We start from the raw sequence: 112,826 nt of genomic DNA, 5'->3' as shown, positions 1-112,826 counted from the left end.
GCGGTTCTGTCCTTGCAAGGCTCGGCCCGGTTGGCCGATGGCGAGGGCGAAGTCGACATCCGTGCCGAACGTCTGGACGATGAAGGCGTGTTCCAGGTTGCCGGCAGCTTCGAGAATGGCAGCCGCGAATTAACCATCGATGTCAGCCTGGAAGAAGGCCCGGACGGGATCGTTGCCAGCCTGATCGATCTGCCCGGACGGCCCGCGCTGTCGGTCAGTGTAGAAGGGTCGGGTCCGTTGTCGGATTTCGATGCCGAGATCGATCTGGACACCGACGGCGAAGATCGCCTGTCAGGCACCGTGTCGCTGGACGAGGTGGACGGCGCGAACCGCTTCACCGTCGATCTGGGTGGCGACGTGACCGCCCTGTTCGCCCCGACCTACCGCCCCTTCTTCGGGCCGAACGTCCAGCTTCAGGCCGAGGGCGCACGCTTCCCCGACGGGGCGTTTCGCTTGGACAGCCTCGACCTTTCCGCCCAATCGCTAAGCCTCGAGGGCCAGGTGTCGATCGGGGCCGACGGTGTGCCCGATCTGATCGACGTGACCGGAGAGATAGCGTCGGAAAACGGGCCCGTCCTCCTGCCTGTCGGTGGCGATATTCGCGTCGGTCGCGTCGGTCTCGACGTCAATTTCGATGCCAGCGAGGGCGAAACCTGGACTGGCGAGATCGTGGTCGAGAACTTCGACCAACCCGGAATCGAGATCGCGCGGCTGGCGCTGGATGGATCGGGGGTCATTTCGGGTGCGGGCGAGACGTTGGATATCGAAGCCGGGTTCGACTTCGATGCCAACGGCCTGGCGCTGGACGATGGTGGCCTCGAAGCGGCGCTGGGCGAGGATCTGACCGGCCGGGTCGAACTTGGCTACGAAGCCGGCGATCCCATCGTGATGAGCGTCCTGCGCCTGACGGGCGTGGGCTTTACACTGAACGGGCAGGGAGAGGTTGACCCGGACGGCGAAAATGTTCCTCTGTCGCTTCAGGCGCAGTTGGACGCGGATGATCTCTCGGTCTTCTCGGCGCTTTCCGGTCTTCAACTGGGCGGCGGCGCGTCCGTCGATCTCGATCTCTCGGCCGAAGCTCTGTCAGGGGCGTTCGACCTCACCTTGGACGGCCGCACGCAGGATCTGTCCTTGGGGATCGACCAGGTCGATCCCCTTCTGACCGGCTCGACACTCTTGCAGCTAGAGGCTGACCGGGACGAAACCGGTCTGCGCGTCAGTGATCTTTCCCTTCAGAACGAGGCCATCGACGTCGACGGCTCGGCCGATCTGACGTCCGATGGCGGAACGGCGGAACTGGAAGCCCGGATCGATGATCTGAACCGGATCGACCCGTCTCTGAGCGGTCCGGCCACCCTAACGGCAAGCGCACGACGTCCAGCCGACGAATGGCGGATCGACCTGAGCTTCGAGGGCGCCGAAGCAGCCGTCGCCGGTGATGCCACGATCCGAGAGCTCGATGCGGAAAGCCCACTAGCGATCTTCGACCTGGGCGTTGTCGCTGATGATCTGTCCAATTTCGGCGTCATTCTGGGGCGTCCGCTTGCCGGATCGGTGGACCTTTCGGCGCGTGGGCAATCGCGCCTGAACTTGCGTCAGGCAGATGTCGCGCTGTCGGGCTCCATGACGGATATCGAGATCGGGCAAGACGAGGTCGACCGCCTTCTGTCTGGCGAGACCCAGATCGAGGCACAGGTTCAGCGCGAAGGCCCGCAATTCACCGTGCCGGGATTGCGCGTCGAGAATCCGCAGATTGCGGTAAACGGCGATGCTTTCATCGCCTCGGGTCAAAGCGAGGTGGACCTGCGCATCGCCTTGGACGAGCTGTCGCAGATCGTGCCCGAGATGCAGGGCCCGGCGGATATCGTGCTGGACGCGGTCGAGGATCAGGAAGGGTGGATTGTCGACCTTGACGCCACTGGGGCCGGGTCGCGGATTGTTGCCGATGCGACGGTGACTGATCTGCGGGCCGACGACGCATCCCCCCTTGTCGAAGGCACGGCGCAGGTTTCGGTGGACGACCTCTCGGTCTTCTCTTCGCTTGCTGACCGTGAGCTTGGGGGCACCGTCGATCTGGATCTCGCCGGCCGCAGCCGTTTCAACCTGTCGGAGGCCGAAATCGCGACCACCGGCCAAACGCGGAACCTTGCTGTCGGTCAGCCCGAACTGGACCGGTTGTTCGAAGGCGTAACCGACCTGGCCATCACGGCCGAGAAGAACGACGAGACCATCTTCGTCGAACGGCTTTCCCTGGAGAATCCGCAAGTGCGGGTCGGGGGTGAAGGCACCTATGGCGGCGCGGGGCAGAATGCCGTCGACGCAGCCATCTTGTTTACCGAGCTATCGGACGTTGTCCCTCAGATGTCGGGCCGCGCGGAGATCACGTTGGACGCAGAGGAAGTCGATGATGCCTGGCAAATCGATCTTGAAGGCGACGGGGCAGGTGCGCTGATCGATCTGGCCGGGCAGATCACGGGGCTGGACGACGTTCCGGCATTTGACGGCGCGGCCTCGATTGAGGTGGCGGATTTGTCGGTCTTCTCGACGCTGGCGAACCGGGATCTGGGCGGTGCCGTCGATCTGGAGGCCGAAGGCATGGCGCGGTTCGACCTGTCCGAGGCGCGCATCGATGCAACCGGCCAGACCCGCGATTTGGCGATCGATCAGGCCGAATTCGACCGCCTGTTCCGGGGCGTGACCCAATTGTCCGTAGACGGTGCGAAGGATGCCGACCGTTTGTCCTTGGACGAATTGATCCTGCGGAATTCGCAGATCAACGCGACTGCACAAGGCACCTATGGCGGGGACGGCGCGAACGCGGTGCAGGCCGATATCTCGGTCGCTCAACTTTCAGATATCCTGCCCGAGCTTTCGGGGCCGGCGGACGTCACCCTGGTTGCGGAAGAGACGGGCGACGTTTGGCAAGTTTCGCTGGACGGCGACGGTGCCGGAGCCGTCGTCGATGTGCTGGGCGAGGTTGGGGGGCTGGGCGCCACCCCCCGGTTCGACGGCGAAGCGACCGTGCGGGCCGCCGACCTCTCGCGGTTTTCCCGCATCGCGGGTCGCCCGCTTGCGGGCTCGGTCAACCTTTCGGCGAACGGCAGCGCAACGCTGGACGCAAGTCGCTTTGACCTGACCGCCGATCTGCGTGCCAATGGTCTGCGCACCGGGATCGCGCAAGCCGACCAGCTTCTGGCTGGGGGCACCACCACGTTGCAGGCCAGCGCCGTGCGGACCGGTCCGAATGCGCCGATCCGCGTGCGGACGTTCAATCTGAACGCACCCGGCCTTGATGCAACGGCGAACGGATCGATCCTTGGGGGCGCCAGCGACCTGACGTTCAACGCCCGGCTGGCCAATCTGGGGCAGTTCGTTCCGAACCTGAACGGGCCGTTGACGGCACAGGGTCGGGCCGGGCAGCAGGGGTCGAACATTTCTCTCGACGTGGCACTGACGGGTCCCGAAGGGATCCAGGCGCAGGTTGATGGAACGGTCGCACAAAGCTTCGACCGGGCGAATATCGATGTGGCCGGGAACGCCCCCTTGCGGATTGCTAACCCGTTTCTGGGCAATCGTGCCCTGACCGGAACGGCGCGGTTCGACCTGGGGCTCAACGGTCCGCTGCAGCCGTCTTCCGCGTCCGGCACCATAACGGTCGAGGGAGGACGGCTGGTCGATCCAAGCGTCCCATTCGTGCTTAACGACATCAATGGCACCGCACAGCTTCAGGGAAGTCAGGCGGTTCTCAACGTCACGGCGAACAAGCAGGAGGGGGGCGCACTACGGCTTGCCGGGACCATCGGCCTCACACCCGGTTATGCCGCCGATCTGGGGATCGAGTTGAACCAGCTCGTGATCGAGGATCCCCGCTTGTACCGGACCACTGCGAATGGGCGGGTCACGTTGAACGGATCGCTGGCAGGCGGCGCGACCATAGGCGGGACGATTATCTTGGGTGAGACCGAGATCCGCGTGCCTTCCACCGGTCTTGGCGCAACGGGGCCCATCCCCGACGGGCTGGTGCATGTAAACGAGCCTGCGGACGTTCGCCGTACCCGGGTCAAGGCAGACCTTATCGAAGACGACGCTGACGGAAGTGGTGGCGGCGGGGTCGCGTTCCCGCTGGATCTGACCATTGTCGCAGACAATCAGGTCTTCATCCGAGGCCGTGGGCTGGACGCTGAACTCGGCGGTCGGCTGGAACTACAGGGCACGACGCAGGATGTCATTCCTATCGGGCAATTCGACCTGATCCGCGGTCGTCTCGATATTCTGGGTCAACGTATCGTGCTGACCGAAGGCAGCGCGACCTTGGCAGGGGATTTCGTTCCTCGGATCCGCCTTGTCGCGCGGACCGAGGCCGATGACGTCACGGTCCTGATCATACTGGAGGGCGAAGCGACCGAACCCGACATTCGATTTTCTTCCGAGCCTGAGCTTCCGCAGGACGAAGTGCTCGCCCGCCTTCTGTTCGGACGTTCGATCGATCAAATCTCGCCGCTTCAGGCCGCGCAATTGGCCAATGCGGTTGCGACATTGTCCGGCCGTGGGGGAATCGGCATCATTTCGTCCCTGCGGGATAATACAGGCCTCGACGATCTGGACCTTACTACGGACGAGGATGGGAATGTTGGGGTCCGCGCAGGGGCATACATCTCGGAGAACCTGTATACGGACGTCACGGTGGATTCGGAAGGCGACGCCGAGATCAACCTTAACCTCGATCTCACCGACTCCATCACGGTGCGCGGGGGCGCGTCGAACTCGGGCGAGACTTCCCTTGGCGTGTTCTTCGAACGTGACTACTAGGTCACATTTTGCCAACCGAACGTTTTTTGACGTATGCTTGGGAACCACGACCCGCCCACCTGCTTTGCCATAGGTAACAGCATAAACCGGAAAAACGTCTCATGGTGTACTGGGCATTCATTTCTTTTGCAGTGGCATTGATGGCCGGGCTTTTCGGCTTCGGCGGCCAGGCAACCCCGGTTGCCGGTTTGGCCCAGACATTGTTTTTCGTGTTCCTCGGCGTCGCTGCGGCCTTGGTTGGGGTTCGGGCGGCGAACGATTTCAATTCCGATAATTCAAGTTCCCGGGACTGACCCTGATCGGGGTTACCCGAGGCTGTTCCGGTCGCCGATCTGTAACCGCCAGACTTGAGCGATTTACCGGAATATCGTCGAGGGCGCGGCCAAGTTATTCGGACCGTTAGATGCAAGTTCTCAACTAAGCCCCGGGTTGGGCAACTTGCAGAAGTATCTGCAAAGACCGTTCTCTGCCCGATAAACGAAGAACGGCGGCACCGAAGCCCGCCGTTTTAGTTTCGCATTGGACCCGTGGTTCACTTGCCCTTCAAAGACTCCGTCGACGAGAAGAACATCGCCTGACTCACCGCCGATCGCACCTGCTCCTCCGAGTATGGTTTGGCGATAAGGAACGCAGGCTCTGGCTTGTCGCCGGTCAGTAGACGTTCCGGGAACGCGGTGATAAAGATCACCGGGATGTCGCCGAACTGGGCGAGAAGATCGTTGACCGCATCTACGCCGGACGAGTTGTCTGCCAGCTGGATGTCCGCCAGGATCAGGTCCGGCCGATCCCGAGAACCAAGTTCGACCGCAGCGTCGCGGGTTCGGGCAATGCCGGTGATCTTGTGTCCCATTTCGGACACGATCGAATGGATATCCATCGCGATGATGGCTTCGTCTTCGATGATCATCACTTTGCCAGTCATGGATTTCTCCATCTCCGAGATCGCGATATCGACCAGGGCGGACGCCTCTTGGCCATCCATCTCCATGATCTTTCCGATCTCATCGAAGTTGAACCCCTCGATCGTGGACAAAAGAAGAGCCTCGCGGGTGTTGTTGGTCAGTCCGGCCATATGGTCGAGGGCCCTGCTTTCCAGTCGGGTGGTCGGGTCCTCGGTATCGGCGGTCGGCGCTCCGGCGGTCGACCAGATCATGTGAAAGGCGCGAAACAGGGCCGTTTTCGGCTCCAGCGAGCGTTCGAATATCGTGGGTTCCTGAAGAATTGCTTCGAGCGTCGCGGCCGCATAGTTGTCGCCAGTGCGTTGCGACCCGGTCAGGGCGCGTGCATAGCGACGCAAATACGGCAGTTCGTCGCCAATGGTGTCGGAGAGATCGACCTGCTCTGATCTTGCTTGCATACTTTTGATTGGTCCCTGAACTCGCGGAATTGTTTTGGAACTAACGGGATCCCCGGGGCGTTGGTTCCCCGGATCGCAAGAAAATCATAACAAACAAGTGGCACCGAACCGAATGTCGGACGACAAGAAGACGTCGAGCGTGATGCGGCAGATCGACGAAAATCTGCGCCGCGTCTACATGGAAGAACAACAGGATGACGTACCTGACCGCTTCAAGAGCCTGCTGGATAGGCTGAAGGCCCAGGAAAAGACCGGTCACGGAAAAGGCGATCAGAATGGCTGACCAGACCCACCGCGACCCGCGGGAAGAACTGGTCGAGCATTTGGGTGCTTTGCGTGCGTTCGCGATGTCCCTTACCCGTAACTCGGCCGCCGCCGACGACCTTGTCCAGGATACGATCGAAAAAGCTTGGAAGAACATGGACAAGTTCCAACCAGGTACGAACCTGCGCGCGTGGCTTTTCACGATCCAACGCAATGCATTCTACTCGATCCGCCGTAAGGCGAAGCGCGAGGTGGCCGATGTCGACGGTGCCATGGCGGCGTCTTTGTCTGAAAGACCTGCGCATGACGGTCGGTTGGCGATGAACGATTTTCGCAAGGCGTTCGAACAGCTTCCCGACGAACAGCGCGAGGCGTTGATGCTGGTCGGTGCGTCCGGCTTTGCCTACGAGGAGGCGGCCGAGATGTGCGGCGTCGCCGTCGGCACGATCAAGAGTCGCGCCAACCGGGGGCGCCGGCGGCTTGCCGAACTGATGGGCCTCGACCCGAACGAGGATCCCGTGATCGGAGATACGACCAACGATTCCGTGATGTCGGCCTCGCAATCCCGGCAGGGATGACATGCTGAGCGGCGTGCGGGGAATCGAAGGGCTGGACCGGCTTGATATTCGCTTGGTGGCGCTGCTTGGATTGGCACTGTTGCCTATCGGCTTGATCGCGATGGTCCAGACCTATCGTGTGATTTCCGAGGCGGATCGCAACGCAGAAGCGGCCCTGACCGGTGTGACGCTGGCCGCAGCGACGCACGAACGCGAAAGCTTGCTGCGCGTTCGTGGAGCGGCGCAGATGGCGTCCCGGGTCGTTCCCAGCCTGCTTGATGACGAGCCAGAATGCTCGGCAGAATTGGCCGAGTTCGTCAACGCATACCAAAGCATTGCCTTTGCCGGGTTCGTTGATCTTGAAGGGGACGTGAGGTGCGCGTCCGACGGGGCGGGAACGAGCATCACGAACAGCGATGTCTATCAGGACTTCATTGAACGGCCGGGCCCCAGCGTGCACGCCGTGGTTGGGCAGATATCGAACCGTAGCGTGGTGGTCGTGGTCGAACCGGTCGTGGATGACGGCACCCTTCTGGGATACGTCGCACTGTCGGTTCCCCAGCAAAGTCTGGATCTGCCGTCAACGAACGACATATCGCTAAGCCCGTTGCGGATGGTCACCTTCTCGGTCGAGGGGAACATTCTTTCTTCTCCGGAAAACCGTGAGCAGATCGACGCTCAGCTTCCAGCGACCCGACCCCTGGATACTTTGCCCGAGCCTGAGCCGTGGAGCTTCCATTCCAGATCCGTGGATGGTCTTGAATATTTCTATACAGTCGCACCGCTGATCCCCGGTGAAATCTACATCCTCGCGATCTGGCCCGATAACGCAATACGCACGGCCGGATTGACCGCCGCCAGCGCGATCCTGTTTCCCCTGCTCATGTGGTTGGTCACGATCGGCGTCGCCTATTTCGCCGTGCATCGCTTGGTTGTGCGTCATATCCGGTATCTGCGCCTGCGGATCAGGGCGTTCACGGCGAACCGGCGGGTCCTCTCCCCACAATATGGGACGGACACGCCGTCCGATCTGCGCGAAGTCATTGAAGCATTTCACCAGATGACGGAACGGATCGTGCGCGACGAGGCTGATCTGGAAAACAGCCTGCACGAGAAGGACGTACTTCTCAAGGAAGTCCATCACCGCGTGAAGAACAACTTGCAGCTGATCGCCTCGATGATGAGCATGCAACTTCGCAAGTCCGAGAACCCCGAGATACACTTTATCCTGCGCCGTTTGCAGGACCGCGTTCTGGGTTTGGCGACCATTCACCGCAACCTTTACCAGGCGAGCGTTCTGAGCCGCGTGAATTCCTCGCAGCTGATAGAGGAGCTTGTCACACAAAGCGTCAACAATTCCGACGCGCACGAGAATGGGGTCGACTTGCGCATGGATGTGGACGAAGTCGCCCTTTATCCCGACCAAGCGGTGCCCCTGTCGCTTCTGGTCACTGAAACGATCACGAACGCCTTGAAATATGTCGGAAGGCCAAAGACCGGCGCGCCTTGGATCGAACTGACCTTGCGCGCTCAGGAAAACGGCGAAGTGCGCCTTCAAGTATCGAACTCCATCGGTGAACCGCTAAGCAAGGAAGTCGAGGTGTCGACAGGTTTGGGCACGCAGCTGATGAATGCGTTCTCGATGCAGCTAGACGCGGAAAACTCTATCGATAAGCGCGACGACATGTTCATTGTGACCGTGGTATTCCAGCCAAGCGAGTTCGCTGAAGAGCCATGAAACGTATCGACGACATCAAGTATTTGCTGACCGCCGAAGAAGCTTGGCCGGTTTTCGAGCGTGAGGTTCTTTCGGCCGAGCATCGGGTCGTCGCGGGTTTCCGGATATTCGATTGCATGACCCGGCTTCGGTCGGACGAAGGGCAAGGCGTGGGCGAGGACTGGTTCGACCTGATCCTGCATATCCTGCGCAGAGGCGTTCGCGTCGATCTGATCCTGTCGGATTTCGACCCGATCATCGCCCCCGACATGCACGAGATGACCTGGCGGACCATGCGCCAGCTTGCCGCCATCCGCGAGCTTGCCGGGCCTGACGCCATTCTGAACACCATTCCCGCGATGCACCCCGCCGAGGCTGGACAGGTTGCCCGGACCGCGCTGTGGCCGAAGGTCTGGCAAGAGCTTACGGACCTTCGGGACGCCGTCAACGAACGCCCCGAAGATGTGCGGCGCACCATGTTTCACGACATGCCGGGCACGCACTCTTGGCTGGAGTTGGCCGAAGACGGCACGGTGCAGTCGCACGATCCAAGCCCGCCGCCGCTGTATCCCGTGTCCCATCACCAGAAGATCGCGGTGATCGACAGCCGCAGCCTGTATGTCGGGGGTCTGGACCTGAACCCTCGGCGCTATGACACCCCCCGCCATCACCGTGCGGCCGAGGAAACCTGGCACGATGTCCAGATCCTCGTTCGCGACCGGGACGCCGCCGAAGCCGGCGAGGCACATCTCGACAATCTTCTTCAGACCGTGGCCGCAACCGCCGAGGTTCCGCCTCAAAGGGGGGGGTTTTGTACGACGACGTCGCGCTGGCAGCGCAACATCGTCGGTATGGCCCCCGAGGTCGTCTCGCGCAGTATCGCCGACAAGACGATGCAGCAGATCGAACGCTCCGAGCAGTTCCTGTATTTCGAGACGCAGTTCTTCCGTGATGTGGAACTGGCAGAGGCCTTGGCGACCCGCGCGAGGGAGGCGGAGAAGCTGGAGCTTCTGATGGTCCTGCCCGCAGCGCCCGAGGACGTGGCGTTCGAGGGGCGGCGCAAGGTCGATGCGCGATACGGAGAATATCTGCAGGCGCGTTGCGTCCGAACCGTGATGGAGGCATTCGGCGACCGGTGCTTTTTCGCCAGCCCCGCCCAGCGCAGGGATGCCCGTCCCGGGCAGGATGACGAGGAAGACCGATCGACCTTCCTGGGCGCGCCGTTGATCTACGTCCACGCGAAGGTCAGCGTTTTCGACCGGCGTGCCGTTCTGGTCAGCTCGGCCAACCTCAACAGTCGGTCCCTCCACTGGGATACCGAGGCCGGGCTTTTGCATGTGGACGAGGTCTTCGCGACTGACGTGGTCGCCCGGTCGATGCGCCACTGGCTGCCCGAGACCGACATCGATATGTCCGGATCACTGGTCTCGCAGGTGCGCGATCAGGCCGAGTTGGACGCGGTGCGGCAGCCCGGCAATCGCGAGGGGTACCTGTTGCCCTACGACGTCGAGAAGGCCGAAAGCTTCGGGACAAACCTGCCGGGGATCCCGGCCGAACTGGTCTGACGGAACGATGCCTGCCGGGTCGCGTTGCCCGGCCATGACAGACATTCGATCGCTTCCCAACCCACGTTCGCATGAAGGCGATACGCGTCGCGTCGGAATCGAAGTCGAATGCGGCGGGGTGGACGAACACCGACTTGCCCGGATCCTGGCCGATGCATTGGGTGGTACCGTCTGCAGGACCGCCGAGTACGAGTGGACCGTCGAGGGGTCTCGTATCGGCGACATAGACGTGCTTCTGGATACCGCCCTTAGGGATAAGGTCGAAAGCAATATCGCCAAGGCCGGCTTGGCCATGGGGCGAGCGGTTATCCCGGTCGAATTCGTGACTGAGCCGATAGAACCCGACCGCATCGCCGAGGTGGACCAAGCCTGCGCCGCGCTGGCCGAGGCCGGGGCGTTCGGAACCCGGGACGGGCTGTTTGTTGGCTTCGGCCTTCACCTCAATGTGGCGCTGCCGGGAACCCAGATCGACGATATCCTGCCGGTCCTGACTGCGTTCGCCCTCATGGAGGATTGGATGCGCGCCCGGATGGATCTCGACCCTTCACGGCGATTGCAACCTTTTGTGGAAACATACCCCTCCGTACTGGTCGACGCATTATGTGATCCCGAAGCGGAATGGAGCCTGGATGCGCTACTTCGGACGTATCTTCAGCATGCACCGAACCGGAACCACGCGCTCGACCTTCTGCCGATCCTCAAGCATTACCAATCCGGTGCGGTCGTCGAGGCCGTACCGCAGATGGCGCACAAGTCCGGGCGTCCCGCTTGGCACTACCGCCTGCCCGATTGCCGCATAGGAGAGGGTGACTGGTCCGTTGCCCTGGAGTGGAACCGATGGTGCGTTGTCGAGGGAGTCGCGTCGGATCCGAATCTTTTAGGCCGACTTAGGATGTGCTGGCGCGATTACCGAGGCCGGGCGTTCGGGATGCCGGGGCGATGGCATGCCGTTTCGGCGGAAATCCTGGACGAGGAAGTGGATCTTCCATGAAGCCGACGATCGGTGTCACGACGTCGACCAGATCGGGGTGGCGCATTTTTCCGCTCGTGGCGTTCAACGTCTGGCTGGCTGGCGGGCGCGCGGTGCGTTGGGTCGCCGGCAAGCCCTCGGATGTGGCCGATGTCGACGGGCTGATCATTGGCGGCGGCGACGATATCTCGCCCGATCTCTATGGCGGGCAGATCATCACGTCGTCCCGGCTGGACACCGAGCGAGACGCAATGGAGCAGCGGCTGGTCGAGGAAGCGATGGACCAAGGCAAGCCCGTGCTGGGCATTTGCCGTGGATCGCAGATGCTGAACGTGGCGCTGGGCGGGCGTTTGGACCAGGACGCCTATGGAACTTATACCACGTCGGACCGGCACTGGACGATCCTGCCGCGCAAGACGGTCCGGATCGTACCCGAAACACGCCTGGCTCGGCACGCGGACACGGTGCCGATGAAGGTCAACGCCCTGCATTCCCAGGCCGTATCGACCTTGGGCCGCGGGCTTCGCGTCGCCGCACGTGACACCGGCGGCATGATACAGGCGATCGAGCGGACCGAAGAACCGTTTGCCCTTGGCGTCCAGTGGCACCCCGAACATCTGTTCTACGCCCATCGTCAGCGCGCCATCTTCCGCGCGCTGGTCGCCGCCGCCCGCGCCCGCGCGGCGTCCGAGGCGCAGCTGCCCCGGGTCGACCTAGATGCGCCGGCGTGGGCTCAGTCGAAGACGAAGTGACCTTGTTCCGCGATGTGGCGCAGCCGGGCAAGGGGAACACGGGTGTCGTCTTCGGTGATGATGCCGGTGACGGTCATGTCCTCGATCACCAGATCCGCGACCTTTCCCATGTTGCCCCCCGGGCCGAACGCATCACGGCCCAGCAGATCGCTGCACCTTTCCATATTTTTCACCCGCCCGCCTGAACGGCTGACAAGATCGGCGTTTCCTTCATCGGGATCGGCTGGCACCGTCCGGTCGGCCGATGTGGCCATGCCAGCGGCCATCAACATCGGGGAGAAGGTGTACCCGAAGGGACCGACGATCAGCGGCGGCAGCGCCGAGGCAGCGGCCGAGTCATCGGTCCATTCGGGGGCGTCATGAAGTTCGTCCCGCGTCATGGAGACCGGCCAAGCGTCATCGCCGGGCGCGCCGAACCGGTCGAGAGAAACGAGGACTTCGCGCCGGTCCAGCCATCCGCCGATGTCGATGGCCGCCATCTGCAGGCGGCGACTGTCGGCATCATGGAACAAGGCCCGGATCGGAAACCTGTCGTCCCCCGCCAGCGCGTCTAGGTCGAGAAGCTGGGTAAGCCTTTGCATCTTGGGTCGTCTCCTTGGTGGGCTATAGCGTCGCAGGCGGCTTGTGATGGGGAACACGCATAAAGGCAGAATGTTGCGCTTCTTTATGGTGCAGGAGTACTTGTAATGGACTTCAGTTGGCTCATCCCCTTGCTCGCCTTGATGACGCTGCTCATCTTCTCCGTTTTCACTTTGGTTTCCAAGGAACGGACCGAACAGAGAAAGCATCGCGAAGATATCGAGAAATCCTCCCTCGCTGCCGATAGTGACAGTCACAGCGCGGCACCCTGACGACGGAACAATCGGTCGCAGGCGGCATTGAGGGTGCAACGTCCACCCAACAAGAAAGGTCCGCCCGATGGTCAAGGCAGTTTCCAACGACGAGATGAACCCGGCGAAGTCGAACCCCACGACGGAGGATCTGTCGCGACAGGTCGACGCTCTCAAGGCAGACATTTCCCGCCTGACCGAGACGCTCGGCGACTATGGCCGGACGAAATCGCGCGAGTATCAGGGCGAAGCGCGCCGTCGCGCCAACGAAATCCGCGATGAAGCACAAGGACGCGTGGACGACATCGAGGCCTATGTGCGCCAGAATCCGGCTCAGGCGCTGGGCATCGCGGCGGGCGTAGGCCTGCTGATCGGCTTGTTCAGCCGTCGCTGATCCATATGTTCGGACCGCAAATCGCCGCACTGCGCTTCGCGATCAAGAGCGCAGCGCGGCGCGCGAAATGGGGCGCCATAGGCGCTCTTTTCCTGCTTCTTGCCTTGGTGTTCCTCGGCGTTGCTGTCTGGGTTGCGTTGGTCGATGCGGTTGGTGTCATTCCCGCTGCCCTCATCATAGGCGGTGTATGCCTGGTAATCGGATTGGTCGCGCTGGCATTCTCTCGTTATCCCCCACGCGTAGTCCCTAAAGAGGCCGCGAGCGAGATGCAGAACCCGATGAACAGCCCCGCGCTGAGCACGGCCGCCGTGGTTAACGCCGTCGTCATGGGGATTGCGGCCGGCCGCGCCATGCGTCGGCGCAACCGCTGATACGACCGCCCGCGGCGTGAAATCCGTCGCGGGCGGCAGATTTTCCTGTAAGATCACTTGGCTAGTTCCACACCAGATTGGAACATGATACCTCTCGGTCAATTAACCGATGACATAGCTGGAACCATTTGAAGACATGTCCACGGACTGCCTGAACTGCCCCCTGCGCTCTCTCAGCATTTTTTCCGAAATGACGGCGGCCGAAGTCGACTTCATGCGGCAATTCAAATCCGGCGAGCTTCGCGTGGCCCCGGGTACCCCGATCCTTTCGGAAACCAGCCGCTCTCCCCAACTGTTTACCGTTCTTTCGGGAATGGGGCTGAGGTATAAGACCCTCCCCGACGGGCGACGCCAGGTCATCAATTTCCTGATGCCCGGCGACTTCATTGGTTTACAGGGCGCCGTCGCCGCCGAGATGGGTCACAGCGTGGTTGCGTCCACGGACATGACGCTTTGCGTGTTCCAGCGTTCCGAGTTCCTGTCACTGTTCCAAAGCGAGCCGCAACGCGCCTACGACGTGACATGGCTGGCCGCCACCGAAGAGCATTTCCTGGGCGAAGCCTTGGCCAGCATCGGACAGCGGTCCGCCATAGAACGGGTCGCCTGGGGGCTTTCGCAGATCTGGGAGCGGGCCAATAGGCTGAAACTGACGGAAGGCGACACCTTGGATTTCCCGTTCCGACAGCAGGATCTGGCCGATACCTTGGGCTTGTCGCTGGTTCACACAAACAAGACTCTTGCCAAATTGCGAGAGCGAGAGTTGGCGACCTGGACGGATCGAAAGCTGCGCATTATCGACCTCGCCGGGTTGCGGGGGCTGGCGATGGCCGGAAAAGGCGCCTGCCTGGCCGAACGTCCCCTGATGTGATCAATCGCCGATGAAGACGTCCGCTGCCGTGGCTTTACGCTCTCCCATCGGACGGGACGGACCGACCGTGGAATCCACCCGTGTCCTGCGTTCCAGCTCCGCGTTGAGGGCAGCGCCCAGCAGAACCGAAAATGCGCTGAGGTAAAGCCACATCAGCAGCGCGATCACGGCCCCCAAGGCGCCGTAAACCTCGTTATAGCGCCCGAAATTCGACAGATAATAGCTGAACCCGTACGAAATCGCGCCCCAGATGATGACAGCCACCAGGGCCCCCGGCGTCAGCCACGGAACGCGGGCCTTTCTGCGGTTGGGCCCAAAGCGATACACCACGCCGATCCCAACAATGACCACGGCCAAAGCGACGATCCACCGAACGCTGGCGACCAGAAGCGCGGTGATCGGCCCCAAAGGCAGAACAGCAAGAACGATCGGCAGGATCACGACCGACAAAAGCGCCACGAGGGCCACGCCGATCAGCAGGAACGTCACCCCGAACGCGGCCGCCATCTGGCGCAGGCCCACGCGGTTCTTCTCGTTGTAGACGGCGTTCAACCCCCGGATCAGCGCCGCCACCCCCGCGCGCGACGACCATATCGCGGCAGACAGGGAGATGATGGTGGTCCATCCAAGGGTCGAGGAGTTCGCGGTGATCAGCGACGTGATCTGCTCGTCCAGAATGGCGTAGGCGTCCCCGGGGATGATGCCGCGCATGGTGGCAAGCTGCCCGTAGACCGCGTCCGGATCGGCAAAGAATCCCCAGATCGCGATGATGGCGGCCAGCGTCGGGAAGATGGCCAGCATCCCGTAGAATGCCACGCCCGCCGAGATCAGGGCAATATTGCTGTCGTTCAGACCAAGAAAAACGGCTTTCGTCGATTGGTACCACGCCCGCCAGCCCAGTCCTGGCCCGAGAGTCGAACTGCGGTTCTGTCGCGAAATTGGACTGGTTTCCGTATCGGCCATGTCACTGATTATAGCGCGGTTCACCGCTGGCGCAGATGAGATAGGGTCGGCGCACCCCGACTGTCATCCAATGGCAACGGTCCTGCCTGCGGTAGGGTGTCGCATATCCGTTGGACAGGCGGGCCGGAATTGCTACTATAGGGATGTCCCTGCGCCGGGGTCTTCGGCGCGATCGAGAAGGAGGACAATGTCCTGTCTCTTGTTGAGAGTGCGGCCCATGGTGACGCCGCGACCCGGTCTGGCCATATGAGCGGTCAATCCGAAACTGTGCTGGATGCCGAGCAGCTTCTGGCCGAAATTCTTACATCCCTTGATGACGACAAGGCCGAAGACGTCGTGCAGATCGATCTGCGGGGCAAGTCCGAAATGGCCGACTACATGATCGTGGCGTCCGGCCGGTCGACCCGCCAGGTCATCTCGATTGCCGACCGTCTGACCGACCGGCTGAAGCAGGATCACGGCGTTCTGTCCAAGGTCGAGGGCAAGGACAGCGGCGATTGGGTGCTGATCGACACCGGTGACGTCATCGTTCACGTGTTCCGCCCCGAGGTTCGCGAGTTCTACCAGCTCGAGAAGATGTGGCTTTCGCCTGAACAGGCAGCGGCCCGCTACTGACGTGCGGCTGCGAATCTGCGCGGTGGGCCGGCTTCGTTCCGGCCCCGAGCGCGCTTTGATCGACGACTATACGACGCGGTTCAACCGAACGGGCCGCGCCCTGTCTCTTGGCCCTCTCGAAGAGGTCGAGGTTGAAACGCGCAAGGTCTCGGGACCCGAGGCCGAGGGCGAGGTGCTTCTGAAATCCGTGCCCGGCGGCGCTGTCCTCGTCACGCTTGACGAACGCGGGCGCGAGATGACGTCTCCCGATTTCGCCGATACTTTGGCGGCTTGGCGCGACGAAGGGCGCCCCGACCTGTGTTTCGTCATCGGCGGGGCGGACGGGCTTGCACCCGCTCTGCGCGACCAAGCCGACGCGTCGATTCGGTTCGGCCGCATGGTCTGGCCGCACATGCTGGCGCGGGTCATGCTGACCGAACAACTTTACCGTGCCGCGTCGATATTGGCAGGAAGTCCCTATCATCGTGCCTGAAAGGTTTGCGCTGGCCGCTTACGCGGCTAACTAGGGGGCGAACCATCGAAGAGGCCGGACCATGACCACGCCGAAACCTGTCGTTCTGTGCATCCTCGACGGGTGGGGTGATCGGGACACGACAGACGCGAACGCCCCGGCATTGGCCGAAACCCCGAATTTCGACCGCATCCGTGCGGCCGGACCCTCCTCGCACCTGACGACCTTCGGGCCGGATGTCGGTTTGCCCAAAGGACAGATGGGCAATTCCGAGGTCGGGCATACCAATATTGGCGCCGGGCGGGTCGTGGCCATGGATCTTGGCCAGATCGACCTGGCGATCGAGGACGGATCGTTCTTCCAGAACCCTGCACTTCAGGACTTCGCCGGAACCCTCGGGGGCAGTGGCGGGACCGCGCATCTGATGGGCGTTGTCTCGGACGGGGGCGTTCACGGACATCTGGACCACATGGTGGCTGCCGCGAAGGCGATGCGGGACGCGAACGTGCCCGTCGTGATCCATGCAATCACGGACGGCCGCGACGTAGCCCCGCAATCCGCTTTGGATTTCCTCGCCGATCTGACCGCGAAACTGCCAGACGGGGTAAGCATAGGCACCGTCACGGGACGGTATTATGCCATGGACCGCGACACCCGGTGGGAGCGGGTCGAGACCGCCTATCGCGCGATGGTCGATGCCCATGGCGAGGCGGTGGCCCGCGACCCCAACGCGGCCGTCAGACAGTCCTATGACGCCGGAAAGACGGACGAGTTCGTCGCCGCCACGGTCATCGAAGGCTATTCGGGAATGAAGGACGGCGACGGTGTGTTCTGCCTGAATTTCCGTGCCGACCGGGCCCGCGAAATCCTGCGCGCGATCGGCCAGCCTGAGTTTGCCGAGTTCGACGTGACCGCCCGCCCGCAATTTGCAGCCCTTCTGGGCATGGTGGAATACAGCGACGATCACACCCAGTGGTTCAAAACGGTGTTTCCCAAACGCAAGCTGGTGAACACCTTGGGTGAATGGGTCGCGAAACACGGTCTGCGGCAGTTCCGCGTTGCCGAGACCGAGAAATATCCGCATGTGACGTTCTTCCTCAATGGCGGGAAAGAGATCCCGGAGGAGGGCGAGGATCGCACGATGCCCAAATCTCCCAAGGTCGCCACCTACGACATGCAGCCCGAGATGAGCGCGGACGAAGTGACCGATCGTTTTGTCGAGGCCATCGACGCAGGCTATGACCTGATCGTGTGCAACTATGCCAACCCCGACATGGTCGGTCATACCGGTGATCTGGACGCCGCCAAGGCGGCCTGCGAAGCCGTGGACAATGGCTTGGGCCGGGTCTTGGAGGCGTTGCAGCGTCAGAGTGGTGCGATGATCGTGACCGCGGACCACGGCAATTGCGAAACGATGGTCGACCCCGAAACCGGCGGGCCCCACACCGCGCATACGCTGAACCTGGTGCCTTGCATCCTGGTCGGCGGTCCGGACGGCGCGGAGCTGGCCGATGGGCGTCTGGCCGACCTGGCGCCGACATTGCTGGAATTGATGGGCTTGCCGCAGCCCGATGAAATGACCGGAGAGAGCCTGATCCGAAGATGACGATCCGCGCCGTTCTTCTGTTCCTGCTTCTGGCGGCACCGCTTTCGGCCCAGCCCGATCCCGAGGCGCTGACCCGCGCGGCAGCTGCGCAGTTGAATGCGGCGGCTGCGGATCTGGACGCTGCGACGGAAGGATACGACCGGATCGACGCCCTGACCCGGGTGATCCGTGCCTATGAGGATGGCCTGAGCGCCATGCGCGACGGTTTGCGTGCGGCGAAGGTGCGCGAGGACCGAGTGGCGAACCGGCTGGGGGCCGAAAGCGCCCGGTTCGAGGCCGTTCTGACCGCCCTCATGGCGATGGAGCGGGCGCCCGAGGCAACGATGCTCCTCCATCCGTCGGGTCCAACCGCGACGGCCCGGGCCGGTATGCTGATGAGCGATGTCACCCCCGCATTGATGGGCGAGGTCGAGGCGCTACGCGCCGACCTGCGCGAGGTGACGATGCTACGGTCGCTTCAGAACGCGGCGCTGACGGACCTCGAGGATGGGCTGGCCGCATGGCAAGATGCCCGCGCGCGCCTGGCCTCGGCGATCGAGGCGCGCGCAGGTCTACCGCGCCGGATCACCGAAGACGACGAGACGATGCAAAGGCTGGCCGCGAACACGCAGACCCTGACCGATTTCGCCGACAGCCTGTCCGCGCTGCCGCCGGATGAGCAAAGCGCGCGGATGCCGGATTTCGCGACCGCGCGGGGTCAGCTTGGCCTTCCCGCCTCGGGGCGGGTGGTCCGCGGGTTCGAAGAGGCCGACGCTGCGGGGGTCGCGCGCCCCGGTTGGGTTCTGGCCACGGCCCCCGGCGCGCTGGTGACGACCCCCTGGCCTGCGACGATCCGCTACCGCGGTCCGCTGCTGAACTACAGGAATGTGATGATCCTCGAGCCCGAAGCGGGATATCTGATGGTTTTCGCCGGGATGGGCAAAGTCTATGGTGCCACGGGTGAAGTGCTTCCGGCCGGGGCCCCGATCGGTGTGATGGGCGGCCTCGACGAGGCCGGGATGGCGGGCTTCCAGCGCGAAGGCGAGGCGGTCGAGAGCCAAAGGTTATATATAGAAGTGCGGCAGGACAGTCAGCCTCAAGACCCGGCCGACTGGTTCGCACGCGATCAAGGATGAGGCAGAGATGAAGAAATTCGCGATGGCCGCCATTGGCGGAACCGTGGCAGGCGTTCTCCTGACGACGCAGGTCGCCGGGCCCCTGATCGCCCAGGAGAATTCCGACAATTCCAGCGTCTACGAACAGCTCGACCTGTTCGGCGACATTTTCGAGCGGATCCGTGTTCAATACGTCGAGGAAGTCTCCGAGAAAGAGTTGATCGAGGCCGCCATCGACGGGATGCTGACCTCGCTCGATCCGCATTCGTCCTACCTATCCCCCGACGATGCCGACCGGATGCGGACCCAAACACGCGGTGAGTTCGGCGGCCTCGGGATCGAGGTGACGCAGGAAGAAGGCTTTGTGAAGGTCGTCAGTCCCATGGACGGCACCCCGGCCTTCGAGGCGGGCATGGAAGCCGGTGATTTCATCACCCATGTGGATGGCGAAAGCGTCTTGGGCCTGACGTTGGACGACGCGGTCGAGCTGATGCGCGGCCCCGTCGGGTCCGAGATCGTGATCACAGTGGTTCGTGAAGGCCGGGACGAGCCCTTCGACGTGTCGATCATCCGCGATACGATCGAGCTGACCGCCGTGCGTGGCCGCCTGGAAGGGGACACGGTCGTCTTGCGGGTCATCACCTTCAGCGATCAGACCTATCCCAAGCTGGAAGAGACGTTGAACGAGCTGGTCGAGGAGGCCGGCGGCATGGACGAGGTGAACGGCTTCGTCCTGGACATGCGCAACAACCCCGGCGGACTTCTGACCCAGGCGATCCGCGTCAGCGATGCCTTCCTCGAGGAGGGCGAGATCGTGTCGACCCGCGGGCGCGAGCAGGAAGACAGCGACCGCGTGAACGCGACCGAAGGGGACTTGGCCGAGGGCAAGCCCATGGTCGTTCTGATTAATGGCGGCTCGGCCTCGGCGTCCGAGATCGTGGCGGGTGCGCTTCAGGATCACCGGCGGGCCATCGTCGTCGGCACCAAGTCGTTCGGCAAGGGCTCGGTCCAGACGGTCATGCCGCTGCGGGGCGAAGGTGCGATGCGCCTGACCACGGCGCGCTATTACACGCCGTCGGGCCGGTCCATCCAAGCGCTGGGCGTATCGCCCGACATCGTGGTGCAGCAGCCGATCCGCGACCCTGAAGCCGAGATCGAGGACGAGGATGACGGCGCGGCAGCACGGTTCAGCCGGACCGAAGCCGATCTGCGCGGCTCGCTCGAGAACGACTCGTTGAGCGAGGACGAGCAGGAGATCATTCTTCAGGAACAGGAAGCTGCCGAGCAGGCCGCCCAGTTGCGGGACGAGGATTACCAGCTGGCCTATGCCATCGACATCCTGAAGGGTCTGATGGCCCTGGGCCCCCGGCAATGAGCCGCCCCACGCGCGAGGATCTGCCCTATCGTCCCTGCGCGGGGGTGGTATTGGTGAATGCCGATGGGCACATCTTCGCCGGGCGCCGGATCGACCATGATCAGGGCGCCTGGCAAATGCCTCAGGGCGGGATCGACGCGGGCGAAAGCCCCCGCGATGCGGCCCTGCGCGAACTGGAAGAGGAAACCGGCGTCTCCCGCGACAAGGTAGAGGTCGAGGCGGAGGTGTCGGATTGGGTCTATTACGACCTTCCGGACGAGCTGCTGGGGCGGATCTGGAAGGGGAAGTATCGGGGGCAGAAGCAGAAATGGCTGCTATGCCGTTTCCGCGGGCGGGATGCGGATATCGACATCCATACCGACCATGCCGAGTTCAGCGCGTGGACCTGGATGCAGCCCTCCGAGTTGGTCGAGCAGATCGTTCCGTTCAAGCGCGACGTCTACGATCGCATCTTTTCCGAGTTCGAGGATAAGCTTTGATGTTCCGCACGGCCCTTCTTCTGTCCCTGGTCTGCGCGCAGCCCGCGTTCGCCCTGTCCTGCCTTGCCCCGTCGGTGGCGCAATCCACCCGCGAAGCCGTCCAGTCGGACGAACGGTATCGCATCGTGCTGGGCACGTTTACTTATGATGAGGTTTCGCTGCCCGCGGATGGGACCCAAGGCAGGCAAACCTCCATCCCTGCCGTGTTCGAAGGCGATGCCTTGACGTTGGAGGGGTTCGACGATCCGACCAAGGATCAGGTCGTTCTTCAGGTCGAATGCATTACGAATGTCTGCGGTTCGATCACCCCCGGGGTGCCAACACTGGCCTTCCTGCGTCAGGATGGTGACGACGTGGTTCTGGACGTGAATGCCTGCCCGCAATGGGTGTTCACCGACCCGTCCTCGCAGCAGATCGCTACGGTGGTGGAGTGCATCACCGGAGAGGGCTGCCCGGTCGAGTGACCCGAGGTCGTCCTGCTTGTGCGACAAAGCGGGACTCCAAGTAAGAACGAAATGAGAACATAATAGGGGCATGTCGACTCATGCCCCTTTTGCCGAACTGTCGGTCACGTCAAATTTCACCTTCCTGACGGGCGCCTCGCACCCCGAGGAATACGTGGATCGCGCCGGTCTTCTAGGCATCGGCGCGTTGGCCGTGGCCGACGAGAACTCGGTCGCCGGGATCGTGCGCGGCTATACCCAGGCGAAAGAGCTGCGCCGTCAGATCGCGTGGCGCGACGCGCAGGAGCCTATCGGCCCGCCCCGCCCCGATCATATCCCAAAGCCCCCCAGCCTTGATGTGACCACGGTGCCGCGCCTAATCCCCGGGGCGCGGATCGTCACCGATCAGGGGTTTCAGGTCACGTGGCTGCCCCGCGACCGGACCGCGTGGGGGCGGTTGTGCCGCCTTCTGACCGAAGGGCGGACGCGGGTGCAGAAGGGATCGTGCCTGATCCGGCTGGACGACCTTCTGGAATGGGGCGAGGGGGCCGAGCTTTTGGTCCATCCCGGCGGCCCTTCGGACTGGAAGGGGCAGGCGTGGCAGCTGATCGCGCGTTTCCCCGGACAGTGCAGCCTAGTGTTGTCGCCCCGCTATGACGGGCAGGACACCGTGCGCTTCCAGACCCTTGCGCGATTGGCGGGGGAGATGGGGATCCCGCCCCTCGCCTCGGCGCGGCCGATGATGCACCATGGTAGCCGCCGCCGTCTGGCCGACGTGATGACCGCGATCCGCACCGGCACCCGGGTCGACGACCTGGGTCGGGCGGCGCTGGCCAATGCCGAACAGCGCCTGCGTAGTCCGTCGGAACTGCGCAGGATCTTCGAAGAGGTTCCGTCTGCCATCGACACGGCGGCGCAGGTCGCCGTGCGCTGCACTTTCTGCCTCAGCGAGCTCAGCTACGAATACCCGTCCGAGGCGACCGAGACCGAAAGTGCCGATCAACGCCTGCACCGGCTGGCGCATGAGGGGTTGGAGTGGCGCTATCCCTCGGGCGCGCCGGATCATGTGATGCGGCTACTGGCGCACGAGCTGACGTTGATCGGCAAGCTGGGCTACGCGCCCTATTTCCTGACGGTCAACGACATCGTCGCCTTCGCCCGGTCGCGCGGCATCCTGTGCCAAGGGCGCGGGTCGGCCGCAAATTCGGTCGTGTGCTACTGTCTTGGCGTTACTTCGGTCAGCCCAGAGATCGGGACGATGGTCTTCGAACGCTTCGTGTCCGAGGCCCGGGACGAGCCCCCCGATATCGACGTTGATTTCGAGCATGAGCGCCGCGAGGAGGTGATCCAGCACATCTATGAACGCTACGGCCGGCACCGCGCAGGGCTATGCGCCACGGTGATCCACTATCGCGGCAAGCGCGCCATTCGCGAGGTCGGCAAGGCCATGGGCCTTTCGGACGATACGCTGGCGGCCTTGTCCTCGCAGCTTTGGGGGTTCTTCGGGGTCAACGGGCTGGAGGCGCATCGCATGGCCGAAATTGGCCTCGACCCCACGGACCGGCGGCTGGCGCAGACCATGGACCTGATCTTCCAGATCATCGGCTTCCCCCGCCACCTGAGCCAGCATGTCGGCGGCTTCGTCATTACCGAAGGCCGCCTGGACGAGCTGGTCCCGGTCGAGAACGCGGCGATGGACGACCGGACCGTCATCTGCTGGGACAAGGACGACATCGACAGTCTGGGGATCCTGAAGGTGGACGTGCTGGCGCTGGGCATGCTGACTTGCCTGCGCAAGGCCTTCACCTTGATCGAACAGCACCACCGCATCGACTATTCGCTGGCCACCCTGCCGCCCGAGGACCCCCAGACCTATGCGATGCTGTCGAGGGCCGACAGTCTGGGCGTCTTCCAGGTGGAAAGCCGCGCGCAGATGAACTTTCTGCCGCGGATGAAGCCGAAAACCTTCTATGACCTGGTGATCGAGGTCGCGATCATTCGCCCTGGCCCCATTCAGGGCGACATGCTGCATCCCTATCTGCGCCGCCGCGAGGGGAAGGAGGCTGTGACGTTCCCCTCGGACGCGCTGGGGCGGGTGCTGGGCAAGACGCTGGGCGTGCCGCTGTTTCAGGAACAGGCGATGCAGATCGCGATCATCGGGGCGAACTTCACCCCCGACGAGGCCGACCGCCTGCGCCGCGCGCTGGCAACCTTCAAGAAGCATGGCAATGTCAGCGAATTCCGCACCCGCTTCCTGCGCGGTATGCGCGAGAATGGATACGATGCCGAGTTCGCCGAACGCTGCTTTGCCCAGATCGAGGGGTTCGGCAGCTATGGCTTTCCCGAAAGCCACGCCGCCAGTTTCGCGCTGCTGGTCTATGCCAGCGCGTGGATCAAGCGCCACCATCCCGGCATCTTCGCCTGCGCGCTTCTGAACGCACAGCCCATGGGGTTCTACGCCCCCGCCCAGATCGTGCGCGACGCCCGCGAACACGGGGTCGAGGTACGGCCGATCTGCATCAACGCAAGCTACTGGGACAACGTGATGGAGCCTGACGGCCGCGGCAGTCTGGCCCTGCGCCTGGGCTTTCGCCAGATCAAGGCCCTGTCCGAGGAAGAGGGGAACTGGATCGCCGCCGCCCGTGGCAACGGCTATCCCGAAGTCCGCGACGTCTGGCGGCGCGCCGGTGTCAGCCCGCGAACTCTGCGCCTTCTGGCCGAAGGGGATGCCTTCGCCTCCCTCGGGCTGTCCCGGCGCGATGCGATCTGGGCGGCCAAGGGGATTTCCGGGCCGAAGCCGCTGCCGCTGTTCGCCGGGGATATGGACGGCGAGGGGGGCATGGAACCGGCCGCCCATCTGCCCCAGATGACCGCGGGCGAGGAAGTGGTCGAGGATTACGTCGCCATGCGCATGACCCTGCGTGCCCACCCCATGAGCTTCCTGCGCGCCCGCCTCACCCCGACTGGCCCGATGCCTCCGCAGGGCGCGTTGCTCTCCGGGCGCCGGTTCGGCGATGCCAAGGGCCTGATCCGGTCGGAAGCCTGGGCCAAGGACGAGACGACCGGGGGACTGAAATGCGTGTCGGTCCGCGAATGAAGGCCGCCCTCAATTCCGGCCGAAGATCGTCCCCAGCACGTCGTTGATGATCTGCTCGGCCACGTTGCCCGACCCTTGCTGTTCGGGAACGCGCCCGATCAGGCGGTCGTTTTCCGACCGCGCGACGGTGCCGTCATATTCCGGAACCGTACCATCATAGACCGGGACGGATTCTCCTTGGGTATCGGCCGTCTGGACCGCGGCAGGCGCCGGCGTCCGCATGGGAAGCGGATGAACCGGTAGGCCCTCATGCACGCGGGTCATCACCTCGTGCCAGATCTCGGCGGGAAGTCCGCCGCCGGTGACACCGGTCAGGGGCGTGTTGTCGTCATAGCCCATCCATACGCCACCCACGTAATCGGCGGTGAAGCCCAGGAACCATGCGTCGCGCGCGGCCTGGGTCGTGCCGGTCTTGCCCGCGGCGGGCCGGTCGCCCAACCGGGCGCGGGTTCCAGTACCTTCCTCGATCACCTTGTTCATCATGTACACAAGCTGTTCGGCCGCATCCTGCGAGATCACGCGATCCCCCAGCCCGCCGTCCTGCCCAATCAGAACCTCGTCATCGCCCTGCATCCGCAGTTCCAGGATGCCGTAGGGTTCGACAGCGCTGCCGCCGTTCAGGATGCCGGCATAGGCGCCCGTCATCTCGATCAGGGTCGATTCCGACACGCCCAACGCCAGCGATGGTCCGGCCGCAAGGTCCGAGTCGATCCCGAAGCCTTCCGCGATCTCGCGGACGGTGTCGCGGCCAACGCCTTCGCTGACTTTCACCGCAGGGATGTTCAGCGAATTCTCCAGCGCTTGTGTCAGCGTCACCGGGCCGCGGAACTTGCGGTCGTAATTCTCGGGCGACCACGGGCCAGAGCCGGGGATGTTGATGGTCAGCGGCTCGTCCGTGACCGTGTCGTTCGGGGTGTACCCCTGATTCAATGCGGCGGCGTAGATGAAGGGCTTGAAGGCCGATCCGGTCTGGCGCTTGGCCTGGATCGCGCGGTTGAACTGCCCCGCCACGCCTTTGAACTTACGCCCGCCGACCATCGCCCGCACCGCCCCGTCCGAAGACATGACGACGACGGCCGATTGCGCCTTCGATCCTTCGCTGACCTTGGTGCGGAACACCTCGGCCAGGGCCTGTTCGGCCGCGGTCTGGATGCGGGGGTCGAAGGTCGTGCGGATGATGACGTCTTCGGTCGTCTTCCGAGTCAGGAAATCCGGCCCGGCGGACATGACCCAGTCGGCGAAATAGCCACCCGCGCGGGCTTCGGCGGCCGCCGACAGGCGGGCAGGGTTGTCGCGTGCGAACTGCGCCTCGGCCGCGGTCAGATAGTCCTGCTGTTCCATAAGGTTTATGACCACGTCGGCGCGGTTCTGGCTGCGTTCCAGATCGGCCGTCGGGGCATAGCGGGTAGGGGCGACCAGAAGACCGGCGAGCATTGCGGCCTCGGCCGGGTCGACCTCGTTCGCGGACTTGCCGAAATAGCGCTGGGCGGCGGCCTCGAACCCACGCGATCCGGCGCCAAGGAAAGCGCGGTTCATGTATATCGTCAGGATCTCGGCCTTGGTATATTTGACCTCCATCGCCATTGCATAAACGGCTTCGCGCACTTTCCGCCAAAGGGAGGTCTCGCGGCAATCGGATTCGTAGGCGGTTTCGTTCTCCCACACGTCGGGATCGTAGGGGGTGCCAAGGCACAGAAGCTTGGCGGTCTGCTGCGTGATGGTGGAGCCGCCATGACCGGACAGGGGGCCGCGGCCTTCGGCAAGGTTGATCTTAACCGCGCTGGCGATGCCAATGGGATCGACGCCGGGATGCATATAGAAGCGCCGGTCCTCGGTCGCGACGATCGCGTCGCCGAGATAGGGCGATACCGTCGTCGAGGAGATCTGCCCCCCGAACTGTTCACCGCGCCACGCGAACACCTCGCCGTACCGGTCCAGCATCGTGACCGACCCACGCGCGCGACCGTCCAGAAGGGCGGTAACCGCCGGCAGGGTGGTGTAGACGTACCCGACCGCCAGCCCGAGGATCAGCACCATCACCAGGGCACCGCGCCAGGCAAGGCGGAAGGTCAGCCGGAACAGCCACAGGAACGGAAGCGCAAGCCATCCCAGCAGGCCCCGCGGCCTGCGGGGGCGCGACGTCGTACGCTTACGGGCGGCGTGCTGCTTCGGCGGGGGGCCCTTGCGCCCCTTGGCCTTCTTCGTGGCGCGTTTTGGCGCCACGAGCGAGGATCGTGCCATCGACGTGTTCCCGTCCGGTTCATTCTGCTCTGCGGCAGACCATACAGGGCGACGTGGCGACAGAGAACCATGCTTACAAGATTGTCAGCGATTCATAATTGCCCATAAAGTAATCGCAATTGCGAAAATGCGCATAAATTGTGCAAAAGATGGCGAGCCAAGCGCGAATGGGGGCCCGGTTTGCTTGTTATCAGGGCATTCCATCGGCTGTTTCAAGCCCAAGGTCCCGTGCGGGCCGGTCCAGCAAACGGGACAAGGGATAGGAACGTGAAACTCATCATCGCAGCGATCAAGCCGTTCAAGCTCGAGGAGGTGCGCGAAGCGCTGACCTCCATCGGCGTGCGCGGAATGATGGTCACCGAGATCAAGGGATTCGGCTCGCAATCCGGCCACACCGAAATCTACCGCGGCGCCGAATACGCCGTGAACTTCGTGCCGAAGATCAAGCTAGAGATCGTGGTCTCGTCGGACATGGCCGACCAGGTGGTCGAGACGATCGTGAAGACCGCAAGGACCGACAAGATCGGCGACGGGAAAGTCTTCGTTCTTGATGTCGCCAGCGCCACGCGCGTCCGGACGGGCGAAATCGACGCCGACGCGATCTGAGACCACAGGGACAGGAAACCAGACAAGATGAAACTGATGACTCGCATTCTTACAACGGCCGCGCTGGGGGTCTTTCCCGTAGCTGCCGTCGCGCAGGAGGCGACTGAAGCCGCCGCGCCCGGGTTCGACCAGATCGGCCCCTATATCATGACGACGCTGCTGTTCCTCGTGGGCGGCTTCCTGGTGTTCTGGATGGCGGCGGGCTTTGCCATGCTCGAAGCCGGGCTTGTCCGGTCCAAGAACGTCACGATGCAGCTGACGAAGAATATCGCGCTCTTCTCGATCGCGGCGGTGATGTACTACCTCGTGGGCTTCAACTTGATGTATCCCGGCGATGGGTGGATCGTGCCTGGCTGGGTCGGCATCCTGATCCTGCCGACATCGCTTGAGCCTGTGGGCCTGGCGGCAGACGCCGCAGCGCTGGACTATGCATCGGTCGCGTCCGACTTCTTCTTCCAGCTGATGTTCTGCGCCACCACCGCATCGATCGTGTCGGGCACCTTGGCCGAGCGCATCAAGCTATGGCCGTTCCTGATCTTCGTCGTCGTCCTGACCGGCTTCATCTATCCGATCGAGGCGTCTTGGCAGTGGGGCGGCGGCTGGTTGTCGGAAATGGGCTTTTCTGACTTCGCCGGTTCGACCCTGGTGCATGCCGCTGGCGGGTTTGCGGCGCTGGCCGGTGCCATCGTCCTGGGTCCGCGGATCGGGCGGTACAAGGACGGCCGGTCGATCCCGATGCCGGGTTCGAACCTTGCCCTTGCCACCCTGGGTACGTTCATCCTGTGGCTGGGCTGGTTTGGCTTCAATGGCGGCTCGCAGCTTGCGGCGGGCACCGTGGGCGACATCACCGACGTGGGCCGCATCTTTGCCAACACCAACACGGCCGCGGCCGGTGGTGCCATCGCGGCGCTGATCCTGACGCAGATCATGTACAAGAAGCCTGACCTGACCATGGTGCTGAACGGCGCGCTGGCCGGTCTGGTGTCGATCACCGCCGAGCCGCTGATGCCCACGCTGGGCGGGGCGACCCTGATCGGTGCCATCGGTGGCGTGATCGTGGTCTTCACCGTGCCGATGCTGGATAAGATGAAGATCGACGACGTCGTCGGTGCCATCCCGGTTCACCTTCTGGCCGGCATCTGGGGCACCCTCGCCGTGCCGCTGTCGAACGATGGAACCTCGTTCATCACGCAGATCATCGGCGTCGTGGCCATTGGTGCCTTTGTCTTCGTCGTCAGCCTTGTCGTCTGGCTGATCTTGAAGGCCGCCGGCGGGATCCGCGTCAGCGAGGAAGCCGAAGTCATGGGCCTCGACATGGCCGAGCTGGGGATGGAAGCCTATCCCGACTTCGGCAAGGGCTGACCAGTCATCGCGGGGCCGGTGGACCTCCTCCCCTGCCTGCCCTGCGAGAAGGGAAGGCCCGGATCGATTGATCCGGGCCTTTTTTTTATGTCAATCAGGTGTGACTTTCTTCGGCGCGCCCGACATGAAGTCGGTTCCGATATACGGTTTCTTCGCGGCCTTCCACGCGGTGAACCCGCCTTCCAGATGCGCAATGGGGTCGTAACCGGCGTTCGAGGCGATCTTGGCCATACGCTCGGACCGAAGACCGCCGGCGCAGTGGAAGACGAGGCGCTTGCCGTCCTGCGTGGGCAAATGGTCGGCACGGAAGAAGGGCATCGGCATCAGAAGCGCGCCCTCGATATGCTCGGTCGCGTATTCCTGGGGCGAGCGGACGTCGATCACGACGATCTCGTTCCGTTCCAGCGCGCCTTCGACCTCGCCAGGGGTCCAGCGTTCGAAGGTGCCGGTGTCGATCTGTTCGGTGTCCATGGTGTCTCCTTCCCGGTTGTGTCCGGGAAGGAGGGTAGATCAACCGCAGGTCTTGGCGATGGCCGCGGCCAGGATCGGCACTGTATCGGCGTTCAGGCCGGCGATGTTCATGCGGCTGTCACCGACCATGTAGACGCCGTGATCGCGGCGCATCGTCTCGACCTTGTCGGCATCGACGCCCAAGCGAGAGAACATGCCGCGATGCTGCGCGATGAAGTCGAAGCGGTCCGAGTTCGTGCGCTGCCGCAGCTCATCGGCCAGTTGCTGGCGCAGGTCCAGCATCCCGGTGCGCATCCCCTCAAGCTCGGCCTGCCATTCGGCACGCAGCGCATCGTCCGTCAGAATCGTGGACACAAGGCGTGCACCGTGATCCGGCGGGAACGAATAGTTCTGCCGGTTCAGATGATTGAGGTTGCCTTGGACGGTCTTCGTCTGCGCCGCATCGCCGATGGCAAACAGGATCCCCGTCCGCTCGCGGTAAATGCCGAAATTCTTCGAGCAGGAGGCCCCGATCAGCATCTCCGGCTGTGTTTCGGCCAGAATGCGCGTGCCTTGGGCATCCGCGTCCAAGCCGTCACCGAAGCCCTGATAGGCGAGGTCGACCATCGGAACCAGCTTCTTGCGCAGCAGCAGGTCGGCCACTTGGCGCCACTGATCGTCAGTCAGGTTCGCGCCCGTGGGGTTATGGCAGCAGCCGTGCAGCAGGACGACATCGCCCTCTTTTGCGCTGTCCAGATCGGCGATCATGCCGTCGAAATCCACATGACCGGTCGAAGCGTCGAAATACCGGTATTCGACGAAGGGCGTGCCCGTGGTCTTCAGGATGGACAGGTGGTTCGGCCATGTCGGCGCGCTGACCCAGACGGTGGCCTCGGGACTGGCGGTGCGGATCAGGTCGACGCCCTGCCGGAACGCACCGGTGCCGCCGGGCGTGGCGATGGCGGCGACGCGGTCGGCCGCGACGCTGTCGGCCAGCACCAGCGAGCGCATCGCCGCGGCATAGGCCGGATCGCCAGCCAGACCGGTATAGCTCTTGGTCGTCTCGCTCTCCAGAAGCCAAGCCTCGGCCTTCTTCACGGCCGACATGATCGGCGTGTGGCCGGACGCGTCCTTGTAGACGCCGACGCCGAGGTCGAGCTTTTCGTCGCGCGGATCCTCGCGGAAGCTTTGCATCAGCGTGAGGATCTTGTCCGCCGGTTGGTCCTTCAGATTGCTAAGCATCAGGCGTCTCCCGTTGCGACCGGCAGGTCGCCATAGGCGCCCCACTCGGTCCATGATCCGTCATAGAGCGACCAGTCGTCGTGACCGATCCGCGCCAGTCCCAACGCCAGAACCGCAGCCGTGATGCCGGACCCGCAGGTGGTCACGACCGGACGCGACAGGTCGATCCCGGCCGCCTCGAACGCGGCCTTCAGCGACGTCTCGTCCTTCATCGTGCCGTCATCGTTCAGAAGCTGGCCGAAGGGCAGGTTCTTCGCGTTGGGGATATGGCCGGCACGCAGACCGGCCCGGGGCTCCGCCGCCTCTCCGGCAAAGCGGTTCGCGGCGCGCGCGTCCAGAAGTTGCGGCGTCCCCAGCTTTGAGGCCTCGGCCACCTGCGTGACGTCGCGCACCAGGTCGTTGCGGCGGCTGACGGTCATGTGGCGGTCGCGGATGACAGGCGGCAAATCTTCGACCGGGCGGCCCTCGGCCTGCCACTTCGGCAGACCGCCATCCAGGACAGCGACGTCGGTCTTGCCCATCAGTTTGAACAGCCACCACACCCTGGGGGCGGAAAAGACGCCGGTGCTGTCATAGACCACCACCTGATGCCCGTCGCCGATGCCCATGGCGCGCATTCGGCTCATGAATTTTTCGGCCGGGGGCGCCATGTGCGGCAGGTCTGAACGCTGATCGCTGATCTCGTCGATATCGAAGAAGCGGGCGCCGGGAATGTGGGCGGTGTCGTATTCCGCCTTCGGATCGCGGCCCGCGTCGGGCATGTGCCACGAGGCGTCCAGGACGCGCAGGTCGGGGTCGTTCAGATGCTGGGCAAGCCAGTCGGTGGATACCAACGTCTTCGGATCGTCGTGCATGGCCGGACCTTCGGTCATTTCTTCCTCGACAGGGGTTAGCCAAGCCATCCGAATGCCGCAAGTCGCAGACGTGCGAAACGCAATAACCCGAAGGCTTTCGAGCCGCTACCGCAGCAAGGTTGCGTAAAACGGCCCCGGGACCTTATCCGTGTTCCTTCAGAAGGCGCTGTTTCTGGCGTTGCCAGTCCCGCTTGGCCTCGGTCGCGCGCTTGTCGGGGGCTTTCTTGCCTTTGGCGATCCCGATCTTCAGCTTCGCGATGCCGCGATGATTGAAATACAAAACCAGCGGCACGAGGGTCATCCCCTTGCGCTGTGTCTCGGACCAGAGTTTGGCGAGTTCCTTGCGATTGACCAGCAGCTTGCGGCGCCGCCGGTCCTCGTGCCCGAACATCGCCTGATCGAGAGGGGCAATGTAGCTGTTGACCAGCCACAGCTCGCTCTCGTCCACGGTCGCATAGCTTTCGGCAATGTTCGATTGACCGCGGCGTAGCGACTTCACCTCGGACCCGTGAAGCTGGATCCCGCATTCGAGGTCGTCGTCGATCGCATAGTCGTACCGCGCCCGCCGGTTCTCGGCGATCACCTTGTAGTTCGGGTTGTCCTTGGGTTTGGCCATGAGAGCCGAGATAGGCGGGCGGCGCCCGTCCCGCAAGTGTCCTGCCGCCGTCCCGCATGCGTCCGCCCCCCGTCCCGCACCTGTACCGTCATCGTCGGGCAGGCGTCTGGCATGAGTATGACATGCGTCCCGACAGCGTGGGTGGAGGTGCGCTATGCGGACAATGTTGCAATTTGAATTGAGGACATGATTGGCCGCTTCCCGGCAAGCGCCCCATCCCTCGCAGCTAGCAATCGATGTCTTTGCCCTCTCGCCAAATCGCAAAGGCGAGGGCAATAAATTCGTCGATACGGGTGTCGTCGATCTTAGTTGACTTGGAAAAGCGAATGCAGCCTTTGCCAACATTCAGACCCTCCAGCAACTCTCCAGTCGGGTCGACTTTGGAGGCATTCCCCACATAAAGACTGACATATGCTCGCTGCGCGTTGAGGTGAAAAGCGAACGCGTCATCAATCCCATATCCCAACATCTTGTAGTGGATGCGCTCGGCAAGCTGCGGCGCCTGTTTTTTGATTATCGCCCTGATGTGCTGCAACTTGTCCCGACGCCAATCGTCGTCCAGCATATCCATATATTCAGCTGGCGTTTCGGCATTGCTCAGCATGTGCGGTCCTTACCTTTTGATCTCGCCTGCCCCGAAAGTTAACATGAACGAACAAAGCGTTTAATTGGAGAGCCGCCATTCGTGCGTCGCCCAGCATTGATGACTTCATGACTTGATGACTCTAGGGTCAAAGCGGCTATGCAATGATGCCGTCCCAAAGGGGGGCTTTCTTCGGGCAGCAGAGGTCTGCCCACACGGCCCGCTGCGCCCGGCGCACCGGGAGCAGGATGCCGCCCTGAGCCATCGGGGGTCGAGATTGGCGATGGGCGCGCCTTAGCTGCCCAGTACGCCCGCACCTTCCATCGCCGACTTCATCATCAGCTTGGTACCCTCGGTCAGTCCGACCAGCGGCAGGCGCACTTCTTCGCTGCACCGGCCCAGAAGCGACAGGCCGTATTTCGCGCCCACCAGCCCCGGTTCGGTGAAGATGGCGGTGTGCAGAGGCAGGAGGCGGTCCTGAAGGTCCAGCGCCTTCGTCCAGTCGCCGTCGGCCATGGCCTGCTGGAACTCGGCGCAGAGGCGGGGGGCGACGTTGGCGGTGACGCTGATGCAGCCCACGCCGCCATGGACGTTGAAGCCCAGCGCCGAGGCGTCCTCGCCCGACAACTGGATGAAGTCGGGGCCGCAGGTCATGCGCTGTTCGCTGACCCGCACGACGTCCCCGGTCGAATCCTTTACGCCGACGATCCGCGGCAGCTTGGCAAGCTCGCCCATCGTCTCGGGGGACATGTCGACGATCGACCGCCCCGGGATGTTGTAGATGACGATGGGAATGTCCGTGGCTTCGTGCACCGCCTCGAAATGGGCGCGCAGACCGGCCTGCGTGGGCTTGTTGTAATAGGGCGTCACGACGAGGGCGCCGTCAGCGCCGACCTCTTGCGCATGACGGGCCAGGCGGATCGCCTCGTCGGTGTTGTTCGAGCCCGCGCCCGCGATGACCTTCACACGACCGGCGGCGGCCTTCACCACTTGGGCCACGACGGTCTCGTGTTCCTCATGCGACAGGGTCGGAGTCTCGCCGGTGGTGCCCACGGGGACAATGCCGGAGGTGCCTTCGTCGACATGCCACTCGACCAACCGTTTCAGGGCGTCGAGGTCCAGCTTGCCGTCCTTGAACGGTGTGACCAGTGCGACGATCGACCCTTGGAACATGGCGTCCTCCGTTTGGCTGGCCGGGGGATCCGGCGTGGCGCGGACCCTATGCGCCGTGCGCGCTGTTGCCAAGGTCGTGAGTTTGAGTTCATCGCGACGTGTCATAGGTAACGGGACATGCATTATCTTGCCATTGTCGCCCTTCTTGCCCTGACCACCCCGGCCGCCGCGCAGATGCCGCCAGACCAGACCGGCGCCCAGTCCGGAGTGGCCGAGGGTGTGGATCGCGCGCGCCGCGGTTTGTGGATGGCGGCCGAAGATGCCGCCGAACGCGCGGGCCCCGTAGCAGCCGATATTGTCGAATGGATGTGGCTGCGCGAGGGGTTCGGCGATTTCGAGACGGCGCTGAATTTCCTCGAGCGCAATCCGGACTGGCCCGGCCTGTCTCGCCTGCGTCAACGGGCCGAGCAGTTCCTGCCTGCCGTCCCTGCGGGCGAAGAGCAGGCAGAGAAGGTCGTGCGATTCTTCGGCGACGCCACTCCGGCGACCGGGCAGGGCACGTTGGCCTTGGTGAACGCCTACCGCGAACTGGACCGGGAGGGGGATGCCCGCGCCGAGTCCGCTCTGGCCTGGGTCGAACGGTCGATGACCGGTACGGCCGAGGATGCCCTTCTGGCGCTTTACCCCAACATGCTGGCGGACCTCGAAGTGCAGCGCGCCGACCGGATGTTCTGGCAGAACGCCGGCACGGCGCTGACTCGATCCTCGCGCCGGATCGAGGGGGAGGACGGCGAGGTCGTGCAGGCTCGGCTGGCCGCCCTCAACGGGTCCGATCCGGGGGCGGTGGCCGAAGATCTGCCCGAAGCCCGGCGCGCCGACCCGGGCTTGGCCTATCGCGCCTTTCGTCAGAACCTTTCTCGCGACCGTGATACGGCGGCCATCGACCTGTTGTTGCGGCAGTCCACCTCGGCCGAGGAACTGGGCGATCCAGATGCCTGGGCGGATGAGCGTCGTGATCTTGCGCGTCAATTGATGCGGGCCGGGGAAAACGACACGGCCTATGCCGTGGCCGCATCGCACTGGCTGTCCGAGGGGTCGGATTACGCGGATCTGGAATGGATGGCCGGGTACCTTTCGCTGACCCGGCTTGACCGCCCCGAAGCCGCGCTGACCCATTTCCTGAAAATGCGCGAGGCCGTGTTCACGCCCATCTCGCTCGGGCGGGCCTGGTACTGGATCGGACGCGCGAACGAGGCGCTCGACCGCCCGGAAGAGGCGCGGGAGGCTTACCTGAAGGGGGCGGAACACCAGACCAGCTTCTACGGGCTTCTGGCGGCCGAGAAGGCGGGGGTCGGCATCGACCCCGAACTGGTCGACCCGGGCCCGTCGCGTCCGTTGTCCGAAGCCTCGTTCCGCGATTCCTCTGTGCTGGAGGCGGCGCTGCTGCTCCAGGCCGCCGGTGAGAGGAACATGGCCGAGATCTTCTTCACCCACCTGACCGAAAGCCTTGACGCGGAAGACGCCGCGACGCTGGGCGACCTGATCCTGACATTGGGAGAGCCGCATATCGCGATCCGGGTTGCCAAGGAGGCCGCGCAGAACGGCATCGTCATCCCGCGCGCCTATTTCCCGGTGGTCGACCTGGGCCTGCAACAGCTTCCCGTATCGGAGGAGCTGGCATTGGCCATCGCGCGCCGCGAAAGCGAGTTCGACCCCGTGGTCTCGTCCGGGGTGGGCGCAGGCGGACTGATGCAGTTGATGCCCGGCACCGCGCAGGACGTGACGCGCGAGCTGGGGATCCGCTATTCGCGCGACCGCCTGTTCGCCGATCCAAGCTATAACGCGCAACTCGGGACGGCTTATCTGGCCGGGCTAGAACGGCGGTTCGGGCAGAACCCGGTGCTGGTGTCATCGGGATACAATGCGGGGCCCGGCCGACCGCTGCGCTGGATGCGCGAACGGGGCGATCCGCGCGATCCGGGGGTCGATGTGATCGACTGGATCGAGATGATTCCCTTCGACGAGACCCGGAACTATGCAATGCGCGTCGCCGAATCGCTGCCCGTCTATCGCGCCCGGCTTGGCCGGCCTGACGAGAAGATCAGGATCACGGAAGAGTTGAAGGGGCGCTGATCACTCGCCGATGCCGACCTGATCCGAGGTCGTCACGGTGCCCAGCGCCGGATCGTCGCCGCAGGCTTCGTATTTGAACGCGAACCCGTTCCAGATCAGGTAAAGCCCCCCGTCGGCCGCCGTCATGAACATCGCGCGGTCCTGGAACTCGTCGTCCTCGGCCTCGCATTCCATGTCGTAGAGGATCGCCTCCATCTCGTTCACGTTGACGGGATTGGTCATGTCGCAAGTCGTCTCGGCGCCGTAGAGCACGCGATCCTCGATCTTCAGCGCGCTGCCATCGCCCCCTGTATAGACGCATTCGACAGTCGGGTTCGCACGCCACAGGCCGTCGAACGACAGGTCCTGCGCCAGGGCGGGCCCTGCCAGAACAGTGGCGGTGGCGATGACATAGATGGGGCGTCCCATGGAAACCTCCTCCCGGAGAGGGATCCCCGCGCAGGTCGCGAAGATCTTAGTGACTTGGTAACGTGGCAAGTCTAGGTTCAACCCGGCAATTCTCAAGGCACAGTTCAGGATGCAGTCAGAGTTCGCGCGGCAGAGGGGCAGGGACGAGCTACGCGCGATCCGGGCGGAAAGCCGGGGTCTGTTCGCGGCCGTCGCGGTGTTTTCGCTTTTCGTGAACCTGTTGATGCTGACCGGCCCGCTTTACATGCTTCAGGTCTACGACCGGGTTCTGGGTTCGCGGTCCGAAGCGACGCTGATCGCGCTGACCCTGCTGATGGCATTCCTTTTCGGCATCATGGGCCTTCTTGATGCGGCACGGGCGCGCGTGCTGTCGCGGATCGGGGCACGGTTCCAGGCAAAGCTGGATCGGCGCGTGTTCGAGGCCACGATGCAGTCGCCGTCCAGCAGGACCCAAGGCGGGCCGTCGAACGGACTGGGCGACCTCGAGGCGGTGCGACGGCTTCTGTCATCGACGATGCTGACCGCGCTGTTCGACCTGCCATGGACGCCGATCTTTCTGGCGATCATCTTCCTGTTTCACCCGCTTCTCGGGGCGCTGGCGCTGGGCGGGATGATCGTTCTGATCCTTGTGACATTGATCAACCAGGCGCTGTCGCACGGGGCGCAGTCGCGGGGACAGGTCGCGACCCTTCAAGCGCAACAGATGTCCGACCGACTGCGGGCCGAGGCCGAAACGGTCCGCGCGCTGGGGATGCGGGATTCGGCGTTTTCCCGGTGGGACGATCTTCGGTCCATGTCGCTGCGGGAAAGCGTTCGCGGCGCCGAGGCGAACGCGATGTTTTCCAGCATGACGAAGACCCTGCGCCTGTTCCTCCAGTCGTTGATGCTGGGGCTCGGGGCTTGGCTGGTTTTGCAGGAACAGATGACGCCGGGTGGCATGATCGCGGGATCCATCATGATGGGCCGGGCGCTGGCTCCGATCGACCTCGCTTTGAACCAGTGGCCCCTGCTCCAGCGCGCGCGGATGGGCTGGACCGGCCTTGCCGATCTTCTGGGCCATGTCCCGCCCGAGGCGCCCCGCACCGAACTGCCCCGCCCCCGCGCACGGCTGGTCGCCGAACAGGTCACGGTGATCCCGCCCGAGCAATCGCAGGCCACGCTGCGCATGGTGTCATTCGAGGTCCTGCCCGGAACGGCAATGGGGGTCATCGGCCCCTCGGGCAGCGGCAAGTCGACCCTGGCGCGTGCTCTGGTCAACGCCTGGGCGCCCGCTGGTGGGCGTATCCGGCTGGACGGGGCGGCGCTGGCGCAATATTCGCCCGACGCGCTGGGCCGGCACATCGGCTATCTGCCTCAGAACGTCCGGCTCTTCGACGGAACCATCGCCCAGAACATCGCCCGCCTCGATCCCGGGGCGCAGGCTGCCGACATCGTCGCCGCCGGGCGCCTGGCCGGGGCGCATGACATGATCACCGAGTTTCCCGACGGCTACGACACGCTTGTTTCTGCTACGGGCGGGCGGCTGTCCGGGGGGCAGATCCAGCGGATCGGCCTGGCACGTGCGCTTTACGGCGACCCGGTCCTGTTGGTCCTGGACGAGCCGAACTCGAATCTGGACAATGACGGGACGCTGGCGCTGGGCACGGCGATCGAACAGGTGAAATCCCGCGGCGGTGCCGTGATCATCATGGCGCACCGTCCTGCCGCCATCCAGCAATGCGGGTCGATCCTGGTACTGGAAGGGGGCGTGCGCCGCGCGTTCGGACCGAAGGACGAGGTGCTGCGCGAGGTGACGAAGAACCATCTTGCGATTGCGGGCGGAACCGAACGTGGGGGCGTCTCATGAGGCAGACAGCCAACTGGCCGGCGCGAGGTCCGGTGATGCTGGGCCTGGCCGCTTTGGTCCTGCTTCTGGCGGGGTTCGGCTATTGGGCGTCGTTCTCGACACTGTCGGGGGCGATCGTCGTACAGGGCCGGATCGAAGTCGAGCGGAACCGGCAGATCGTCCAGCATGTCGATGGCGGCATGGTGTCCGAGCTGCTCGTGGACGAGGGGGATCACGTCGAGAAAGGCCAAACGCTTGCGATACTTGATGCCGCGCTTCTGGACACGCAACTTGCAGCGGCCCGGATCGAGCTGGCCGAATATCAGGCCCGTCGCGCCCGGCTCGAGGCCGAACGCGACGACGCGGCCGAGGTGACTTTCGACGCGGATCTCGCCGCCGCCGCCGCGGACAATGACGACGTCGCAGATATTGTCGAGGGCCAGGCAGACCTTTTCCAAGCGCGTCGCGACACGGCGAAAAGTAACTTGAACCAGTTGTCGGGCCGACGCGCGCAAATCGTTCAGCAGATCGGCGGGCTGGATGCACAGCTTGCCTCGCTGGACGTGCAGGTCGGGATCATGACGGAAGAGCTGGAGGACCAGCAGTCCCTGTTCGACCGCGGCCTTGCCCAAGCCAGCCGCGTTCTCGCCTTGAGGCGTGAGGCCGCGCAACTGGAAGGCCGGATCGGCGAGCTTGTCGCGTCGCGGGCGGAAGCGGGCGAACGGCTGTCGGAAATCGCCGATCAGGAAATGGTCTATACCGTACAGAGGCGGGAAGATGCGATCTCGGAGTTGCGCGATATTCGGATGCGGGAATCCGAAACGACTGAGCGTGTGGCCGCTCTGGCCGCGCAACGGGCGCGGACGGATATCGTTGCCCCGGTTCGCGGCATCGTCCACGATCTGACCGTTTTCGGGCCCACGGCGGTCGTTCGCCCCGCCGAGCCGATGATGTCCATCGTGCCCACGGACCGACCCCCGGTGATCGAAGCGCGGGTCCCGCCGGTCCATATCGATCAGGTCGGAACCGGTCAGCCAGCCATTCTGCGGTTCCCCACCTTCGATGCCCGCACGACGCCCGAACTTCACGGGACGGTCCTGCGAGTGTCGGCCGACAGCTTCACCGACGAGGCGACCCAGGCCACTTTCTACAAAGCGGATCTGATGCTCGATCTCGGCCAGATCGAGCGGTTGCCCGACGGCCTTGTCCTGCTTCCCGGCATGCCGGTCGAGGGGTATCTGCGCACGTCGGACCGTACACCGATCGCCTACCTGACGAAGCCATTGACGGATTACTTCGCCCGGGCGTTTCGTGAAGGTTGACGCGGCGGCCGTGCAGCGCGACAGAGGCCGCGCATCAGACAGGGGTTTTCGGATGGGACGGATCGAGACGAAACTGGCCGAACACGGCATCACCCTACCGGACGCGCCCGCACCTGCGGCGAATTACGTGCCATTCGTTCAGGTGGGCGACCTTCTGCATGTCTCGGGCCAGATCAGCACGGGCCCCGACGGCCTGATCCGCGGCACGCTGGGCGGCCCCGGCGATGTCGAGGCCGGGGCGATTGCGGCAAGGGCCTGCGCGATCTCTCTTCTGGCGCAGGTCAAGGCGGCCTGTGGCGGGGATCTGGATCGGCTGGCCCAAGTCGTGAAACTTACGGCCTTCGTTGCCTCGGCGCCCGGGTTCTACGACCAGCCGAAGGTGGTAAACGGCGCATCGGACTTCCTGGTCGAGGTGCTGGGCGAGTCCGGGCGTCACGCCCGGTCCGCCGTGGGTGTCGCTGCCCTTCCCATGGGCGTGATGGTCGAGATCGAAGGCATCTTCCGCCTGTCGTGACACTATCGGCCGCCTTCCTCTCGCGCCCGTTCGCCCACCGGGGTCTGCATGACCGGGGTCGCGGCGTAATCGAAAACAGCCGCGCGGCTTTCGACGCGGCCGTTGCGGCCGGCTATGGGATCGAACTGGACGTTCAGTACAGCGCGGACGGCATCCCGGTCGTGTTCCACGATCACACGCTGGACCGCCTGACGGAAGGCACGGGGGCGGTCAGTGCGAAGACAGCAATGGAGCTTGGCCAGCTGCAGCTGCAGGGATCGACAGACACGATCCTGCCATTGGCCATTGTATTGGACCGGATTGATGGACGCGTCCCGGTCTTGGTCGAGATCAAGACGCAGCCCACGCTGGCCCTGGCCCAAGCGGTCGGCGAGGTCCTTGCCGGCCGGAACGTGCCCCTTGCGGCGATGTCCTTCGATCCGGCCAGTATCCACGCGCTCGACGGCCTGAACCACCCGCGCGGCCTGACCACCGATGCGGATACCGTGCAAGCTTATCCCCTGGACGACAGCTGGACGCCGGGTCTGTCGTTCATCAGCCACGACCACCTCACGTTGGATCATCCGGCGGTCACCGCTGCGCGGTCGAAGGGGGCGTCGGTGCTGTGCTGGACCATAAGGTCGCAGGTCGATGCGGATCGGGCGCTGGCCTGCGCGGACCAGATCACGTTCGAAGGGTTTCGACCCGGCCCCTGACGTCGGGAACAGGCTTGAAACGCGGCCCTTGCGGCACAGCTTGCCCGCCGATGGAAGACTCCGAGATTTCCGTTTCGACCCATCGCAGCCTGACCTCGATTGACCCCGGGGACTGGGATGCCTGTGCATGCCCCGAAGCGGCCGAGGGGCGGCCGAACGACCCGTTCACAACGCATCGGTTCCTGCTGGCGCTGGAAACATCCGGATCCGTCGGGCCCGGAACCGGGTGGGAGCCGCATTACCTGACCGCCGAGGTCGACGACCAGATCGTCGCCTGCGCCCCGCTTTACGCGAAGGGACACAGCCAGGGCGAATATGTCTTCGACCACGCTTGGGCCCACGCGCTCGAACGGGCGGGCGGCCGGTATTACCCCAAGCTGCAAATGGCGGTGCCCTTCACGCCGGCCACCGGGCGGCGGTTTCTGGTTAAGTCGGGGTTCGAGGAAATCGGCCGCGCCGCACTGGTCGAAGCAACCGTTCGGATCGCGGATCAGAACGACCTGTCATCCGCGCATGTTACCTTTTGCACCGCCGATGAGGCAGAGGCGGGGGCGGAGATGGGGTTGCTGCACCGCACCGGTCAGCAATTCCACTGGTTCGACGAGGCGTATGGCGACTTCGAGGGGTTCCTCGCTTCGCTCTCGTCCCGCAAACGCAAGAACATCCGCAAGGAGCGGCGCGAGGCGCAGAACGCGGGGCTGACGATCCGGCACCTGACCGGAGACGAGATCACGCCCGAACACTGGGACGCGTTCTGGATCTTCTATCAGGACACCGGGGCGCGCAAATGGGGCAGCCCCTATCTGACGCGCCAGTTCTTCCACGAGGCACAGGCCCATCTGCGCGACGATATCCTGCTGATCATGGCGTTCGACGGCGACCGCCCCGTGGCCGGTGCGCTGAACCTGATCGGGCGCGAAACGCTGTACGGGCGTTACTGGGGCTGCGCCGAGGACGTGCCGTTCCTGCATTTCGAGCTGTGTTACTACCAGGCCATCGATTGGGCGCTGGCAGACGGACAGACCCGGGTCGAGGCCGGCGCCCAGGGCGAGCACAAGCTGGCGCGCGGATATCTGCCCCATCCGGTCCATTCGCTGCACTGGATCGCGGACCCGGGATTCCGCGGAGCGGTCGAGCAATTCCTTGACGCCGAACGCGCCGCCGTCGACGAAGAGATCGAGATTTTGACCAGCTTCGGTCCGTTCCGAAAGTCGCGAGGAGAGAGCGAATGAACGATAAACTGAGTGGCGCGGCCCGGACCGAGGCTTTGGATAAACTGCAAGCCGCCGGGTGGTCCATGGTCGAGGGGCGCGACGCCATCTCGAAGTTGTTCAAGTTCAAGGATTTCACGCGCGCCTTCGGATGGATGACGCAAGCCGCCATCGCGGCCGAAAAGATGAACCACCACCCGGAATGGTCGAACACCTACAACCGGGTCGAGGTCACACTGACATCGCATGATGCGGAAGGTTTGACCGACAGGGACGTGAAGCTGGCCGGGATCATGGACGGGCTGGCGTAATGGAAGGCCTTTTCGACAGTGTCCTTTCGTTTCAGATCGGCGACACCTCGGTCCGGGATATGCTGACCATGGAGTTCCTGATCTCGATTCTGGGGAACGTGCTGGCCGCGATCGTCATCCTGTTGATCGGCTATACGATCGCAGGGTGGGTCAAGCGGCGGGTCAGGGCCATTGGTGGACACCGCCCCGAGCTGGACACCACGCTGTTCAACTTCCTGGGGAACCTGGCGCGCTATGTCGTGCTGGGCTTCACCTTCCTGTTCGTTCTGAACACGTTCGGGGTGCAGACGACCTCTTTGGTCGCGGCCATCGGTGCGGCGGGTCTGGCCATCGGACTGGCGCTTCAGGGCACGCTGTCGAACATTGCGGCGGGGGTGATGATCATCCTGTTCCGCCCGATCAAGGAAGGCGATTTCGTCGAGATCAACGGACAGATGGGCACGGTGAAAGAGATCACCCTGAACTTCACCGAACTGGCCAGCATCGGGAACGTGCAGATCATCATCCCGAACTCGGAAGTGTGGGGCCACACGATCGTCAACTACTCGGTCTATGACCGGCGCCGGGCCGAATGGACCTTTGGCGTGGGCTACGGCGCGGACCTGGGCAAGGCCGAGCGTGTGATCCGCGAGACCATCGAGGCCGACGACCGCACCGATATCGGCGAGGACATGTTCCTGCAGGTCAACAACTGGAACGACAGCTCGGTCGATTTCCTGGTGCGTGCCTGGGTCGGGGCGGACGACTATTTCGCCTACCAGGCCGACATCAAGCGCAAGGTGAAGGAAGCGTTCGACCGCGAGGGCGTCGACATCCCTTTCCCCACCCGCACTCTCTTCATGGAACGCAACGACGGCGAAACGGATCATGCGCCCTCGCGCAGCACCGACGGCACGCGCGAGGACAAGGTCAAGGCCGACGAGGCACGAACCTAGAGCGTATCGAGGATCGCGTCGCCGCCGGACAGGTTGCAGGTGCCGGGATCGTCCTCTTGCACCGTCTTGACGACGCCGTCCTCGGCCACCAGCGCATACCGCTTCGACCGGTCGAAGAAGCCAACCGGGGGCGCAGTGAACGCCATATCGACGGCCTTTGTGTAGGCGGACGACGGGTCCGCCAACATCGTGATCCCGGCTTCGGTTGCGCCAGTATCTTCGCCCCATTGCTTCATCACGAACGGATCGTTGACGGCGATGCAGATGACCTCGTCCACGCCTTTCGCCTTCAGCCCCTCCATCGCGTTGATGAAAGAGGGGACGTGGGCCGTCGTGCAGGTCCCGGTATAGGCGCCCGGAAGCGCGAAGATCACCACCTTGCGGCCGGCAAGCCGGGGCTTCAGCGCAACCTCTTCGGGACCATTTTCGCCCATTCTCAGAAGGGTCGCCTCCGGCAGGGTATCACCTTTGGAAGTGGGCATTGCGTCTCTCCTTTGCGCGTTGGGGTTCGGGCAGTTATAGCCGGGCGAACGGACGTGGAAAGCGGGAACGGGACATATGGCGCATATCGTGGTGGTTGGGGCTGGACAGGCCGGACAGCAGCTTTGCGCGACCCTGCGCGATCAGGGGTTCGAGGGGCGGATCACCCTGATCGGGGCCGAGCCTGTGCCCCCCTATCAGCGCCCGCCCTTGTCGAAAGGGTATCTTCTGGGGGAAATGACGCGCGAACGCCTCTTCCTGCGGCCTGACGCGTGGTATGCCGACCGCGGGATCGAGTTGATGCTGGGGGCGCCCGTCGATCGGATCGACCCGGGCGCAAAGACCGTCCAGGTGGTCGATCGCGTGATTGAGTACGACCAGCTTGCCATTGCGACCGGCCTCGCCGCGCGGGCCCTTTCGCCAGAGGCAGGCGGCGATCTGGAAAACGTGTTCACCATCCGAACACTGGCGGATGTCGACGCGCTGGAAGGGCCGCTGAAATCGGCGCGCCGTGTCCTGATCGTCGGCGGCGGGTATATCGGACTGGAGGCGGCCGCGGTGGCCCGAAAGCTGGGCGTCGAGGTCGACGTGGTCGAAGCCGGACCGCGCATCCTGGGCCGGGTCGCTTCGGCCCAGACCGCGGACACCATGCGCGCGCTGCACCGCGCCCACGGCGTGACGATCCGCGAAGGCGTCGCGCTGGAGTGTCTGACCGGCGAGGGCCGGGTGACCGGCGCGGTTCTGGGCAATGGCGAAACGCTGGAGGCGGACGTGGTGATCGCCGGCATCGGTCTTCTGCCCCGTTGTGCCATCGCCGAAGCAGCCGGACTTGAAACCGATGGCGGCGTCGCGGTGGACGCGTTTGGCCGCACCTCGGACTCGCATATCTGGGCGGCGGGCGATTGCGCGTCCTTCCTGTATCGGGGGGAGAGAGTTCGCCTGGAATCAGTGCAGAACGCCATCGACATGGGTACGGCCGTGGCCCGCAACATGCTGGGGGCCGCGACGCCCTATGTTCCGATGCCATGGTTCTGGTCCGACCAATACGACGTCAAGCTGCAGATCGCTGGTCTGAACACCGGTTATGACCGCGTCGTGACCCGGGGCGAGGGGGCGGCGATCTCGCACTGGTATTTCTACGGCGACGATCTGCGCGCGGTGGATGCGATCGGGGACACGCGCGCCTACATGGTCGGCAAGCGGCTTCTGGACATGGGCAAAACCGTCTCTCCGCAGGCGTTGGCTGATCCAGCGACCGACCTCAAGGCACTTCTGAAGGCGTGAGGATCATCGCGGGCACCCATCGCGGCCGGGCGCTGGCGGCGGTCGGCAGGGGCGATCCGGCCGCGCATCTGCGGCCCACGACGGACCGGGTGCGCGAAAGCCTGTTCGGCGTTCTGGAAGGCGGCCGGATTGGCGATCCGCTGACGGGGGCCCGGGTGCTGGACCTGTTCGGTGGCACCGGGGCGCTGGGCCTCGAGGCGCTGTCGCGCGGGGCAAGCGAGGTCACGTTCGTCGAAAACGGGCGAAAGGCGCTGGCGCTTCTGGCGCAAAACATCGCTGCCCTCGGCGAGGGCGAGCACACCCGGATCGTGAAGATTGATGCCACGCGACTGGGCGCGTCGGACACGGCTTTCGACCTCGTGTTCCTTGATCCCCCGTACCGCATGGGGCTGGGCGAAAAAGCTGTCGCGGCGGCGCTAAAGGGCGGTTGGATCGCCAAGGACGCCCTGATCGTCTGGGAGGAGGCGAGCGAAGTCGCGCTGCCCCCCGATCTGGTCCGGGAAGATGCACGCCGCTATGGCGACACGTGGATCACGCTTGCCCGCGTCCGCTGACGCGGTGCGAGATGACGATATGCGCGACCGCCAGCACCGCGAAGGCCCCTGCCGCGGGGCCCAGCGCCGTCAACGGGAACCGCGACAGGACAAGACCGCCCATGCCTGATCCCAGCGCAGCGCCCAGATAGATCGCCGCCGCGTTCAGGGCCAGAACGACGCCCGGCCGTTCGGGCAGGATCGCCAGGATCCGAAGCTGCTGGCCCGCCATGAAGGACCAGCCGAACAGCGACCACAATCCCAATAGCACGAACAGGGCCCAGTCGGCGAACGGTAGGAACACGAACAGGGGCATCAGGATCACTTGTCCCGTTCCCAGGAACAACAGCGTGCGCAGCGGTCCCAGACGGTCGGCCATCCACCCGCCCCAGACATTGCCGGCAACGGCCCCCGCGCCGAAGACCAACAGTGCCAGCGTGACCCCGTTGCGCCCATATCCCATCGTCTCGGACAGAAGGGGCGCGAGGTAGGTGTAAAGGATGTAGATCGCGCCGAGGAACGTCGCCGTGAACAGGATTGCCAGCATCGCGCCGAAGTTCAGAAGCGTGCGGCCAAGATCCGAAAGTGAGGCGGGCGGGATCGCCAAGCCCTTCGGCACCCGCGTCCAGATCAACCACAGGCAGGGCACCGCCAGCGCGACCACGACCATGAAGCCCGCCCGCCAGCCGAACGTGTATCCGATGAAGCTGCCCGCCGGCACGCCCAGTACCTGGGCCACGGTCAGGCCGATCACCACCGCGGCCAGAGCCTTGCCTCGCGTCTCGGGCGGGGCGAGTGCCGCGGCCACGGACGCGGTGACGGGCGTGAACATCCCTGCCCCGGCCGCGGCCAGCACGCGGGCGGCGTGGACGAACAGTTCCGATGGGGCCAGCGCGGTCGCCAAATTTCCGAGCGCGAAGATCGACATCGCAATCGCAAGCAGGCGCCGTCGCCCCATTGCCCCGGTCAGCGAGACCAGGAAAGGTGAAAGCATTGCATAGCCGATGGCGTAAGTCGTCATCGCCGTGCCGATGGCTGCGGGCGAACTGCCCAGGCCCTCGGCCATCGGGTTCACCAACCCGATGAGTACGAAAGCCCCCATGCCGATCACGAAATTCGAGGCTGACAGGGTCCAGATGACGACGCGGTGGCTGTCGTCACCCATATGTGGGGTGGAACAGGCCCGCGGGCGACAGGGTAAAGATCTCGGCCCCTGCGGAAGTCACGCCGACCGAATGTTCGAATTGGGCCGACAGGGACTTGTCGCGCGTCACCGCGGTCCAGTCATCCGCCAGAACTTTCGTTTCGGGACGGCCAAGGTTCACCATCGGTTCGATGGTGAAGAACATCCCTTCTTCCAGAACCGGCCCTGTGCCGGGGCGCCCGTAGTGGAGCACGTTGGGCGGTGCGTGAAAGACGCGCCCGAGGCCATGCCCGCAGAAATCACGCACGACGGACATCCGTTGCGCTTCGGCATAGGTCTGGATCTCGAACCCGATGTCGCCAAAGGTTCTGCCGGGGCGCACCGCCTCGATCCCCTTCATCAGCGCGTCATGCGTGACTTGGATCAGGCGTTCGGCCTTCCGGCTGAGCTTGCCGGCGACGTACATCCGACTGGTGTCGCCGAACCATCCATCGACGATCACCGTCACGTCGATATTCAGGATGTCGCCGTCCTTCAGCACCTTGTCGCCCGGAATGCCGTGGCAGACCACGTGGTTCACACTGATGCAGCTGGCATGCTGATAGCCGCGATACCCGATGGTCGCCGAGGTCGCGCCGGCCTCTTCGACCCAGTCGGTAATCAGCTTGTCGATCGCCTGCGTCGTCTGGCCGGGCTGAATATGCTCGGCGATCCGGTCGAGGATTTCGGCGGCCAGCTTGCCGGCCTTGTGCATGCCAGCAAAGTCCGCGGCTTCGTATATGCGGATGCCGTCCCTGGTCAGGCGGCCTGAATTGTCGTCCATGCACTCTCCGTTTTCTGGGCCGGAATATAGGGGCGGAATTCGGGAATGGCTACCTCGCGACGGGAAGCTCGTGCCGCAATTCCACCCCTTCAGGAGAGATTGCGGTATCAAAGCAGATCGCCTCGACCCCCGCCGCGGTCGCGGCGCCGAATGCCCGGGCGTATCCGGGGTCGAGATCCGCGGCCAGGCGGAAGCGGGCGCAATCCGTGCGCTGCACGAGGTAGAGCATCACCGCCCGGTGCCCGGCGGCGACCATGCGGGTCAGTTCGTCCAGATGGCGCGCCCCGCGCAGCGTCACGCAATCGGGAAACTCGGCCAAATCACCATCGCGCCTGAGATGGACGTTCTTCACCTCGACATAGGCGTCCGGCAGGCCCGGTTCGGTCAGCAGGAAATCGACGCGGCTGCGGGTGCCATACCGCACCTCGGGGCGCACGGTACCATAGGCTGCCAGCGCGGGGATCGCACGGGCGCGCAGGGCCTCTCCGACCACCCGGTTCGGCACGGCGGTGTCGACTCCGGCCCATTCGCCGTCCGGCAGTTCGACCAGACGCCAACCAAAGCGCAGCTTGCGTTTGGGGTCGTCGTTCGGTTCGATCCAAACCGGCGTATCGGGGCCGTTCAGGCCCATCATGGTGCCGGGATTGGGGCAATGCGCGCGCACCGTCTCGCCCCCGTCGATGGTGATTTCCGACAGGAACCGGTTCCAGCGGCGCACCAAGCGGCCACGGATCAAGAGCGATTGAAAGCGCATGGCGTGGAGCTATCCTGCGCATCGGATTCCCGCAAGGAGCGCACATGCCCAACCCAACCGCCGCCATGCTTGTCATCGGGGACGAGATTCTGTCCGGGCGCACCCGTGATTCCAACGCCCACCACCTTGCCGGCCAGTTGACCGAGCGGGGCATCGACCTGCGCGAAGTGCGTTTCATTGGCGATGAGATGGAAACTATCACGGTGGTTGTGCGGGAATTGTCCGCGAAATACGAACATGTCTTCACCTCCGGCGGGATCGGTCCGACCCACGACGACATCACAGCCGATTGCATCGCAGCCGCCTTCGATGCACCCATCGATGTCCGTGACGACGCCCGCGCCATCTTGTCCGCGCATTACGAGGCGCGCGGGATCGAGATGAACGAAGCGCGCCTGCGTATGGCGCGCATCCCGCAAGGGGCCACGTTGATCGACAACCCCGTCTCGGCCGCGCCCGGTTTCACCCTGAAGAACGTCCATGTCATGGCCGGTGTCCCGAAGATCTTCGAGGCGATGCTGGCGTCGGTCCTGCCCGGCCTGTCGGGCGGTCAGAAGCTTCTGTCGCGCAGCGTCCTTCTGAACCGGGGCGAAGGGGACATCGCCCAGACCCTGCGGGACCTCGCCGAGAGCGAGCCTTCAGTCGCGATCGGCAGCTATCCCGCGTGGTCGGGTGACGGGTATCAGGTCAACGTGGTCCTTCGTGGATCGAATGCCGCAGCGTTGGATCGCGCGGTGGTCGCCTTGAAACACGCGTTCCCCGAGGCGCGGGAGTGACTGACCCCTACGAGGTCCTCCATGCCACGTGGCCACCAGCCCGATCGTGGACCCTCGGCCCGTTCACCCTGCGCGACGGGGCGGGGGGCGGCAAACGGGTGGATGCGGCGACCACCCGGTCCTTTCCGAACGAAGAAGAGATCACCGCCGCCGAACGGGCCATGGACCGGCCCGGCCGCCAGGTGCTGTTCGCTGTCCGCTCCGATCAGAACGATTTCGACCGCATGTTGGCCGAACGCGGCTATCTTGTTCTGGATCCGACGCTGGTCCTGACCTGCCTCGTCGAGGCGCTGGTCCGGACGACACCGCCGGTCAGCGGCTTCACGGTCTGGCCACCCTTGCAGGTGCAACGCGACATTTGGGCCGAAGGGCGGATCGGCCCGGAACGTTTGGCCGTGATGGACCGGGTCGCGGGGCCCAAGACCTCGATCCTGGGGCGAACCGACGACCGGCCAAGCGCCACCGCGTTCGCAGCGATCCACGACACGACGGCCATGGTCCACGCGCTGGAGGTGCGAAAGGCCGCCCGGCGACAGGGGGCGGCGGGCCATATCATGGCCCATGCCGCCAGATGGGCCCAGGCGCAGGGGGCCGAGACTATGGCCGTTTTGGTGACCGAGGCGAACGTGGGGGCGGTTGCCTTCTATCGACGTCTCGGCATGGATGGCGCGCGCTGTTATCATTACCGGGTCAGACCTTAGGAACATCTCATGACCGACAGCCCCACCGCACTTGACCTTCCCCTTGTCGATCCGTTGCCCGAAGCGACGCAAAAGTACTTCGACATTTGTGCCGAAAAGCTGGGCTTGGTGCCCAATGTGCTGCGCGCCTATGCGTTCGACATCGACAAGCTGAACGCGTTCACCGCCCTCTATAACGACCTGATGCTGGGCCAATCGAACCTGACCAAGCTCGAGCGCGAGATGATCGCGGTCGCGGTTTCGTCCTGCAACAAGTGCTATTACTGTCTGGTCGCGCACGGGGCGGCTGTGCGGCAGCTGTCGGGTGATCCGATCCTGGGTGAACAGATCATGATGAACTGGAGGGTGGCGAAACTGGACACGCGGCAGCACGCGATGCTGTCCTTCGCAACCAAGCTGACCGAGCGGACCGCCGAGATCGAGGAGCCCGACCGCCAGACGCTGCGGGATGTCGGGTTCTCGGATCGGGACATATGGGACATCGCCAGCGTCGCGGGGTTCTTCAACATGACGAACCGCGTTGCCAGTGCATCGGAGATGAAGCCGAACGACGAATACCACGCGCAGGCGCGGTGAAACGCGCGCTGGTCATCGTGTTGTCGGTTTGGTCCGCGCCGGCCGCCGTTGCGCTGACGTTGGATATACCCGGCCCGGCTATCCGCACGGAAGAGGCTGTGATGGACGGGCGCGTTTCCTTGCCCGAGGGGGCGTTCGCGGATGGGACCCTTCCGATGCGGACGACGGAAGGTACGGTGGCACGCAGCGCATGGCGTTTGCCGGGGGCAAGCCGCACCCTGTCGCAGGTCCTTGCACCGGTTCGCAGCCAGCTCGACGAGGCGGGGTTCGACGTCGTCTTCGAATGCAGCGCCGTGACATGCGGGGGGTTCGATTTCCGGTTCGCGCTGGATCTGCTGCCCGCCCCCGCGATGTATGTCGATCTGGGCCGCTACCGGTATCTGCTGGCCGAGGGGCCCGGCGAGGCGCTGGTCTCGGTTCTGGTCAGCCGCGGCGGAGAGGCGCAATACCTGCATTTGACATCCGTGTCCCGGGACGAAGGGGCCGGAGTGTCTGCCGAAGAAGGGTCCGCCGTGCCGACGGGGCCGATCTGGGATCGGTTGCGGCGCGACGGGCATGCCGTTCTGGAGAGGGTGGATTTCGATACGGGATCCTCGACCCTGGTGGTGGCGGAGTCGGCTGCCTTGGGGGAGCTGGCCCGCGGATTGCAGGCCGCACCTGCCGCCCGGATCGCCATCGTCGGCCATACCGACACTGACGGTGGTCTGGAGGCGAACCTTGCCCTGTCGCGCCTGCGGGCCCAAGCCGTGCGGCGCACCCTGATCGACAGGTTCGACGTCGACCCCGAGCGGATTACAGCGGAAGGCGTCGCCTATTTATCGCCGCGGGCGTCGAACGCGACGGAAGCGGGGCGCGGGGCAAATCGGCGGGTCGAGGTCGTTCTGACCGAATGACGCCTACCAGTGCTCGGGGCCCTTCTCGGCGAAGGCGTGGGCCAGGAAATCGATGAACGCCCGCACTTTGGGTTGGGTGAAGCGGCCAGGCGGATAGACGGCGAAGATGCCCTGCGTCTCGGCCGGCAGGTCTGGGATGGCCTCCTCCACCAGCCCCTCGGCCATGGCGCCAGCATAGAGATATGAGGGCAGATACGCGATCCCGAGTCCCGAAATCGCGGCGTTGAGAAGCGACTGACCATCGTTGACCGACAGCCACCCACTGGTGCGGACCTGGCGCTTTTCCCCGGACGGGGCCGTCAGTTTCCACACCGCCCCGTTCGACTGGCTGGAATAGTGCAGCAGCTTGTGTTCGTTCAGGTCGTCGATGCGTTCGGGGCGGCCGAATTTCTCGAAATACGAGGGCGCTGCGATCATGCGCTTCGTCGTCTCGGTCAGCTTGCGGGCACGCAGGGTGGAATCCTCAAGCTCACCGATCCGGATGGCCATGTCGAACCCTTCCGAGATCAGTTCGACATACCGGTTGTTAAGGATCATGTTCACGGTGATATCGGGAAATTCCCCCAGGAAATCGCCCAGGATCGGTGACAGATGGTTTACGCCGAAGTCCGTTGCCACCGAGATTCGCAAAAGGCCCGAAGGCGCGGATTGCATCGAGGTCACGAGGCTGTCAGCCTCGCCCGCATCGTTCAGAACGCGTCGGGCCCGGTCGTAATAGGCCAGCCCAATCTCTGTCGGACTGACGCGGCGGGTGGTCCGGTTCAGAAGGCGGGCCCCAAGACGCGCCTCGAGCGACGAGACGTGCTTGGAGACGGCGGATTTTGAGATACCCATCTTCTTGGCAGCGTCGGTAAAGCCCCCTTGATCCACGACGGTGGCGAAGGCTTCCATCTCGGTCAATCTGTCCATTATTACCCTAACGAAATTGCAGCAAAGCTCCCAATTCGTGAAAGTATGCGGGCCGATCTGGGCGAGATTGGGTCTTTGCGCGGACAATATCGAGGAGATGCCTCGGATCGTTCGCCTCTGCGAAACTTCGATCAGTCCGCGAAATGGCGCCGGAAAACACGTTTCAGAAGGTCGACCTCGTCGCGGAGCAAGGCAAGCTCGGTCGCCAGGTCCTGCGACACCGTTCTGCCCGCCGCGACATGCAGCGAAGCCAAAACGACGCCGGATTTTTTTTCCATCAGGTGAACCGATTGCAGGCCATCCGACAGCACGGCCGGGGGCAGGTCGACCCGCACGAGGATCGCGCCGTCTTCCTCGGTCACGGTCACATCGGGTATCGTGCGATGGGCGTGGCTGGCTTCAAGCTTGGGGGCTTGCGATGCCCCTTCGAGGCGGAGGGACCAGACCCCCGCTTCGAGGGTCGACATGGCGACGGTCCAGGATTGCGTATCGGTCATCGCCACATCCTTACATTTCGGCGCGCAGGCGACGGCTGAGCACGAAGTCGCGAATGGATAGCCGGTTCATCCGCGGCTGACCGACGATGATGTCCAGCCAAGCCCTATCGATCTGGGCTTCGACGATGTCGGTATAAGCCAGGTCGATCTCGGCCGTGACGCGCGGTTCGCGCAGGTCGAGTTCGCGCACCACCTGTTCCACGTTCGGACCGTGCTTGATGTTCAGGCGGGCAAACAGCTCCAACGGGCGTTCGTATTCGACCATCAGATCGATCTGGACGATATGGGACATCGAAAGCCCCCGAATTGCCTCGGGCGGCAGATCGACGACAAGGCTGAGGAACGAGCCGTCGAACCCCATCACATCCAGATCGATCACCTGCGGCGCGGCCCCGGCTTGGCCCCGCCCTGCACGCTGGCGAACCGAGATCTCGGAATGTGTGCAGTCATGAAATATCTTGAGGGCGTCGCCCATCAGCGCGCCATTCGTCACGCCGGCCTGTCCCGGAACCAGCAGACGCGTGCAGAAGACCGGGGGCCGCCAAGCCCAGTCCGAGTCGCTCGGCGCAATAAGGTCGCGGCCTTCGGGCGTTTCGGCAACCAGCCGGCACTCTGCATCGGCCACAACCCGGTCCAGCCTGTGCCGCAGGTCGATTGCCTCCTGCCGGATCGCGCGGAGAGAGACGGGGTCGCAAGCCGAAAGCCCGGCGCCCACGCGATCCCACCGCGCAAGGGACTGGCGATGCAGGATACCGTCGAGGCCACCGTTCAGCTTCATCCCGCCCCCCTTTCCCCTGCCGCGGTTTACAGATCCATGTAGATGTGCGTTTCCGCTTCGGCGCCCGGATGCGTGACGGCGCCCTTGTAGGTCGGCCCGACAAGCTGTGCGAATTTCCACAGCGCCCCGCTGGCATAGTTCGTGGGTTTGGCTCCGGTCCATCCCTCACGACGGCGCTCAAGCTCGGCCTCGTCGAGATCGACCGAAATTTCACCCTTCACAGCATCGATGGTGATCACGTCGCCGTTCTGCAAAAGGGCGATCGGGCCGCCCTGCGCCGCCTCGGGGCCCACATGGCCGACGCAGAAGCCGCGCGTCGCGCCCGAGAAGCGCCCGTCGGTGATCAGCGCGACCTTCTTGCCCATCCCCTGACCCGACAGCGCGGCGGTGGTGGCCAGCATCTCGCGCATGCCGGGGCCGCCCGCGGGGCCCTCGTTGCGGATCACCAGGACCTCGCCTTCCTTGTAGGTGCGCGCCTTGACGGCCTCGAACGCCTCTTCCTCGGACTCGAAGACGCGGGCGGGGCCGGTGAAGACCTGTTCCTCGGCGCTCATGCCCGCGACCTTCACGATGGCGCCTTCGGGGGCAAGGTTGCCTTGCAAGCCGACCACGCCGCCGGTCTTGGTGATCGGTGTCTCAACCGAGTGGATCACGCGTCCGTCGGCCTCGCGGTCGATCAGGTCGATTTCCTCGCCGATGGAGCGGCCCGAGGCGGTCAGGCAATCCTCGTGGATGAGGCCTGCCTTGCGCAGCTCCTTCATCACGACAGGCAGACCGCCCGCGTCGTAAAGGTCCTTGGCGACGTATTGGCCGCCGGGCTTCAGATCGACGAAATACGGTGTGTCGCGGAAGATCTCGCAGACATCCTGCAGGAAAAAGTCGATCCCCGCCTCGTGCGCGATCGCGGGCAGATGCAGGCCGGCGTTGGTCGAGCCGCCGGTGCAGGCGACGACCCGCGCGGCGTTTTCCAGCGACTTGCGCGTCACCACGTCGCGGGCGCGGATGTTCTTTTCGAGCAGGTTCATCACCGCCTCGCCCGACGCGGTGCCGTACTGGTCGCGGGATTCATACGGCGCGGGTGCGCCGGACGAGTTGAACAGCGCAAGGCCGATCGCCTCGGACACGCAGGCCATGGTGTTGGCGGTGAACTGGCCGCCACAGGCCCCGGCGGAGGGGCAGGCGACGCGTTCGAGGATCGCGAGCGCCTCGTCCGACAGGGTGCCGTTCTGGTGGCGGCCGACGGCCTCGAACATGTCCTGCACGGTCAGGTCGCGGGTGGCGAAATCCTCGGGGACGTTTGCGCCGGCGGGCACCTTGCCCGGCAGGATCGAGCCGCCATAGATGAAGACCGACGGCACGTTCAGGCGCACCATCGCCATCATCATGCCCGGCAGCGACTTGTCGCAGCCCGCAAGGCCCACCAGCGCATCGTAGCCGTGGCCGCGCATGGTCAGTTCGACCGTGTCGGCAATGGCCTCGCGCGAGGCCAGGGACGAGCGCATCCCCTCGTGCCCCATGGCTATGCCGTCGGTGACGGTGATCGTGGTGAACTCGCGCGGTGTGCCCGAGGCGGCCTTGACGCCCATCTTGACCGCCTGCGCCTGGCGCGACAGGGCGATGTTGCACGGCGCGGCCTCGTTCCAGCAGGTCGCGACGCCGACAAAGGGCTGGTCGATTTCGTCGGCGGTCAGGCCCATCGCATAATAGTAGGACCGGTGCGGCGCGCGTTCCGGCCCCTCGGTGACGTGGCGGCTGGGAAGTTTGGACTTGTCCGGTTTGCCCTTCAGCATCGCGCTTCGCTCCCTCGACTGTGACGCCCCCCCCGAATAGGCGAGGGGCAGCGTATCGACAAGACTTCGTTCCAAGGACCCTTGCCGCGGCGGGGGGACGGCGCACCTCAGACGGCGAGATCTGTGAAAGGACCGACATTCCATGACGCCCGCATTCGACCGCTTCGTCGCCCCGGCCCGCCAGCGGCCCGCGCTGTGGCGGCTGATCGTGGGATGCCTCGTGATGGGGGTCGTCATCTTCGGCTGGATCGCGCTGATGTTCGGGGCGGTCTGGGGCGTATCGGGCGGGGCGGGCGTGCGACGCGAGCTGCAGGGCCTGATGGCGCCCGACACGCCGCGCGCGACCCTGCTTCTGCTGGCGACCTTCATCGGCATGGCGCTGGCCCCCGTCGCGGCGGCGCGGATGCTGCACGGGCGTGGCCCCGGCACCCTGTTCGGGCCGCGCGGGCGCCTGCTGCGCGATTTCGGGCGGGCCGTCCTGGTCGTGGTCGTGCTTTACACCTTTTCGCTTCTGGCGCTGAGCCAGGGCATGCCGCCCGAGCCGAACCTGGCCCCCCGGCTCTGGGCCACGTTGCTGCCGCTGTCCGTGGGGCTGGTGCTGATCCAGACCGGGGCCGAGGAGCTGATCTTCCGCGGCTATCTCATGCAACAGATCGCGGCGCGGGTCCCGTGGCGGCTGGCCTACCTTGTGATCCCTTCCGTGATCTTCGGCGCCCTGCACTACGATCCCACCACGGCCGGCGACAACGCCTGGCTGATCGCGCTGTCGGCGACGGCCTTCGGTCTGGCGGCGGCGGACCTGACCTATGCCACTGGCAGCCTTGGCGCGGCATGGGGGCTGCATTTCGCGAATAACTGCGCGGCTTTGCTGATCGTGGCGACGAAGGGCACGATCACGGGGCTTGCACTGTATGTGACGCCCTACGCTGCCGACGATCTCGAGGTCACAAGCACCCTTGTCGTGATGGACCTTGCCGGGGTGGTCGTGATCTGGGGGCTTCTGCGGTGGTGGCTGCGCCGTTGATTGCAATGGTCGGCCGGCATGCGTATCTGACCCCGCAACCGGAACGAGGTCTGCGATGAACTGGATTACCAACTACGTCCGTCCCAAGATCGGCTCGCTTTTCAATCGACGCGAGGTGCCCGAGAACCTGTGGACGAAATGCGACGAGTGCGGCTCGATGCTGTTTCACCGCGAGATTTCGGAGAATCTGAATGTCTGCACGCAATGCGGCCATCACATGCCGATCACGCCCCGTGCCCGGTTCGAGGCACTGTTCGACGGCGGCGCCTTCGCCGAGGTCGCGGTGGAACAGCCCCTGACCGACCCGCTGCAGTTCCGCGACCAGAAGAAATACCCCGACCGCCTTCGTGCCGCGCAGCGCCAGACTGGCGAGAAAGAGGCGATGCTGGTCGCCGAGGGCGAAGTGGGACAGGTCGGGATTGTCGCCGCGGGCCAGGATTTCTCGTTCATGGCCGGATCCATGGGGATGTATGTCGGGAATGCGATCCTGGCGGCCGCCCGCCGCGCGGTCGAACTGAAGCGGCCGCTTGTCCTGTTCTCGGCGGCCGGGGGCGCGCGGATGCAGGAGGGCATTCTGTCGCTGATGCAGATGCCGCGAACGACCGTCGCGGTCGAGATGCTGAAGGAGGCGGGCCTGCCCTATATCGTGGTACTGACCCACCCGACCACGGGCGGCGTGACCGCGTCCTACGCGATGCTGGGTGACGTCCAGATCGCCGAGCCGAACGCACTGATCTGCTTTGCCGGGCCGCGCGTGATCGAACAGACCATCCGCGAGAAGCTGCCCGAGGGCTTCCAGCGGGCCGAATACCTACTGGATCACGGCATGCTAGATCGCGTAACCGACCGCCGCAAGATGCGCGAGGAACTGACCGTCGTTCTGCGCATGCTGACAGGGATGCCGGCCGCGGTTCAGGCCGATCTGCCTGCGCCAGGGACGTCCGAAGGTGCGACCGCCACGCTTCCGCCGCCGACGGCGCAGGGGTGATGCACACCGCCGCTGCGAGGTCCGACGTCATCCTGGATCGGCTGATGGCGCTGCATCCGAAGGTGATCGACCTCACGCTCGATCGGATGCGGCGTCTTCTGGACGATTTGGGAAACCCCGAACAGCGGTTGCCCCCGGTGGTGCACGTGGCCGGGACGAACGGCAAAGGCTCGACGCTGGCGATGATCCGGGCGGGGCTCGAGGCGGGGTCCGGGCAGGTGCATGCCTATACGTCGCCCCATCTGGCCTGGTTCCACGAACGCATCCGTCTGGCGGGAAAGGTGATCTCGGAAGACACGCTGGCCGCGTTGCTGGACGAGTGCGAGGGCGCGAACGGCGGCAAGCCGATCACGTTTTTCGAGATCACGACAGCGGCCGCCTTTCTGGCGTTCGCCCGGACCGAGGCGGACTGGACTTTGCTGGAGGTCGGGCTGGGTGGGCGGCTGGATGCGACGAACGTGATGACGCCGCGGGTGTCGGTGATAACGCCCGTCTCCATCGATCATCAGCAGTATCTGGGGGACACCCTGGCAGAGATTGCCGGCGAAAAGGCCGGTATCATCAAGCGGCAGGTCCCTTGCATCGTCGGTCCGCAGGAGGAAGTGGCGCTGGACGTGATCGAGGCGCAACTGGCGCGGACCGGTGCGCCTGCCTCGATCTACGGGCAGCATTGGCATGTCTGGGTCGAGCGGGATCGGCTGGTTTTTCAGGATGAGCGCGGACTGTTGGACCTGCCAATGCCTGCGTTGCGCGGCCCCCATCAAGTCCAGAATGCCGGGACGGCCCTTGCGGTGCTGCGGGAGCTGGGCGTCGACGAGGCGGGGTGCGAAGCTGCGATGACGGGCGCCATCTGGCCCGCGCGGATGCAAAAGTTGGCCCGGGGGCCTATCGTCGACGCTGCCGACGGGGCCGAGGTGTTTCTGGACGGCGGGCACAATCCGGCGGCTGGTCAGGTCATCGCGGCCACACTGTCGGATATGCCTGCACGCGAAACGCACGTGGTTTGCGGCATGCTGAACACCAAGGACGTTGCGGGTTTCCTGCGCCCCCTTGCCCGAAGTGCGAAAAGCCTGACTGCCGTGTCGATCCCGGGCGAAGCGAATACCCTGGATGCCCGGACGACGGCCGATGCCGCACGGTCCGTGGGATTCGAGGCCTTCACTGCGGCTTCGGCCCTGGAGGCGGTACAGAGGATTGCGGAGACCGCGCCGAAATCGCGAATCCTGATTTGCGGATCCCTCTATCTTGCGGGCCGGATCCTGAGGGAGAACGGCTGATCCCTGCCCTCAACCAAGGTCCAGCCATGCGTCCATCGTCACCTCGACCAAGCGCAGTGTATCCCCCCCATCGAACGTGAAGACCAAGTCTTTGCCGTCCTCGGACAGGGTGTAGTTCACGCGGCCGCCCCCAAGTTCGATGCGGTCCACTTCAGTGTCGAAGTCGAGGATGGTGACGTGGCAGAGCTTGCTTCCCTCACCCACGAAAACGAACACATCGGCGCCAGTGCCGCCCGATGCCACATGGTCGGCACCGCGCGAGATATCCATCTCGATCACATCATTCCCGGCGCCGCCGTCCATGGTCGAACTGTGGTATCCGGACTGGATCGTGTCGTCGCCTTCGCCGCCTTTCAGGGTGTTTCGCCCGGCTGACGCGCTGATCAGGTCGTTCCCCGATCCGCCGTATACGATGTCGTTTCCGTTCCGTGCGTCCAGGATATCGTCGCCGCTGCCGCCCCAGATCTCGTCATCGCCTCGGCCGCCATGGACCGTGTCGTTGCCTGATCCGGTCCGTATCAGGGTGTCATCGTCGGTGGTGCGAAGTTCGTCGTCGATCCGGCTGGCGATCCTGCCATAGGCGTCCGAATAGGTCGGATCGATCAGATCCTCGGGGTTGGCTATTCGGATCGCAGCGGCATCCAGGCCAAATCCGGTCCCGAAGGTTTGCAGATCAACGTTCTGGAATATCAACGTGTTCGTCTGCCCGAGCTGCAGGTAAAGATCGGTCCCGATCAACTCGAACGCTTCTTCGGGTATGGGTTCGGCCCCGATAAGCAGGCGCAGGTCGATGCTGTCGACCGTGATGGTTTCGCGCAAGGGGTCGTAATCCGTCAGGCGCACGGATCCCCCGCCCTCGACCCCCCTCAGCACGATCTCGAGGTGGTCGCGCCCGCCACCGCCGGTAACGGCATGGTTGGCCCCCGTCATGAGATTGGCGAAGAAATGGTCGTCCCCGGTGCCGCCATCCGCGATGACCCCGTCCTCGCCGAGGAAGAGGAAGTCGTTCCCGTCTTCGCCGAACAACGTGTCCCTGCCGTTGGACGCATCGAGCGTATCCGCCCCGTCGCCCGCGCGGATCACATCGTCGCCAAACCCACCGTCCAGCGAGTCCGCGCCTGAGGTGCCGATGATCGTATCGTGTCCGTGCCCGCTGTTCAGCTGCACCCCCGGAGACACGTCGCCGGCGATTTCCGCGGACGCGGCATCGATAAGGTCGTCGCCATCGGTGGCGTCGAGCGGACCCGGCGGGGGCGCGATGGCCGCGATCGCGTCGGCATTCGTGGTATAGAAGTCGTGAAGAATGACGCGGCCCTCGGCCGTATCGAGGCGCAGGTCGTTCAGAAGACCGTCGGCCTGGGCGGAATATCTTGCACCACGTTCGAGAAGGCCGACCAGGTCCAGTGTTTCACCACCCACGCGCAAGGTGTCGCCTTGGGCGGCATCGAAGTCCACGATGTGATCTTGGCCCAGCCCGGCGACGAACACGTCGGCCCCGGCGCCGCCTGTCGACATGTCGTACCCGTTCCCCCCGATCAGCGTGTCGTTGCCACGCCCGCCCATGAGGACGTCGTTGCCGAGCCCGCCTTGAAGCGAATCGTGGCCGTCCTGTCCGAACAGGTGATCGTCACCGGCCATGCCGTTTGCGCGGTCGTCGCCGGTCCCACCATAAATAAGGTCGTTGGCGCGGTCCTGCCCGGTGATCGTGTCGTTGCCGCCATACCCAAAGCCGAAAGCGACGCCGTCTATCCCCTCGTCGAAGGTCATGCCGTCGACGTCGTGGCGTTCGTTTCGTACCCGCCCCTCGACCAGATCGGTCCCGAACTCCTCGCCATGCGCGTGTACGACCGGATTCTCGCCCAGAGAGAAGAGGTTGAACCCATGGGCAAGAGAGCCTTGGTGCAGGTAGCTGATGGTGCCATCCGCGGCGATGACCGCAAAGTTTGATCCGCCGGTCTCGGCGCCGGGAAACCAGCTTGCGCCCATTCCGTTGTCGGTGAACCACTCCCAGGCGCGGATATAGGTGGCCGGTTCACCGTCCAGGGTGTCAGGATTGTCTACCCGACTGCCGCTGGCGTTGATTTCAGTAAGCAGGATCGCGTCGCCGAGGACCGGGGCGTAGTGTGCCTCGAGCCGTTCCGCCAGAAGGTCGAGGTCGCCATCGGACCTGACCCAGCCGGGATAAAGGTGCGCGGACCAGACGAGATTGTCGCCAATCGCGTCCCGTATTGCATCGAGCGCTGTCAGCCCCCCGATATCGCCCGCATCGAGATCCGTGAAACGCCCCGAGTAGCCGAAACCGCCAACGAGGATATTCGCGTCCGACCGTGCTTCGATCCGCGCGCCCAGTTCGATCATGTGCTCGGCATATAGTTCGACGAAGCGGGCGTCATCGACTATACGGTCGCCGTTTTGATAAGCGGCGGGCTCGTTTGCGATCTCGTAGCCCCAGACGGCGTTCTTGACCTCCGAATGCGCATCGAGCCAGTCGAGCATCGAGTCCCAGCCCTGAATCAGCCCATTTTTCACATCCCCGTCGAGCCCCGCTGCGACCACGTCCGGATCGCTTTGGTCTTGACCGAAGCGTTGGATGTCACCGCCGGCATAGACCATGACCAGCTGGAACCCCTCAGAAGCGGCGGCTTCCAGGAACCGCTCGTACTGTTCGTGAAGCTGACCGTTCTCGTCGAACGAATACTCGTTGAAGGCCATGCGCAGCGTGTTGACCGAGGGCAGCGCTTCCTTGAGTTTTGCGGCAAATTGCTCGGGGTTGCCGTCCATACCTAGCGGTATGGTCTGGAATTCGGAATGCCAGAGGTAGTATTTAGAATCCTCGGCGATATTGTCGGCGTAGGTGCCGTTCCGCTTGTCGGTCTTGGCCAGTTCCTCGGCCCAGACCTGAAGGTTGATCATGTTGATTTCGCTGGTATCCGCCATATCCGCCCGTCCCGATTGGTCGCCTGTTTTTCGTAAGCTGCGCCATGGGGATGGCACAGATCGAGTTAACCCCGAGCAAATTTCGCGGGAAAGTTGTGGTCACTGAAGGCGAATGCGAGAATTCCGCGCATTTTTTTCTCGCCGCACATCGAAAACCTTGCGGACCGGCCCGGGTTGGGTCATGGCCTTCAAACAACTATACTGGGTTGCTGCTGGCCGGTTTCATCACAACCCGATGACTGTAAACCTTCTTGGCGAACGCTTTCTTCCGATTGTCGTGCGATTGGTCTAGACTGATCGAAGGCTTGGACGAAGCCGAACTAGAATGGCGACTATATATGCTGCAGGATAATCGGCTTCGCGGCCAAGACTCGCATGGCGAAGACGACGAGATTGATGTGTTCGCCTTGTTGGGCAGTCTTTGGCGTGGGCGGTGGACCCTACTTTTCTGCGCGGTCCTGATGGGCGTGATCGGCGGCTACTACGCCATGCGGGTCGCGGTTCCCATGTACACGGCTTCGACGTCCCTTGCCCTTGAGCTGCGCAGCGAACCGATCGTCGACATCGAAGCCTTGGTAGGCGGCGCATCGACCGAGGACGCGGCGATGAACACCGAGGTCGAAGTCATTCGATCCCGAGGGCTTCTGGTCCAACTGGTTCGGGAGATGGACCTGACCGAGGATCCTGAGTTCAACGCGGCACTTCGGACTGAACCGGTATTTTCGATCGGAGCCGTCATCGGCTCCGTCCGGGATATGTTGCCGGATTTCGATTTCTTTCAATCGGACGCCGTAACTGCCGAACCGAACGCTTCTTCCGCCGAACGTGATACGCTTAATAGGACAGTTGGAGCCGTTCGACGTGCGATTTCAGCTAATGTTCAGCGCGATACGTATATATTCAATATCAATGTAACGACGACCAGTGCGGACAAGTCCCAGGAAATTGCAAATACACTTGCCGATATATATATCCTGGATCAGATCGATCAGAAGTTTTCGGCAACCGAAAATGCGGTGACTTGGTTGTCCGAGAGGGTGGCAGAGTTAGAAGTCGAGCTGAATAACCGTGAGGCCGAGCTGAAGTCAATTCGAACCGAAATTGATCTTGTCAGTATTGAGGCCTTGGAGGCGCTCAATCGCCAGTTGATCGATACCCGCGAACGGCTCGGCGCGGCCGAAGCAGATCTGTCGATCTCCCAGGCGAGGTCGAATCGCATTGAGGAATTGCGATCGGCCGGAAATATAGATGAGCTTGCGGAATTCCTGAACAGCGGTTCGTAGAGTGCCCTTTTAAGCGGAAACGGCAACCCAAGTCAGGCCGAACTGGATGCGCGAATCAATCCCGTCGTCGTCCGATTGCAAGCCGATATTTCGCGTCAGGAACAACAGGTTGCCGCGTTGCGAAGTTCGGTTGACCGGCTTGAACAGCAGGTTTCTTCCCAATCCGACGATTTGGTTAGATTGCAGCAGGCCGAGCGTGAAGTCCAGGCAACGCGAACCCTGTACGAGACGTTTCTGACACGTCTGAAAGAAGCGACGGTGCAGCGGGGACTTCAGCAGGCGGATAGCCGCGTCCTGTCCGAAGCAATTCCAGGTCGGTACGTGTCGCCTCAGAAATCCCGAATTGTGCTTGTGTCCGTAATGCTCGGGTTGGCTTTGGGTGCGGCCCTGGTCTTCATGCGCCAATTCATGAATAAGGGATATCGAACCGCCGATGACCTTGAGGCGGGGACGGCGTTGCCGGTGTTCGGCCAGATCCCGAAAATGCCCATCAAGCGGCGTTCCCACCTGATTACATACCTGAACGATAAGCCTGCTTCTGCGGCAGCGGAAGCCGTGAGAAATCTGCGGACTTCCATTCTTTTGGCCAGTCCAAATCAAGCGCCGCAGGTCATAATGTCGACCTCATCTTTGCCGGGTGAGGGAAAAACCACCCAAGCGATTTGCCTGGCGCACAACTTTGCCGGGTTGAACAAGAAAGTGCTGCTGATCGAAGGCGACGTCAGGCGCCGGACACTGAACGAATATTTCAAAGTCGAGTCGAACAAGCCGGGTATAGTAACGGCATTGGGGCGTGAATCTGGTGATATTAGTGATCTCGTCGTTCGCGACCCGAGAATGAACGTCGATGTCCTGCTTGGGGAGAAAAGTACCCTCAACGCGGCTGACTTGTTCTCCACGGGGAAGTTTGACGAATTCCTCGACAGGATGCGTGATGCTTACGATTTCATCATCGTAGATACTCCGCCGGTCCTTATTGTCCCGGAAGCGCGGGTGATCGGGCAAAGCGTCGACGCTATAATCTTCAGTGTTGCTTGGGATCGTACAAGCAGGCTGCAGTTGAAAGAGTCTCTCAGACAACTGGATCGTGCGAAGTTGGACGTGGCTGGCCTGGTTTTGGCACAGATCGATCCGGCAGGGATGAAGCGATACGGCTATGGCGGGAAGTACGGCACCTATAGCACGTACTCCAGCTCATACTACGATCAGTAACACCGTTCGTAGGACCTGCGTACGGTGGCCTAAAAATCCGGAAATACAGCTTCGGTAGAACCACGCCCGATTGGGAGTGGCTTTTACCGTGTTCCCTACTGGCATGTGTTTATGCCGGTATTTCCCTTGGCGGCGTTCGTCCGGCGCCAGGTAAAAGCCACGCCTCGTCTTGAACTGATCGTCTTGCCAGCAAGGCAAAACAGCATTCGAGGACCGTGAATGACTTTGACACTCGCCCCTGTGACCGGCTTTTTCCCGCAAGCCGATGGCAACAAGACTATCGCACAAGAAGTTCAATTCGAACTATCCTCCGAGGGCATCGATACCTTAGGCAATGCTACGATCCCGGTTCGCCGCATCGCAGCCCAATTGGATGAGGAAGGCCGCTTTTCGGTTGGGCTTTGGCCCAATTCTCGGGGCGCAACCGACACGTATTACAGAATTTCACTACTGAGGCGCCCATCTGGAACCGAGAACGGGTGGCGGCGGGAACTTGGCACAATACAGGTTCCCGAATCGGGCGGCGATGTCGCCGACCTTCTGAGCGTCGGACATACAAAGCTGCCTGGCGTCCTCGTGTCGGTAGTGCCCGAGGGGGACTATCATAAGGTCGTCGCCGCGACGGAAACCGCAAAGGCGGAGGCTGACCGTTCTGTTGTCAAGGCTGAAGCGGCCGAAATGGCCGCTTCTTTGGCCGTTAATTCTGCAGAAGCGTCACGGCGGTGGGCGAACGAAGCCCAGAATACCGAGGTCGAGCCGGGGAGGTTCTCTGCCCTCCATTACCAAGCGAGAGCGGAAGAAATTTTCCTGGATGCGGAAAAGGCGCTTGCCACCGTTCGTCTGGAGACGGCTTCGCGGTTCAATACCGTGTCGGATTTCATGCGGGCGGCGCAATCCGGGGCCCTGAACGATTTCCCTGATGGGGCAGCATTCAGTGCCGTTGCCGAAGGGGTGACCTACCTCAAGGAGTCAGCTAATTCTGAGGACCGTCACATCGATTTTTGCCCCGATGGGGGCATTGCGCTACGGGTCGTGGCCCGCGACGGAGTCCTTCCGATTTCCGCGTTTGACCCCGAGCCGAATGCGAAAGACGCTTTGGGGCGCGCGGTGCGAGCTATGAACCTGCACGGCCATCGGCTCAGAATCGATGTTCCGATTGAGGTGGCATACGAGACTTTCGAGGACATTCCCAAACTCGCGGATGGCGCACATCTTATATTCGATGCGCCGATTACGATGAAGACGTTCGGCGTTCCCGTCATGTGGCACGAAAACGATGGTACGGCGGGTAATGTCACGTTCGAGCGCCCTCAATTCCGCTACTCGGGAACGGCACAGAAAACCCGGCCCCAGCTGATGATCGATTTCTACAATCGCACCTGGACGTCTGCGGCCCCTTATTCCAACCGAGCGCAGGCCGCGCTTCTTTTCTTCCGAGGAAGCCGTGTCAGGATCGTTGGTGATTTCGAAGCGAGGGCAACAGACTTCTCGGCGCCCGAAAAGCTGATCCCCCGCGCATTCGTTATGCTCCGGGGCCCGAATGGCGAGGCCGGCAACGTCTATGCCGGGGATTTCCACTTCGACGGCATTCTGTTCGGGATCATAGGGACGGGAATCGATGATTTCTGGATTGGTGACGTCTACTCGGATCGGTGGTCCCAGTTAGACACAAGTGCTTACGAATGGGAAGCGCCGGCGCACGTGTGGTATTTCACACCAAATGAATCCGGTGAGTACAATATTCGTATCGGCAACTGCTACGATAGCGGCCGCGAAGTCGGCGTTCCGTATGTGACGGGCGCGACTTCGTACAAGTGTACCACACGAGCTTCTACCTTTCAGACCGGTTTTCTGTTCTCGCGACGCAGCCAGGGGATCGCCGATCTCGAAGTGGCGTCCGCCAGTATTGGCGGAGGGTACTGGGATGGTTCACTGCACAAGAACTCCCAGCTTGGCGGAGCGAAGGTCGCCCGTTTTGCAGATTTCAACAGTGGTGGTTCTATCAGTGTGAATTTCGGATCCTGGTTTTTCCGGGTTCCGGAAGATTACAACGACTACGTCCAGATCGACGCGACGCGAGCGAGTGGACGGTTCATGTTCGACGTTCCGGGCACGAAGATGGGTGTGCCGTTCATCCAAGGTGTCATGAATCGCTGCGATTTCGACATATCGCTTTTGATGTCCCAGAGCCAGGACACGAGCCATCCGGTGGCGGTGCGTATCGAAGGCGGGGGCGCGGCGAACCGATTCAGGATCCGAACCGACTCGCCGCAATGGGATACGCTTCGCGTGATCTCTCAGGACAAGGTGTCCAGTTCCGGGAACTCGGTGGAAATTTTCGAGATCACGACGGGATCCCGGCGCATGATTGCAAACTTCTACGAATTTCAGGAGGTCTTCTTCAGCGAACAGGTTTCAGCAACCGCGGGTCCGGCGGTATCGACCAAACCACTTGTTCCGAAAGGGGCGAACCTTCGCAGTCTGTCGACCCGTGTGGTCGAAGCATTGGGCCAAAGCGGAGGTATATCCGGATATTCCGTTGGAACTTTGGGGGAATCCTCGCTGTTTGGCTCTAGTGGAACAGGGGTGAACAACGGCACAGACGATAAGAACTGGAGCCGCGACGCGAGTGGATGGCAGAAGGAATCGTTTGGTATCAGGTTGGCCGCGCTAGGCGGCACGTTCGACGGACTCGGCCTGATTCAAGTATCCGGATGCTACACCAGCGGGAGCCGGAATCACGACCTCGTTTGATCGGGTAAGTGCGTCAGTTCGGTGGCGTCCGGCGAGGATTCCACCGAACTTCGAACGGAGCGTAGCCGTTGCCTGCGTGATAGGGCTTCGAAGGTCTTCGGTAGTGCCGAAAATTTGCGCTGAAAGGACATTTCAGAATAATCAAATTTGAAGGGATCTTGTGACAAGATGTGCGAGTCCGGTAAGTGGTAGACAAGTGCCAGCAAGGCAGTCCTTCAATTTTACAGTTTTTTAGTCTCGGACATCATATCGGGGAACGTCGTGATTTTTCTTTTCTTATTCACGCTTTCGTGTGCGGCAGCCATCTGTGTCGCCTTGATCTACGCCACGAAGGGTACCGTTTTGTTGAACCGTCGGAATGATCTTTCGGCTGTCCAAGCTTCGCACACCAAGCAGGTTTCCCGACTTGGGGGTGTGGCGATCGTAGTCGCTGCGGCTGTCAGCGTGCCGTTCATCGCCGATCCGGAGGCCAGAATGATCGGCACCGGCTTGTTTCTGAGCGTTCTGCCGGTTTTCATCGCCGGACTCGCCGAAGACCTTGGCTTCGACGTCTCGCCCAAGAAACGACTGTTCGGGGCTGCGCTGTCATCAGCTTTGGCCATAGTCGTGACCGGTGCCTGGATCAATTCAAGCGGTATCGGGGCGATTGACGTCGTTCTTGGCGTGGTGCCGATCGGTTTGGTCATCACGATCATCTGGACCAGCGGTCTGTGTCACGCGACCAACCTGATCGACGGCATGAACGGCCTTGCCGGGGCCTTCACTGTCTTGGCCGCGGCCGGCCTTGCAATTCTCGCGTACACGGCCGGTGACTATCCGATGGTCGCCCTCTCTCTCGTCATCATTCCAGCGGTTCTGGGGTTCATGCTGTTCAACTGGCCCGGTGGCCTGATATTTCTAGGCGATGCGGGGGCATATTCTTTGGGCCACTTGGTCGCGTGGCTGGGCATCATCCTTGCGGCACGCAACGCGGATATCGCGGGAACTGCCGTTGCTTTGGTGTTCTTCTGGCCGATTGCCGACACGACTTTTGCGATCTATCGGCGGCGTCGCCAAGGTAAACGGTTCGATCAGCCAGACCGCATGCATGTCCATCAGATCGTTATGCGTTGGCTGGAGATTGCCGGCCTTGGACGGAAGCGTCGGCATATATCGAACCCGGCAACAACCGTGGTTCTTCTGCCGTTCATGTCCGGGCCGATCATTCTAGCGACGCTGATGCCCGAGCACGGGGGCTTGGCGTTGCTGACGTTCGGGCTGTGTGCGGCGGGGTTCGTGACGGTCTACATTCTCGGCACGAAATTTGCCCGGTCCCGGCGTAACCCTGTGGATGTGGTTCGGCCCGTCCGAACTGTTCCGGTCAGTGAGCCGCATTTACCGACAGAGGGTGAAGCAAATCCGGCTTTGGTGGTCGAAGTGCGGGACGATATCCTTCTCATGCGCTCGGGGCCGAACTCGTACTGGTATGCGTTTGTGCGTGGCCCCTCCGGGACGTGGCGCAAACTGGACCGCGGGTTTACCAGTCGGGACAGAGCGGTAAGATCTGCGATGCGGACGCGTTTCCGCAATCGTCTATCGCCCATTCAGCACGAGCATGCCGCAATTCACTGATGGCTCGTGCTATGGGCGGACTGGTTAGGCCCGCGCATAGATGTCCTCATATCGGACAATGTCATCTTCGCCTAGGTAGCTTCCGGTCTGGACCTCGATCAGGACCATCGGGAACTTCCCCGGATTCTCCATGCGGTGGACCGCCCCCAAGGGGATGTAGACAGATTCGTTCTCGGTCACGAGCTTAACGTCCTCGTTTACTGTAACGCGGGCGGTGCCTTCTACGACAATCCAGTGTTCTGACCGGTGGTGATGGGATTGGAGGCTGAGCGACGCACCGGGATGGACTACGATACGCTTCACTTGGAAGCGGCTGCCCATGGCGAGGCTTTCATACCACCCCCACGGGCGGAAATCGCGGGGGAATTCCGTCGCCTGACGGGCGCCGCGGGCTTTCAGTGCGGCGACGGCCTCTTTCACGCGCTGACTTTCCGCCCGCGGGGCGATGACGATGGCGTCGGACGTTGCGATTGCAACCGTATCGGTCAAGCCGATGCCGACGAGTTCCAGTCGGTCAGATTCCGAGCGGAGCAAAGACCCCTTGCAGTCAATCGCCGTGGCATTCTGCGACACGACCATGCCGTCTCCGTCAGGATTGCTGTCCTGCCACACGGCTTCCCAGCTGCCCAGATCGGACCATTTTCCTCCGTAGGGCATGACCGAAAGGTTGCCGGCCTTCTCCATGATCGCATAGTCGACGGAGATATCTGGAACCGTGGCCCAAGCGGCGGCGTCTAGGCGGATGAAGCCCAGATCGCCCTTTGCCGCGTCCACTGCGCGCCGAACGCCAGTCAGAACTTCGGGGGCATGGGCTTTGTAGGCCTCGACCAGCGTCCGCACCTTGAAGAGGAAGATCCCGGCGTTCCAGAGATAGCGATGATCGGCGACCATCTTCTCGGCCGCGTCGGCATCCGGTTTCTCGATGAAGCTGGCCAGTTTCTGAGGGGTGTCCGAGGCCGGGTTTCCGTCGTCTGCCAAAAGCAGATACCCGTAACCGGTTTCCGGGCGGTCAGGGCGGATCCCGAATGTGACAAGGTCCCCTTCAAGGGCGCGATTCGTGGCGGCAAACACCGCCTCGCGAAAGCCCGCGTGGTCGGGGATGACGTGGTCTGACGGCGCAACTAGCATCAAAGCTTCGGGATCGGACTTCTCTTGCCAGAGAGCGGCGGCCAGAATGGCGGGCGCGGTGTTCCGCCCCTCGGGCTCGATCATGAGGGCGTCCGGCCGCACGCCGAGGGTCGTCAGCTGCTCGCCCACGACGAAGCGATAGGGATCGCCTGTCACGACGATGGGATCGGAAAAGCCCTCGCCGGTCAGGCGGCGGGCAGAGCCCTGGAACAGGCTTTCGTCGCCCAGAATGGCGGCGAACTGCTTGGGATAGCTCTTGCGGGACAATGGCCAGAGGCGCGTCCCCGATCCGCCGCACAGGAAGACGGGGTGAACTTGGGGTCGTTCGGACATGAGGGCGCTCCGTCTCTCTGGCGTAAAGAAAATGCGATGTGAAATCAGCTTGTCGTTTGGCGGCATTCATAGGCGCGGGCAGACAGTGCGGCAAGCAGCCCCGCGGGATTACCGGACCATCGCAGCCACGCGGTCACGGTAGGTCGCGACAAGGTCGTTCGCGCGATCCTGGCTGTTTGCCTGGGCATAGATCCGGAACTCTGGCGCGTTGCCGGAGGGGCGGAGATGTACCGTGTCCCCCCCGGCGAGAATAACGCGAAGGCCATCCGTTCTGTCGACATCCTCGACCGCGCCGGTAGAGTCGAAGAATTCTGACCTGACCTCTGGGTCGGTGTCGAGTTGACGCAGAAACTCGGCACTGCGCGTGGTGTCAATGTCCTGGATACGGTCCGCGGCCGTATAGCGGGAGGGCAGGGTGGCAATCAGGTCCGAAAGGCTTTTCCCTTCGGTCGCCATCCGGGCCAAGGGCGCCACGATGGGCAGCAGGCAGTCGCGGGTCATCAGGGGCGACAGCGGACCGGACAGCGTCGCCGTGAAGCCCAGCAGAAAGCCGCCATTCGCCTCGAACCCGACGACACGCGCATCGGGATTGGCGGCCAGAACACGCTCCATCTCCGCGATCACGAAAGGCGAGCCGATGCGTGTCAGATGCACGGTGTCCAGCGGCAGATGCGTGATCATGTCGTTGGACGAGACGGGGGTCACCACGATGCGGGCGCCGAGGACCTGTGCGGTCAGAACCCCCAGGACATCGCCCGGAACGATCCGGCCAGCGTTGTCGGCGACCATCGGGCGGTCGCCGTCACCATCGGTCGACACGATCGCGTGCAGGCCGTGATCCGATGCCCAGCCGGCAAGACGGCTGCGCGTTTCGGGATCGACCGCTTCTGTATCGACGGGGATGAACGTGTCCGAGTGCCCGAGGGGCACGGTTTCGGCCCCCAGGCGCGAAAGGACGGACTCGAGAACATCGCGGGCGACGGAGGAATGGCGGTAGACGCCGATGCGCTGCCCCAAAAGGGGGCCTTGGCCCAAGGCCGACACCATCCTGTCGGCATAATCCGCGATCGCGTCCTTCTGGGACAGGCTGCCCCGGGCCTCGCCCTGCGGGGCCGATCCGTCGGAATACGCGTGGGAGATCGCGGCCTCGTCGTCCTTGGTGATCTCGCCCGTCGGGACATAGAATTTCAGGCCGTTGCGGTCTGCCGGGATGTGGCTGCCTGTGACCATGACGGCTGCGGCCCCGGCGGCGAGCGACGCCTGCGCCAGTGCGGGGGTTGGCAAGACGCCGCAATCGACCACATCGACGCCGGCCTCGCGCGCGGCTTCGATCACCACGCCGGCGATGGTCGGCGAAGACGGGCGCAGGTCGCGCCCGACGAAAAGCCGCCCGCCATGGGGGCAGGCGTGCAGGAACGCCAGGGTGTATCGCGCGATGACGTCGTCGGTCAGATCGGTGACGAGGCCGCGCAATCCGCTGGTGCCGAAGGTTGGTGCCATGATGTGCCTTTTGTCCTTTCCCGCATCCCTCAGGCGCGGAATTCGTCCTGATGCGCCAGAAACCACTGGTAGGTTTCGCGGATGCCGTCCTCCAGCTTGACCGAGGCGGTCCATCCCATCGCCCCGAGGCGCGAGACGTCCATCAGCTTGCGGGGTGTTCCGTCGGGCTTAGAGGGGTCGGTCTCGATCCGGCCTTCGAAGCCGGTGATCCGTGCCACCAGCCGGGCCAGATCGAGGATCGCGATATCCTCGCCGCAGCCCACGTTGATATGGCTGAGCATCGGTTGCGTGTTCGCGTCGTAGGTGCCCTTGCCGAGGTCCAGCACGAACAGCGACGCGGCCGCCATGTCGTCCACATGCAGGAACTCGCGCTTCGGCGTGCCAGTGCCCCAGATCGTCACGACGTCCAGCCCGTCTTCGCGCGCCTCGTGAAAGCGGCGGATCAGCGCGGGCAGGACGTGGCTGTTCTGCGGGTGGAAATTGTCGCCCGGTCCGTACAGGTTCGTCGGCATGACCGAACGGTAGTCGGTGCCGTGCTGCCGGTTATAGCTTTCGCAAAGCTTGATCCCGGCGATCTTGGCGATGGCATAGGGCTCGTTCGTGGGTTCCAGCGGTCCGGTCAGAAGCGCATCCTCGCGCATGGGCTGCGGGGCCTCGCGCGGATAGATGCAGGACGATCCCAGCTGCAGAAGACGCGTCACCCCGGCGGCGAAAGCCTGATGGATCACGTTCGCCTCGATCATCAGGTTCTCGTAGATGAAGTCGGCCGGATAGGTGTTGTTGGCGTGGATGCCGCCCACCTTCGCGGCGGCGAGGATGACGATGTCAGGCCGTTCGGTCGCCATGAAGTCCCGCACCGCGGCCTGGTCGGTCAGGTCCAGTTCGGAATGGGTGCGGGTGATCAAGTCGACCCCGTCCCGCGGCTGAAGCTGGCGCAGGATGGCGCCGCCGACCATGCCGCGATGCCCTGCAACGTAGATTTTCATGGCGTCACCCGTTTTCCAGGGTGACCGGAAGATCGTAGCCATGTTCCTTCAGGAGGGCATGGCGACGGGCTGTCTTCAGATCCTCGGCCACCATTTCGGCGCACATCTCCTGCGCCGTGATCTCGGGCGTCCAGCCTAACTCGGCCTTGGCCTTCGAGGGGTCGCCCAGCAGCGTCTCGACCTCGGCGGGGCGGAAATAGCGCGGGTCGATGCGCATGATCACGTCCCCTTCCTTGACCGCAGGGGCATGATTGCTTCGGACGGATGCGACCTTTGCCACCTCGTCTATCCCGGTGCCTGAGAACTCGAGCTCGATCCCCAGCTCGCGTGCGGACCAGGTGATGAAATCGCGCACGCTGTATTGCACGCCGGTCGCGATGACGAAGTCCTGCGCGGTGTCCTGCTGCAGCATCATCCACTGCATCCGGACATAGTCCTTCGCATGTCCCCAGTCGCGCAGGGCGTCGATGTTGCCCATGTACAGGCACTGTTCCAGACCCTGTGCGATGTTCGCCAGCCCCCGCGTGATCTTGCGGGTGACGAAGGTTTCGCCCCGGCGGGGGCTCTCGTGATTGAAGAGGATGCCGTTGCAGGCATACATCCCGTAGGCCTCGCGGTAGTTCACCGTGATCCAGTAGGAATAGAGCTTGGCGACCGCATAGGGGCTGCGGGGATAGAAGGGCGTCGTTTCCTTCTGGGGGGTCTCTTGCACCAGCCCGAACAGCTCGGAGGTCGAGGCCTGGTAGAAGCGCGTCGTCTTGTGCAGGCCCAGGAAGCGGATCGCCTCGAGCAGGCGCAGGGTCCCCATTCCGTCGACATCGGCCGTGTATTCGGGCGCCTCGAAGCTGACGGCGACGTGGGATTGCGCGCCGAGGTTATAGACCTCGTCGGGGCGCACGTCCGAGAGGATGCGGGTCAGGTTCGACGTGTCCGTCAAGTCGCCGTAATGCAGGACGAAATTCTGGTTCGTGGTGTGCGGGTCCTGATAGATGTGATCGACGCGCTGCGTGTTGAACAGCGAGGCGCGACGCTTGATGCCGTGTACCTCGTACCCCTTGGCCATCAGGAATTCGGCCAGGTACGATCCGTCCTGGCCCGTGACGCCGGTAATCAGTGCGCGCTTCGTCATGTCTATGCCGGTTCTTTCAGAAAAATTGCGTGATCTTGGACAGGTTCTTGCGGGCCAGGGTGCCGATCCCGCCGACCCCGTTCCCGCGGATGGCGCGGTAGTCTTCGCTGCTTTTCTTGAGGATCTTCGATAGCGAGCGATTGCTTTCCCCGCCGACCCGCATCTTGACCATGACCTTGGGAATATAGGCCAGCTTGATCTGGCCCTGGTGCAAATAACGTAGCATCGCGTCGTAGTCGGCGGCGATGCGGAAGCGGGTGTCGTAAAGCCCGAGGTTGTCGAAGACGCGACGGCGCAGATACAGGGTCGGGTGGGGCGGCATCCAGCCTTGCCGCAGCTTCGATGGGGCAAACTGCCCCGAGCGCCATCTGCGGATGATCCGGTCGGTGTTGTCCGCAGCGACGTAATCGAGGTCACCGTATACGCCATCGACGGCCGGGTCCTCGAACGCGTGGGCCACGTCGGACAGGACGTCGGGTGCGGCGAAGAAATCGTCCGAGTGCATCAGCCCCACGATATCGCCCGTGGTGTTCGCGATGCCCTTGTTGATCGCGTCATAGATGCCGGTATCGGGTTCGCTGATGACGCGGGTCGAGGGGGTGCGCGTCGCCTCGATCACCGCCAGCGTGTCGTCGGTCGAGCCGCCGTCCTGGATGACGTGTTCGATATGGGGCCAGGTCTGCGCCTGCACGCTGCGCATGGCGTCGCCGATCACATGGGCCCGGTTGAAGGTGGCCGTCACGACCGAAATCGTCGGTTTATCCATGCCGCACCCCCTTCTGCGTCTCGTCCGCCGGCGTCAGGTCGATCCCCAGAACGGCGCGGATCGCGTCAGTGGCCTCGGCCTTCTCGGACGCCATGTACTTCTTCACCTCGAACATCTTCATGTCCACGAGATAGCGATACCAGAACCCTTGCAGGACATGAAACGCCGTCCCTTCGGTCCCGTCGAGAAATCCAAGCCGCACAACGTATCGGTACAGGAAATAGACAAAGGCCCGAAGCCCGCCGGGCAGCCGCGCATAGACCGATTCCTTCAGCCAGCGCTTGATCCCCGCCTGCTGGCCCCCGCGCAGGTCGGCGACCGTTTCCAGCGGCATGAAGCCGTATTCCAAGTTCAGAAGGTCGACCTCCTCGCGCGAGGCATAGGCGTTGTGCTTGTCCGTCCACCAGGTCAGCGAGTTGCGGTTGTCGTCCACGATCTCGCCACGGAAATCCCGCGTAGGGCCGCGGACCAGTACATGCTCGTCCATCCACCGATTCTCGATCCGACCGCGACCCTGGCGGAACAGGCGCAGCACCCGGATCGGAAAGACCCCGCCCCATCTGATCGGACGCCCCAGAAAACACATCCGGCGGGATACGTATATGCCGTCGATCTCGTCAGACATGTCGGCCAACCCGGCGCGGATTTCTTCGGCCAGCTCCGGCGTCACGATTTCATCGGCATCCAGCCGCATGACCCATTCGGTGTCGTCGGGCAGCTGGTCGATGCCCCAGTTGAACTGCGTGGCATAGTTCACCCACGGGTTCGAAAGGACAGTGGCCCCCGCCCCTTCGGCCAGCGCGACGGTATCGTCGGTCGACCCGCTGTCGACCACGACGATCCGGTCTGCGATCCCGCCCAGCGAGTCTATCGCGCGCAGGATATGGCGCGATTCGTTCTTGGTCAGGATGATGACAGTCAGCTTTGCCATGATGCACCCTCAGCGACGTCGTGCCCGGCCCCAAGCTTGCGATACAGTGCGTCGAACCGCTCGATCGTCCCCTGGGCGGAAAAATCGCGCAGCATCCACGCGCGCCCCCGTTGCCCCATGGCTTGCAGATCCTCGCCGTCACACGCGGCGATCGCTTCGCGCAACCCGTCGCTGGTGATGTCCGTCCAATGACCGCAGCGCGCATCCTCGATCCCCTGCCAAGGGGCGCCCTTCGTGACGACGACCGGCGTGCCATGGGCCAGCGCTTCGGCGACCACGATCCCGAAGTTCTCGGAATAGGTCGGCAAGACGAATAGATCGCAGTTTCGGAACGCGGCGCTTTTCCTCTCACCATCCACCAGGCCGTGGAAGGCGATCCGCCCGGTCAGGCCGCTTTGGGCGATGCGGTCTCTCAGTTGGGCCAGATAAGTCGCGTCGCCGTCGCCGTAGATGTCGAGGGTCACGTGATCCGGCAGACCGGTCATCGCCTCGATCAGCAGGTCCAGCCCCTTCTTCGGATGCACCCGGCTAAGGAACCCCAGTCGCAATTTGCCGTCGGGCTGCCAGTCGCGGGCGGGGGTATCCGCGGGGACGTCGATTGCGTTCGGGATTACGGCCGCCTCGAGGGTTCCAAGATTGGGGCGACTTGTCTCGGCCTCGACTTCGGCGGTGACGTGCAGGACCGTACGACCGGGGCGTATGGTTCCCGCCACCCGTTCGAAGGCCTGCTTGATGCGCCGTTTGGGGGCGTTCTTCCACTGCGAGGTTGCTTGGAAACCGCCGCGGGGCGACCACACGACGGGTTTTCGCATGATCCGCGCAAGCAGCAGCGTCGGCAGGACCGCAAAATCGTAGGGCCCGGTCAGATGCACGATATCCGCGCGCCGGATCGCGGCGGGAAGCCTGCGCATCATCTCGACCGAGATGGGCTTGCCCATCACGCTGCGGCAATAGCGGACATCGTATCCCGCGGGAAAGCGCGCAGGGTTGGCATCGAGCTTCAGGCGTTCGCCGGTATTGGGATCGGCAGCGTCCGTCGTCAGAACCTCGACCGCGAAATCGGGCCGGGCGGCGATCCCGTCCGTCACCACCTTGAGCGAGAAGATCGGGCCGCCATAGGCAATGGCCGGGTAGAACGCCGACATGATGTAGAGGATGCGAATCGGGGGCTGGTCCGTCATTTCGGTCGTCCTTCCGCCTCGTCGGCGATGCGCTGGTAGAGGTCGGCGTATTGCGCCGCCACGGCATCCGCCCGGAACCGCCGCGCATTGCCATATCCGCGTTCGACCAGTTTGCCACGCAGGTCGGCATCGCCGGAGAGGCGCGTGACAGCCTCGCGGATCGCCTGCGGATCGGTGGGATCGACGAGAACGGCCGCGTCGCCCGCAATGGCGTCCATGGGCGCGCGGGCGCTTGTGATCACGGGGCGCCCGGTCGCGTTCGCCTCGACAATGGGCAAGCCGAACCCTTCGTCGAGCGACACGAAGATCAGCGCATCGGCGCGGGCATATTCGCCCCGAATGTCGGCGTCCGACAAATGCGACAGTGTGCGCACGGCCAAGCCACTTCGGTCGACCGCCTGGGACTGCCGGTCGGTCAGTTTTCCGATGATCGTCAGTTCGATATCCAGCCTCGAGAGAGCTTCGAGGACGCGCTCCAGGTTCTTGTTCGGCTTTGTCCCGATATGAAGCAGGCGGAACTTGCCCTGCGCCTTCCGTGCTGGCACCGGTTGGAAGTCGGGGGAAACGGGGTCGGGGATGACGTCGATACGGTCGGGGTCGATCCGGATCAGGGACAGGACGCGCTGTTTGCTTTCCTCCGAGATGGCCGTCATCCGCGCGCAACAGGCCGCCGGGAGGCGGAACCAGAAGAACCACAGAAGCCAGCGCTTCAGCCCTGCCTCGCGTTCGACAAGGACAGTATCGTGAACCGTCAGAAGGGTTCGCGCGCGGGGCAGGAAAAAAGTCAGGTAGTGCACGTCGCCGGTGATGTGATTGACGTCGGTCGCATAGCGCCGCGCCGCCCAGGCATCGCGCAGACGTGGCAGGATGCCCTGCGACAGAAACCGGTTCTGACGTTCGACCACACGCACCCTGTCGGGCATGGCGGTACGCACATCCCGGAACACGCGCTCCAGGCTGAAGCCGCCTGGTGCCGGGCGACGGGTGAAATGGGCAACCTCGATCGTCATACCTTCACCTCTCGGCCAATGGCCGAATTGAACACGGCGCAATCCTGCGAAGACCGTTTTGCCCCGGTTTCACGGCATCCCGGGTCTGATCGAAGCCGTATGATCCTGAATGGTGCTGCTGCATGCCTTGCACACGGCCATAAGGGCAAAAAAGGTCACCGTCGGTCTTCGAAATTGTTCTAGGCAAACGCATTTTCCCTATGGCTACTCAGGATCGCATGGCTGGCCGGGCGTCGCCCTGCATCTCCAGCCAGTCCAATATGTCGGCGAACTGTTGATCGACCCGATAGCCGTCTGCGATCGAACGCCGATATCCCGCCTCGGCAATCTCCTCGCGCTGGGCGTCATGGCGCAGATAATGCTCGGCTTTGTCGCATAACTCTTCGACCGAGGCGAAGAAGACCGCTTCGCGTCCTTCGTCGAACAAGGCCAGATGATCGTCCGTTCGTTCGGCCAGAAGCATGGTCCGGCATGCCGGAATTTCGAACGTCCGCGTCGTCGTCGTTTCTGGTATGCGCTTTGACAGAAGTCCGATGCCGATCTTTGCGCCAGACAGGGCGCGCGCATAATCAGGGCCGAATACCCCCGATCCCCGGACGCAAGCCCGCGCCCATCTGTTTTTTTCGGAGTATGCTGGCCAGTTCGGGCCCCAGATCGCCAAAGGAACGCGACGCGACAGAGGTTCGAGCACGCGTGCATAGGCCGGCTGACAGTGCCCGACGAATGCCACTTCGGACCGAAGGTGATCGGGAATATCGCACCTGGGCACCGGGGAAAGCCGTTTGCCGAACCCTTGCTGGATCAATCGAACCTCGGGCGCGCCGCCGGCGCGGTAATGATCGACTTCGAATGGTTTCGTGGTCACGCAAAGGTCGTAATTCGGAAGGCACTGGCGGAAATGGCGCGACGTATTCTCCAAAAACTGGGAATCAGGTGTGTAATGGATCGCGATCCCGTCCTTGGCATGCCGCTTCAGGTCCGCCAAGGTCCGGGGCCAGACCCAGACCCCCTTGTCGACGAAGACGATATCATAGCTTTCAGTCCGCGCCGCCTCGGACAGCATCCGATTAAAGGCATTCACCGAACGACCGATGTTCAGACGCGCTGCGATGGACCGTTCGACCCGGGTGCCGGACATGATGTGGGGAAACCGGTCTGCGGGAAGAATACCGTATCCGGCGGCTTCGAAGACCGCGGCCCGATCCGGCCCGTTATCGCCGGCGCGAAGGCTTCCAGCGTAGAGGATCCGTTTCACGTCGAATACCCGTGATTGCGTTGGCGTGCATACCCCGGGGTATTCCGTTTGCCGGCATCTTTCAGGACCTGTTCGATCAGGATGATGAGCAGCATATAGGCCAGAAGAATGGGCAATGCCCCGATGAAGGCTTTCTGGATCACGCCCGAAGGCCCCAGAAGCGCCATGCGCATTCCCAGAAAGATCACCGGCAGAAAGATCAGGCGCCTTTCGGCCGCCATGACATACGTGAACCGCGCAACGAAGCCCAGGATTCCCCCCATGATCGCCGAAAACAGGAACAGTCCAAACCATCCCATCTGCCAGTAGCCGTCGCCATAGACCGACACGCCGACCTGGGTCATTGCCTCTTCGTTGCCCGACACGAGGCGGTTGAATTCGCGCCCCTGTGCGTTCGCCACGGGCTTCGACGGCCAGAAGATACGAGGCACCACAACCTCGACCACAGACAGCGTCCACTCGCCTTTCTGCCCCCTGTCGTAAAGCTCCATCGCCTTCAGCTGTGCGCCCGCGTAGTTCAGTCGAAGCCACCAGACCTGGGCGGCGGCGACGGTGGCCGTTGCCGTGTCGGCAACGGTGATTTCACCCGTCAGGGCCCGCCCGAGGATATCGAAGCGATTGGCAAAGCCTGCCTCTCCGATCGTACCGGTGCCGCGTTTGATCGTCAGGCGACCGGCCGTATTCACCTCTTGCAGACTGACGAAGGCGATTGCGCTGACCAGAACCCAGAGCATCAGGCGCCTCCAGTTCTGATGCGCAAGAAAGGCGCCCGCGGCCGGAAGAAGAAGGGCAAACATCACCGTCATCTTCGAGAACTCGAGCACGGTCAGAAGCAGGTGGGGCGGCCAGGCAAGCCAGAACAGAACGGACCAGTTCTTGCCCGATTTCACGGACAGGTAGGCGACGATGGCAAAACCCAGATCGATCAGGGGCGACAGGGATTTCAGGGTTCCGGGAATGGTAAAGTTGGTAACGCCGAAATCGTTGGGCAGGATGAGAAGGTATTTCAGGATCGCCCCGATTACCAGGAATCCTATAGCGGTGGTGCCAAGGGAAAACTTGGTTCGCGGCCCTTGGGTCTTCGGTCTGCCGAACCTCATTCGAAGTACGACATTCATGGACGCAAGCGCGACGGTAATCCCCGTGAACGTCAGGATGTTGGTGCGCAACTGTTCTGGGGCCGTGATTGCGTAATTGTTGGCCATCAGGAACGAAAGCGTCTGATCACTGCCCAGGAAGGTGGACATCGATCCGAAGCCGAAGAACAGCGCCGACCCGATCGGGAACATCACCATAGGCGTCCAGATCGAGGCGGGATATCGCCGGATCATCCTGTAGACCGTCAGGCCCACCGCACCGATCAGGACGGATTGCAGCGCGAAATTCAGGCCCACGGAAATGAACATGTTGCACCCACGCTGGGCGCAGGTGCCGTAGTAGAGCAGGAACAGGACCGCGTAGATCCCGGTGACCATTGCGAGCGAACTGAGCTGCGCGCGCATGGCCCGGAAGTCCCGGCGGTAGTCGCGTTGTTCTGCGTCTGACATCAGGCTTCCCCGTCGGTCGGGTCGGGAGTGAAATCACGCCACGCGTCGATCGGTCGATCCGGCGCTGCGAATAGCTGTTGCAAGGCTGGGCGATATTGGAACGGGTGAGCTTGGGATCCACCCGCGAAAAGCCCGGCATGTCGATCGCCTGAGCATACACTGTATTTGGCCGCCCCGTCACCTGTTCCCCCGGAAAGAGGACGCGACACCGGCCGCTTACCCGTCATCCGCCAAGCCTTTTCAGCACCGTCCGTCCCGATCCAGCTTCCCGGCGCGCCGGTCAAAGGGCGACGCTCCGGGTGTGACAGGCCCGGGGTGGTACGGAATTGCGTGAACATTCGCATGGTTCAGATTGAGCAGGTTAACCGGCGCTGGTCGATCAGTCGCGCCGGAGGATGTACGCCAGATGTCCGCCGGAATTGAGGGCCTTGCCGACCTGATAGGTCGCCTTCTGCGCACCCAGCCCGACCCAGTAGGCGTCGGTGGTCGGAAATTCCATCTGGTCGAGGGGGCTGACCGCTTCGAGCCGGACGACCGTCATGTTCAGGCGTTTGGCCAGGGCGCGGATCGACGGCTTGGAGTATCCGTGCAGGTGGATCGGCGGCTGTACGAAGCCGTAATCCTTGCCCCGTCCGCCGCTGCGGTGAAGCATGATCTTTATTTTCGACGGGATCGATCCCTGGTCGGGCGTTCGGATGATCATCAGGCCGCCCGGGGCCAGCCAATCCGAGAGGCCTTTCAGCAGATCGTAGGGGTTTCCGACATGCTCAAGCACGTGGTTCATGAAGATCACGTCGAACTTTTCGCCGTCTTTCAGGCTTGCCGTCGGGTTGGGAATATCCAGAAGGCGCACTTCAAGGTCATGATCGCGCGCGAAGTTGACATCCTCCTCGTCCACTTCCAGGCCCAGCGCCGTCATCCCCAGCGCTTTCGCCGCCTTCAGGAAGTGCCCGCCTCCGGACCCGTAATCCAGAAGGCGCAAACCCTTGGGATCGTCGATCCCCGCGTGGGCCAGATCGGCCTTCAGAATTTTCTCGGACCGTTTGGCCAGCGTGTCGAAGCTGTTGCGCGAAAACTCGCCCGCGTTGAAATTCTGGTAGGCCTTGCGCAGGGCTTCCTGGGTCGGCGCCGGAAGGCTGACGCATGTTTCGCACTTGGGGCATTGCCAAACGGTGAAATCGTTCGACAGCGTGGCCGTTTTCTTCAAGTTCTGTTCATCGCAAACGGCGCAGACATTGGGCGAAAGCATCGGGGTCGGTCTCCTTGGACGGGCATCTGCCGGAAAAATTTGGGCGACGTATCTCGTCGCAGTTTGGCGCTGACATGAACGCCGGGTGTCAGGTTCAAAAAATAGGTGAATGCGGGCTCATGAGAGGTTCTTTGAGCGGCTTCTGGGCCGATGTGGCACCAAATAGATATCTGGTCGGCACGTTGGGCATGGTGGCGAAGGGTTGGTTCACATGTTTGACCTTGGTTCCCCAAAACCGGATTCCGTACCCGAATCCGCTTCGTTCGTGGTACAGACATGAACGGCCTATCACAGTGAACTCCAGGTTCTCCGGGCCCTGATAGGGCGGGAGTTGCCCATTGGGAAGGCATAGATTGACCACTTGGTAAGCTATGGCCGGAGTCTGCCCAAAAATAAGGCTTCTTGGCGCGCCCGGGATGATGCCACACTCGGGATATCGATCCGTCTTTCGATGGAAGTCTTTCGAAGGGATGGATGGTCCGGTTGCCGCTCACCCTGCCAATAACGGCAAAAGACTCGCTGAGACGGCCGAACCCGAAGGTCGGGAACTGGCCTTGCGCCCGCAGGCGATGCGGCAACCGGGGCCCTCGATACACGTACTACTCTTACAAGATCGCGACGCCCGAGGGCGTGATTTGTTCCACCGCGACGAAATGGGGCCGGCCCCCGACAGGGGCGTCGACCGCCCTATTTTCCCGCACGACCAGGTGTGAAGGAAGACCAGAGTGACAGACCATACTTGTGATGTTGCGGTGATCGGTGCGGGAACGGCCGGGATCGCTGCGGAGCGCAGCGCCCGCCAGAACGGGGCGAAAACCCTTTTGATCGACCCCTATTTCGCCGGAACGATGTGCGCCAACGTGGGCTGTATGCCGTCGAAACTTTTGCTCGTCGCATCGCACGCTGCCCATTCTGCGAAAGGGGCCGCGACCTTCGGCATCGAAACCGGACCGGTGAAGGTGGACGGTCCCGCGGTGATGCAGCGCGTGCGGCGGATGCGGGACGATTTCGCAAAAGCGACCCGAGAGGTTTTCGACAATCTTCCCGATGGCACCTGCATCCAGGCGCGTGCCCGGTTCGAAGGGTCCACGGAGCTTTCGCTGGACAACGGCGATACCGTCCGCGCCACGGCGATCGTGATTGCGACGGGGTCGGCGCCGGTCGTCCCGCCACCGATGCAAGACTTGGGGGATCTCGCGCTGACCAACCGGTCGGTGTTCGAACTTCGGGACCTGCCGCGCCGGCTAGCCGTGATTGGAGGGGGTGCGATCGGTCTGGAACTTGCCCAGGCGATGGGGCGGTTGGGCGTCGAGGTGACCCTGTTCGATCGCGAAAGAACCCTGGGCGGTGCGCGCGACACCGAGATTCAGAACGCCGTCCGGGATGTGATGGCACGGGACATGACGCTTCATCTGGGCGTGGATACGAAGGCCGAGGTCGAAGGGGACGAGGTGCAACTGTCCTGGTCGGGGGACAGCGAAGGCGCGGCCCGCTTCGATCGTGTCCTGATCTCGACGGGCCGCGCCCCACAGCTGGATGGGCTGAACCTTCAGGCGGCGGGGCTCGATCTGGACGATCACGGTTTGCCGGCGTTCGACCGTCGCACGATGCAATGCGGCGATGCCCCGATCTTCCTGGCGGGCGATGTGGATGCCGATATGCCCGTGCTGCACGAAGCCTCGAACGAGGGGGTCGCGGCCGGGCGCAACGCGGTCGCCTTCCCGGCCGTCCGCCCGATCTCTCGACTGCCGGCGTTCCAGTTGATGTTCACCGACCCCCCGCTTGCCATATTGGGCGAACCCCCGGTCGAGGGCGGGTCGACCGGGACCGCCTACTACACCGACCAGGGGCGTGCGAAGGTCGAGGACCGGGCGGATGGGCTCGTGAAGATCCATGCCCGGCCGCCCGAGGGCAGGTTGATCGGCGCCGAGCTGTTCGCGCCGGGGGCCGAACATTTCGCGCATCTTTTCATGATGGCGATCATGCGCGGCGAAACGGCGTCTGCCATGCTGGATGTGCCGTTCTATCATCCGACGTTGGAGGAAGGTGTGAAAGACGCCTTACGCCAGATTTGCCAGTCGACGCCCTTGTCTATCCCGGCAAGCTGGGACAGCGGCGATCCCCCGGGGGCCTAGGGGCGGTCATCCGGGTCGGTGCCCCAGTCTTCCGACTGCATCTCGCGCAGGCGCGATGCAGTTCGTTCGAACTCGAACGCGCCGGTGCCTTCGGAATACAGGGATTCGGGCCAGTCCGCCGCGGACATCACAAGGCGCACGCGGGCCTCGTAAAGCGCGTCGATCAGCGTGACGAAGCGCTTGGCCTCGTTGTAGTTCTCCGCCCCTAGGCGCGGAACGCTCTCAAGCATCAGGACACGGATCCGGTCTGCCAATGCCAGATAGTCCGCGGCCCCTAGGGGTTTGCCGCACAGCGTCCAGAATCCCGCGCGGGCCACGCCGTTGGCATAGTCGGGCACCTCGACCTCGCGGCCCGAGACGGTGAACCGCAACGGCTCGGGCGTGGCGTCGCCGGTCAGGCTGGCCCACAGCTTGTCCATCGCCTGCGTCGCGGACGCGTCGGCCGGCGTGAAATAAAGGTCGGCACCTGCGATCCGATCCTGCCGCCAGTCCCGCTCGGACGAGAGGTGGACGACCTTCATCCGCTCTTTCAGCAGATCTATGAAGGGCAGGAACAGGTTCCGGTTCAGCCCATCCTTGTACAGATCATCGGGCGGGCGGTTCGATGTTGTGACGATCGTCACCCCTCGTTCGAAAAGGCGTTCGAACAGGCGTCCGACGATCATCGCATCCGTGATGTCGCCGATCTGCATCTCGTCCAGGCACAAAAGGCGCAATCCGTCGGCGATGTCGTCCGCCACCGGTTTGATCGCATCGTCGACACCGCGCTTGCGGGCGGCGCCCATGGCGGCGTGCACCTCTTGCATGAACGCGTGGAAATGGATGCGGCGTTGCCCGCCCGCGACCTCTACATTGGCATGGAACAGGTCCATCAGCATGGACTTGCCGCGCCCCACGCCGCCCCACAGGTACAGGCCCACCGAAGCAACGGGGGTTCGCCGGGCGAAAAGACCGCGGCGGGGCGGCTTTTCCGAAAGCTTTTCAGACAGCCGGGTGAACTCCGACAGGACGCCGGCCTGTGCCGGATCGGGTTCGATCCGGTCGGCCTCCACCTCTGCGGCGTAAATGTCTTCAAAGCGTTGCATGACGGAACGAGGGCTTAGCGGTGCGCGCCGCCATAGGGAAGGGCGGTGCGAAAGACTTCGTGAATGCGGCCCGGTCCGCCGCATCGGCACTGGACTGGAAGCTGCGCCGTGTTATCTGCGCGCCATGGATTGGATGCTGTTTCTCATCTTTCTCGTGGCGTGCGCCGGTGCCGCGACCACCGGTGCCATATTTGAACCGGGAAGCTGGTACGATGAGCTGGAAAAACCCGGCTTCACGCCGCCGAACTGGGCGTTTCCCGTCGTCTGGACCACTTTGTACATCTGTATCGCCGTGGCGGCTGCCCGTGCGGCCCCTTTGGACGACAGCGGTTACGCGATGGCGTTCTTTGCGGTTCAGGTCGCCTTCAACACGCTGTGGACGCCCGTCTTCTTCGGGCGACGCAACATGAAGGGGGGGCTGATGGTCATCGCGGTTCTGTGGCTCGCCGTGGCGGGAACGCTGTGGCAGTTCTGGCAGCTCGACTGGATCGCGGGCGCCTTGTTCGTGCCGTATCTCGTGTGGGTCAGCATCGCCGCCGCGCTGAACTTTTCTGTCTGGCGGCTGAACCGCAACCGCCCCATCGCCACCTGATCCCCACCATCTTCGCACGCAAGAGCATTCAATGTTTCGCACCGCGCTTATTCGCACGGCCCTGATCGTACTTTGCCTGGGGCTTTCGACGGTATCGTCGCTTGCACAGGACGCCGCTTCGATCACCGATCCCCCTGAGCGCAGCGACGTCGACCTTCTGATCGATGTCCTTTCCGACGACGCCGCGCGGCAAGACCTTCTGGACCGGCTGCAGGCCGTGGACGGGGACACTCCTCCGGAGCAGGCAGTGGAGGCGCTTGCGGGCGACGGGTCCGTCCCTTCCGAGGTTCTGACCTTCGGCCGGCGCATTGCGGTGATCACTCAGGACACGGCCGAGAGCATCGCCGATCGCGCGTCATTCCTGTGGTCGCGATTGGCCGAGGCGCCGGATGTGCTGGAAGGTCTCAGCGGCGTGTCGATGAGTATCATCCTCGATACCGTGGATGAACTGATCCTGCTGATCGTCGGAACCTTTGCGGTCTTCCTCGTGCTGCGACAGTTGGCGATGCGGACCTATCGACGGCTTGGTGCGGCGTCGTCCAACGCGAATTATGCCCGCAGGGTGGGGCTGTGGCTGTTCTCGGCGTTCATCGACTTCCTGATCGTCGTCTTCGCCTGGGCCGCTGGCTATCTGATCGCCACGACCGTGCTGGGGATTTTCGGTCAGATCGGCATCCGGCAGACGCTTTATCTGAACGCGTTCCTGTTGGTCGAGACGGTGAAGGTCGGTGTGCGCATGATCCTGTCCCCGTCCTCGACGGATTTGCGCCCCCTTCCCATGGCGGACACGACGGCGCGTCAGATCAACGGTTGGGTGAACTTCATCGTCGGCGTTGTCGGCTACGGCCAATTACTGGTTCTGCCCATCGTCAACGCGCAGGTGTCTTACGTCGCGGGGTCGGCCGTGACGGCCCTGATCGCGCTGATCGTGCTGGGGATCTCGGTCGTGCTGGTCCTGCGCAACCGGCGCAGGCTGGCCAACTGGATGACCGGCGAAGGCGGGATCGCGTCGCATCGCGGGTCCATCGGGTGGATCGCGCGGCACTGGCACTGGCCGGTTCTGGCGTACCTGTTCGCGATGTTCGTGATCGTCCTGGTCAGCCCCGCCAGCGTCGTGTTCGAGACGCTGATGACCTCGGGGCAGGTCGTTCTGGTCGTCCTGCTGGGCATCGCCGTGTCGACCTTCTTCGGCGGCATCATGACCCGCGGGATCATCGTGCCCGACAACGTGCGCGACCGCCTGCCCCTGCTGGAAACGCGGCTGAACCGCTTCATTCCCCGGGCGCTGTTCGTGCTGCGTCTGATCATCGTGGTGTTCGTCGTCCTCTTCGCGCTGGATGCGATCAACGTGGTGGACTTGCGCGGTTGGCTGGTCAGCCGGGTCGGCCTGCAACTGACGGGCATGTTCTTTTCCGTCTTCGCGATCCTTGTGGTAGCCTTTGCGCTGTGGCTCGCGCTGACGTCGTATGTCGACTATCGTCTGAACCCTGAATACGGGCAGATCGCCACCGCGCGCGAGAAGACCCTGCTGACGCTGGGCCGGAACGCGGCGACCATCGCGCTGATCATCATCACGCTGATGTTCGTGATGTCCGAGATCGGCCTGAACATCGGCCCGCTTCTCGCCTCGGCCGGTGTGCTTGGTCTGGCCATCGGTTTCGGCGCGCAGAAGATGGTGCAGGACATCATCACAGGCGTGTTCATCCAGTTCGAGAACGCGATCAACGTCGGTGACGTCATCACCGCGGGCGGCACAACCGGCACGGTCGAGCGTCTGACGATCCGGTCTGTCAGTCTGCGCGACCTGTCGGGGGTCTATCACATCATCCCGTTCTCGTCCGTGGATATGGTGTCGAACTACATGCGGGATTTCGGCTACTACCTCTGCGATATGGGCATCGCCTATCGCGAGAACATCGAAGAGGCGAAGACCGCCATGCTGGACGCCTTCGACGAGCTGAAGACGCTGGAGGGCAACGACCTTAACATCGTGGGCGAGTTCGAGTGGTTCGGCGTGCAGGAGCTGGCCGATTCCGCGGTGATCCTGCGCAGCCGCGTGAAATGCGCACCGGGCACCCAATGGGGCATCGGCCGTCAGTTCATCGAGATCTGCAAGCGCATCTTCGATGAGCGGGGGATCGAAATCCCGTTCCCCCACCAGACAGTCTATCTGGGCGAGGCGAAGGATGGCTCCACGCAGACCTTCAACGTCTCGAGCCGCACGCAGATCGAAGGCCGTGTGCAAAGCGGGGCCGAAGGTCTGCAATCCCCCGACCCCGATCCCGACCCCGCCCGGCGCGGGGCAGACGACAGGGCGGCGACGCCCTCGCAGGACGTGCCGCCGGACGAGCCATAGGTTGGGCCTCGGTCAGGCCTTTGGCCAGCCGAAATTGCGGGGGACGCGGACAGCCAGAAGCGGCATCAGCCACGGCCCCCGGAACCGGTTCAGGTCCAGCGCCTCGTGCACCCCAGTCGAGGTCTGGCCGTCCAGCACGGTGCGCACGACCGACCTGCAATAGAAGGGCGCATCCAGCATCCCCTTCACCTGCCGCGGCCGGCTGCCCGGATCGCCCCGCGTGGCCCGCCGCACGCCCCAAAGGGATCGCCGCATGCCCTGCCGGGGTGGCGGGGCGACCTCTTCCACCCGGCCGTCGGTGTGGAACATGAAGCTGCCGATCTGCTCGGTCCCGTCGCGGCGCACGGCCTCGTAGAAACAGCGTGTGCCGCCTTCGATAGGGAAGCGCCCCCATGTCCAGTAGGCGCAGTCGGCCTCCATCGCGCGGGTGCCGAAATTGCTGTCGAAATAGCCGGTCCCGCTCCATTTCCCGCGGGGGCCCAAATCGACCTCGATCCGGCTGGCGGGCGACAGGGGTCGCCAGACATGGGCGCCGTCATCGGTCAGCAGGAATTCGCGATCCGTGATCCCGCCCGGGGTGACGATGATCGTGCCCTGAATGCGTGAGACGAACGGCGGAGAGCTGACCTCGTTCACCTCGATCAACAGCCGATTGCCGTCCCAGTGCATCGACGAGGGGCCGATGGTCAGGGTGTCCTTCGTCTGCTTCAGCGTCCCGCGCCCCCGGTCGGTCATCGCGAAGCGCGCGCCCTTGCCGTAGGTGGCGACGTTCATGCAGACGTTGTTCTCGGGCGCCTTCCGGCCCGACCAGCGATACCACGGCGAGAAGACCGAGCCGATGAACCCGATGACGGACAGCGCGTTCTCGCCATCGTCGCTGATCCCGTCCACATACCACCAGGCATAGCCGTCGGGCGGGACCTCTATGTCGAAGTTCGGTCCTTCAAGATCGCCTCGGCCGCGTGCTTGCCGGAAAGCGCCGCCATCGGCACCCCCGCCCCCGGATGGACCCCGCCCCCCGCCAGGTACAGCCCCGGCATCTTGCTGCGGGCTCCCGGCCTCTGGAACGTCGCCAGCATCCCCTCGGGGGATCGCCCGTAAAGCGAGCCGAGGCTGCCCGGAAACAGCGCCGCGAAGTCCTGCGGGGTCGTCCGCGCGCTCGGATCGGGCCGCGTCCGGAAGGTCAGACCCCGGCTGGCCAGCGTTTCGAATGTCCTGTTGAAGCATGGTGTGGGCTCCTCGTCTTCGGAAATGGGGGCGGCGTTCACGATGGTCTCGAACCGCTCGGTTTCAGGTGGGGCGCGCCCGGTGCCGCGGTCTTGCGCGCAGATGTATATGCTGGGATCCCGCGCGGCCGCGCCATGGGTGATGGGCTTGAACTCGGTCGTGGGGTCGGCCCCGAAGAAGATGTTGTGGTGGTGCAGGTCGGCCCCTTCGGGCGTGCCGGCGAACGCCCAGACCTCGGCCGAAAGCGATCGGGGGTGAACGGCACTTCGGGGAACGGCGGTCTGCGGGTCCGGACCCAGATGGCCAGTCCGCAGCGCACGGGGATCGCCGTTGAAAATCACGGCATCCGCAGTGTGGCGCGTCCCGTCGGCCAGCACGACCGCCGGGCCGCTTTCGATCCGTGCGACCGGTGCATCGTAGGCAATCTCGACCCCCAATTGCGCGGCGGCATCCGCCATCCCGGCGGCGAGGCGGTGCATGCCGCCCCGGACGCGCCAGACGCCTTGCGCTTCGGCCTGCCAGACCAGCGCAAGAAGCGCAGGCACCCGGTAGGGCGATCCCCCGACATAGGTCGCATAGCGCCCGAAAAGCTGCGCCAGACGCGGATCGCGAAAGCGCGCGCCCAACCGCTGCGCCAATGTGGAGAGGGGGGCCATCGCCCGGATCAATGCCGGATCGGCCAGCGTCCGGGTCGTCAACGCGGCGGGGGAGGGGCGGGCCTGCCGCATCACGGGGGCCTCGAACGCGCGGAACAAGCGGCGCGTCTCGGCATGGAATCTGCGAAAGTCGTCCGCGCTTTGGGGTCCGGCGAACCGGTCCACCGCCTCGGCCGATGCCTCGGGGTCTGAAAACAGGTCCAACCGGCTCCCGTCCGGCCAGAAATGCCGGGCCAGAACAGGCTCGGGGTCCAGCGTGATGTGTTGGGACAGGGTGTGCCCGCAGCCCTCGAACAGGTCATCGAACACGCCCCGCATCGTCAGCACCGTTGGGCCGGCATCGACGGGGCCGCTTTTGCTGGGAATTGTGCGCATCTTGCCACCCGGCGCGGCCGATGCCTCGAACATCTTGACGTGACAGCCGGCATGGGCCACCCGCATTGCAGATGACAGACCGCCGATCCCGGCGCCCACGACGATGATCCGTGTCCGTGCCATGCCGCCGACGTTGACAGCGGCATCCTCGTGTGTCCAGATTGGTTTACACTTTTGCGTCAGCTGAATTAGACAGTCAGGATCGTCATGCTTGCCAACCGGATCGAGACCGCCCTGGATGCAGCCCTGCGACGCGGGCAGGGGGGCGACGGTCCGCCGCGGTTGGCCGAAGCGCTGAGCTATGCCTGCAAGCCTGGCGGAGCACGCATCCGCCCGACCATCCTGACCAGCGTTGCGCTGGCCTGCGGGGACGACAGGCCCTGCGTCACTGACGCCGCGGCCGCCGCGATCGAGCTGATCCACTGTGCCAGCCTCGTTCACGACGACCTGCCGTGCTTTGACGATGCGGATTTGCGGCGGGGCAAGGCAACGCTGCACCGCGCGTATTCCGAGCCGTTGGCCGTGCTGGCCGGAGACAGCCTGATCGTCATGGGGTTCGATACGCTGGCACATGCCGCGCCCGAAGACCCGATGCGCGGCATCGCCCTGATCCGGATTCTGGCGCAGCGCACGGGCATGCCGGATGGCATCTGCGCCGGGCAGGGCTGGGAGAGTGAAGGCAAGATCGACCTGCGCGCCTATCACCGGGCCAAGACCGGCGCGCTGTTCATCGCGGCGACGCAGATGGGCGCCGCGGCCGCGGGGCAGGATCCCGAGCCATGGGAAGAGCTTGGCGCGCGGATCGGCGAAGCGTTCCAGGTTGCCGACGACCTGCGCGACGCGCTTCTGGACGAAGCGCATCTGGGCAAGCCGTGCGGGCAGGACGACCGGCTGGGCCGGCCCTCGGCCGTGGCCGAGCTTGGCGTCCGGGGCGCGGTGAAGCGGCTGGACGACATCCTGTCGGGGACAATCGCCTCGATCCCCTCGTGCCCGGGCGAAGCGAAGCTGGCCGAGCTGGTCACGCGCTATGCCCATAAGCTGGCCCCGCGCGAGGCCCTTCTGCGCTTTCCGGGCGAGTGATCGCGGCCGGCGCCCCGGAATGGGTCTTCGCACACGACTGGCCCGCTTCGCGGCCGATCCGAAATTCCAGACCTGGGCCGCGCGCTTCCCGCTGACCCGTCCCTTCGTGCGGCGCGAAGGAGAGGCGATCTTCGACCTGATCTCGGGCTTCGTCCAAAGCCAGATGCTGCGTGCGCTGATCGAGCTAAATGTGCTCGAAACCGCTGCCGATCCTGTCGAGGCCGAAGACCTAGCCCCCCAAATCGGCCTGACGCCTGAGCGCACCCAGCTTCTAATGCGCGCCGGGGTCGCCATGGGCCTGCTACGCCTGTCCGCCGGGCGGTTCCAGACCACGACGCGCGGCGCGGCCTTGACCGCTGTGCCGGGTGTCAGGGGAATGATCCTGCATCATGATGTCCTCTATGGCGACCTGGCCGATCCTGTGGCCTTCCTGCGGGGGCAAACCGACCCGGAGCTTGCCCGGTTCTGGCCCTATGTCTTCGGAGGCGGGGCGGGATCGGCCGAGGCTGCGCGGTATTCGCGCCTGATGGCCGACAGCCAGGCGCTGGTCGCGCAGGACGCGCTGGACCAGGTCGACCTTGGCGGCGTGCGCCGCCTTTTGGACATCGGCGGGGGCAGCGGCACGTTCCTGTCCCACGCCGTTGCCCGATACCCTGATCTGACAGGCATCCTCTTTGATCTGCCCGAGGTGGTCGTGACGGTACCGCCGGACCTGTCCCCGCGAATCACGCCCGCGGGTGGCAGTTTCCGCACCGACGATCTGCCCGGCGAGGCGGACGCAATCTCTCTGGTGCGGGTGCTTTACGACCACGACGACGCGACCGTGCGCGATCTGCTGGCTGCTGCCCGCGCTGCGCTGCCCGATGGGGGGCGCATCCTGATTGCCGAGCCCATGACAGGCGGCGACCGGCCCCATACGGCGGGCGACGTCTACTTTGCCGTCTATTGCGCCGCCATGGGGACAGGAAAGGCCAGATCCGCGCGTGAAATCGCGGCGTTTCTGTCCCAGGCAGGATTTGGTCATATCCGTGCCCCGCGGCCCCGCCGGGGCTTCGTAACCTCCGTCATCGAGGCCCGCGCCTGACACTTGGCTGTACGTTTTGATTGACAGACTAATGTGTAAAGTTAAACTGACACATGTACCTCGGACGTTTCGGTCCGCGGTGGGAGGGAGCGCACCATGCTGGATGCCAAGGCAATCATTCTTGAAGGAGCCGAGCGGCTTCATCTCGATTCTGTCCTGCTGACCGCGCCCCAAGACGGGGACGTGATCATCGATGTAAGGGCCTCTGGCGTGTCGACCGGAACGGAGAAGCTGTTCTGGGCCGGTCAGATGCCCCCGTTCCCCGGCATGGGCTATCCCCTGATCCCCGGTTACGAGAGCGTCGGCGAAGTAGTCGAGGCGCGTCCCGGTGCGGGCGTGAAGGTCGGCGATACGGTCTTCGTGCCCGGTGCCGACTGCTATGACGGCGTCCGGGGGCTGTTCGGCGGCGCGTCGAACCGGATCGTGGCCAAGGGCGCGCGTCTTGCCCGGGTCGATGCGGGTCTCGGGGATCGCGGGGCGCTTCTGGCGCTGGCCGCCACCGCCCGGCACGCGATCGCCGGCCTGCGCACGGAATTGCCCGACCTGATCGTCGGACATGGCACGCTGGGTCGCCTTCTGGCACGTCTGACCGTTCTGGCTGGCGGCCAACCGACCGTGTGGGAGATTGCACCCGAGCGACTTTCCGGCGCCGACGGATACGAGACGATCCACCCCGATGCCGATCCGCGCCGTGACTATTCGACGATCTTCGACGCGACGGGCAACGCCGGCCTTCTGCCCGACCTGATCGGTCGGATTGCCAAGGGCGGAGAGATCGTGCTGGCGGGCTTCTATAGCGACCCGATCAGCTTCGCCTTCCCGCCGGCCTTCATGAAGGAAGCGCGGATCCGCATCGCGGCCGAATGGAACGCCACGGACCTGGCCGTGACCCGCCAGCTGATCGAATCGGGGGCACTGTCCCTCGACGGACTCATCACCCATCGCCGCCCGGCCACCGATGCCGAGGCCGCGTATCGTACGGCGTTCACCGACCCGTCGTGCCTGAAACTTATTCTCGACTGGAAGGACGTGGCATGAGCCTCGACGATCCGAACACCGTCCCGAACCTGCGCGACTACGACGCCAACCTGAAGGCCGAAGCCGCCGAGCCGACGCTGGAAGTGCCGCAGGGCGAACCGACGTCGAAATGTCAGATCATCGCGATCTATGGCAAGGGCGGGATCGGCAAGTCGTTCACGCTGGCCAACCTCAGCCACATGATGGCCGAACAGGGCAAGCGCGTGTTGCTGATCGGATGCGATCCGAAATCCGACACGACCAGCCTGCTGTTCGGCGGCAAGGCCTGCCCGACGATCATCGAGACCTCGACAAAGAAGAAGCTGGCCGGGGAAGAGGTCGCCATCGGCGACGTCTGCTTCAAGCGCGGCGGCGTCTTCGCGATGGAGCTTGGCGGGCCCGAAGTCGGCCGGGGCTGCGGCGGACGCGGAATTATCCACGGGTTCGAGCTGCTGGACAAACTGGGCTTCCACGACTGGGATTTCGACTACGTGCTGCTGGATTTCCTGGGCGACGTGGTCTGCGGCGGCTTCGGCCTGCCAATCGCGCGGGACATGGCGCAAAAGGTGATCCTGGTCGGATCGAACGACCTCCAGTCGCTTTATGTCGCGAACAACGTCTGCTCGGCGGTTGAGTATTTCCGAAGGCTGGGCGGCAATGTCGGCGTCGCCGGACTGGTCATCAACAAGGACGACGGCTCAGGCGAGGCCCAGGCCTTCGCGAAGGCCGTTGAAATTCCCGTTTTGGCGGCGATTCCGGCGGATGACGACCTGCGCAAGAAATCGGCGAATTACCAGATTGTCGGAACCGCGGCTTCGCCGTGGGGCGACATGTTCGCGGGACTGGCGGAGGCCGTCGGCGTGGCGCCCCCCTGCCGCCCCGCGCCCCTGGATCAGGACGGGCTGCTGGCCCTGTTCGACAGCAAGGACACGGGAGGCGACGTGGTGCTGGAGCCTGCCACGGATGCCGACATGCGCGGATCCAAATCGGCACCGCGGGCCTCGCTCGAGGTGGTTTACGACGAGGCGTGATGAAGACCCGGCCGGGGCGCTGCCCCCGGACCCCCGGGGTATTTTTGCAAGAATGAAGGGCCGTTATGGCGCAGGAAGTCGAATATGACGAGGCCGGCAAGGCGCAAGTGATCCAGGGCGAAGACGTCCGGGGCGGCGCCGATCTGGCCGTCGATCCCGGCGCGGGCGACGGGATGGGGTGTCATGCCGGCGCGGCCGAAATGGAGGGCGCAGCACGGGCGGCCGGGCAGAGCGAGCTGCTGGACCGCTATGCCGCCGATTATCCGCAAGGGCCGCACGACAAACCGCAATCCATGTGCCCGGCTTTCGGGTCGTTGCGCACCGGCCTTCGAATGCGCCGGGTCGGCACGATCCTGTCGGGCAGCGCGTGCTGCGTCTATGGCCTGACCTTCGTCAGCCATTTCTACGGCGCGCGGCGGTCTGTGGGATACGTACCCTTCGACTCGGAATCGCTGGTGACCGGCAAGCTGTTCGAGGACATCCGCGAGAGCGTCCACGACATGGCCGATCCGGACCGCTACGACGCGATCGTCGTGACGAACCTGTGCGTGCCGACGGCCAGCGGCGTGCCGTTGCGCCTGCTGCCCAAGCAGATCGATGGCGTGCGGATCATCGGGATCGACGTGCCGGGGTTCGGTATTCCCACCCATGCCGAGGCGAAGGACGTTCTGGCCGGTGCCATGCTTGCCCGAGCCAGGGAAGAGATCGAGGCCGGGCCGGTGCGCAGGCCCAAATCGGTCGTGACGGACCGCCCGACGGTAGCGCTCATGGGCGAGATGTTCCCGGCCGATCCGATGATGATCGGCGCGATGCTGGCGCCGATGGGGCTGGCCGCGGGGCCGGTGGTGCCGTGCCGGGAATGGCGCGAATTGTATGCCGCGCTGGACTGCGAAGCGGTGGCGGCCATCCACCCGTTCTATACGGCGTCCCTGCGCGAGTTCGAGCGGGCAGGGCGGACGATCATCGGCTCGGCCCCTGTCGGGCTTGAGGGGACGAATGCCTGGCTAAGTGCCATCGGCAACGCTTACGGCGTGGCCGAGGCGCAGATCGGGGCGGCGAAGAACGCGTTCCTGCCCGCGATTACCGAGGCGCTAAAAGGCGCACGGATCGACGGGACGATCACCTTGTCGGGCTACGAGGGCAGCGAATTGCTGGTCGCACGGCTGCTGATCGAGAGCGGCGCGGACGTGCCTTACGTCGGGACCGCATGTCCGAAGACCGCAGCGGGTGCGGCGGATCGCGAATGGCTGGAGGCGAAGGGCTGTAAGGTCGTGTTCCGCGCAAGCCTCGAGGATGACCTAAGCGCGATGGAAGGCGTGAAGCCCGATCTGGCTATCGGGACCACGCCTGTCGTTCAGAAGGCGAAAGAGCTGGGGATCCCTGCCCTGTACTTCACCAACCTGATCTCGGCGCGTCCCCTCATGGGGCCGGCGGGGGCAGGAAGCCTGGCGCAGGTAGTCAATGCCGCCATCGGCAACGGCAATCGCATGGCGAAGATGCGGGCGTTCTTCGAAGGGGTCGGCGGTGGCGATACCGCCGGGGTCTGGGAAGGGGCGCCGAACCTGCACGACCAGTTCCGCGCGCAGAACCAGAAGAAGCTGGAAAAGCAGCAGAAGGCCCGGATCGCGGCGAATGGCGGTGTGTCATGCTGATCACCGATCACGACCGGGCGGGGGGCTATTGGGGCGCCGTCTATGCCTTCACCGCGATCAAGGGATTGCAGGTGGTCATCGACGGGCCGGTGGGCTGCGAGAACCTGCCCGTCACCTCGGTCCTGCACTATACCGACGGGTTGCCGCCGCATGAATTGCCCATCGTCGTCACCGGCCTGGGCGAGGAAGAGATGGGGGCGGGCACCGAAGAGTCGATGAAGCGGGCGTGGGACACGCTGGATCCTGCGCTGCCCGCCGTGGTGGTCACAGGCTCGATCGCCGAGATGATCGGCGGGGGCGTGACGCCGCAGGGGACGAACATCCAGCGGTTCCTGCCGCGGACCATCGACGAGGATCAGTGGCAGGCCGCAGATCGGGCGATGACGTGGTTGTTCACCGAATGGGGTCAGACCAAGGGCCGCATGCCGCCCGAGAAGAAGCGCGAGGCGGATGCGAAGCCGCGCGTCAATATCCTCGGGCCGATGTATGGCGTCTTCAACTCGGCCAGCGATCTTCACGAGATCCGCCGTCTGGTCGAGGGGATCGGCGCCGAGGTCAACATGGTCATGCCGCTGGGCGCCCATCTGGCCGAGATGCGAGGCCTCGTGAACGCGGACGTCAATATCTGCCTCTATCGCGAGTTCGGGCGCGGCCTGTGCGAGGTGCTGAGCAAGCCGTATCTGCAGGCCCCCGTGGGCGTGGAAAGCACCACGAAATTCCTTCGCACGCTGGGCGATATGCTGGGGCTGGACCCCGAGCCCTTCATCGAGCGCGAGAAGCATTCGACGCTGAAGCCCGTGTGGGATTTGTGGCGGTCCGTGACGCAGGATTTCTTCGCCACGGCCGAATTCGGCATCGTGGGTACGGAAACATATGCGCGCGGCATCCGTCATTACCTGGAGGACGAGCTGGGCTTTCCCTGCGCCTTCGCGGTGGCCCGCAGTGCGGGCAAGAAGACCGACAATGACGAGGTGCGCCGCCTGATCCACGAAAAACGGCCGCTGATCCTCATGGGGTCGATCAACGAGAAGATGTACCTGGCCGAGATGAAATCCGGCCATGGCCCGCAGCCCGCGTTCATCCCCGCAAGCTTTCCCGGCGCGGCGATCCGGAGGGCCACCGGCACGCCCTTCATGGGCTACGCGGGCGCCACCTACCTGTTGCAGGAAATCTGCAACGGCCTGTTCGACGCGCTGTTCCACATCCTGCCCCTGGGGTCAGAGATGGACGCGGCCGAGGCGACGCCCGCCGAACTGCGCCGCGACCTGCCGTGGGAGCCTGAAGCCCAGGCCGAGCTTGACCGCATCGTGGCCGAGCATCCGATCCTGACCAGAATTTCCGCCGCCCGAAATCTTCGCGACGCCGCCGAACGGCAGGTGCTGCGCGACGGTGGGGACAAGGTGGCGAAAGAGAACGTGCAGGCCCTTGCGCCTGGCCGGAAGTCCAAAAAGGAGGACGAAAGATGACCGACATGACCAATGCTGGGATGGCCCCGCTCGAAAAAGACCGGGACGGCCTGAAGACCGAGTTCGCCATCTATTTCGCGATCATCTTCGCAGCGACCGTGCCGCTGGCCTGCCTGACTTGGGGTCTGACGTTGATCCGATCGGGCCACCTGCCCGAGCGCGGACCCCTCGCGCGGGCCTGGAGCCAGGCGCGCATCATCACGCCGATGATCTTTTCGGCCTGACGGTTTTTCGCCCCGTCACGCCACGCGCGAGGCAGGGCACACAAGAATTCGGGCCGGGTTTCGGCTTCGAAGTCCGGCATCCGCCGGAACCCGGCCGCGGGGGCCCCGCGGCGTCAGCTTGATCCTCAAGGAGTGTTCAAATGGCTGATAGAACCGACCTGTCCTTCACGGGTCTTACAGACGAACAGGCGCAGGAACTGCACTCCGTCTATATGAGCGGACTTTGGCTTTTCTCCATTGTCGCGGTCCTCGCTCATATCGCGGTGTTCATCTGGCGCCCGTGGTTCTGAGGGAGATCTGAAACATGGCAAAGTTCTATAAAATCTGGCTGGTCTTCGACCCGCGTCGCGTTTTCGTGGCGCAGGGCGTGTTCCTGTTCCTGCTGGCGGCGATGATCCACCTCGTCCTGCTCAGCACCGACCGGTACAACTGGTTCGAGACCTCGGCCGCCAAATACGGCGTGCCGGGCGAAGAATCGGTCGAGTGATCCGACCCTGACACTTGCGTCGGGCGGGTCAGCCTGCCCGACGCCATCGACGAATAGACGGCGCAGGTGCCGCCAATGACGGGAGCGGAAGATGGCATTGCTCAGCTTCGAACGAAAATACCGCGTGCCGGGCGGCACGCTTATCGGCGGCGACCTGTTCGATTTCTGGGTCGGGCCGTTCTTTGTGGGTTTCTTCGGTGTCACGACCGTGTTTTTCGCCGGTCTGGGCACCATCCTGATCTTCTACACCGCCGCGATCCAGGGTGTCTGGAACCCTTGGCTGATCTCGGTCAATCCGCCGCCCATCAGCTATGGCCTGGGCGCCGCGCCGCTTCAGATCGGGGGCTTGTGGCAGATCATCACCATCTGCGCGCACGGGGCCTTTATCAGTTGGGGCTTCCGGGAGATCGAGATCTGCCGAAAGCTGGGCATCGGCTTTCACGTGCCCATCGCCTTCTTCGCCGCGATCCTGGCCTACACCACGCTGCAGGTGATCCGCCCCGTCCTAATGGGCGCCTGGGGGCACGCGTTCCCCTATGGCATCTGGAGCCACCTCGATTGGGTCAGCTACACCGGCTATCTCTACGGTAACTTCCACTACAACCCCGCCCACATGCTGGCCGTGACGCTGTTCTTCACGACCACGCTGGCGCTGGCGCTGCACGGATCGCTGATCCTGTCTGCCGCCAACCCCGAAAAGGGCGAGAAGATGAAGACGCCCGATCACGAGGACACGTTCTTCCGCGACTTCATCGGCTATTCCATCGGGCCGATGGGCATTCACCGCCTGGGCTATCTGCTTGCGATCAATGCCGGGTTCTGGAGCGCGGTCTGCATCGTGATCTCGGGCACCATCTGGTTCGACCAATGGGTCGTCTGGTGGGATTGGTACCTCGACCTGCCCTGGTGGGCGGATCTGTAAGGAGGATCTGGCAATGACACTACAATATCAGAACATCTTCAGTCAGGTGCAGGTCCAGGGGTCGCCCGAGCTTGGCATCACTGAAGCGGTCGATCTGCGCGACCGCAGCAATCCCGGGGGGTTCAGTCCGCTTCTGGGCTGGCTCGGGAACGCCCAGCTTGGGCCGATCTATCTGGGTCCGTTCGGGGTGCTCAGTTTCATCACCGGGGGCTTGTGGTTCTTCCTCGTGGGGATCAGCTTCTGGGTACAGGTGGACTTCAACCCCGCACTTTTCGTGCGGGACCTGTTCTTCCTGTCGCTCGAACCACCGGCACCCGAATACGGTCTGGGCATCGCCCCTTTGTGGGACGGCGGCCTTTGGATCATCGCGTCGGCCCTGCTGCTGGTGTCGGTCCTGAGCTGGCTGGCTCGGTCCTGGGTGCTGGCGCACCAGTTGCGCATGGGCAAGCACGTCTTCTGGGCTTTCGCCAGCGCGGTGTGGCTTTTCCTGGTCCTGGGCCTGATCCGGCCGTTGCTGATGGGATCCTGGGCCGAAGCGGTACCCTATGGAATCTTCCCGCACCTCGACTGGACGAACCTGTTCTCGCTGACTTACGGGAACCTGTTCTACAACCCGTTCCACGCGCTTTCGATCGTGTTCCTCTATGGCTCGGTCCTTCTGTTCGCGATGCATGGCGGCACGATCCTGGCGACCTCGCGCTACGGCGCGGATCGCGAGCTGGACCAGATCCACGACCGCGGCACGGCATCCGAACGCGCCGGCCTGTTCTGGCGCTGGACCATGGGCTTCAACGCCACGATGGAAGGCATCCACCGCTGGGCGTGGTGGTTCGCGGTCCTGACCACGCTGACCGGCGGGATCGGAATCCTGCTGACCGGCACGGTCGTCGACAACTGGTTCCTGTGGGCACAGGACCACGGATACGGCGCGCAGAACAACTATGTCCCCGCGCGCACACCCGAGGAATGGATGATCTACAGCCCGCCAGTCTTCACGGAGTAAGAACATGAGCAACGACGACAAGTACTGGTACCTCGAAGGCCAACGTCCCTCTCTCTACAAGTGGGGACTGGGGCAGATGGCCCTGGGCGCAGGGTATGCCGCGCTCGTGTTCATCGCGGTCATCGCGTTCATCCTGATCCTCAGGGGCATCAGCTACCTCCTGCCCGAGGATCCTTACGCGGCCCTCCACCAGGGGCAAACGCTTCTGACGATGATCGGCTGAGATCGGCGCGGCGCACCGGGTGCCGCGCCTTCTGGATCGCGCGCCATCCCGCGTGCGATACGGGGCATCGCGCCCCTCTTCCCTTCCTGTTGGCTACAGGAAACTACCCCGTCCGAAGTGCTTCGGGCGGGGTTCGTCTTGCCCGGGCTATGGATTTCAGCGGTAAGAGATGACTTTCGTGCCCAACGTCACGTGGGGATACAGTTCGATGACGTCGTCATTGGTCAGCCGGATGCACCCCGAACTGACGGCTTGTCCGATCGTCCAGGGTTGGGGCGTGCCGTGGATGCGGTACATCGTGTCCCGCCCCCCGCGATACAGGTACAGCGCACGCGCGCCCAGGGGATTTTCCGGACCACCCGGCATCCCGCCGGCAAACTGGCCATAAACCTCGGGTTCGCGCCGGATCATGTTCTGCGTCGGCGTCCACGACGGCCATTCTTCCTTGCGCTTGATGATCGTGGTCCCGCTGAGATTGCGCCCCTGGTCCCCGACCGCGACGTGATACTCACGCGCACGGCCGGGTGCGCGGACGTGATAGATCGAGAAATACTCGGGGAAGATATGTATCGTATCGACCTCGGCATCTGGGCGCACCTCGACATCCCGAGCGGTCATCGTGTCGTAGGAGGAATGCGGAAGACCTGCGTGGCCCAGAACGGCAGAAGGCGTAAGGGCAGCAAAGCCGGTGGCTATGAAATGTCGGCGTGTCAGCATATAAATTTCGTCCAGATCCTGCGCGGGCATCGGGTCTATGGCACCCAATTCTCGGTGCGGCAACGCCCCGGCGGGCCATCGGGTTCGCCGGCCCGGCACGGGATGGCGTCATTCATCCGCCCAAAATTGCCCCGAAGATCGCATCATGATGCTTTTCCAAGTAAATCCGAAGCCACGGTGTGTAGATATCGGAATTTTCCCGCGCATCCCTGACAAGATCGTGAAGCGTCATCCAGCGTGTTTCGGCCACCTCGGACGGCTCGGGGCGAATGGGGTGCGCCCGAGGAATCTCTCCCACGAACAGGGCAACGACCTCATGCTCGATCAGGTCGTTGCCCACTGACGTGCGATATTCCACGGTGCCCCGAGGTGTCAGGGTCAGCCCCGAAACCCCAAGCTCTTCGTGCAGTCGTCGGTGGGCGCAGGCCATCGCCGTTTCGCCCCAGGTGGGGTGCGTGCAACATGCGTTCGCCCAAAGGCCTGGCGTGTGATACTTGTCCGCCGCGCGTTTTTGCAAGAGAACCGCATCCCCAGAGACGAGAAAGACCGAGATCGCCTTGTGCCGCAGCCCGCGGCGATGGGCTTCGATCTTCTCGACCGGCGTCAGTCGCCCGTCGACCCACGCGGGAACGTGGATCGTCACGCATATGTCTCCGGAACCAGCCTCAGAAGATGGGCCATGTTTTTCACCCCGATCTTCAGATGCGCCATGGGGCGGGCCCGGACCAGCTTCTTGTTCATGTAGGCCTCGAAGGTCAGGCGCTGCACGTCCACGTCGTGACACAGGGAAACGAACCGCTCCCGCCGCTCGTCGCTGCGGTAATAGGCGTCCTGCATCGTGCGCAGGACGCGAAAGACGGTCTTGTGCTCGCGCATGAACAGCTTGCGGGCCAAGGCCAGGTCCTTCGACCGGCCACTGACCAGTGCGGCCTGCGCCGCCGTGGCCGCAACCCGGCCGCCGACCATGGCGTAATAGATGCCCTCGCCCGAAGACGGCGCAACTACGCCAGCCGCATCACCGGCCAGGATGACGTCGCGCCCGTTATCCCACCGATCCAATGGTTTCAGCGGGATCGGCGCCCCTTCGCGCCGGATCGTCTCGCACTCCGTCAGGCCCGCCGCGGCGCGCAAGGCCGCCGTCGCCGCCTTGAGGTCGATGCCATCGATTCCCGTTCCCATGCCTACGCTGGCCTGCGACCCATGAGGGAACACCCAGCCGTAGAAATCGGGACTTACACTGCCGTCATAGATCACGTCACATCGGCCAGGATCGTATCCCTTCATCCTTGCCAAAATACCCCCGGGGGTCTGGGGGGCTGGCCCCCCATCCTCACTACCGGGCGCGGCGATGATCTCATGATACGCAATGACATATGGAATCTCGCTACCACCGGGCACTTCGGACTTGGCGACACGGCTGCGCGCGCCATCTGCCCCGATCACCAGTCGGGTCGGCAGATACGCCTCGGACCCGTCGCGACCACGATAGGCGACCGCGGTCGTGTCGCCCCGTTCGATCCGCAGGAATTGTCCCGTCACTCGGACCGCTCCGGCCGCCGCGGCCCGTTTGCGGAGGTATTCGTCGAACGGACCGCGGTCGACCATGCCGACGAAGCCGTTCTCGATGGGGATGTCCACGGCCCGCCCGGTGGGCGAGATCATCCGCGCGGTCGAGATCTTCGCGACGATCTGGTCGTCCGGGATATCGAAATCCGCGATCAGCCGGGGCGGGATCGCCCCGCCGCAGGGCTTGATCCGGCCGGCCTTGTCCAGAAGGGCGACCTTGTGACCGGCCTTGGCCAGATCCTCGGCCGCGATGGCGCCGGATGGCCCACCCCCGATGACGACGACGTCATACATGCGCTTGTCCCCCCATAAGCGGCGCCCGAGCGCGCCCTTCCATGATCCGTGCAGCCATCAGCGCCGCGGCGACGAACAGCACCGCCTCGCCGACGAAGACCAGCCCGAAGGCCGGCCCGGCTTCCATCCTCAGGCGCAACAGGTCCACGGCACCCGCGCCGACAAGCCCGCCGAACCCGGCCGCGATGGCCTGCGCCGCGCCCCAAAGGCCCATCCGCGTGCCTTCGCGCGCCTCGCGGCCTTCACCGGCCAGCGCCATCATCGACCCGATGGCGGCGACCGCGAACATTCCGTTGAACAGGCCCAGCGCGACGGTGGCCGGCACCAGAAGCGGCATCCCGGTCTGGCCAAGTGCCGCAATCGCCAGAAGCGACAGGGCCGAGCCCACGCATCCCGCGATCACCCAGTCGCGCAGCGCGCCGCGCCCGAACCCGGTGGCGGCGATGCCGACGATCAGCATCCCCACGAACACGCCCCCGTTCTGCGCGCCCGACAGCTGCGTGGACTGGCCGGGCGTGAATTGGAACACTAACCCGGCATAAGGCTCCAGGATCAGCTCCTGCATGAAGTAGGCGGTCATCGACAGGAACACGAACAGGGTGAAGGCGCGGGCCTTCGGTTCGGTCCAGATCTCGGCCAGCCCTTCGCGGAACGGCATCGGCTCGGGCTCGGGGCGGGCCGTGACCCGCACCTCGATCCCCCAGACGCTGATGGCGGTCAGCAGGACGGCGGTGATGCAGACGCCGGCAACGATGCGCAGAAGTCGCGTGTGGGTATAGGGATCCAGAAGCCCGCCCACGACGCCTGCGGTCACGGCGATCCCGAAGATCATCATAAGCCACGTGATCGTCGCCGCGGCAGCGCGGCGGCGCGGGGCTGTCGCCGTGGCCAGAAGCGCCAGAAGCGAGGTGCCGGACGCCCCCACGCCCAGACCGATCAGGGCATAGGCGGGGATCGACACGGCGAGGCCAGCGATCAGTCCGAACTCCAGTGCGAGTATCCCCAGCGCCGCCAGAAGCGCCCCGAGGGCCAGCACGACCATGCCGCCGATGATGAAGCGGGTGCGGTTGCCCCCGGTATCGCTGAGGAACCCCCAGGACGGGCGGGTGATCTGGATGCCATAATGCAGCGCCACCAGCGCGCCGGGCAGGATGGCGGGCAACGCAAGCTCGACCACCATCAGCCGGTTCAGGGTCGAGGTTGTCAGCACCACGATGGCCCCGAGGCACATCTGCACCAGGCCAAGCCGAACGATGGAAACCCAGCTGAGGCTCATGGCATCACCCCGCGGATCGCGAAGGCCGTCACCATCATGCCCAGGACATAGAAGGGCACGCCGACGGCGGAATACCACAGCGCCTTCTCGGTGGGAGATTTCAGGAACCGCCGCATCAGCGCGAACTGCACCAGCAGCAGCGCCGTCACCGCCAGCGCGAACAGCGGCTTGCCGAACACGCACAGCATCGCGATAACCAACGTCTGCGGCAGTGCCATGATCGCACAGGCCATGCGCGCCGCGATGTCGGGGCCTTTCAGCACCGGCATGGTGCGGATGCCCATGGCCCGGTCGCCCTCAACCGCTTTGAAATCGTTTAGGATCATGATGCCCTGCGCCCCGAGGGCATACAGCGTCGCCATCAGGACGATTGGGAACGAGGGGGCGGCCGCCAGCATCACGGCCGCGCCGGTGAACCAAGGCAACCCCTCGTAGGAGAACCCGACCAGCAGCGTACCCCACCAGCCGTCACGCTTCAGGCGGATCGGCTCGGCCGAGTAGGCCCAGGCGGCAATGACCGCGGCGACGGTTGCGCCGAAGCCCCACGGCCCCAACTGCCAGCCCACCGCCAGCGACAACGCCGACATGGCCAGCGCGACCCACAGGCCCCAGCGGCCGGGCACCCGGCCCGAGGGGATGGGGCGGTCAGGCTCGTTGATGGCATCGACGTGGCGGTCGCACCAGTCGTTGGCGGCCTGGCTCATCCCGCAGACGATGGGGCCGGCCAGAAGCACGCCCAGAACGACCAGCGCCCAGTTTTCTGGCCATACCCCGGCCGAGACGATGCCGCACAGATAGGCCCACATCGGCGGGAACCACGTGACCGGCTTGATCAGCCGCAACAAGGCTGCGGGCTCCGGCAAACGGCGATCGGGGTGTAAGGACAAGTTGACACTCATGCGTCAACCGAACACCAAACTTTCCGATCTCGCAAGCATTTTGCACCTCGCGCGTCCGTGATCGATTGTCGCGACGGAGCGCCGGCCGGGGCGCGTATCAGGGGTGTCGCGCCGGAAGACGCGGCCATGGAAACGCAAGGAGCACCACGATGATCCGCACAACGATATTCGCCCTTTTGGCCGGCACCGCGATGGCCGGCGCAAGTTTCGCACAGCAGGCCGATACGCCCCGCCCCGCCAGCCCGATCACGCAGCTCGATACCGATGGCGACGGCCGCATCTCGCGCGCCGAGGCAGAGGCCATGGGCCGCAACCCGATGGCGATGGCCGATGCCAATGGCGACGGCATTGTCACACGGGACGAAGTGGTCGCCGCGGCCGTCGCCCGGGCCACCGACCGCGCCGAGGCGCGGGCTGGCCGCATGTTCGACCGGTTCGACGAGGATGCGAACGGTGAGATCGCCGTCGACAACCTGCCCGGGCCCCGGGGTGATCGTGGCGACCGGATTGCGCGCATGTTCGAACGGGCGGATACCGATTCGGATGGTTTCCTGTCAGAAGACGAAATCGCGGACATGCCCCGCCACGGCATGGACGGTCATCACGGCAGGGGTGGACCGCGGTGGCACCGCGGCTGATCCTTCTCGGGGCCGGGCGTCGTCCGGCCCCTGATCTGGATGCACGATGATCGAACAGGACGACGATACGCTTCTGGCAGCCTATGCGGGTGGCGACATGGCGGCGGCCGCCCCCCTGGCCCATCGCCATGCCCCCCGGGTACTTGCCGTGGCGCAGCGTATGCTGGGCGATGCCACTGAGGCCGAGGATGTCGCGCAGGAGGCGCTTTTGCGGCTGTGGAAAATTGCCCCGGCGTGGGAGCCGGGGCGGGCCAGGGTCTCGACCTGGCTCTACCGGGTTACGGCAAACCTGTGTCTCGACAGGCTGCGAACGCGGTGTCCGACAGAGGTTCTGGACGCCGCGAATGAACCTGTCGATCCCTTGGAAAGCGCGGGCGCGCGGATACAGGACGGCCAGAGGCGGATCGCACTGGAAGAAGCGCTGGCCCGGTTGCCCGACCGGCAGCGGCTTGCCGTGATCCTTCGCCATATCGAGGAATTGCCGAACCCCGAAATTGCCGAGACCATGGGCCTTAGCGTCGATGCGGTGGAAAGTCTGACCGCACGCGGACGCCGTGCGTTGGGGGCGATGCTGGCCGGCCGGAAAGAGGAGCTGGGTTATGTCGATGAATGACGATGACATTCTGCGCGGCCTTGCGGATCTCAAACAGGGTGATGGGGCAGACGATCTGGTCGCGCGCAGCCTGGTCGATGCAGCGTTGGAACACGCGCGTCGTACTCCGCCCGGGCCGTCGGACCTTCTGGTTGCGCGCATGACGCGCGATGCGCGCCGCGCGTCGCAGCAGCGCCGGTGGAAGGACCGTATGGCGTGGACCGGTCTGGCGGCCGCATGCCTGGTCGGTCTGGGCGTTGGCCTTGCCGATCCCGGTGGCCTCATCGGCGGCGCGAGCTATGCGCCGGACGGCATCGGCGGGGGATACGAATTCGAATTTGCAGGGGCCGTGGAATGAGCTTTGGAGCCGTGCCGAGGTTGTGGCGCATCGTTTTGGTGTGTTCGCTGGTGCTGAACCTTCTGGTGCTGGGCATCGTCGTGGGTGCCGCTTTCGACCACGACCGGCCGTGGGACCGGCGTGGCCGGGTCGCAGGGCCGATGGGGCCGCTGGTGTGGGCCCTGCCCGACGAGGACCGCCAGGCGATGATCCAGCGGCTGCAGGTCGGCCCCCGGGATCGCGGAGCGCGCCGCGCCCGGTTCGAGGCACTGTTGTCCGCCGTCCGGGCCGACCCTTTCGACCCCGAGGCGCTGGCGCAGATGTTCGCCGAGCAACGCCGCAGGGGCTCGTTAGAACTTGCGCGGGCCGAATCTGCCCTGATCGAGGTCCTGACCGACATGACCCCGGCCGAGCGGTCGACTTTCGCGCAATCCTTGTCCGACCGAATGCGGCGGCGATAGGATCGCCTCTTCCCACAGGGCATCGTGTCAGATACGGAGGACTGGCCCGGTGCTTTCGTGAAAGCGAAGCCGACAAGAGGGAATCCGGTCACATGCCGGAGCCGCCCCCGCGACTGTAAGCGGTGAGCGCGCATCCAGAAAGCCACTTGGGGGGGTCCTCCTCGGGGAAGGCGGATGTGGCGCTGCGACCCGCAAGCCAGGAGACCTGCCGGGCATGGCACGCGAAACGCCGTCGGGTGAGACGGCAAGGAGATTGAAGACCATGGCAACCACCACCCTCACGACCTCCTCCTCCTCGACCGGCATTGCCGCCTCCGCCGGGTTGTCCGCGCTGTTCGGCCTGGTGCTGATCGTGCTTGCCGGGCATGTCCAGGCGGATGCGCTGCATGCCGCGGCACATGACGTGCGCCACGCCACCGGCTTCCCCTGCCACTGATCCGATGCTTTCGCGGATCCTGACCAGCGCGGTGATCGCTGGATTCGCCGCGGGCCTCCTCGCGGCGGTGCTCCAACTTGTATTCGTGCAGCCGGTCCTTCTGCATGCCGAGCTCTACGAGAGCGGGCAGCTCATCCATTCCTCGGCCGAAGGCGGTGTGTCAGCGCAGCAGGACGTCGTTGGGTTCGATCCGCTACGCGACGGCCTCAGCGTCCTGTTCTCGGGCGTGGTCTATGTGGGCTATGCGCTGATCCTCGTGGCGGTCATGGCAGTCGCAACGGATCGGGGCTGGGGGCGCATCGATGCGCGCACGGGCATCCTGTGGGGGATCGCCGGGTTCGTCACCGTTCAGTTCGCCCCGGCCCTCGGCCTGCCACCCGAGCTTCCGGGCGTTGCCGCCGCCGACCTTCAACAGCGCCAGATTTGGTGGGGCGGCACCGTCCTTGCGACGGGCCTGGCCTGCGGTCTTCTGGCGTTCGGCCGGAACTGGATGGCATGGGCGTCGGCCATCGTGCTTTTCGCTCTGCCGCATCTGATCGGCGCCCCGCAGCCAGAGGTCTATACCGGCCCGACCCCGCCCGAGCTTGCGGGCGAGTTCGCGACCCGCGCGCTGGGCGTCGGCCTTGCCGTCTGGATCAGCCTCGGCGCCCTTGCGGGAGCGCTTTGGCAGCGCGAGATGCGCGAAGCGGGCATTCCGCAAGCCGCCTGAGACCTTCGGCCGGACGCCGTCGTCCGGCCGCCTTCCCGACCTTATCCAAAAGATGTGCGATGACGCGTCCCGTTCTCATGCTTCTGATCGGTTTATTCTTCGGCACCGGCATCGGGGTCGTCGTGGCGGCCGGCAATGACCTGTCGCTGACCGGCCACGATCATTCCGATCCGACCCACCATGGCGGCACGGACCATGCCGCGATGCACGTCGAAACGGTGGAAGCGCCCGACGGGCTTGGCCTTTCGGTCGAGGCTACGCCCGATCCCGTGGGCGGATACAACCTTCACCTCGACGCGCCCAATTTCACCTTCGCGCCCGGTTCCGCCAGCGGGCCCCATGTCCCGGGCGAGGGGCATGCGCATGTCTACATGGACGGCGTGAAGCTGGGCCGGTTCTATGGGCCGTGGATCCATGTGCCCTCGGACGGCGAAGTGTCCGTGACGCTGAATGCCAACGATCACCGGGCCTATACCCGCGGGGGAAAGCCGCTGGCGGCCGCGTTGAGGCTGGACTAGCCCCCCCGGTCAGGGCGCCGGGATGCGGCCGATCAGGCAATGACGCAAGCGTCCGCAGGGACGGGCATCGACGATCACGCCGTCCGGGGCGGCCATGTAGGCGCGCACGGTGGCCGCTATGTCGGCAGCATCGGCCGCCGGGTCGATGCCACCGAAAAGATAGCTTGCCCCATTCCCCTGCAGAGACAGCGCGGTAGGTTTGGAACAGACGTTCAGGCAGGGATGCAGCCGCAGCTCGGTTTCGTCGGGAAGGCATGCCCGAAGCGCATCGTGGTTCTGTGTGGTCCGGCAGGTCGAACACAGGTGCAGGATCGCGGTCATTCGGGCCGCCGCAGAAGGTAAGTGTCCATGATCCACCCATGCCGCGCACGTGCGTCGGTTCGGGCGGCCACGATGCGGGGCGCGGCCTCGGCGATGGGGCCGGCGTCCAACAGCTGCTCGGGCATGCCAAGATAGGCGCCCCACCAGACATGCAGCGTCGGGTCCAGCACCTGAAAACTGCATTCGGCATCCAGCATGACGATCACCGTCTCGGCCCCGTCGGGCCAGCCACCTTCGCGCAGGCGTCGGCCGGTTGTCACGGTCACGGGGCCGTTCACTGTATTGAATGGAATGGCATGCGCCGCCGTCAGGGCCTGAAGCGCCGTGATCCCCGGGATCACCCGCGCGGTCGCGCCGGGCAGGCGGGCGGCGATCCGCAGGGTCGAATCGTACAGGCCAGGATCGCCCCAGACCAGCAGCGCCACGCGATCCGCATCGCCCAGGGCGACCTGCCAGCGTCGGGCGATTTCGTCATGCCAGGCTGCCACGCGAACATTGTAGGGCAGGGTCTCGTCCCGCTGTGGATAATCGAAATGGACGATCCGGGCCGCGCTGCCGGACACTTCGACGATGCGATGGCGTAGATGGGCCAGATCGTCCTTCCCGGCCTTGCGGGGCACCAGGATCAGCGGCGCCTCTCGGATCGCGCGCATCCCCTCCATCGTGACGTGGTCGGGGTTGCCGGTGCCGATCCCGATTAGCGTGACCTCAACCATCGGCCAGCGGCCCGTAGAGGATCAGCGCGGCGTGGGGGCTTTGTTCCGAAGCCAGCCGATCGGCCAGGTCGGCCACGGTGCTGCGCGTGATCTTCTGGTCGGGGGTCGACACGGCTTCGGCAAGGATCGCCGGTTGGTGGGGTGGCAATCCGCGCGCGATCAGCGACCGGGCAAGGTCGGGGAAGGTGCGCTTGCCCATGAAGACCACGGTCGAGGCTGTGGGATCGGCCAGCGCGCCCAGATCGATATCGGCGGGCAATGCGCCGGTCATGTCGTGGCCGGTGACGAACTGCACCCGCCGGGCCGTCAGGCGCCGGGTCAGCGGGATGCCGGCCGAGGCCGCCGCGGCGATGGCCGAGGGGACGCCCGGCACGATCTCGAAAGGGATGCCAGCCGCGCGCAGGGCGACGAGCTCCTCCTCCAGCCGGCCGAACACGCCCGAATCACCTGACTTCAGGCGGACGATCCGCCCGCCGCCTTGCGCGTAATCGACCAGCAGCCGGCTGACGTGATCCTGCTTGGGCGAGGGTCGCCCGGCCCGCTTGCCAACGCCCACGAGGTCGGCGCCAGCGCGCGCATGGGACAGGATCGGCCCGGAGGACAGGTCGTCGAACAGCACCGCATCGGCGCGCCTCAGGCGGTCGACAGCCTTTAGGGTCAGAAGTTCAGGGTCGCCGGGGCCAGAGCCCACGAAACTGACGAAACCGGTCATGCGGGGGCTTTATTCCAGCGCGGGTGGAAGGGAAAGGCGGGGCCGAGGTTTCTGTCCCAGCGTCGCAAACAGCCCGCAGAACGCCGCGGCGCCGCATGTTCGACCGACCGGAAAGCTCTACATGACGCGCGAAAAGCCAGTCCAAGGACTACGCCCATGTTCATCGATATCGTCACCGGCGCCATCATCGTTTCCTGCCTCGGCGCTGCCGTCTGGATCCTGGGGTCCTCGTACCCGAAGCTCGTCCAGCGCACCGTCTCACTCTTCCGCTGAGATCATGTGGAAGAAGGTGCCCGTCACGTGACCGCGGCGGGCACCGGTTTCCGGAACGGGATTGCCGTCGGCATCCGCGACAGCCGCCAGCGGCGTGTCAGGCTGGTCCAGAACGGTCGAATAGTGAAATTCGTGCCCGCGCAGGATGGTGCCTGCATCATGGCCCGGCATCGCCTCGGACAGGGTCGCGCGCCGATAGCCCAGGTGGAACTTGCGCTTCTCATAGCTGGTGACGAGGCCCAGAAGCCCGGCCATCCGATGCCGCACCCCGTCCTTGTCTATCAGCGCCTCGCCCAGCGCCATATAGCCGCCGCATTCGCCATGGACGGGCCGGGTCGCGGCATGTGCGGTCAGGCTGTCGCGGAACCGGTCGGCCGCGGCCAGCCGTCCGGCATGCAACTCGGGGTATCCGCCGGGCAGCCAGACCAGATCCGCGTCGGGAACCGGATCGTCGGCCAGGGGTGAGAACGGCAGGATCTCGGCCCCTGCCTGCCGCCAGCCTTCCAGAAGATGCGGATATGTGAACGAGAACGCGGCGTCCCGCGCGATGGCAATGCGCTGCGCGGGGGGCGTCGGCAGGGGCGCGCGTGCCGGGACAGGTCCGACGACGGCGGCAGCGCGGATCGTGTCCAGATCAACGTTCTCTTGCAGGAAGGTGGCATACCCCGCGATCGCGGCGTCCAGATCGGGATGTTCGACGGCCTGGATCAGCCCCAGATGCCGTTCTGGCAAAGCAAGGTCGCCGCGCCGGGGCAGGGCGCCTAGAACCGGAAGTCCGGCGCGTTCCATGCCCAGCCGCGTCAGACGCTCGTGCCGGGGGGACGCGGCGCGGTTCAGGATCACGCCCGCGAAGGGCAGATCGGGCATATAGCTCGCAAAGCCCAGCGCCGTGGCCGCCGCCGATTGCGCCTGGCCGCTGACGTCGAGGACAAGGATCACGGGCCATCCCATGCGCCGCGCCGTCTCGGCCGAGCTGCCGAAGCCCGAACGCCCCATGGTCGCCACGCCGTCGTACAGGCCCATCGACCCTTCGGCCACGCAGATGTCCGCCCCCCGCGCCTGCCCCGCGACCGCGTTCAGAAGGTCGTCCCCCATCGCCCAGGTGTCGAGGTTGAAGGAATGCCGACCGCAGGCGGCCCGGTGGAAGGCCGGGTCGATGTAGTCGGGGCCGGACTTGTAGGGCTGGACGGTCAGGCCATCGTCGGCCAGCGCGCGCAGAAGGCCCAGCATGACGGTGGTCTTGCCGGTCCCCGAGGACGGGGCCGAGACCAAGAGGCCGGGGGGCAGGTCAGTCATCGGAAGGGCTCCAGTCCGACCAGGGGGAGTCGGCGGTTTGAGGGCGATAGCGGCGATCGTAGCCCGTGGCATAGAGGCGGGATTCGCTGAAGTCGGTTGCGGCCAGCGCCGGGCCGACAAGGATCAGCGCGGTGCGGGTGATCCCCTCGGGCAAAGCGCCCTCGATGGTGGACAGGGTCCCGCGCAGGATCTGCTCGTCCGGCCAGCTGGCGCGGAAGGCGATGGCGACGGGGCAGTCGGGACCGTAGGTGGGCGTCAGGTCCGCCACGACGGTGCCGAGGTTCTGGATCGACAGGTGGATCGCCAATGTCGCGCCGGTGGCGGCGAAGTTCTTCAGCGTCTCGCCCTCGGGCATCGAGGAGGCGCGCCCCGGCGTGCGCGTCAGGATCACCGATTGCGCAACGCCGGGCAGCGTCAGCTCGGCCCCCAGCGCGGCCGCGGCGGCCGAGAACGAGGGGACGCCGGGCGTGACGGTATAGGGGATGTCCAGCGCGTCGAGACGCCGGATCTGCTCGCCCATCGCCGACCAGACCGACAGGTCCCCGGAATGAAGGCGGGCGATGTCCTGGCCCTTGGCATGGGCACCCTCGATTTCAGCCATGATGGCGTCGAGGTCCATGGGCGCGGTGTTCACGATGCGGGCGTTATCCGGGCAATGGGACAGGATCGCCTCGGGCACCAAGGACCCGGCATAGAGGCAGACGGGACAGGCGGCGATCAGGTCGCGGCCGCGCAGGGTCAATAGATCAGGGGCGCCGGGTCCGGCGCCGATGAAGTGAACGGTCATGGGTCGGGTCCTTCGGCAAGCGCGCAGGTCGCGCGGCGGTCGGTGGAGATGGCGCGGGGCGCCAGAAGCCGCGCGCCCGGTCCCGCGGCGGCCAGCGCTGCGGCCTCGGCCACGCTGCCGGTGCCCCGGGCGGTTGTAGAGGCGGCCGAGGTCGTGGTCGTGCGCTGGGCTGTCAGGTCCGCGGGCCTGACGGCGATCACGGGAAGCCCCAGTGCGTCCGAAAGCCCCCCAAGCGCCGGTGCCTTGTCGGCGGCCGTGGCCAGCGCATCGGGCGTCCCCCCGGCGCGGGCGAGCGCGTCGCGCAGGCTGTCGGTCCGGGTGCCCGCGCGAAAGCCGAAGCCCGCAACGATCATGGGCGGCACCATTGCGTGATGGGATAGGCGTGCTTCCAGCCATGAAAGCCGCCCAGCGGTTCGGGTTGCGATAGCTGTGCGCGCAACAGGCTGCCGCCGTGGGTGGCGTGTGCGGCCAGAACCAGAGCCTCGGATTCAAGTGTGACCGCGTTGACGACAAGTCGCGCGGGCAGGCCAATCAGCCGGTCCAGCAGCGTTTGCGACAGACCGCCGCCCACGAAGATCGCATCCGGCGCGGGAAGGCCGTCCAGCGCGTCGGGGGCACGGCCTTCG

Annotated in this window: 110 protein-coding genes and 1 riboswitch (2 of these 111 cut by a window edge); of the genes, 64 read left to right on the top strand and 46 right to left on the bottom strand. The window is 64.2% G+C overall.

Going from position 1 to position 112,826, the window contains the following annotated elements; all coding sequences use genetic code 11:
* Together PAA8504_RS04530 and PAA8504_RS04525 are read left to right on the top strand one after the other, a co-directional pair.
* Nucleotides 1-4,809, top strand: partial view of a translocation/assembly module TamB domain-containing protein gene (locus tag PAA8504_RS04530; protein ID WP_108892980.1) — the 3' portion only. It extends 474 nt beyond the left edge of the window; 4,809 of the gene's 5,283 nt are visible here — the last part of the coding sequence; the start codon falls outside the window, past its left edge; its stop codon occupies nt 4,807-4,809.
* 101 nt (nt 4,810-4,910) lie between these two features.
* Complete coding sequence (locus PAA8504_RS04525; protein WP_108892979.1) at nt 4,911-5,102, top strand: DUF1328 domain-containing protein; 192 nt, start codon at nt 4,911-4,913, stop codon at nt 5,100-5,102.
* A 239-nt stretch (nt 5,103-5,341) separates the two neighbouring features.
* Here PAA8504_RS04525 and PAA8504_RS04520 read toward each other — a convergent pair whose 3' ends face one another.
* Entirely contained in the window at nt 5,342-6,166 is an 825-nt protein-coding gene (locus PAA8504_RS04520; RefSeq protein WP_108892978.1) for a response regulator, read from the bottom strand.
* Nucleotides 6,167-6,278: 112 nt separating this feature from the next.
* On the opposite strand from PAA8504_RS04520, the gene PAA8504_RS04515 reads away from it, so the two are divergent.
* The 6 genes from PAA8504_RS04515 to PAA8504_RS04490 are packed head-to-tail and all read left to right on the top strand — an operon-like array spanning nt 6,279 to nt 11,991.
* The gene (locus PAA8504_RS04515; protein ID WP_108892977.1) at nt 6,279-6,449 is read left to right on the top strand and encodes a NepR family anti-sigma factor; all 171 of its coding nucleotides are present in this window, start codon (nt 6,279-6,281) and stop codon (nt 6,447-6,449) included.
* Nucleotides 6,442-7,008 (top strand): RNA polymerase sigma factor, encoded by a 567-nt coding sequence (locus PAA8504_RS04510; RefSeq protein WP_108892976.1) that lies wholly within the window; start codon nt 6,442-6,444, stop codon nt 7,006-7,008. The genes PAA8504_RS04515 and PAA8504_RS04510 overlap by 8 nt, the downstream gene beginning before the upstream one ends.
* A 1-nt stretch (nt 7,009) precedes the next feature.
* Entirely contained in the window at nt 7,010-8,725 is a 1,716-nt protein-coding gene (locus PAA8504_RS04505; RefSeq protein WP_108892975.1) for a sensor histidine kinase, read from the top strand.
* Complete coding sequence (locus PAA8504_RS04500; protein ID WP_108892974.1) at nt 8,722-10,269, top strand: phospholipase D family protein; 1,548 nt, start codon at nt 8,722-8,724, stop codon at nt 10,267-10,269. The genes PAA8504_RS04505 and PAA8504_RS04500 overlap by 4 nt, the downstream gene beginning before the upstream one ends.
* A gap of 34 nt (nt 10,270-10,303) precedes the next feature.
* Complete coding sequence (locus PAA8504_RS04495; RefSeq protein WP_181375688.1) at nt 10,304-11,260, top strand: amidoligase family protein; 957 nt, start codon at nt 10,304-10,306, stop codon at nt 11,258-11,260.
* Nucleotides 11,257-11,991: a gamma-glutamyl-gamma-aminobutyrate hydrolase family protein gene (locus PAA8504_RS04490; protein ID WP_108892972.1), complete on the top strand. Its 735-nt coding sequence runs from the start codon at nt 11,257-11,259 to the stop codon at nt 11,989-11,991. The genes PAA8504_RS04495 and PAA8504_RS04490 overlap by 4 nt, the downstream gene beginning before the upstream one ends.
* Here the strand turns inward: PAA8504_RS04490 and PAA8504_RS21765 are convergent.
* Nucleotides 11,973-12,917, bottom strand: coding sequence for a hypothetical protein (locus tag PAA8504_RS21765; protein ID WP_146190452.1), 945 nt, complete (start codon nt 12,915-12,917; stop codon nt 11,973-11,975). The genes PAA8504_RS04490 and PAA8504_RS21765 overlap by 19 nt on opposite strands.
* On the opposite strand from PAA8504_RS21765, the gene PAA8504_RS04480 reads away from it, so the two are divergent.
* From PAA8504_RS04480 to PAA8504_RS04470, 3 genes are all read left to right on the top strand, one after another.
* The gene (locus PAA8504_RS04480; RefSeq protein ID WP_108892970.1) at nt 12,910-13,215 is read left to right on the top strand and encodes an ElaB/YgaM/YqjD family protein; all 306 of its coding nucleotides are present in this window, start codon (nt 12,910-12,912) and stop codon (nt 13,213-13,215) included. The genes PAA8504_RS21765 and PAA8504_RS04480 overlap by 8 nt on opposite strands.
* Before the next feature lie 5 nt (nt 13,216-13,220).
* On the top strand, nt 13,221-13,586 hold the full coding sequence (locus tag PAA8504_RS04475) for a hypothetical protein (protein WP_108892969.1): 366 nt from the start codon (nt 13,221-13,223) through the stop codon (nt 13,584-13,586).
* A 136-nt stretch (nt 13,587-13,722) separates the two neighbouring features.
* Entirely contained in the window at nt 13,723-14,454 is a 732-nt protein-coding gene (locus PAA8504_RS04470) for a Crp/Fnr family transcriptional regulator (RefSeq protein WP_108892968.1), read from the top strand.
* On the opposite strand, the gene PAA8504_RS04465 is transcribed toward PAA8504_RS04470, so the two are convergent.
* A complete protein-coding gene (locus PAA8504_RS04465) occupies nt 14,455-15,417 on the bottom strand; it encodes a YihY/virulence factor BrkB family protein (RefSeq protein WP_108892967.1) in 963 nt (320 codons plus the stop codon).
* Between the two features lie 246 nt (nt 15,418-15,663).
* On the opposite strand from PAA8504_RS04465, the gene rsfS reads away from it, so the two are divergent.
* The 8 genes from rsfS to PAA8504_RS04425 all read left to right on the top strand — a co-directional run bounded on the left by rsfS (nt 15,664) and on the right by PAA8504_RS04425 (nt 24,577).
* Nucleotides 15,664-16,032, top strand: a complete 369-nt coding sequence (gene rsfS, locus PAA8504_RS04460; RefSeq protein WP_108892966.1) for a ribosome silencing factor — start codon at nt 15,664-15,666, stop codon at nt 16,030-16,032.
* 1 nt (nt 16,033) lies between these two features.
* Nucleotides 16,034-16,504, top strand: a complete 471-nt coding sequence (rlmH, locus tag PAA8504_RS04455; RefSeq protein ID WP_108892965.1) for a 23S rRNA (pseudouridine(1915)-N(3))-methyltransferase RlmH — start codon at nt 16,034-16,036, stop codon at nt 16,502-16,504.
* 61 nt (nt 16,505-16,565) lie between these two features.
* On the top strand, nt 16,566-18,089 hold the full coding sequence (gpmI, locus tag PAA8504_RS04450) for a 2,3-bisphosphoglycerate-independent phosphoglycerate mutase (protein WP_108892964.1): 1,524 nt from the start codon (nt 16,566-16,568) through the stop codon (nt 18,087-18,089).
* Entirely contained in the window at nt 18,086-19,204 is a 1,119-nt protein-coding gene (locus PAA8504_RS04445) for a murein hydrolase activator EnvC family protein (protein ID WP_108892963.1), read from the top strand. The genes gpmI and PAA8504_RS04445 overlap by 4 nt, the downstream gene beginning before the upstream one ends.
* Before the next feature lie 7 nt (nt 19,205-19,211).
* Complete coding sequence (locus PAA8504_RS04440) at nt 19,212-20,558, top strand: carboxyl-terminal processing protease CtpA (protein ID WP_108892962.1); 1,347 nt, start codon at nt 19,212-19,214, stop codon at nt 20,556-20,558.
* The gene (locus tag PAA8504_RS04435) at nt 20,555-21,037 is read left to right on the top strand and encodes an RNA pyrophosphohydrolase (protein WP_108892961.1); all 483 of its coding nucleotides are present in this window, start codon (nt 20,555-20,557) and stop codon (nt 21,035-21,037) included. The genes PAA8504_RS04440 and PAA8504_RS04435 overlap by 4 nt, the downstream gene beginning before the upstream one ends.
* Complete coding sequence (locus PAA8504_RS04430; protein WP_108892960.1) at nt 21,037-21,501, top strand: hypothetical protein; 465 nt, start codon at nt 21,037-21,039, stop codon at nt 21,499-21,501. Before PAA8504_RS04435 ends, PAA8504_RS04430 begins: the two co-directional genes overlap by 1 nt.
* Nucleotides 21,502-21,571: 70 nt before the next feature.
* Nucleotides 21,572-24,577 carry an error-prone DNA polymerase gene (locus tag PAA8504_RS04425; RefSeq protein ID WP_108892959.1) on the top strand — a complete coding sequence of 1,002 codons (3,006 nt, stop codon included), beginning with the start codon at nt 21,572-21,574 and terminating at the stop codon, nt 24,575-24,577.
* Between the two features lie 9 nt (nt 24,578-24,586).
* Here PAA8504_RS04425 and PAA8504_RS04420 read toward each other — a convergent pair whose 3' ends face one another.
* Nucleotides 24,587-26,818: a transglycosylase domain-containing protein gene (locus tag PAA8504_RS04420; protein WP_108892958.1), complete on the bottom strand. Its 2,232-nt coding sequence runs from the start codon at nt 26,816-26,818 to the stop codon at nt 24,587-24,589.
* Between the two features lie 267 nt (nt 26,819-27,085).
* Here PAA8504_RS04420 and PAA8504_RS04415 point away from each other — a divergent pair, with 267 nt between their 5' ends.
* Together PAA8504_RS04415 and PAA8504_RS04410 are read left to right on the top strand one after the other, a co-directional pair.
* Nucleotides 27,086-27,424 carry a P-II family nitrogen regulator gene (locus PAA8504_RS04415; RefSeq protein ID WP_108892957.1) on the top strand — a complete coding sequence of 113 codons (339 nt, stop codon included), beginning with the start codon at nt 27,086-27,088 and terminating at the stop codon, nt 27,422-27,424.
* Nucleotides 27,425-27,460: 36 nt separating this feature from the next.
* Nucleotides 27,461-28,786: an ammonium transporter AmtB gene (locus PAA8504_RS04410; protein WP_370739673.1), complete on the top strand. Its 1,326-nt coding sequence runs from the start codon at nt 27,461-27,463 to the stop codon at nt 28,784-28,786.
* Between the two features lie 90 nt (nt 28,787-28,876).
* Here PAA8504_RS04410 and PAA8504_RS04405 read toward each other — a convergent pair whose 3' ends face one another.
* From PAA8504_RS04405 to dapA, 6 genes are all read right to left on the bottom strand, one after another.
* On the bottom strand, nt 28,877-29,257 hold the full coding sequence (locus PAA8504_RS04405) for a rhodanese-like domain-containing protein (protein WP_108892955.1): 381 nt from the start codon (nt 29,255-29,257) through the stop codon (nt 28,877-28,879).
* Between the two features lie 39 nt (nt 29,258-29,296).
* Nucleotides 29,297-30,478: an amino acid aminotransferase gene (locus PAA8504_RS04400; protein WP_108892954.1), complete on the bottom strand. Its 1,182-nt coding sequence runs from the start codon at nt 30,476-30,478 to the stop codon at nt 29,297-29,299.
* Nucleotides 30,478-31,332 carry a 3-mercaptopyruvate sulfurtransferase gene (gene sseA, locus PAA8504_RS04395; protein WP_108893495.1) on the bottom strand — a complete coding sequence of 285 codons (855 nt, stop codon included), beginning with the start codon at nt 31,330-31,332 and terminating at the stop codon, nt 30,478-30,480. The genes PAA8504_RS04400 and sseA overlap by 1 nt, the downstream gene beginning before the upstream one ends.
* 142 nt (nt 31,333-31,474) lie before the next feature.
* A complete protein-coding gene (gene smpB / locus PAA8504_RS04390) occupies nt 31,475-31,948 on the bottom strand; it encodes an SsrA-binding protein SmpB (protein ID WP_108892953.1) in 474 nt (157 codons plus the stop codon).
* A gap of 226 nt (nt 31,949-32,174) precedes the next feature.
* Nucleotides 32,175-32,552, bottom strand: a complete 378-nt coding sequence (locus PAA8504_RS04385) for an iron chaperone (protein ID WP_108892952.1) — start codon at nt 32,550-32,552, stop codon at nt 32,175-32,177.
* Between the two features lie 273 nt (nt 32,553-32,825).
* On the bottom strand, nt 32,826-33,704 hold the full coding sequence (gene dapA / locus PAA8504_RS04380) for a 4-hydroxy-tetrahydrodipicolinate synthase (RefSeq protein WP_108892951.1): 879 nt from the start codon (nt 33,702-33,704) through the stop codon (nt 32,826-32,828).
* 117 nt (nt 33,705-33,821) lie between these two features.
* Between dapA and PAA8504_RS04375 the strand changes: the two genes are divergently transcribed.
* Nucleotides 33,822-35,777 carry a lytic transglycosylase domain-containing protein gene (locus tag PAA8504_RS04375; protein ID WP_108892950.1) on the top strand — a complete coding sequence of 652 codons (1,956 nt, stop codon included), beginning with the start codon at nt 33,822-33,824 and terminating at the stop codon, nt 35,775-35,777.
* Here PAA8504_RS04375 and PAA8504_RS04370 read toward each other — a convergent pair whose 3' ends face one another.
* Nucleotides 35,778-36,185: a hypothetical protein gene (locus tag PAA8504_RS04370; RefSeq protein WP_108892949.1), complete on the bottom strand. Its 408-nt coding sequence runs from the start codon at nt 36,183-36,185 to the stop codon at nt 35,778-35,780. It lies immediately after the preceding gene.
* A 109-nt stretch (nt 36,186-36,294) separates the two neighbouring features.
* Between PAA8504_RS04370 and PAA8504_RS04365 the strand changes: the two genes are divergently transcribed.
* The 7 genes from PAA8504_RS04365 to PAA8504_RS04335 are packed head-to-tail and all read left to right on the top strand — an operon-like array spanning nt 36,295 to nt 42,998.
* Complete coding sequence (locus PAA8504_RS04365; protein ID WP_108892948.1) at nt 36,295-38,031, top strand: type I secretion system permease/ATPase; 1,737 nt, start codon at nt 36,295-36,297, stop codon at nt 38,029-38,031.
* Complete coding sequence (locus tag PAA8504_RS04360; RefSeq protein ID WP_108892947.1) at nt 38,028-39,332, top strand: HlyD family type I secretion periplasmic adaptor subunit; 1,305 nt, start codon at nt 38,028-38,030, stop codon at nt 39,330-39,332. The genes PAA8504_RS04365 and PAA8504_RS04360 overlap by 4 nt, the downstream gene beginning before the upstream one ends.
* A 52-nt stretch (nt 39,333-39,384) precedes the next feature.
* Nucleotides 39,385-39,846 carry a RidA family protein gene (locus PAA8504_RS04355; RefSeq protein ID WP_108892946.1) on the top strand — a complete coding sequence of 154 codons (462 nt, stop codon included), beginning with the start codon at nt 39,385-39,387 and terminating at the stop codon, nt 39,844-39,846.
* Nucleotides 39,843-40,541 carry a glycerophosphodiester phosphodiesterase family protein gene (locus tag PAA8504_RS04350; RefSeq protein WP_108892945.1) on the top strand — a complete coding sequence of 233 codons (699 nt, stop codon included), beginning with the start codon at nt 39,843-39,845 and terminating at the stop codon, nt 40,539-40,541. The genes PAA8504_RS04355 and PAA8504_RS04350 overlap by 4 nt, the downstream gene beginning before the upstream one ends.
* A 50-nt stretch (nt 40,542-40,591) precedes the next feature.
* Nucleotides 40,592-41,773 carry a GNAT family N-acetyltransferase gene (locus PAA8504_RS04345; RefSeq protein WP_108892944.1) on the top strand — a complete coding sequence of 394 codons (1,182 nt, stop codon included), beginning with the start codon at nt 40,592-40,594 and terminating at the stop codon, nt 41,771-41,773.
* Nucleotides 41,770-42,063, top strand: a complete 294-nt coding sequence (locus tag PAA8504_RS04340) for a 4a-hydroxytetrahydrobiopterin dehydratase (RefSeq protein ID WP_108892943.1) — start codon at nt 41,770-41,772, stop codon at nt 42,061-42,063. Before PAA8504_RS04345 ends, PAA8504_RS04340 begins: the two co-directional genes overlap by 4 nt.
* Complete coding sequence (locus tag PAA8504_RS04335) at nt 42,063-42,998, top strand: mechanosensitive ion channel family protein (RefSeq protein ID WP_108892942.1); 936 nt, start codon at nt 42,063-42,065, stop codon at nt 42,996-42,998. Before PAA8504_RS04340 ends, PAA8504_RS04335 begins: the two co-directional genes overlap by 1 nt.
* Here the strand turns inward: PAA8504_RS04335 and PAA8504_RS04330 are convergent.
* On the bottom strand, nt 42,995-43,480 hold the full coding sequence (locus tag PAA8504_RS04330) for a peroxiredoxin (protein WP_108892941.1): 486 nt from the start codon (nt 43,478-43,480) through the stop codon (nt 42,995-42,997). The genes PAA8504_RS04335 and PAA8504_RS04330 overlap by 4 nt on opposite strands.
* Nucleotides 43,481-43,556: 76 nt before the next feature.
* On the opposite strand from PAA8504_RS04330, the gene PAA8504_RS04325 reads away from it, so the two are divergent.
* Entirely contained in the window at nt 43,557-44,762 is a 1,206-nt protein-coding gene (locus tag PAA8504_RS04325) for an NAD(P)/FAD-dependent oxidoreductase (RefSeq protein WP_108892940.1), read from the top strand.
* On the top strand, nt 44,759-45,316 hold the full coding sequence (gene rsmD / locus PAA8504_RS04320) for a 16S rRNA (guanine(966)-N(2))-methyltransferase RsmD (RefSeq protein ID WP_108892939.1): 558 nt from the start codon (nt 44,759-44,761) through the stop codon (nt 45,314-45,316). Before PAA8504_RS04325 ends, rsmD begins: the two co-directional genes overlap by 4 nt.
* Here rsmD and PAA8504_RS04315 read toward each other — a convergent pair.
* From PAA8504_RS04315 to sfsA, 3 genes are read right to left on the bottom strand one after another with little or no spacing between them, the layout of a single operon-like run.
* A complete protein-coding gene (locus PAA8504_RS04315; protein WP_108892938.1) occupies nt 45,294-46,460 on the bottom strand; it encodes an MFS transporter in 1,167 nt (388 codons plus the stop codon). The genes rsmD and PAA8504_RS04315 overlap by 23 nt on opposite strands.
* A complete protein-coding gene (map, locus tag PAA8504_RS04310) occupies nt 46,453-47,262 on the bottom strand; it encodes a type I methionyl aminopeptidase (protein WP_108892937.1) in 810 nt (269 codons plus the stop codon). Before map ends, PAA8504_RS04315 begins: the two co-directional genes overlap by 8 nt.
* 49 nt (nt 47,263-47,311) lie before the next feature.
* Nucleotides 47,312-48,016, bottom strand: a complete 705-nt coding sequence (gene sfsA, locus PAA8504_RS04305) for a DNA/RNA nuclease SfsA (RefSeq protein WP_108892936.1) — start codon at nt 48,014-48,016, stop codon at nt 47,312-47,314.
* 44 nt (nt 48,017-48,060) lie between these two features.
* On the opposite strand from sfsA, the gene PAA8504_RS04300 reads away from it, so the two are divergent.
* From PAA8504_RS04300 to PAA8504_RS04285, 4 genes are read left to right on the top strand one after another with little or no spacing between them, the layout of a single operon-like run.
* Complete coding sequence (locus PAA8504_RS04300) at nt 48,061-48,792, top strand: competence/damage-inducible protein A (protein WP_108892935.1); 732 nt, start codon at nt 48,061-48,063, stop codon at nt 48,790-48,792.
* Nucleotides 48,789-49,493 carry a GNAT family N-acetyltransferase gene (locus tag PAA8504_RS04295; protein WP_108892934.1) on the top strand — a complete coding sequence of 235 codons (705 nt, stop codon included), beginning with the start codon at nt 48,789-48,791 and terminating at the stop codon, nt 49,491-49,493. Before PAA8504_RS04300 ends, PAA8504_RS04295 begins: the two co-directional genes overlap by 4 nt.
* Before the next feature lie 9 nt (nt 49,494-49,502).
* Nucleotides 49,503-50,069 (top strand): peroxidase-related enzyme, encoded by a 567-nt coding sequence (locus tag PAA8504_RS04290; protein WP_108892933.1) that lies wholly within the window; start codon nt 49,503-49,505, stop codon nt 50,067-50,069.
* Nucleotides 50,066-50,962 carry an OmpA family protein gene (locus PAA8504_RS04285; protein ID WP_181375687.1) on the top strand — a complete coding sequence of 299 codons (897 nt, stop codon included), beginning with the start codon at nt 50,066-50,068 and terminating at the stop codon, nt 50,960-50,962. Before PAA8504_RS04290 ends, PAA8504_RS04285 begins: the two co-directional genes overlap by 4 nt.
* Before the next feature lie 3 nt (nt 50,963-50,965).
* Here the strand turns inward: PAA8504_RS04285 and PAA8504_RS04280 are convergent, their stop codons facing one another.
* The 4 genes from PAA8504_RS04280 to ilvD all read right to left on the bottom strand — a co-directional run bounded on the left by PAA8504_RS04280 (nt 50,966) and on the right by ilvD (nt 54,936).
* Nucleotides 50,966-51,871, bottom strand: coding sequence for a LysR family transcriptional regulator (locus tag PAA8504_RS04280; RefSeq protein ID WP_108892931.1), 906 nt, complete (start codon nt 51,869-51,871; stop codon nt 50,966-50,968).
* Between the two features lie 131 nt (nt 51,872-52,002).
* Nucleotides 52,003-52,368, bottom strand: coding sequence for a hypothetical protein (locus PAA8504_RS04275; protein WP_108892930.1), 366 nt, complete (start codon nt 52,366-52,368; stop codon nt 52,003-52,005).
* A gap of 10 nt (nt 52,369-52,378) precedes the next feature.
* Nucleotides 52,379-53,146: a DUF6478 family protein gene (locus tag PAA8504_RS04270; protein ID WP_108892929.1), complete on the bottom strand. Its 768-nt coding sequence runs from the start codon at nt 53,144-53,146 to the stop codon at nt 52,379-52,381.
* A gap of 26 nt (nt 53,147-53,172) precedes the next feature.
* Entirely contained in the window at nt 53,173-54,936 is a 1,764-nt protein-coding gene (gene ilvD, locus PAA8504_RS04265) for a dihydroxy-acid dehydratase (protein WP_108892928.1), read from the bottom strand.
* A 142-nt stretch (nt 54,937-55,078) separates the two neighbouring features.
* Here ilvD and PAA8504_RS04260 point away from each other — a divergent pair, with 142 nt between their 5' ends.
* From PAA8504_RS04260 to PAA8504_RS04250, 3 genes are read left to right on the top strand one after another with little or no spacing between them, the layout of a single operon-like run.
* A complete protein-coding gene (locus tag PAA8504_RS04260; RefSeq protein WP_108892927.1) occupies nt 55,079-55,960 on the top strand; it encodes a CPBP family intramembrane glutamic endopeptidase in 882 nt (293 codons plus the stop codon).
* A gap of 55 nt (nt 55,961-56,015) precedes the next feature.
* A complete protein-coding gene (gene accD / locus PAA8504_RS04255) occupies nt 56,016-56,948 on the top strand; it encodes an acetyl-CoA carboxylase, carboxyltransferase subunit beta (RefSeq protein ID WP_108892926.1) in 933 nt (310 codons plus the stop codon).
* The gene (locus tag PAA8504_RS04250) at nt 56,948-58,225 is read left to right on the top strand and encodes a bifunctional folylpolyglutamate synthase/dihydrofolate synthase (protein WP_108892925.1); all 1,278 of its coding nucleotides are present in this window, start codon (nt 56,948-56,950) and stop codon (nt 58,223-58,225) included. Before accD ends, PAA8504_RS04250 begins: the two co-directional genes overlap by 1 nt.
* 9 nt (nt 58,226-58,234) lie before the next feature.
* On the opposite strand, the gene PAA8504_RS04245 is transcribed toward PAA8504_RS04250, so the two are convergent.
* A complete protein-coding gene (locus PAA8504_RS04245; RefSeq protein ID WP_108892924.1) occupies nt 58,235-61,162 on the bottom strand; it encodes a hypothetical protein in 2,928 nt (975 codons plus the stop codon).
* A 338-nt stretch (nt 61,163-61,500) separates the two neighbouring features.
* On the opposite strand from PAA8504_RS04245, the gene PAA8504_RS04240 reads away from it, so the two are divergent.
* The 4 genes from PAA8504_RS04240 (at nt 61,501) to PAA8504_RS04225 (ending at nt 68,022) form a co-directional block, all read left to right on the top strand.
* Entirely contained in the window at nt 61,501-62,445 is a 945-nt protein-coding gene (locus tag PAA8504_RS04240) for a GumC family protein (RefSeq protein ID WP_108892923.1), read from the top strand.
* Between the two features lie 75 nt (nt 62,446-62,520).
* Entirely contained in the window at nt 62,521-63,657 is a 1,137-nt protein-coding gene (locus PAA8504_RS04235; RefSeq protein ID WP_108892922.1) for a polysaccharide biosynthesis tyrosine autokinase, read from the top strand.
* Nucleotides 63,658-63,876: 219 nt separating this feature from the next.
* Entirely contained in the window at nt 63,877-66,411 is a 2,535-nt protein-coding gene (locus PAA8504_RS04230; protein WP_108892921.1) for a hypothetical protein, read from the top strand.
* A gap of 414 nt (nt 66,412-66,825) precedes the next feature.
* On the top strand, nt 66,826-68,022 hold the full coding sequence (locus PAA8504_RS04225; protein WP_146190451.1) for an MraY family glycosyltransferase: 1,197 nt from the start codon (nt 66,826-66,828) through the stop codon (nt 68,020-68,022).
* A gap of 24 nt (nt 68,023-68,046) precedes the next feature.
* On the opposite strand, the gene PAA8504_RS04220 is transcribed toward PAA8504_RS04225, so the two are convergent.
* The 11 genes from PAA8504_RS04220 to PAA8504_RS04175 form a co-directional block, all read right to left on the bottom strand.
* On the bottom strand, nt 68,047-69,483 hold the full coding sequence (locus PAA8504_RS04220) for a mannose-1-phosphate guanylyltransferase/mannose-6-phosphate isomerase (RefSeq protein WP_108892919.1): 1,437 nt from the start codon (nt 69,481-69,483) through the stop codon (nt 68,047-68,049).
* A gap of 108 nt (nt 69,484-69,591) precedes the next feature.
* Nucleotides 69,592-70,983 (bottom strand): phosphomannomutase, encoded by a 1,392-nt coding sequence (locus PAA8504_RS04215; protein ID WP_108892918.1) that lies wholly within the window; start codon nt 70,981-70,983, stop codon nt 69,592-69,594.
* A gap of 29 nt (nt 70,984-71,012) precedes the next feature.
* Nucleotides 71,013-71,969, bottom strand: coding sequence for a GDP-L-fucose synthase (gene fcl, locus PAA8504_RS04210; RefSeq protein WP_108892917.1), 957 nt, complete (start codon nt 71,967-71,969; stop codon nt 71,013-71,015).
* 4 nt (nt 71,970-71,973) lie between these two features.
* Nucleotides 71,974-73,098, bottom strand: coding sequence for a GDP-mannose 4,6-dehydratase (gmd, locus tag PAA8504_RS04205; RefSeq protein WP_108892916.1), 1,125 nt, complete (start codon nt 73,096-73,098; stop codon nt 71,974-71,976).
* A gap of 16 nt (nt 73,099-73,114) precedes the next feature.
* Nucleotides 73,115-73,864 (bottom strand): glycosyltransferase family 2 protein, encoded by a 750-nt coding sequence (locus PAA8504_RS04200; RefSeq protein WP_108892915.1) that lies wholly within the window; start codon nt 73,862-73,864, stop codon nt 73,115-73,117.
* The gene (locus PAA8504_RS04195; protein WP_108892914.1) at nt 73,857-74,795 is read right to left on the bottom strand and encodes a glycosyltransferase family 2 protein; all 939 of its coding nucleotides are present in this window, start codon (nt 74,793-74,795) and stop codon (nt 73,857-73,859) included. The genes PAA8504_RS04200 and PAA8504_RS04195 overlap by 8 nt, the downstream gene beginning before the upstream one ends.
* Complete coding sequence (locus tag PAA8504_RS04190; RefSeq protein WP_245897516.1) at nt 74,783-75,976, bottom strand: glycosyltransferase; 1,194 nt, start codon at nt 75,974-75,976, stop codon at nt 74,783-74,785. The genes PAA8504_RS04195 and PAA8504_RS04190 overlap by 13 nt, the downstream gene beginning before the upstream one ends.
* Nucleotides 75,973-76,986 carry a glycosyltransferase family 4 protein gene (locus PAA8504_RS04185; protein ID WP_108892913.1) on the bottom strand — a complete coding sequence of 338 codons (1,014 nt, stop codon included), beginning with the start codon at nt 76,984-76,986 and terminating at the stop codon, nt 75,973-75,975. Before PAA8504_RS04185 ends, PAA8504_RS04190 begins: the two co-directional genes overlap by 4 nt.
* Before the next feature lie 208 nt (nt 76,987-77,194).
* Nucleotides 77,195-78,241 (bottom strand): CgeB family protein, encoded by a 1,047-nt coding sequence (locus PAA8504_RS04180; RefSeq protein ID WP_181375686.1) that lies wholly within the window; start codon nt 78,239-78,241, stop codon nt 77,195-77,197.
* On the bottom strand, nt 78,238-79,788 hold the full coding sequence (locus tag PAA8504_RS21975) for a hypothetical protein (RefSeq protein ID WP_181375685.1): 1,551 nt from the start codon (nt 79,786-79,788) through the stop codon (nt 78,238-78,240). The genes PAA8504_RS04180 and PAA8504_RS21975 overlap by 4 nt, the downstream gene beginning before the upstream one ends.
* A 379-nt stretch (nt 79,789-80,167) precedes the next feature.
* Nucleotides 80,168-81,037: a class I SAM-dependent methyltransferase gene (locus tag PAA8504_RS04175; RefSeq protein WP_108892912.1), complete on the bottom strand. Its 870-nt coding sequence runs from the start codon at nt 81,035-81,037 to the stop codon at nt 80,168-80,170.
* Nucleotides 81,038-81,762: 725 nt separating this feature from the next.
* Between PAA8504_RS04175 and PAA8504_RS04170 the strand changes: the two genes are divergently transcribed.
* Nucleotides 81,763-83,172, top strand: a complete 1,410-nt coding sequence (locus PAA8504_RS04170; RefSeq protein WP_108892911.1) for a dihydrolipoyl dehydrogenase — start codon at nt 81,763-81,765, stop codon at nt 83,170-83,172.
* On the opposite strand, the gene zapE is transcribed toward PAA8504_RS04170, so the two are convergent.
* Nucleotides 83,169-84,257 (bottom strand): cell division protein ZapE, encoded by a 1,089-nt coding sequence (gene zapE / locus PAA8504_RS04165; protein WP_108892910.1) that lies wholly within the window; start codon nt 84,255-84,257, stop codon nt 83,169-83,171. The genes PAA8504_RS04170 and zapE overlap by 4 nt on opposite strands.
* 124 nt (nt 84,258-84,381) lie before the next feature.
* Between zapE and tspO the strand changes: the two genes are divergently transcribed.
* The gene (gene tspO, locus PAA8504_RS04160; protein ID WP_108892909.1) at nt 84,382-84,849 is read left to right on the top strand and encodes a tryptophan-rich sensory protein TspO; all 468 of its coding nucleotides are present in this window, start codon (nt 84,382-84,384) and stop codon (nt 84,847-84,849) included.
* Between the two features lie 31 nt (nt 84,850-84,880).
* Entirely contained in the window at nt 84,881-87,205 is a 2,325-nt protein-coding gene (locus PAA8504_RS04155) for a mechanosensitive ion channel domain-containing protein (protein WP_108892908.1), read from the top strand.
* A gap of 12 nt (nt 87,206-87,217) precedes the next feature.
* Here PAA8504_RS04155 and crtC read toward each other — a convergent pair whose 3' ends face one another.
* Both crtC and crtD read right to left on the bottom strand, forming a co-directional pair.
* Nucleotides 87,218-88,096 carry a carotenoid 1,2-hydratase gene (gene crtC, locus PAA8504_RS04150; protein ID WP_503121348.1) on the bottom strand — a complete coding sequence of 293 codons (879 nt, stop codon included), beginning with the start codon at nt 88,094-88,096 and terminating at the stop codon, nt 87,218-87,220.
* Between the two features lie 32 nt (nt 88,097-88,128).
* Nucleotides 88,129-89,586, bottom strand: coding sequence for a 1-hydroxycarotenoid 3,4-desaturase CrtD (gene crtD / locus PAA8504_RS04145; protein WP_108892907.1), 1,458 nt, complete (start codon nt 89,584-89,586; stop codon nt 88,129-88,131).
* An 84-nt stretch (nt 89,587-89,670) separates the two neighbouring features.
* On the opposite strand from crtD, the gene PAA8504_RS04140 reads away from it, so the two are divergent.
* The 12 genes from PAA8504_RS04140 to pufX all read left to right on the top strand — a co-directional run bounded on the left by PAA8504_RS04140 (nt 89,671) and on the right by pufX (nt 99,652).
* The gene (locus PAA8504_RS04140) at nt 89,671-90,543 is read left to right on the top strand and encodes a polyprenyl synthetase family protein (protein ID WP_108892906.1); all 873 of its coding nucleotides are present in this window, start codon (nt 89,671-89,673) and stop codon (nt 90,541-90,543) included.
* Nucleotides 90,544-90,562: 19 nt separating this feature from the next.
* A complete protein-coding gene (locus PAA8504_RS04135) occupies nt 90,563-91,627 on the top strand; it encodes a methyltransferase (RefSeq protein ID WP_108892905.1) in 1,065 nt (354 codons plus the stop codon).
* A 99-nt stretch (nt 91,628-91,726) separates the two neighbouring features.
* Nucleotides 91,727-92,665 carry a chlorophyll synthesis pathway protein BchC gene (gene bchC / locus PAA8504_RS04130; RefSeq protein WP_108893491.1) on the top strand — a complete coding sequence of 313 codons (939 nt, stop codon included), beginning with the start codon at nt 91,727-91,729 and terminating at the stop codon, nt 92,663-92,665.
* Nucleotides 92,662-93,675, top strand: coding sequence for a chlorophyllide a reductase iron protein subunit X (locus PAA8504_RS04125; RefSeq protein WP_108892904.1), 1,014 nt, complete (start codon nt 92,662-92,664; stop codon nt 93,673-93,675). Before bchC ends, PAA8504_RS04125 begins: the two co-directional genes overlap by 4 nt.
* A gap of 65 nt (nt 93,676-93,740) precedes the next feature.
* Nucleotides 93,741-95,327 (top strand): chlorophyllide a reductase subunit Y, encoded by a 1,587-nt coding sequence (gene bchY, locus PAA8504_RS04120; RefSeq protein WP_108892903.1) that lies wholly within the window; start codon nt 93,741-93,743, stop codon nt 95,325-95,327.
* Nucleotides 95,321-96,793 carry a chlorophyllide a reductase subunit Z gene (bchZ, locus tag PAA8504_RS04115; protein WP_108892902.1) on the top strand — a complete coding sequence of 491 codons (1,473 nt, stop codon included), beginning with the start codon at nt 95,321-95,323 and terminating at the stop codon, nt 96,791-96,793. The genes bchY and bchZ overlap by 7 nt, the downstream gene beginning before the upstream one ends.
* A complete protein-coding gene (gene pufQ / locus PAA8504_RS04110; protein WP_108892901.1) occupies nt 96,790-97,017 on the top strand; it encodes a cytochrome PufQ in 228 nt (75 codons plus the stop codon). Before bchZ ends, pufQ begins: the two co-directional genes overlap by 4 nt.
* Nucleotides 97,018-97,157: 140 nt before the next feature.
* Nucleotides 97,158-97,307: a light-harvesting antenna LH1, beta subunit gene (pufB, locus tag PAA8504_RS04105; RefSeq protein WP_108892900.1), complete on the top strand. Its 150-nt coding sequence runs from the start codon at nt 97,158-97,160 to the stop codon at nt 97,305-97,307.
* Nucleotides 97,308-97,321: 14 nt separating this feature from the next.
* Nucleotides 97,322-97,504 (top strand): light-harvesting antenna LH1, alpha subunit, encoded by a 183-nt coding sequence (pufA, locus tag PAA8504_RS04100; protein WP_108892899.1) that lies wholly within the window; start codon nt 97,322-97,324, stop codon nt 97,502-97,504.
* Between the two features lie 91 nt (nt 97,505-97,595).
* The gene (gene pufL / locus PAA8504_RS04095) at nt 97,596-98,426 is read left to right on the top strand and encodes a photosynthetic reaction center subunit L (RefSeq protein ID WP_108892898.1); all 831 of its coding nucleotides are present in this window, start codon (nt 97,596-97,598) and stop codon (nt 98,424-98,426) included.
* Nucleotides 98,427-98,439: 13 nt separating this feature from the next.
* On the top strand, nt 98,440-99,429 hold the full coding sequence (gene pufM / locus PAA8504_RS04090) for a photosynthetic reaction center subunit M (RefSeq protein WP_108892897.1): 990 nt from the start codon (nt 98,440-98,442) through the stop codon (nt 99,427-99,429).
* 4 nt (nt 99,430-99,433) lie between these two features.
* Nucleotides 99,434-99,652, top strand: a complete 219-nt coding sequence (gene pufX, locus PAA8504_RS04085; protein WP_108892896.1) for an RC-LH1 core complex protein PufX — start codon at nt 99,434-99,436, stop codon at nt 99,650-99,652.
* 156 nt (nt 99,653-99,808) lie between these two features.
* Here the strand turns inward: pufX and PAA8504_RS04080 are convergent, their stop codons facing one another.
* The 5 genes from PAA8504_RS04080 to chlG form a co-directional block, all read right to left on the bottom strand.
* Entirely contained in the window at nt 99,809-100,369 is a 561-nt protein-coding gene (locus tag PAA8504_RS04080; RefSeq protein WP_245897515.1) for a L,D-transpeptidase, read from the bottom strand.
* 112 nt (nt 100,370-100,481) lie between these two features.
* The gene (locus PAA8504_RS04075; RefSeq protein ID WP_108892895.1) at nt 100,482-101,012 is read right to left on the bottom strand and encodes an isopentenyl-diphosphate Delta-isomerase; all 531 of its coding nucleotides are present in this window, start codon (nt 101,010-101,012) and stop codon (nt 100,482-100,484) included.
* Nucleotides 101,009-102,229, bottom strand: a complete 1,221-nt coding sequence (locus tag PAA8504_RS04070; protein ID WP_108892894.1) for a geranylgeranyl diphosphate reductase — start codon at nt 102,227-102,229, stop codon at nt 101,009-101,011. Before PAA8504_RS04070 ends, PAA8504_RS04075 begins: the two co-directional genes overlap by 4 nt.
* Nucleotides 102,222-103,505, bottom strand: coding sequence for a BCD family MFS transporter (locus tag PAA8504_RS04065; RefSeq protein ID WP_108892893.1), 1,284 nt, complete (start codon nt 103,503-103,505; stop codon nt 102,222-102,224). The genes PAA8504_RS04070 and PAA8504_RS04065 overlap by 8 nt, the downstream gene beginning before the upstream one ends.
* Entirely contained in the window at nt 103,502-104,404 is a 903-nt protein-coding gene (gene chlG, locus PAA8504_RS04060; RefSeq protein ID WP_108892892.1) for a chlorophyll synthase ChlG, read from the bottom strand. The genes PAA8504_RS04065 and chlG overlap by 4 nt, the downstream gene beginning before the upstream one ends.
* 149 nt (nt 104,405-104,553) lie before the next feature.
* Here chlG and PAA8504_RS04055 point away from each other — a divergent pair, with 149 nt between their 5' ends.
* The 7 genes from PAA8504_RS04055 to PAA8504_RS04030 all read left to right on the top strand — a co-directional run bounded on the left by PAA8504_RS04055 (nt 104,554) and on the right by PAA8504_RS04030 (nt 108,095).
* Entirely contained in the window at nt 104,554-105,042 is a 489-nt protein-coding gene (locus PAA8504_RS04055) for an EF-hand domain-containing protein (protein ID WP_108892891.1), read from the top strand.
* Nucleotides 105,043-105,088: 46 nt separating this feature from the next.
* Nucleotides 105,089-105,655 carry a sigma-70 family RNA polymerase sigma factor gene (locus tag PAA8504_RS04050; protein WP_108892890.1) on the top strand — a complete coding sequence of 189 codons (567 nt, stop codon included), beginning with the start codon at nt 105,089-105,091 and terminating at the stop codon, nt 105,653-105,655.
* Nucleotides 105,642-105,992 carry a hypothetical protein gene (locus tag PAA8504_RS21970; protein ID WP_181375684.1) on the top strand — a complete coding sequence of 117 codons (351 nt, stop codon included), beginning with the start codon at nt 105,642-105,644 and terminating at the stop codon, nt 105,990-105,992. The genes PAA8504_RS04050 and PAA8504_RS21970 overlap by 14 nt, the downstream gene beginning before the upstream one ends.
* Nucleotides 105,989-106,432 (top strand): periplasmic heavy metal sensor, encoded by a 444-nt coding sequence (locus tag PAA8504_RS04045; RefSeq protein ID WP_181375683.1) that lies wholly within the window; start codon nt 105,989-105,991, stop codon nt 106,430-106,432. Before PAA8504_RS21970 ends, PAA8504_RS04045 begins: the two co-directional genes overlap by 4 nt.
* A gap of 30 nt (nt 106,433-106,462) precedes the next feature.
* A riboswitch (cobalamin riboswitch) is annotated at nt 106,463-106,659 on the top strand.
* Nucleotides 106,660-106,694: 35 nt separating this feature from the next.
* The gene (locus tag PAA8504_RS04040; RefSeq protein WP_108892888.1) at nt 106,695-106,868 is read left to right on the top strand and encodes a CbtB domain-containing protein; all 174 of its coding nucleotides are present in this window, start codon (nt 106,695-106,697) and stop codon (nt 106,866-106,868) included.
* Between the two features lie 4 nt (nt 106,869-106,872).
* The gene (locus PAA8504_RS04035) at nt 106,873-107,577 is read left to right on the top strand and encodes a CbtA family protein (RefSeq protein ID WP_108892887.1); all 705 of its coding nucleotides are present in this window, start codon (nt 106,873-106,875) and stop codon (nt 107,575-107,577) included.
* Between the two features lie 59 nt (nt 107,578-107,636).
* Nucleotides 107,637-108,095, top strand: a complete 459-nt coding sequence (locus PAA8504_RS04030) for a hypothetical protein (RefSeq protein ID WP_108892886.1) — start codon at nt 107,637-107,639, stop codon at nt 108,093-108,095.
* A 9-nt stretch (nt 108,096-108,104) separates the two neighbouring features.
* Here the strand turns inward: PAA8504_RS04030 and PAA8504_RS04025 are convergent, their stop codons facing one another.
* The 7 genes from PAA8504_RS04025 to cbiE form a co-directional block, all read right to left on the bottom strand.
* Complete coding sequence (locus tag PAA8504_RS04025; RefSeq protein WP_108892885.1) at nt 108,105-108,416, bottom strand: DUF1636 family protein; 312 nt, start codon at nt 108,414-108,416, stop codon at nt 108,105-108,107.
* A complete protein-coding gene (gene cobF / locus PAA8504_RS04020) occupies nt 108,413-109,132 on the bottom strand; it encodes a precorrin-6A synthase (deacetylating) (RefSeq protein WP_108892884.1) in 720 nt (239 codons plus the stop codon). The genes PAA8504_RS04025 and cobF overlap by 4 nt, the downstream gene beginning before the upstream one ends.
* A complete protein-coding gene (cobA, locus tag PAA8504_RS04015; protein WP_108892883.1) occupies nt 109,125-109,844 on the bottom strand; it encodes a uroporphyrinogen-III C-methyltransferase in 720 nt (239 codons plus the stop codon). Before cobA ends, cobF begins: the two co-directional genes overlap by 8 nt.
* A 258-nt stretch (nt 109,845-110,102) precedes the next feature.
* Nucleotides 110,103-111,413 (bottom strand): cobyrinic acid a,c-diamide synthase CobB, encoded by a 1,311-nt coding sequence (locus PAA8504_RS04010; RefSeq protein WP_108892882.1) that lies wholly within the window; start codon nt 111,411-111,413, stop codon nt 110,103-110,105.
* The gene (gene cobM, locus PAA8504_RS04005) at nt 111,406-112,200 is read right to left on the bottom strand and encodes a precorrin-4 C(11)-methyltransferase (RefSeq protein ID WP_108892881.1); all 795 of its coding nucleotides are present in this window, start codon (nt 112,198-112,200) and stop codon (nt 111,406-111,408) included. Before cobM ends, PAA8504_RS04010 begins: the two co-directional genes overlap by 8 nt.
* The gene (locus PAA8504_RS04000) at nt 112,197-112,553 is read right to left on the bottom strand and encodes a cobalamin biosynthesis protein (protein ID WP_108892880.1); all 357 of its coding nucleotides are present in this window, start codon (nt 112,551-112,553) and stop codon (nt 112,197-112,199) included. The genes cobM and PAA8504_RS04000 overlap by 4 nt, the downstream gene beginning before the upstream one ends.
* Nucleotides 112,550-112,826, bottom strand: partial view of a precorrin-6y C5,15-methyltransferase (decarboxylating) subunit CbiE gene (gene cbiE, locus PAA8504_RS03995; RefSeq protein ID WP_108892879.1) — the final stretch only. Its footprint extends 890 nt past the window's final position; 277 of the gene's 1,167 nt are visible here — the last part of the coding sequence; the start codon falls outside the window, past its right edge; the stop codon is at nt 112,550-112,552. The genes PAA8504_RS04000 and cbiE overlap by 4 nt, the downstream gene beginning before the upstream one ends.

It is taken from the genome of Palleronia abyssalis (assembly GCF_900302445.1).
In the GTDB taxonomy this organism is placed as follows: domain Bacteria; phylum Pseudomonadota; class Alphaproteobacteria; order Rhodobacterales; family Rhodobacteraceae; genus Palleronia; species Palleronia abyssalis.
This window is presented reverse-complemented; position numbering and strand designations above follow the sequence as displayed.

Bases quoted from the DNA above. Each gene is read 5' to 3' on its own strand.
- PAA8504_RS04525 (WP_108892979.1), top strand. From the start codon at position 4,911: ATGGTGTACTGGGCATTCATTTCTTTTGCAGTGGCATTGATGGCCGGG.
- PAA8504_RS04050 (WP_108892890.1), top strand. From the start codon at position 105,089: ATGATCGAACAGGACGACGATACGCTTCTGGCAGCCTATGCGGGTGGC.
- PAA8504_RS04190 (WP_245897516.1), bottom strand. From the start codon at position 75,976: ATGACGGACCAGCCCCCGATTCGCATCCTCTACATCATGTCGGCGTTC.
- cobM (WP_108892881.1), bottom strand. From the start codon at position 112,200: ATGACCGTTCACTTCATCGGCGCCGGACCCGGCGCCCCTGATCTATTG.
- PAA8504_RS21975 (WP_181375685.1), bottom strand. From the start codon at position 79,788: ATGTCAGACGCAGAACAACGCGACTACCGCCGGGACTTCCGGGCCATG.
- PAA8504_RS04135 (WP_108892905.1), top strand. From the start codon at position 90,563: ATGGGTCTTCGCACACGACTGGCCCGCTTCGCGGCCGATCCGAAATTC.
- PAA8504_RS04010 (WP_108892882.1), bottom strand. From the start codon at position 111,413: ATGACTGACCTGCCCCCCGGCCTCTTGGTCTCGGCCCCGTCCTCGGGG.
- PAA8504_RS04340 (WP_108892943.1), top strand. From the start codon at position 41,770: ATGAACGATAAACTGAGTGGCGCGGCCCGGACCGAGGCTTTGGATAAA.
- PAA8504_RS04270 (WP_108892929.1), bottom strand. From the start codon at position 53,146: ATGAAGCTGAACGGTGGCCTCGACGGTATCCTGCATCGCCAGTCCCTT.
- PAA8504_RS04405 (WP_108892955.1), bottom strand. From the start codon at position 29,257: ATGGACACCGAACAGATCGACACCGGCACCTTCGAACGCTGGACCCCT.
- PAA8504_RS04260 (WP_108892927.1), top strand. From the start codon at position 55,079: ATGACGCCCGCATTCGACCGCTTCGTCGCCCCGGCCCGCCAGCGGCCC.
- PAA8504_RS04125 (WP_108892904.1), top strand. From the start codon at position 92,662: ATGAGCCTCGACGATCCGAACACCGTCCCGAACCTGCGCGACTACGAC.
- cobF (WP_108892884.1), bottom strand. From the start codon at position 109,132: ATGGTTGAGGTCACGCTAATCGGGATCGGCACCGGCAACCCCGACCAC.
- PAA8504_RS04245 (WP_108892924.1), bottom strand. From the start codon at position 61,162: ATGGCGGATACCAGCGAAATCAACATGATCAACCTTCAGGTCTGGGCC.
- PAA8504_RS04275 (WP_108892930.1), bottom strand. From the start codon at position 52,368: ATGACCGATACGCAATCCTGGACCGTCGCCATGTCGACCCTCGAAGCG.
- chlG (WP_108892892.1), bottom strand. From the start codon at position 104,404: ATGAGTGTCAACTTGTCCTTACACCCCGATCGCCGTTTGCCGGAGCCC.
- PAA8504_RS04035 (WP_108892887.1), top strand. From the start codon at position 106,873: ATGCTTTCGCGGATCCTGACCAGCGCGGTGATCGCTGGATTCGCCGCG.
- PAA8504_RS04140 (WP_108892906.1), top strand. From the start codon at position 89,671: ATGCTTGCCAACCGGATCGAGACCGCCCTGGATGCAGCCCTGCGACGC.
- PAA8504_RS04325 (WP_108892940.1), top strand. From the start codon at position 43,557: ATGGCGCATATCGTGGTGGTTGGGGCTGGACAGGCCGGACAGCAGCTT.
- gpmI (WP_108892964.1), top strand. From the start codon at position 16,566: ATGACCACGCCGAAACCTGTCGTTCTGTGCATCCTCGACGGGTGGGGT.
- PAA8504_RS04290 (WP_108892933.1), top strand. From the start codon at position 49,503: ATGACCGACAGCCCCACCGCACTTGACCTTCCCCTTGTCGATCCGTTG.
- PAA8504_RS04410 (WP_370739673.1), top strand. From the start codon at position 27,461: ATGACTCGCATTCTTACAACGGCCGCGCTGGGGGTCTTTCCCGTAGCT.
- PAA8504_RS04440 (WP_108892962.1), top strand. From the start codon at position 19,212: ATGAAGAAATTCGCGATGGCCGCCATTGGCGGAACCGTGGCAGGCGTT.
- PAA8504_RS04040 (WP_108892888.1), top strand. From the start codon at position 106,695: ATGGCAACCACCACCCTCACGACCTCCTCCTCCTCGACCGGCATTGCC.
- PAA8504_RS04365 (WP_108892948.1), top strand. From the start codon at position 36,295: ATGCAGTCAGAGTTCGCGCGGCAGAGGGGCAGGGACGAGCTACGCGCG.
- sseA (WP_108893495.1), bottom strand. From the start codon at position 31,332: ATGCACGACGATCCGAAGACGTTGGTATCCACCGACTGGCTTGCCCAG.
- PAA8504_RS04505 (WP_108892975.1), top strand. From the start codon at position 7,010: ATGCTGAGCGGCGTGCGGGGAATCGAAGGGCTGGACCGGCTTGATATT.
- PAA8504_RS04200 (WP_108892915.1), bottom strand. From the start codon at position 73,864: ATGGATAAACCGACGATTTCGGTCGTGACGGCCACCTTCAACCGGGCC.
- PAA8504_RS04500 (WP_108892974.1), top strand. From the start codon at position 8,722: ATGAAACGTATCGACGACATCAAGTATTTGCTGACCGCCGAAGAAGCT.
- PAA8504_RS04420 (WP_108892958.1), bottom strand. From the start codon at position 26,818: ATGGCACGATCCTCGCTCGTGGCGCCAAAACGCGCCACGAAGAAGGCC.
- PAA8504_RS04330 (WP_108892941.1), bottom strand. From the start codon at position 43,480: ATGCCCACTTCCAAAGGTGATACCCTGCCGGAGGCGACCCTTCTGAGA.
- PAA8504_RS04370 (WP_108892949.1), bottom strand. From the start codon at position 36,185: ATGGGACGCCCCATCTATGTCATCGCCACCGCCACTGTTCTGGCAGGG.
- pufB (WP_108892900.1), top strand. From the start codon at position 97,158: ATGGCTGATAGAACCGACCTGTCCTTCACGGGTCTTACAGACGAACAG.
- gmd (WP_108892916.1), bottom strand. From the start codon at position 73,098: ATGACGAAGCGCGCACTGATTACCGGCGTCACGGGCCAGGACGGATCG.
- PAA8504_RS04070 (WP_108892894.1), bottom strand. From the start codon at position 102,229: ATGTATGACGTCGTCGTCATCGGGGGTGGGCCATCCGGCGCCATCGCG.
- accD (WP_108892926.1), top strand. From the start codon at position 56,016: ATGAACTGGATTACCAACTACGTCCGTCCCAAGATCGGCTCGCTTTTC.
- PAA8504_RS21970 (WP_181375684.1), top strand. From the start codon at position 105,642: ATGTCGATGAATGACGATGACATTCTGCGCGGCCTTGCGGATCTCAAA.
- dapA (WP_108892951.1), bottom strand. From the start codon at position 33,704: ATGTTCCAAGGGTCGATCGTCGCACTGGTCACACCGTTCAAGGACGGC.
- PAA8504_RS04475 (WP_108892969.1), top strand. From the start codon at position 13,221: ATGTTCGGACCGCAAATCGCCGCACTGCGCTTCGCGATCAAGAGCGCA.
- PAA8504_RS04045 (WP_181375683.1), top strand. From the start codon at position 105,989: ATGAGCTTTGGAGCCGTGCCGAGGTTGTGGCGCATCGTTTTGGTGTGT.
- PAA8504_RS04430 (WP_108892960.1), top strand. From the start codon at position 21,037: ATGTTCCGCACGGCCCTTCTTCTGTCCCTGGTCTGCGCGCAGCCCGCG.
- PAA8504_RS04280 (WP_108892931.1), bottom strand. From the start codon at position 51,871: ATGGACAGATTGACCGAGATGGAAGCCTTCGCCACCGTCGTGGATCAA.
- pufA (WP_108892899.1), top strand. From the start codon at position 97,322: ATGGCAAAGTTCTATAAAATCTGGCTGGTCTTCGACCCGCGTCGCGTT.
- PAA8504_RS04155 (WP_108892908.1), top strand. From the start codon at position 84,881: ATGTTTCGCACCGCGCTTATTCGCACGGCCCTGATCGTACTTTGCCTG.
- PAA8504_RS04240 (WP_108892923.1), top strand. From the start codon at position 61,501: ATGCTGCAGGATAATCGGCTTCGCGGCCAAGACTCGCATGGCGAAGAC.
- PAA8504_RS04355 (WP_108892946.1), top strand. From the start codon at position 39,385: ATGGGACGGATCGAGACGAAACTGGCCGAACACGGCATCACCCTACCG.
- PAA8504_RS04515 (WP_108892977.1), top strand. From the start codon at position 6,279: ATGTCGGACGACAAGAAGACGTCGAGCGTGATGCGGCAGATCGACGAA.
- PAA8504_RS04065 (WP_108892893.1), bottom strand. From the start codon at position 103,505: ATGAGCCTCAGCTGGGTTTCCATCGTTCGGCTTGGCCTGGTGCAGATG.
- PAA8504_RS04175 (WP_108892912.1), bottom strand. From the start codon at position 81,037: ATGCTTTCGCCCAATGTCTGCGCCGTTTGCGATGAACAGAACTTGAAG.
- ilvD (WP_108892928.1), bottom strand. From the start codon at position 54,936: ATGCTGAAGGGCAAACCGGACAAGTCCAAACTTCCCAGCCGCCACGTC.
- PAA8504_RS04300 (WP_108892935.1), top strand. From the start codon at position 48,061: ATGCCCAACCCAACCGCCGCCATGCTTGTCATCGGGGACGAGATTCTG.
- PAA8504_RS04335 (WP_108892942.1), top strand. From the start codon at position 42,063: ATGGAAGGCCTTTTCGACAGTGTCCTTTCGTTTCAGATCGGCGACACC.
- PAA8504_RS04445 (WP_108892963.1), top strand. From the start codon at position 18,086: ATGACGATCCGCGCCGTTCTTCTGTTCCTGCTTCTGGCGGCACCGCTT.
- PAA8504_RS04080 (WP_245897515.1), bottom strand. From the start codon at position 100,369: ATGCTGACACGCCGACATTTCATAGCCACCGGCTTTGCTGCCCTTACG.
- PAA8504_RS04215 (WP_108892918.1), bottom strand. From the start codon at position 70,983: ATGGCACCAACCTTCGGCACCAGCGGATTGCGCGGCCTCGTCACCGAT.
- pufL (WP_108892898.1), top strand. From the start codon at position 97,596: ATGGCATTGCTCAGCTTCGAACGAAAATACCGCGTGCCGGGCGGCACG.
- pufM (WP_108892897.1), top strand. From the start codon at position 98,440: ATGACACTACAATATCAGAACATCTTCAGTCAGGTGCAGGTCCAGGGG.
- bchY (WP_108892903.1), top strand. From the start codon at position 93,741: ATGGCGCAGGAAGTCGAATATGACGAGGCCGGCAAGGCGCAAGTGATC.
- PAA8504_RS04425 (WP_108892959.1), top strand. From the start codon at position 21,572: ATGTCGACTCATGCCCCTTTTGCCGAACTGTCGGTCACGTCAAATTTC.
- smpB (WP_108892953.1), bottom strand. From the start codon at position 31,948: ATGGCCAAACCCAAGGACAACCCGAACTACAAGGTGATCGCCGAGAAC.
- PAA8504_RS04025 (WP_108892885.1), bottom strand. From the start codon at position 108,416: ATGACCGCGATCCTGCACCTGTGTTCGACCTGCCGGACCACACAGAAC.
- PAA8504_RS04510 (WP_108892976.1), top strand. From the start codon at position 6,442: ATGGCTGACCAGACCCACCGCGACCCGCGGGAAGAACTGGTCGAGCAT.
- PAA8504_RS04250 (WP_108892925.1), top strand. From the start codon at position 56,948: ATGCACACCGCCGCTGCGAGGTCCGACGTCATCCTGGATCGGCTGATG.
- PAA8504_RS04470 (WP_108892968.1), top strand. From the start codon at position 13,723: ATGTCCACGGACTGCCTGAACTGCCCCCTGCGCTCTCTCAGCATTTTT.
- pufQ (WP_108892901.1), top strand. From the start codon at position 96,790: ATGACCGACATGACCAATGCTGGGATGGCCCCGCTCGAAAAAGACCGG.
- rsfS (WP_108892966.1), top strand. From the start codon at position 15,664: ATGAGCGGTCAATCCGAAACTGTGCTGGATGCCGAGCAGCTTCTGGCC.
- PAA8504_RS04385 (WP_108892952.1), bottom strand. From the start codon at position 32,552: ATGCTGAGCAATGCCGAAACGCCAGCTGAATATATGGATATGCTGGAC.
- PAA8504_RS04495 (WP_181375688.1), top strand. From the start codon at position 10,304: ATGACAGACATTCGATCGCTTCCCAACCCACGTTCGCATGAAGGCGAT.
- PAA8504_RS04465 (WP_108892967.1), bottom strand. From the start codon at position 15,417: ATGGCCGATACGGAAACCAGTCCAATTTCGCGACAGAACCGCAGTTCG.
- map (WP_108892937.1), bottom strand. From the start codon at position 47,262: ATGGACGACAATTCAGGCCGCCTGACCAGGGACGGCATCCGCATATAC.
- pufX (WP_108892896.1), top strand. From the start codon at position 99,434: ATGAGCAACGACGACAAGTACTGGTACCTCGAAGGCCAACGTCCCTCT.
- PAA8504_RS04315 (WP_108892938.1), bottom strand. From the start codon at position 46,460: ATGGGTGACGACAGCCACCGCGTCGTCATCTGGACCCTGTCAGCCTCG.
- PAA8504_RS04230 (WP_108892921.1), top strand. From the start codon at position 63,877: ATGACTTTGACACTCGCCCCTGTGACCGGCTTTTTCCCGCAAGCCGAT.
- PAA8504_RS04195 (WP_108892914.1), bottom strand. From the start codon at position 74,795: ATGGCAAAGCTGACTGTCATCATCCTGACCAAGAACGAATCGCGCCAT.
- cobA (WP_108892883.1), bottom strand. From the start codon at position 109,844: ATGACCGGTTTCGTCAGTTTCGTGGGCTCTGGCCCCGGCGACCCTGAA.
- PAA8504_RS04480 (WP_108892970.1), top strand. From the start codon at position 12,910: ATGGTCAAGGCAGTTTCCAACGACGAGATGAACCCGGCGAAGTCGAAC.
- PAA8504_RS04055 (WP_108892891.1), top strand. From the start codon at position 104,554: ATGATCCGCACAACGATATTCGCCCTTTTGGCCGGCACCGCGATGGCC.
- PAA8504_RS04520 (WP_108892978.1), bottom strand. From the start codon at position 6,166: ATGCAAGCAAGATCAGAGCAGGTCGATCTCTCCGACACCATTGGCGAC.
- sfsA (WP_108892936.1), bottom strand. From the start codon at position 48,016: ATGCGCTTTCAATCGCTCTTGATCCGTGGCCGCTTGGTGCGCCGCTGG.
- PAA8504_RS04360 (WP_108892947.1), top strand. From the start codon at position 38,028: ATGAGGCAGACAGCCAACTGGCCGGCGCGAGGTCCGGTGATGCTGGGC.
- bchZ (WP_108892902.1), top strand. From the start codon at position 95,321: ATGCTGATCACCGATCACGACCGGGCGGGGGGCTATTGGGGCGCCGTC.
- PAA8504_RS04030 (WP_108892886.1), top strand. From the start codon at position 107,637: ATGACGCGTCCCGTTCTCATGCTTCTGATCGGTTTATTCTTCGGCACC.
- PAA8504_RS04185 (WP_108892913.1), bottom strand. From the start codon at position 76,986: ATGACGATCGAGGTTGCCCATTTCACCCGTCGCCCGGCACCAGGCGGC.
- PAA8504_RS04375 (WP_108892950.1), top strand. From the start codon at position 33,822: ATGCATTATCTTGCCATTGTCGCCCTTCTTGCCCTGACCACCCCGGCC.
- PAA8504_RS04345 (WP_108892944.1), top strand. From the start codon at position 40,592: ATGGAAGACTCCGAGATTTCCGTTTCGACCCATCGCAGCCTGACCTCG.
- PAA8504_RS04435 (WP_108892961.1), top strand. From the start codon at position 20,555: ATGAGCCGCCCCACGCGCGAGGATCTGCCCTATCGTCCCTGCGCGGGG.
- PAA8504_RS04490 (WP_108892972.1), top strand. From the start codon at position 11,257: ATGAAGCCGACGATCGGTGTCACGACGTCGACCAGATCGGGGTGGCGC.
- PAA8504_RS04000 (WP_108892880.1), bottom strand. From the start codon at position 112,553: ATGATCGTTGCGGGCTTCGGCTTTCGCGCGGGCACCCGGACCGACAGC.
- tspO (WP_108892909.1), top strand. From the start codon at position 84,382: ATGGATTGGATGCTGTTTCTCATCTTTCTCGTGGCGTGCGCCGGTGCC.
- PAA8504_RS04220 (WP_108892919.1), bottom strand. From the start codon at position 69,483: ATGTCCGAACGACCCCAAGTTCACCCCGTCTTCCTGTGCGGCGGATCG.
- PAA8504_RS04400 (WP_108892954.1), bottom strand. From the start codon at position 30,478: ATGCTTAGCAATCTGAAGGACCAACCGGCGGACAAGATCCTCACGCTG.
- zapE (WP_108892910.1), bottom strand. From the start codon at position 84,257: ATGCAACGCTTTGAAGACATTTACGCCGCAGAGGTGGAGGCCGACCGG.
- crtD (WP_108892907.1), bottom strand. From the start codon at position 89,586: ATGGCACGGACACGGATCATCGTCGTGGGCGCCGGGATCGGCGGTCTG.
- fcl (WP_108892917.1), bottom strand. From the start codon at position 71,969: ATGAAAATCTACGTTGCAGGGCATCGCGGCATGGTCGGCGGCGCCATC.